Below are 88,573 nucleotides of genomic sequence, written 5' to 3' on the forward strand. Positions count from 1 at the left end.
TTTATTTTTATTCGATCATAGGTGATAGGGCATTAGCCAACTGGCCAACCTGCTTGCTCTGGCCGTTGAATGTCTCGGCATTGGTGGGGGCTGGCCCGCCGTGGGTATGGCTCGCGGTGGTAGCGGCCAGCTGCTCCACCAGGTTCATGAGCTGCAGTAGCAGACCGAAGATGTTCACCCCCTCGCTGCCCATCCACGAACGGGGCGCCTCGAAGTGCTGCAGCTCTCCAGCCACACTGCGCCGCAGTTGCCCGATCACCTCCACCAGATCACCGGCCGTGGTATGGGTCATATTGCCCAGGCACCCCGCCATCAAGTCATCACCGGCCAGCAGCTCGATGGCACCGAGTGCCTCGATGCGCTTCATTGCCCCGATCTGCTCCACGCTGTGCTGTTGGGTGGTGAGCTGATGCTGGCCGAACTCGCCCTGGTAGTCGTCCGCCTCGCGATGCATCAATAGTGCCTTGTCATGCTGGGTGCGGTCAGTGTGGCGGTGCTGGTTGCCCACAGTATCGGTGCGGCTGAACACCTCGGCCCGCTGCTGCTGGAGCTGTTCGCCCGGGGCAATGTCAGGCAGCGGCCAGCCCGAGCCCAGCACAGTGCGAATGAATGGTCGGTCAGCGCGGCCGAAGGCAAACCCCAGTTCGACGATCGTTCCCTCGATGGGGAACTGCAGTAGTCCCTGCTCGGCCCCGCCGAACATCACCGGCAGCGGCACGGCGCGATAGAGTGGGGCAGCCTTGTCCGGCTGGCCATCTTCCCCCAGTAGTTGCACGTCCACCGCATAGCGCGGGCGAAACGGATCATTGAGCTGGCCAGCGACCGCGCTGTCACTGATGGCCTCGACCCGCCCGAACTTGGGCAGGTGCATCTGGTCGGCCAGCTCCGGGAACTCGCCCTCCATCTTGCGCCGCTCCGGCGACTTCACCGGTTTACCGGGGGTTGCCGTGGTGAGGGTCATCTCATCACCCTTGAGGCGTACCCGTTCCACCCGCTTGCCGTTGATGAGTGCGCCCGGGCGCATGGCCGGGATCGGCGCAGTGGTGAGGGTGTTGCCCGCCTGGCGGCTGGAGAAGGCCGGATCCAGCTTTACCGCCCGCTCGGCCCAGCGGCTATGGGCATGACTGCCCACGTAGATGGCGCCATCCGGTTGCTGATGCCAGATGAAGTCCGGTACCGCAAAGGCGCGACCCGCGTTGTTGAGCAGCTGATAGCCGGTGCCGGCGCTGGTGAAATTTGGGATAGGCCGATCGGTATAGTCGGCCCCATCCGGCAGCAAAAAGGTGAGTTTTGTCTGGTCGCTCAACCAGGCCAGCAGACCGCGCAGGGTAGCGTGTTGAAGGCTGACCGGAAATGCACTCCCCAGTATCCCGGCCAGTTCACGGCACAGTAGCTTGCTGGCGCCATTGCTGGCGGGCTGTACGTCATACACATATCCGGTAAACCAGCGGCGCAGCTCGCCGTTATAGCCCAGATCCACGGTCAGGGTTTGCCCCTTATAGGCGTTCCCCTCGATGGTGAGGGCGGCACGTCCGCCCGCGCAGAGATCCAGCACGATATCGTGGTCGATGAGGTTTGCCGGTTGGCCGCCCAGGGTGAGGTTGGTCGAGAGTTTCACGCCATCAGGTCTCCCAGTTTGTTATCCAGCCCTTTGATGGTCTGCTCCCAGGAGCTCAGTTGCTCTTGTTCTGTTGCTGGCTTGCCGTTATTGCCATCGGCTGGCTTGGCAGGTTTGGTGTTGGCATTGCCCTGGCCCACGGTGGCCGGTGCCTTTGGCATCCGCTGTTCCCGCTTCTCGGGTACCGAGTTGTGTTCGCGCAGGGTGAACTGCACTTGCCACGCCAGCAGTCCCTCCTGCTCGCTGGCGGTAATGCGCCCGGCAAACTTGGCCTGACGCACCTTCACTGATTTGGCTAAGAGCGACCCGACCCGGTAGATGTGGCGCTTGCCGCCATCTCCTTTGGCATCGGCCAGCTCAAACAGGCGGCTCAGGGTCTGCTCATCCTTGAAGGGGACGATGCCCGAGATATCGAGTTCCTTGGCTTTGGCTCCTTGCTCCGAACTGCTGGTCGAGCTGGTTTGGCCGCTGCTGTCCTTGTCCTGAAACTGCATCGATGCGGTGATCCGCATCGACTTCATCACAATCGGCTCACCGTCCAGGGTGAGCATGGCGGTTTGGCTCATCAGGTTAACTCCTGCCAGAAGGTGAGCGGGAAGGGGGAGAGCAGCAGGGCGCCGACCGTCATGCTGTGGCTATGGTCTGGCGGGCTGCTCTGGCCCAGTTGGGCGGCCAGGCTTGCTGCATCACCTTGCGCTTGCCAGTACCACAGCTGGCCGCTGATGGTAGCCAGCTGGCCCAGTGCCTTCTCCAGCTCTGCCAGTTTGGCCGCGCGACGTTGTGCCAAGGCGGCCAGCTGGGCGATCGGGGTAGTAGTTCCCAGTGCCAGGCTCTCCAGTTGGGCGAGCTCGGCCCCGAGCAGTGAGCGAGCCGAGCGAAGCGGGTTCCATACCAGCGGCTCGTCTGCTTTCCAGCGTGGCACCTTGGCGGCGGTGGGCTTGCTCATGGCATCGTTGTTGGCCGATAGGCGGCGCAGGGCCGCGCACCACTCCGGCAGCGGCAGGATGGCGCAAAGCGGCGCCAAGGCATCGGCCAGCGCGGTTTCGCTGTTACCAGTGACCAACCAAGCGATGGAGTGCAGCTGGCCAGTCGGCAGAAGGGGATCTGCCCCGTCCTGCAGCTTGGCGGCAAGGGTGGCCACCGCATTGGGGGCGGCGAGGCTGTACTGGTTGCCCTGGTGTTGGCCCACCCCATGCTGATAGGGGGTTACGGTCAGGCAGCGACCGGTGACCAGCAGCCGGTCGAGCTCTGCCCGCAGTCCTTCCAGCGCGGCAGCGGCTTGGCTGATGGGAGTGGGGCGGTATTGCGCCCTTGGGGCCAGTGCCTGCAAGTGAGCCACGGCGCCAGCCTGGCTGTCTGGCAGTTGGCCAAGCACCCCGCTGGCACGGGAGTGGATCGCCCCGGTGCTGGCTGGCAAGCGCAGCGTGCCTTGCGTCCAGCTCATTGCGGGGCATCCGGCCAGGTGACATCGGTGGGCCACCCTTCGCTTTGCGGCAACCGGTAGAGGGCAACCCGATATTGTTGCCAAGCCGTCAGTCGCTCTCGCTCTGCATTGCTGATGATCCCCAGTTGTGCCGCATCTTCCAGTGGCGCCATTGCTGTGGCTGCGAGGTGTAATTTTGTATCCAAAATGGCCTGCATCTCGGCCGTTGTCGGCAGGGGCTGGGGTATGACGGTGATTGTCCCGAACTCACCAAACATCGCCCTGGTGTATAGCTCACGACCATGCTCTTCCGCATCGTCTTTTCGGGCGCTAAAGGGGACGAAATCAGGAAGATGGCTAAATAGCACTTCCATATTGATCACATCATCTACGCCGACCTGTGCTGTCACATTTCTGACGGATAACACACTGACATTCATCGTTTACCTCACGCAATGCGAATGAATAGGGTGACATTCCAGCTGCCGTAATCACGGTCACCTTTGGCATATCCCAGCGCCTTCCATGTCCCTGCGGGAGAACCGCCGATTAACACACCTTCTGCAGAACTGAATCTGAGGTTTGAACCCGCGATGGTTTGGCCTGGTGAAATTTGTCCACCTGAGTTGAATCGACCTAACAGCGCGTATGTACCGACCTGTTGATACCCACTGGCGACAATGTCGGCGTTTCCCTGCGAGGCAGGATGGGTGTGAGCCGACGGCGGCATGGTTGCGGGCTTGCCTGTCACTTCCGCCCAAGAGGGCCAGCGGGTAGCGGTAGCTGGCGCTCCGGTCACTTGCGACCAGGGATGGGTATGACTTGCTGCGGCAGCTCCCAGCTCGGCCAGGCTGGGCTTGTTGCCGGTGTTGTAATCACGGGTCCAGGGCGTCCAGGCCCCGGTGCTGTATTGTGCGCGCCGCCAGACTCGGCTGGAGTTGTAGACCAGGTAGGTCTGCTGTGTGCCAGCACCATTACTGACAATCAGCGCCCCGGCACTGTTCTCCGGGTAGTGGCGCGCAACCGAGGTGTTAGCGTTGGCATGCTGGGCATATACCTTCGGCTCTTTAAGGGTGTCGAGATCTTCGGTTCCGAGATTAATGGGGTTGAGCCAGGAGCCGGGGTGGGAATGGTTAGCTGCAGCCAAGTCGGGTTTGCTGGTCACCTCTGCCCAACTGGGCCAGCGGCTGGCGGTGGCCGGCACTTGGTCCAGCTCGCCCCATTTGTGGCGGTGACTGCCGTCTTTGATCTCCACCGCGATGGTGACGCCCTGGGCATCCTCCAGAATGCCTTTGCCGGTGACATCGCCGGTCAGCTCGATGGTGCGCTTGCGGCGCACGTCGGTCACGCTGCCATCAGCGTTGATGATGGCCACTTTGGCCACATGGTGCTGATAGCCGTTGCTGTCCAGGTAATCCACCATGTCCGGCACGCTCAGGGTGATGGTGAAGTGGTTCACCCAGGCATCAAGCAGGGAGCCGGCCCGATAGATATCGAGCCAGAGTCCCACCGGCTTGGCGCCCGGGGTGATTTTCTTCACCTCGTTGAGCTCGGCACGCAGGCCGCCGACATAGGCCACCCCGGGCCGCACCTTGTAGACCCCGGACTCGTTGACCAGCTTGAAGCCGTCGCCGTAGAAGGTGGCCGGCCCGAAGAACTGCAGCGCCTGCAGGCGCAGGTCATCGTCCATCCCGCGCAGGCGAGCGGCATAGTCAATCTGCCAGGTGCTGGCGTCCACATGGGTGGCGGTCGCTTCCGCTGCGCGGTCGTACTCCATCAGCATGGATTTGACCAAGCTGTTGCCGGTCTGGCCGACTGCCTCGTCAGTCTTGAGTTTGGTCTCCAGCCCCTTGTGAACAATCATCCCCACCACGCCGGTGGCCTTGTTGATGAGGTACATGGCGTTAAAGCTGAAATCGCCGACCGTGGTATCCATCACGATGGTGTAGGCCACCGCGTCGTTGTTGATGCGCCCGCGCTGGTCCACCCCGTGGCGGTGCACAATCTGGCCCTTCGGTGGCAGCCCGCTGTCCGGGTCGATGGGGGCGGCAGGATCGAGGTCTGGCACATTGGCCAGCACGAACTCATCGAGCACCACCGGCGTCTGGTTTGTCAGGCTCTCCTGCCAGTAGCGGTAGAAGGCGTTGGTAATGATCTGGCTCATGGGGTCCTCTTAAGCGTCGCGCCAAATACCTGCTGGCTCATGTCGATGTGACCAAAGCCCAAGGTGCTGGCGACCGGATAAACCACCTGAAACCGATAGCGTCGGCAGGTGCGGCCATAGTGTTGGATCAGGGTTTCCATCAGTTGCTGGTTGCTGGCGAGGGCGCTGTCGGTCACCTCGATGGTGATGACGTCCCAGGGGGCGCCTTCTTGCCGTTCGTGGATGTCGCACCAGCCGATGCCCAGGCGCTCGAAGATGCGCTTAAAGCCCGCGACCTCGCCGGCGTCTCTGGCATTCACAAAGGCGAACTTGACCCGCTTGCGAAAGAGCTGCAGCGGCTCGCCGTTAAAGCGGCTGATGTCCCGCTCCCAGGCGAGCAGCGCCAGCAGAGACTCCGAGCAGGTGAGCGGGTCTTGCTGGGCGAGTGGCAGCAACAGCCACCCCTTGAGCCGTTGCCAGAAGGCGTTGATGCCCTTGGCCAGAAACCCTGGCTCGGCGTGGGCCGAGCTAATGGTGTAGCCATCCTCCCACCAGGGGGCGCTGGCATCGGGGAGCCGCGGCGCTTGGCTATTGTGTTCAAGCAGGGTCGGGTTAGTCATAGAGGGTCACCTCCAGCCTGTTCAGGCGCGGGATAGCCAGCCCCGAGACGATGTCATCTTGCGCAAACTTGAGGCTTTGCAGTTGCGGGAACTGGCTGTGCAGCTCGCGGGCCAGCTGCGAGAGCGAAAAGCGCGAGCGCGGCCAGGTGCGAGTGACGCTCGGAAAATCCGCTGACTGACGAAACGCCGCTTTGACCAGCGATTCAGCGCCTTGCTTGAGGGCCACCTTCTGCTCGTCGGTGAGGTTGGCCACCGGCCACAGCTCCAGCGTGAGGCTGTGCTGGGTCTCGGGCATTGCCATCACGAACAGATCATCGCCGTGGCCATGGTTGCCCTGGCGGCCCACGTAGTCGTTAAGCTGGGCAATCAGGCTGGCCGGTGTGGTGCCCACCTCCAGCAGGATGTAGGCGTTGGCAGTGCCGGGCCCCCGCGGCGCTTCATGCTCGAAGAAGATGTGATCGGCCCGAATACCGGCGACGCTCGCCAACATCGAGCGGTAGATGGCGTCGATGTGGTATCGGCCTGCCGCCGAGAACTGGTTTTGAATACGCAGGCCCAGCGCGTCGTTGCTCTCGGCATCGGCACCCGGGGTGGTGATCCACTCCTTGTCATCGTTGCGGGCCGACAAGATGCCGGTGACCGGTTCACTCAGCAGGTTGTAGTAACCCGGGGCCAGATTCCAGGCTGCACCCGCGAACTCGGCCTCGCACACCACACGGGCCACCGCTTCACCGGCAGGGCTCACCACCGCCTGCAGGGGCTTCACCCGGTAGATGGTGCCGTTGATGCGCTCGGTGCTGACCCAGATATCGGCCGGGATGGTGACCGCTTCGCCAGGACTCACTTTGACGAAGTTGATCACCCCGCGGGTCTTCTGAGCGCCCTTGCGGGTCAAGTCCACGTCCCACGCCTTGAGGTCGAGATAGGCATCGGTGGCGGTAGCGGCAAAAGTGTTGGGCAGCACATGGCCGGCCAGCAGGGTGCGGATAAGCCAGAGCGCCGGGGTGATCACCACCCCGCGGACCAGCCGCCAGAAGGGGCTCACATCGCTGTCGTTGGTGATAAGGGAGCCGGCGGCCTCGACCTCCTTTTTGAGCTCGGCCTCCATGGCCTGCTCGGTGGTCGGCACACCGATCTCGGCCAGCAGAGCCATAAAATCCACGTTGGGACGCAGGTTCACAGGGTTACCTCCAGATCGCCAAATTCATAGGTGCGGGCGGTGACCAGCACCCGCTCGTGGGCTTCCTCGCGGATCACGATGGAGCCCGGCACCAGTCGCTCGTCGTTCTCAACCAGTAGCTCAATCTCGGTCATCACATCGGCGCGCAGGGTCGGGCTGCGCTCGCCAATCAGCTTGCGGGCCAGCCCCGACTCCATGATCCGGTGCTTGATGTCCTGGCCGATGCTGTGGCGGTCCCGGGTGTAACGGGGCTGGCCGCCGGCATCGAGTTGCCAGGCCCCGTTGACCACCAAAATGTCGATGTACTTGGCGTCTCTCATCACGGTGTCTCCAGCCAGGCGTTTTCGGCCATTTGCTCGGGGGTCATCGGATTCTGGTTATGCATATGCACTTCCCCGATACTCAGGTACTTGGGTGGCTTCTGGTTGGCGGTGGTCGCAGCCGCATTGGCCTGGATCAGTTGCTTGCCCAGCCCGCCCGCCGGTACGCGGCTCGGGTTGCCCTGGCTAAAACGGGCGAGGGGGGCGTTGATGTTCTCCTGATTGGGCATATTAAGATCCGGCATGCTGCTCATCTCGATATTGACGCCCGGGATCATGTTGAGCTTCTCAATCAGCCAGTCGACGGCTTTACCCAGTAACTGGAAAGGACTGAGGTCGGCGAGCAGTTGCATGAAACTGGCCCACCCGGTGGTGGCGGCAGCGATCACCCCCTGGATAGCATCAAACACGCCCCAGTCTGCCAGGGTTTGCTTGAGGTCATCCCAGTAGTAGATCGCCAGCCCAATGGCACCAACGAGCAGGCCGCCGATGAGATAAGCCAGCAGCACGGCAGGGTTGGCCGCCATCATGATGTTGACGGCCAGCATGATGGCGCGAAACGCCACCAGGCCCGCTTTCAGCAGGTTGAGCGGGGCAAGGATGATGGACCAGGCGATACCGAGCCCCAGGGTGGCCAGCTTGGCCAAGCCAGCGATCAGCATCCAGGTACCGGTGACCATGCTCAACCCCACGATGGCGAGCAGGGCATAGCTGATGACCTTGGTCAGGTTCGGGAAAAGATGCGTCCAACGCAGCACCTCGTTGGCACCATCGGCAAAGACCCCCACCACCGCATTGATGGCAGGTAGCACCACCCCGAACGCGGCGGCGCGGATGGCAAACCAGGCTTGCTCGACCCGCTGCCACTGGTCAGTCATGGCGGCGGCCATCTGCTCGGCCTTGCCCATGCCGTGGGTGTTGGCCAGCGCATTGATGTTGGTGGCGAGCGCCTTGGTGTTGGTCATCAGGAGCTTGATCATGCTGACCGCCTCATCCGAACCGAACGCCTTCTTGAGCTCGTCCCCTTCGGCCACGCTCAGGGTTTCGCCATAGCGCGCCTTGAGCTTGTCCAGCATGGTGAGCACCGGCAGCATGTTGCCCGCGGCATCGGTGAACTGGATGCCGAGCGCCTTCTGGGCATTGCCGACGCCGGCCAGAAACGCCTTGAACTTGGTACCGGCCTCGCCGCCACTCATGGTGGCCTGCAACTGCCCGAGCACCGCGAACTGCTCGTCCATCGCGATGCCGGCGGCGGTGGCGTTGGCGCCGATGGCCCCGAACGCGTCGGCCATGCCCTGGCCGGTGGTCTTGAAAAGTTGCACCGCGAGCGCGGTCTTGCCGGCCACATCCTCGACCCAGTTGGCCTTGCCCATCTGCTTGGCCTGCTGCTCGAAGATGCCGTACATGGTGCCCATGTAGTTGGTGATGGTGGCGGTATCGGCCTTGGTCGCTTTGGCCAGGGTGGTCGAGGCTCGGGTAAAGGCGGGCAGCTCGTTACCTTCGAGTCCAGCGATCGCCGACTGGATATCGTAGGAGGAGCGGACAATCTCGGTGGCTGACTCCCCGTACTGGATAGAGAGCTTCAACGCCTCGCGCCCGAGCGCCCCGAGCACCTCCTTTTGCACATCGAGCGAGGCCACCTCGGCCAGCGCCCGATCCATCTCGATGGCCGGGCCCAAGGCAGACTGGATCGCCATGCCGCCGGCGGCCACCGTGGTGGCCCCCATTGCCATGCTGCTCCAGCCCTGACGGCCGGCCTTGCTGACCTTGTCCATCTGGGCATTGATGCCAGCAAGGGGCTTGGTGACCTGATCCACCAAAGCCACCTGCATCATCAATTTTTCCATCCAGGCCATAGATCGTTATCCGTTGAATGCGTTGGTGATGCCCTCGGCCACTGCAGCGGCGTGGGACTCCCGAGCGTGTCGGTCTAACCAGAGGGCGCGGGCCAAGCTGTCGATGTCGTCTTCGTCATGGGGCAGGTAGTGGCGCCGCAGCGCCAGCGCCTGCTCCAGGTGATTGCGCTCGATAGCCTCGGCGCGCGCCGTCAGTTTTTTACGGTGATCTCCAGATCGGGGGCGAACTGCTGGTTAATGGCACCGGCCAGCTGCAGCGCCGCGCCCGGGCGTTTGAGCAGCTCATCGAGCGCCTCTTTGCTCTCCTGGCAGACGATCTTTTTCAGGTAGTTGTGGGCCGGCGCCACCTTGTCGCTTGGCATCATGTCGTTGATAAAGCCGTTGTAGGCCACCATGGTGGGGGCGAACTTCAGCTCTTTGCCGGCGACGTCCAGGGTGATGATGGGAGTGGTCATGGGGTGTTTTCCTCTTGTTCAATCCAATGGTTCAGGGTGTTGATTTGTGTTTGGCAGCGGCGCAGCGCCATCTGCAGGGTGGGGATAAACCGCACGGCATCGCCGTAGGTGCGCCCCTTGAAATCAGGCTCCGGGCAGTGGGGCACCAGTCCCGGCGGTGGTAGCCGCTTTACCAGCTGCGTTTGCACCACGGTTTGGGGCTGGCTGGAGCAGGCGCAGAGCAGCGTCAGGCAGAGGCTCGCGAGCGCAGTCCGGGCGGCCCGCCGGCGGCGTGGCCAGCGCTTGTTGCAGTTCATCGGCGGTTTTCCTCTGTTGTTGGTCGAGCTCGGCCAGAGCGGCGTTCTGGGTACCCAGCAACTTGCGAAGGCCCGCGGCATCGCGTTGCAGTGTCGCCAGCTGACTGGCCTGCAGCTCGTTGGTCTGCTGCAGGGTGTTGATGGTCTCGTTGGCGGTGGCGAGTGCCTTGCCACGGCTCTCCAGCATCCGGTTGCCAAGAAACAGGGCTGCGCCCATTACCAGCACCAGGACCAACAGCACATTGGAGAGCAGTGCCTTGAAGGTGTTCATGCCAGTACCCCGCCGAACTCGGTGAATTTGGCCTGCAGGTCGGCCAGCTGGTGCTCGCGCTGACCGTAGCCGGCCCCCGGCAGGCTGGCCCAGATATTGGCGCATTTGGAGATAGCCTCGCGGATACGACCCTTGAGCACATCGTCCAGCGCCTTGCGCTCGCGAATAAGCTGGATTGCCCAGGCATCTTGCGACTCGGGGCCAAAGTCCGGCAGGCCGAGCTGGTCGCGGTAGTGGGCCCAGTGCTTTGACAGGAACTGATAGCGGCCAGCCGCGGTGCTGCTCAGGGTCTTGTTGACCTGCACCAGCACGTTCGGGTGGGTGGTGTAGCTCTCAAAGAACCCCGCCGGATTGACCAGCTTGTTGTACCCGTCATCGCCCCGGCCCTTGGTGCCTTCGGCATAGGCCAGCATGTCGAGAAACGCAGCCACCTGCGGGTGGCAGTGACTACGCGGCATCGTTGCTCCCCCTTTTGCTCAGTACTGTCTTGGCCTTTTCGCGGATGATGTCCACCCCGAGCAGCCCCACCACACCGCCGATAAAGGGGGCGGCCTCATAGGGGACGCCGAGCAGGGTGGTGCCCGACGCCGCGGCCAGGGTAATGAGGCCGCACAGGGTGGACTCGATCAGACGGCGGCGCCCGCTGCCGCCGTCATAGGTGATGCGCATGAAAGAGATGCTCAGCGCCAGCAATGCCCCGGACACGGCGGGCCAGTTGTCCATCAGCCAGGCCATCAGGGCGGCCCAGAGGGTGGGGTCTTTGTTCGGCATAGATTTCATATCCCGTTCTCGTTATCGCCCGTGTCGCTCGGCACGGCTCTGGCAGGGGACGCACAGCCGCACCCCCGGCACATGTTGACGGCGTGCTGCCGGGATGGGGTCGTCGCACTCTTCGCAGCGGTGCCGGCTCTCCCCCTGGTAGCGCCCTTTGCCCACCTGGTTGGCCAGATGTACGGCCAGCATTCGGGCGGCGTGACTGTTTGCGCGGTCGATATCGTCCACCTGGCCCCCTTACCCTTTGAGGTGGCGGGTGTCGTCATCCGAGAGGTACGGCACGCCATTGATGTGAACGAAGTCGGGGGAGGTGACGATGCCCTTGAGCTTGTGCACCCCCTTGCTGCCCCCTTTGGGGTCGATGTCGAGCAGGTCGGCGATCTGCAACTTCACCCCGAAGGCCTCCACCTTCATGGTTTCGTCGCCGGTGTCGGCGTAGAACAGCACATCGTCCGGTTTCAGCCCGCGCCAGCTGCCGGCCCGTTTGGCGGCATCACTCAGCAGCTTGAAGTTCTTGGCATCGAGCTCGAACTCGCACTCGGCCGATACCTCGCCATCCACATAGCCGTCAGGGATGCCGCGGGTTTGCGCCACGGCGCTGCTGTCGGTGATGGTGAGGCTGGCCTTCTCGACGTGCACCATGGTGCCCAGTAGTTCAATGTCGAAGCTCTGCCCTGAAATGCGTCTGGTCATGGCTTAGCCCTCCCCATTGGTGATGCTCAGATCGAGCATGATGTTGATGGTTATCCCCTTGGGGCAGTCCACGGTGCGGATCACCACGTAGATGGAGACGTGGTTTTTGTCGGTCCACTGGATAGCGATATCGCCATCCCGAGGGGAGGTGATCTCGCCCGGGAACGGCTGGCCGTTGATGGTGGTGGTCCTGGCCATCTCGCGCAGGTCTTTGCCAAAGTAGAGAATGGCGGCGGCCGTGCTGCCCGGGGTGGAGTTGAACGAGCGATCGCCGATACGGGCAATGGCGCGTACCCGCATCCGGCGCGCCACCTTGTAGGCCACCCGCAGGTTTTCGATCACCTGGTAGTCGCCGCCCTCGGCGTCCAGAGTGCGGCCGTCGGCCCAATAGATGCCGTCATAGTCCGGGTACCACATCGGCACCGAATAGCGGTTTTGTTCCAGGGTTTGCAGGGTGGCCAGCGGCAGCTCGATCCCGTCCTTGTCCTTGGGCTTGTTGCCAAGGCCGACCAGGGCACCGGTTTTGACCCGGCACGGGGTATCGGCAATGCTCACCGCCCGGTTGCACAGACGTCCGGCGTAGGCGCCGGCGAGGTTGGGCCACAGCTGCGGCAGCAGGGTGACGGATTCGGCCTTGATGCCATCTTGCAGGGTGACCAGGGCGGCCTCGTAGTCGCTCCAGCTCTGGCCATCCTGCTCGGCGGCATTGATCCCCGCGACCGCCAGCAGCATGAACTGCCAGCGACCCCACTTGGCGATCAGCTCCTGGTTCAGCGCGTGGGCGGCGTTGATCTTGGCCTCATCCCACTCTTGCCCCAGTACCACCACCCCTTCAAAGGATTGGGTCTTCTGGGCCTCACGGACTGCATCTTTCCAGTCCATGTCGGTGGGCAGCACATAGGCGGCTGCCGTCCAGTTCTGGCCAGCGTTGGCCATGGCGGCCTGCAGGTTGGTTTTGAGCTCGCTGTCAGCGGCGCCCAGCAGTTGGTCAAAGTCGCTCTGGGTGTTGAGGGAGAGCAGCTTGCCGGTATTGCTTGGCGCCGTGCCGACAAACAGCAGGTGGCGCTCGACCTCGGTCACTGGCCCCTGCATCTGGTTCAAGTTGTTGATCTGTACATAAGGCCACATGGCGTTATTTCCCCTTCATCTCTTGCTTGTTGACGTCCCAGCCGTAGTCGATGCTCTGCAGGGCACGGGCAAAGGCTTGCTCCCGTTGTTTGGCGTTGGCGCCGAGGAACGGGCGGGCAGGGAGCTCAATCTCCCAGCGTGTTTTCACCGGTTCATCCTTGAGCTTCCTGATGAGCAATCCCGCCTGGGCGTAGTTGAGATTGCCGGTGATCCAGCCGAGCGACGCCGAGCGGTATGACCCCTTGCGCGCCCCCGGGCGCTTGAACCCGAGCTCGCGCAGCTTGCGGGCCTGCGCCTTGGTCGCCGGTTTTTGCTTACCGCCTTCACTGGGGGCAATGCGGCGCCGGCTGGCCGCGGTCACCTGATAGGTGTGCCCCTTTTGGTGGGTGTTGGCGATAACCCCCGCGTGGGCGTTCATCGTCCCCCGTTTGAACCCGAGCTCGGCCACGTCCTGGCTTGGGGCGTGGATCTCCAGCAGTTTGGGCAGGCCGCGCAGCATCTTGCGTTTGCCCCGCTTGCGCGGCGCCCAGGGCTTGCCGTTGGGGTCTTGCTGCTGGCGCACATGACGGGCCGCCAGCTTTTTGAGCTCGGCCGCGGCGCGCCACACCAGGCGCTTGCGCTTCTGGGGTGGCAGGGCCAGCAGGTTGAGCTGGTCCCGGCTGCTGCGAGCGTCCAGAGTGATGGTGATCATGCCGGGCCACCTACCTGGTGATGGCCGGTGTCACCGACGTTCATGTCGATGTGGTCGGCCACCCAGATTTCATAGGGGGCCACCTGCCAGCGCTTGCCGAGCCAGTTGATGGGGCCGCTCGGGTGCTCGATAAGGCGCAGCGGCTCGGTAAAGGCGAGCTGGATCTCGAGATCGGCGCTCTTCTCATCGTTCGGGGTCACCGCGTATTCCGGGTCGGCCAGCTCAAACTGCTCGCGAAACGAGTCGTGCTCCTGCACCCAGGCGGCGACTGCAGCCAGTACGATGGCCGGATCCAGCTCACGAAAGGGCAGTTGCTCAACGATGAACACCGCCTGATAGGTGAGCCAGGCCACGTCTACACCGGTCGGGCCCATGTTGCGGGATTCGAGGCGGATCGTTCCGTTCTCCATCCAGCTGTCGAGGGACTTGCGGCACTTGGCCGGCAACACCCGGGTGAGCTCGGCGTGGAGGGCGTGCAGGAAATAGCCCTGGGCTTGCTGTTCGCTCATCTCTTTACTCATATCAACGAGACCCCCGCCCGGTGTTTGCCCTTGATGCTGCGCACCAGCTGCTGACTCTCGGCCAGCAGTTGGGCGCGCTGTTCCGGTGCCCGCTCGGCCAGGTTGTTGGCGGCCGGCCGCTCGGTGACGCTGGCGAACTCCGGCAAGATGGCCGCCTTGGCGCGGGCAAACACCGCGGCCAGATACTGCTCGGTTAGCGCATTGGTGCCACCCTCAAGGCTTGGCCCCGGTACCTCGGCGGCGCAGGCATGGCCCTCGGCCATCAGTGCGGCCTGGCGCATCGCCAGCTGCAGGTTGATTTCCGAGATGGCCGCCAGCAGGGCGGCACCGGTGGTTTGCGGGTCAAGGTCGGCAGGCAGGGCGCGGCGGCGCTCAAAATCGGCCACGGCCACATCGGGCCAAAACCCGTCATTGCGGATAGTGGCGGCGCTGTAGTCGATATCCTTGCCTGCAAACATCAGTGACCTCGCTGGTTGAATAGGTGCACCCCTGTCGCCACGCAATTGCCGCTGGGTTCGCCAAAGGCGCTCCATGGCATTCGCGCCGGGGTGCGACGGCGCGGAGAGTCGGTTGGTTATTCGGGATTGAGCACCCGCAGGCGCATGGCTATCTTCTGGCGCAGGGTGTTGACCCCCACCTTGCTGTGCAGCTTCTCTGCTTGGGCCAGCCAGTGGTCGGCTTGCTCCAGCGTTGCGCTGTCACCCACGGCACTGGGGCGTGGCTGACCGTCCTGGTCACGTAGCAGCAGACAGCCCGCTGCCTTGAACCACTTAGCGGTGAGCTTCTCGTTAAGGCGCCAGTCACCCCGCACCTTGTCGAATACCCGGGAGAACCAGGGCTCGACCGCATGGCCCTCGGCCGCTTGCTTCTCGGCCCACTCCAGCACGGTGTCGGCCACAAAGTGGGCCCAGTCCCGCTTGATGTTGTTCGGGGTGCGCTGGCCTTGAGCGATAGCGAGCTCGGCCCAGGCGATGCCGGTGTCGAAATCGCCCACATCGAAGGCCCAGACGGTGAGCAGCTGAAACAGCTCGTTCTGATAGGGCTGGTTGGACTGCGCGACGCTTGCTAGATAGCGCTCCACATAGGGGCGGTATTTGGGCATCAGCTCGCTGCGCTTCATGTTCACCCGATCGCCAATGCGGGCCAGCTTGCGCAGGCGGACGATGTCCTGTTCCAGGGCAATCATCTGCAGGTGCAAGCTGTCCGCCACCGCGCCGGTGGCCATGCCAGAGCAGGCGGCCTGCGCGGCCCCCTGCATGGCTTGCACCCGTTGCTTGTGGCGTTGGCCCGGTGAGCTCATGGCTTACTCACTCGGCGCAGTGGGGGCGGCGCCGATCTCGATGTCGGCCTCTTCAAAGCCGCCATAGGCCAGGTATTCGCCGATGGCGTAGCCTTCCATCCGCCAGTACTGGTTATCGAAGCATTTCTTGTCCTGGTTATCGTCGGCCTTGCGCTTGCGGGTGCCGCGCTGGGTGTAGATGTGCAGGTTGTCGAGGGTGGTGACCACCATCCGCTTGCCCGGGAAGAAGGGCGGGATGTAGGCCTTGCGCCCGGCAATGGACTCGGCCAGCTTCTGGGCGGCGATCTGCTCGGTCGGTTTGGTGGCTTCGCTGTAGAGCTTGGCCTGAGCCGAGGCCACCAGGTCGGTGCCGACCAGCACGACCAGACGCGGGTCCTGGCGGAACAGCGGATCGATGGTGGTGTTGATAAGGTCGGAGGCCATCTCGTCCAGGGTTTTGTAATCCCCCTTGCCGTCCGGGTCGAAGTGGATCTTCTTGCCGGCCTCGGCCTTGATGATCTGGCTGCCTTCGTTCCACTCGCGGGCCAGCTGATGCCAGCCTTTGTTGACGTCTTCGCCGAGCGGGTTCTTCTCCGGATCTGTGGTGTCAGCGGCTTTCACGCCGTTCCAGCCGACGCGTAGCATGTCCAGGGCAAACGCCTTGTTGATGAAATCGCCCACCAGGCGCAGGAACTCGCCCTCGCTGCCGGCGTTGGCCCAGACGCACAGGGTTGCCCAGTCGAGCGAGGCACACGAATCGGTCTCGGTCAGCTCGTAGGTGTTGCCGGCGACGCCGATCTTGCCGTTAAAGCGGCCATCCTTCTTGCGGCCGGTGAACAGCTTGCCGATGCCCACTTGCACCACCTGACCTTTGATCTGGTCTACGTCGAGGCAAGTGATAAGGCCCAAGAACTCGACGGAGGCGAGCAGCGCAGCGCGAAGGCCGGTTTCCACCGGACCGGTGACGCTGAACTGCTTGGCCAGCGCGTTGACGGGGATGCCGTAGGCCTTGGCCAGGGCGTTGCTGTATTGCTCCAGGCGCTGCATGGCCTGGACGGTAAGGGTCTGGCTCACGGTCGCTCCTTAATAGACTGCGGGGGTATCGTCACCGCCGAGGGCGTCCGGGCGCTGGCCCGGCTTCTCGACAGAGAACTGGTCGATCTTGCTGTTCAGTTCACCGAACTTGTCGGTCAGGCTGGCCAGGGTTTGTTCCAGCTTGCTGAACTGCTCGGTGGTGATGCCGGGTTGTTCCTCCACCTTGGTGGGCTCGGTGACCGGCTGGGTGGTGTCGTCGGTGGCCGGTTTGGCTTCCAGCTTGGCGCTGAAGGCATCGATCTTGGTGCCAAGGCCATTAAGGGCCCCCAGCATCTGATCGAACTGTTCTGGTTTCATTTCCTCATCCTCGGGTTGGCTGGGGGGAGTTATGGGCGCTTGCTCGCCATGGCTGGCCAGGAAGCTGAAAAACTTGGCGATCAGGCCATCGGCCTTCTCGTGCTTGGGTAGCTTGAACATGGAGAGGTCCAGCGGCTCGCTGGTGCCAACGGCCTGTCCCTTGTTGCTGTTGCTGAACTTGAGATGGGTGGTGCCGGTGCTGGCGGGCTCGTCGGTGACACCGAGGCCCAGCAGGTAGGTACGCCCCAGATCGGCGAAGTTCTCGAAGGGTTCGATGGAGCAGAACTGGTACTGACCGTTCTGGTTGTAGTAGATGAGATCGCGATTCGGGCAGAGGATGGCGAACAGCTTGAGCTTGCCATCCACCTCTTCGGTCTTGAGCGCCTGCACCGTGCCATAGCTGGACCAGCGATCGTGCTCCGGCCAGATGACGGCGGTGTAATAGGTCGGATCGTAGGTCTCGGCCATGTCGGTGAGCCAGTCGCGGGTAATATCCCGCCCGTCCACCGCTTTGCCTTCGGTGGCGATACAGACCCAGCCAGTTCTCAAGGTTGATTCGTTCATGCCTGCTCCCAATAGATGCGGGGTCAGGCTATCGGGTCGGCAAGGGGGTTTCATCCAGTTGTGTTCGTGGCGATTCGGATCCAGCGGGATATCCGAATTGCGTGGAACATCAGTGAGATAAGCAAGGGGAGGGGCTGGCTATGATGGCGCCATCATTCACCTGATGGAGGCGCCGTGGCGTATCCCGAAGAGATCCGCAATGCCGCGCGGGGACTCTACCTTAAACGATGGACACCCCAGGAGATCAAGGATGAACTGGGGCTCAACTCCTGCCGAGTGGTCTATTTCTGGGCCGAGAAGTACGGCTGGCGGGATCTGCTGACCGAAGAGGCGGTGGAGGATGCCATTGCCCGCCGGGTGCAGTCGCTGCTCGGGCGGGAGAAGAAAACCAGCGCCGAGCTGGACGAACTGGACAGGCTAATCGGCCACCATGTCAGCCTCAAAGAGAAGGCCATCAAGTGGGCCGAGCGCCAGCAGGCCCTCAAGGCTCAACGTGAAGCAGGGGAGGAACCTGCTCCGCCGCGAACCCCACGCGGGCGCAGTGGACAGGATGGTGGCCGCAAGGGGAAGGGCGGCAAGAAGGGCAAGAACGAGGTCAGCCACCTGACGGCCGACGACTTTGCCGAGTGGCTGGGCACCCTGTTTGGCTATCAGCTGCGCTGTCGCGAGGCCAAGAACGACCCGGCACTGCCGCGCACCCGCAACATCCTTAAATCCCGCCAGATCGGCATGACCTACTACTTCGCTGGCGAGGCGCTGGAAGATGCGGTGCTGACCGGCGGCAACCAGATATTCCTGTCCGCCACTCGTGCCCAGGCGGAGGTGTTTCGCTCCTATATCTGCAAGATTGCCCAGACTTTCCTCGGCGTCACCCTGACCGGCAACCCCATCGTCCTGTCGAACGGCGCCGAGCTGCACTTCTGCTCCACCAACTCCAATAGCGCCCAGTCCCGCTCGGGCAACGTCTACATCGACGAGTATTTCTGGATCCCCAACTTCGAGAAGCTCTCGGACGTCGCCAGCGCCATGGCGACCCAATCCCGTTGGCGCAAGACCTACTTCTCAACCCCGTCGAGCAAGGTGCATGAAGCCTATCGGTTCTGGACCGGGGATCGCTGGAAGGGGCAACGCCCGAGCCGGGTGGCCATCGACTTCCCTGGTGAAGATGACCTGCGCGACGGTGGCCGCGTCTGCCCCGATCGGCAGTGGCGTTACGTCATCACCATCGAAGATGCCATTCACCTTGGTTGCCACCTCATCGACATTGAGGAGCTGAAAGACGAGTACCCGGAGGAGGTGTTCGACAGGCTCTACATGTGCCGCTTTATCGACGATGCGCTGTCGGTGTTCAAGTTCCAGGACATGGAGCGGGCAGGGGTAGACCCAAGCCGGTGGGAGGACTACAAGCCCGGGCGGCCTGACCCGTTCGGCCGGCGAGAGGTGTGGCTGGGCTACGACCCGAGCCGCACCCGCGACAATGCCACCCTGGTGGTGGTTGCTCCACCTATGGTAGCTGGCGAGCGGTTTCGGGTGCTCGAGAAGCACTATTGGCGCGGGCTTAACTTCCAGTACCAGGCGCAGGAGATCGAGCGCATCGCCAAGAAGTTTCGGGTCACCTATCTAGGGGTCGATGTCTCCGGTATTGGTGCCGGGGTTTATGACCTCTTGAAGCCCACCTTCAAAGGCATATGCCACCCCATCAACTACAGCATCGAGAGCAAATCGCGGTTGGTCCTCAAGATGATCGACGTGGTGGAGGCTAACCGCATCGAGTGGGACAGCGCAGATCGGGATATTCCGCTGGCGTTCCTCGCCATCAAGCGCAGCACCACCGGCGGCGGCCAGATGACGTTTCGGGCCGCCCGGGACAACGTGACCGGCCACGCCGACGTGTTCTTTGCCATCGCCCACGCCGTGGCCAACGAGCCGCTCGATACCACCCGCAAACGTAAATCCACCTGGGCAACCAGCCAGGAGAGAAAGGCAGCATGACCAAGCGACAGAAATCCCAACCGGCCCGGGCGGCCACCCCAGCAAAGAGCGCGGTGGCGTTCAGCATGCCGGAGGCCATCGACCCCACGGCCTGGATGACCGATTACACCGGGGTGTTCTACAACCCCTATGGCGAGTATTACCAGCCGCCCATCGAGCGCAAGGGGCTCGCCAAGGTGGTGCGGGCCAATGCCCACCACGGGGCCATCCTGATGGCGCGCCGCAACATGGTGGCGGGGCGCTTTACCAACCAGCGCACCACGGTCACCGCCTTTGCCCACAACTACCTGCAGTTCGGGGACGCGGGGCTGCTCAAGCTGCGTAACGGGTTTAACCAGGTAGTGGGGCTGCTGCCACTTTCCAGCGTCTATCTGCGCCGGCGGGAAGATGGCTGCTTTGTCTACCTGCAGCAGGGCAAGCCGAACCTGATTTACCGGCCGGAGGATGTCATCTGGCTGGCCCAGTACGACCCCGAGCAGCAGATCTACGGCATGCCCGATTACCTGGGCGGCCTGCAGTCGGCGCTGCTCAATCAGGATGCCACCCTGTTTCGGCGCAAGTACTTCCTCAACGGCGCCCACATGGGCTTCATCTTCTACGCCACCGACCCGAACATGGACGACGACACCGAGGAGGAGATGAAGGAGATGATTGCGAGCAGCAAGGGGGTGGGAAACTTCCGCTCCATGTTCGTGAACATCCCGGACGGCAAGCCCGATGGCATCAAGCTTATTCCGGTGGGGGACATTGCCACCAAGGATGAGTTCGCGGCCATCAAGGGGATCACCGCTCAGGACGTATTGACCAGCCACCGTTTTCCGGCGGCGCTGGCCGGCATCATCCCGACCAATGGCGGGGGAGGGCTCGGGGATCCCGAGAAGTACGATGCGACCTATGCCCGCAACGAGGTGTTGCCACTGTGCGAGCTGATTCAGGATGCCATCAACAGCGCGGGACTCCCTCGCTCCCTCTGGGTCGATTTTCGGGAGAATATCGGTTCAACTGTATAAACAAACAGTGTCTGGTGTGGCAAGATAGGCTGTTGATTTGGATAGAAAAGGGGGCGTAATGCGGGTTTATTGCAAAGTGTGTGGCCAGCGGGGCCGCATTACCAAGACCAACCGACTGAGCGATGATGTCTCGGATCTCTACTGCCAATGCACCGATGCAGAGTGTGGCCACAGCTGGGTGGCCACCTTGTCGTTCGCCCACACCCTAAGCCCCTCGGCCAAGACCACCAACCAACTGGTGCTCAGCTTGATGGGGTCACTGACGCCAGAGGGGCGGCAGTTGTTACTGAAAGGACTGGGGGCGCAATAGCACCCCCAGCCTTGCCTGCGCACGCATGATAACGGATCCTACTGTGACCCTTCACTTTCCATAAGCTCCCTTCATGATTGGCGATTGTTCATTCTGATGATCTGATAGGCGCGTTTGTTTTTTGAGCAGGCATTTAAGCAATGTACTCAGTAATAATATTTGTTATAAGGCTACTGTCTGAATATAATTCATATAAACTTGGTGCCAAGTGGTGCTCCAGCCATTGGTATGGCATAAATATAAAAGCTCAGTCTCATCATTAATTCCATTCTGTGTTATAATATTGTGCGTGGACTTATTTATTACCAATCCATTTTCAACGTGGCTAGCCTGCATTGGATATATTGACACACTTCTAATATGAGAGAATTCTGCAGTTGCATAAATTAGTGCATCACCAGTCAATTCATCGTTTTCAATGTTGAAACTTGAAGCCCTATCTCTTTTTAATGTTTTTACAGCCTTGTTTATGTATTCATAGTGTTCAGCTCTGAGTTCTCTTGCTCTGCTGCAATCTCTAATTGCAATATATAATAACTGAGAGTACCTTATATATTTTTCACGGTCTAAACGTCTAGCTTGAGTAATTGTTCTATCCAATAGTCCGCATATGGATTCCCCCTTTACATAAAGGGCATTGGCATGCATTGTTTTTTGGTCATCCTGAAGTCCCGCAATTAAATATTTGGCATTAGCTCTGCTTGTGCGGAGTACGACATGGACGCCTTCTGCATTTATCCACGGGCGCCCATAAGAGTCAATTGCAGTGTGTGTATTCCAAGCATTAATAATGCTTGTTATAGTTGTAGCTGTTAGACTTTCATCAACCTCAGGTATTATATAATTTCCTAGTACTGTTCGGTTGTCAAATGGGATGATACCATAATTCATCTAATCATCTCCGAATACATATTCTCCAATACATTCATCGCTTCTTTTACTCTAGGGTCAGAGCATTTATCTGGATGTATTTTTTGAGCTATGTGGCGTCGCCATTTTTTTGCCAATTCTTTGTCTTTATAATGCAAGGCGTTTACACCAAGATTATTCTGTCTATTTTTTCCATCCATTTTTGTTAAGCAAAATAAATATTTTTGGCTTTCAGATACAAAACCGTCAAAAGACGTTTCATCATTATTATAGTTAATGAATATGTTTTTTAATAAAATTATTTTTTTATGTAAGTCGTTCCAGCCTTTAGCTGTAATTTTTATTTTTCCATCTAGATCACTTGATATTATTTTTTTCACCTCACGAAAGCTAGCAATTGCTTTAAGCTCCCTTACTTCATTACATTCATGCCATTTCATAAAAACCTCTGATGTTTAGAAAAAATAAAACTTTAGTTTCATCGTTTAAAGGTAGCAACCTTTATTTACTCAGAACCGCATTGTTATGAATAGGAAAAGTTATGACAATGTTTGAGTAAACATCATCAAGCCGATGACCGGTAAAGGTTAAACTATCGATCTCAGCGCTGACCAGCTTGCAGTTGCACCTTTCCAAGCCGCATAGGTGGCTTCTCGACCTCTATCTGTGTGTAGTGGTCACAGACGTTTTCACCTTGGGTAGACAAGTTGATGGCATTTCCAATGGATGCCATGTGAACGATATAAAGAAACTCCTGCTCTTTCGCCATGTTATTGTTCCTTAAATTAAAACTACCCCTAATGAGTCTGTAACTTTACCACAATGCAACCATGAATAGAGCCAAACGCCTCACGGTGATCCTATTTTTGCGTCTTGCTATACTGTTTATTTATACAGAAAAAAGAGATTGCCAGCATGTTTGCTCAACCCGCTCCCGATGCTCCCTTGTTGGAGCTCCCCCTGTTCCTCTCCCCGGTGGCCTGCGGCTTTCCGTCGCCGGCGCAGGACTACACCGAGCAGACCATCGACCTCAATCAGTTGTGCGTGGCGCATCCGGCGGCCACCTACTTCGTGCGGGCGGCCGGTGACAGCATGGTCGACTACGGAATCCGCGATGGCGACCTGCTGGTTGTCGACCGCAGCCGCAAGGCGCGCCACGGCAGCGTGGTGGTCGCCGCGGTGGATGGCGAGTTCACGGTGAAGAAACTGCAGCTTGAGCCCACCGTCGCATTGCTTCCTGGCAACCCGGCCTATCGTCCCATCCATTTCAATGATGGGCAGGAGCTGGAGATTTTCGGAGTCGTGGCCTTTGTCGTACACAAGATGGATACCCCATGAACAAGCGCTGCGCCGTCGCCCTGGTCGATGTGAACAATTTCTACGCCAGTTGCGAGCGGCTGTTCCGCCCCGACTTGAAGGGGCGGCCCATCGTGGTGCTCTCTAACAACGATGGCTGCGTGGTGGCCCGCTCGGCAGAGGCCAAGGCGCTGGGCATCAAGATGGGGGTACCGTACTTTCAGATCCGCCAGTTCTTCGAGGCGATGGGCGGGGTCTGGTTCTCCAGCAACTATGCCCTCTATGGTGATATGTCGAACCGGGTGATGACCATTCTGGAGGGGATGGCGCCGGCGGTGGAGGTCTACAGCATCGACGAGGCCTTTATCGAATTGAGCGAGTCCTGGGCGGGCGCCCTGGTGGTTTATGGCCGCCAAGTCCGCGAGCGGGTGCAGCAGTGGACCGGGCTGACCGTGGGGGTCGGCATCGGCCCCACCAAGACGCTCGCCAAGCTCGCCAACTACGCTGCCAAGAAGTGGCCCGCCACCGGCGGCGTGGTGGATCTGCGGGATGAGGCACGGCGCGATCGGCTGATGGCGATCACCCCGGTGGACGAGATATGGGGCATTGGCCGACGGCTCACCGCCAAGCTGGAGGTGCAGGGCATCAAGACCGTGGCCGACCTGGTCGCCGCCGACCCCAAGAACCTGCGCCGCCGCTATGGCGTGGTGGTCGAGCGCACTGTGCAGGAACTGCGCGGCATTCCCTGTGCCGAGTTGGAGCAAGAGGCCCAGGCCAAGCAGCAGATCATCTGCTCGCGCTCGTTTGGGGAGCGCATCACCCAGATCGGCACCATGCACCAGGCGCTGGCAGGCTACATGGAGCGGGCCGCCGAGAAGCTGCGGGGGGAGGGGATGTGCTGCCGGCATGTGACCCTGTTCATTCGCACCAGCCCGTTCAGCGACCGGGAGCCCTATTACGGCAACCAGGTGAGCACCAAGCTGGCTATGCCCACCCATGACACCCGGGCGCTGCTGGCCCTGATCCCCGAGCTGCTCCCCCGCATCTGGCGCGATGAGCAGCGATACCAGAAAGGGGGCGTTATGTTGGCCGACTTCACCCCCACCAACATGCAGCAGGGCGACCTGTTCGCCGCACAGCAGCAATCCCCGCGCAGCGAGGCGCTGATGCAGGTCATCGACAAGATCAATCATGGGCGGTTGGGGAAGGTTTACTTCGCGGCCCGTGGCCGCGACACCCGGGAGTGGATGATGAAGCGGGAGCAGTTAAGCCCCCGCTATACCACCGCGCTTGACGAACTGCCGGTGGTGAAGTGACTTACTCGATAATATTCTACACCGGTGCTCAGGTCTTTGGTGTGGCAACCTTGTCGTTCGTTCACACCTTAAGACTCTCAGCCAAGAGCATGAATCAGTTGGTACTGAAAGTGCTGGAATACAATTGAGTTGGTAGTTCTGGACGGTAATCCTACCAAACACAACTTCAATTTCTAACCCGTGTAAAAATACATCAAATACGGTATGATAGATAATATTTACTTACTAGAGCAATCCTACGATTGCCAAAGGTAGATTATGAATATCTGATGATGGTTAATGATTGGAAAAATCCATTAGAGTAAATTGAAGAGACTTCTCATATGCAATTCGATTCTTCATTCAGTATGAATGCCATAATCCTGATTACTTCTGATCGCCCAGATGATGGTGGTGTAACCAAGCGTTTAGACGAAGACCTGCGGACTATTACTACTGCCTATGAACTTATTTACTATCATGAGGCAGTTTCTAGTAGAGAGCAATTTATCCAGTTCATGGGCAATATAAATTCTTTTGTTGTTAGCAATAATTTAAAACCTGTGATTCATTTTCATATGCATGGTGGAAGTGAATTGGGCTTAGAGATTGGCAATACCAGAGAGTATATATCTTGGTCAGAACTTACTGAAACTCTTAGACAGATAAATATATCTATGTTGAACGAGTTATGTGTCATATCCACAGCGTGTTATGCATTTAACATGATCAATGAGATTACTATCACACAGCCATCACCATACTTTTCCCTTATAGCTTCACATAATGAAGTAAAATATGGTTATATTGATGATTTCGCATCAAAATTTTACAACGCCCTACTGAAATATGGGGGTTTGATTATTGCACATGATGAAATTAAAGATGCTTTTGACTTTTATCATAGTGAGAAAATGTTAACGATTTCCCTCGCCAAGTATATACTCCATAATTGTAAAGGTAAGCAAAAGCAAATGAGAAAGGAAGAGTTGATATCTAAAGCCATATCTGGCGGGGTAATTGATACTCCCGACTCACTGAAAGAAATGAGGAGAGTCATAAAGGAATACATTACTCCAAATCAGGAGTTGTTGAATAGATATGTTGATAGCTTTTTGATTGGTAAGAAAATACCTATAACAATTGATGATATAGTTAGTTTGGTGGAGGGAAGCTATAGATTAAGGGGATAACCAAAGGCTAATAATAGTCTCTATCTCGCAGAGTGACGTTGACCCGCGATTTTCAACTTATCAATGAGCTCTGTGTTGGAGAGCTCACTTTTGAGGTATCAACCTAATTGTGGGGAAAAATCTCTAGGAATAGATATCACAGTGCCTCTTTTAGCTGTAGTCGTTTTGTTCATGCATCCACTCCGGTGTGTCCAGCCCCTCCAGCACGCGCCACATCTCTGACTGATAGGGCTCCGGCAATATCTCTATCCAGCGGTGCGCCCCGGCGTGGCCTTGTGCCTCATAGACCTTGCCGCACAGCTCAACCAGCATCCGCCAGTCTGGATCCCCTTCTGGTACCGCGTATTCATCCAGCAGGCTCTGTTCAGCGGGCGGCTGGCCATCGAGCCCCCAATCCGGTTCATTGGGGAGCGATCTAGTCGATTGCAGCTGGCCGTTCTCAAGCCAGAGGCTGAAACCGTCCACCGTGACACTGGCCCCAGCCCGCAAACGGTCGATGGAAAAGGGTGACAAACCCCATTGTTCCCTCACGATCTGCTCTGTGAAGACATCAGGATCTGGCCGCGTACAGTTATTGTCAGAGCTCCAAGGTGCCGGGCTGTCGCCCGTCTTAACCCCAACCCCCCTCGCTGCAGCCTCGGCGGCTTTCCTGGCTTCATGGGTACCGGCAGGCACAATTTCCCACCCTTGCAGGCGGGTTTTGATGCCAAGGCGAGCGGAGGTAATGCCCATCAGGCGTTTGATGTCTTCGCCATAGCTGTTGGCCTGCTCCTCGATGAGGTGGGCCAGCTTGATGGGGTGTTCGGCACGGGTGGCCAGTGCGCCGCCCATGGCGTGCAGGTAGCAGCGAAAGATGCCGTTATCTGCGGCAAAGCGGGCTGCCTCAAAGCGCGGGTCTTGCAGCACTGGCTTGGGTGGGCCCACCAGATCGGCATGCTTCTTGGCGTTGCTGATGCGGCGCAGCTCGCGCCATACCCCGACTGGGGCGCCCCCGATCTGCTGGAAGGTGCGAATGCCCCACCAACTGGCCCAGGCCACGGCATGCAGGGCGCCCTCATCGGCGGTAGTACCTGCCTCTTCGTCATCGTCCAGGTAAGCGCCGTCGATGTTCTTGGCAATGTATTTGGCGATATAGCCCGCGGCATCCCCCTTGGCGGGGTCTATCTCTTTCCAGTCAAAGCGGGGTGTGAAGTCGGTAAAGGGTGGGGTGCCCTTGATATCCCGCACCAGCTCTTCGTGGTCATCGGTCAGGGCATAGCGTTGCAGTATGCCGATCACCCGGTTGCGATCTTCCGGGCGCATAAATAGCAGCAGATGCCAGTGCGGGGTGCCGTCGTGGTGAGCCTCGCACACGCGAAATCCATAAACGGGGGCGTTCCACCGTTTGAGGGCAGCCCTGGCACGGCTCCATAGTTTGGCCAGATAGGCGCAGGTTTCCCGCGGCGTGGCCCCTTGATATCGCTTGTTCTCTACCGCTTTGCCGTTGTGCTTTTGTGTCCAGGCATGAAAGCGACTCGGGGCGGTCCAGGTGAAGAATACCCCCACATGCCCCTGTTCCTCGGCATAGTCATTGAACCCCCGAGCACGCACCATCATTTCGTTGCGGCGGTTCACCGGGTTGGCGTTGCTGGCCTCCCAGCAATCCTTCATCGACACGACCAGGTCATACTGATCGTTGATTATTTCCGACTCGGCCAGCCAGCGCATCATGGCCCGCTTGCGTTCGCGCACCACCTTCATGGTGGCGTTCGATACATAAGCCGACACGCCCTTACGTACCTTGCCGAGCAGAATGTTGATCTGCTCCTGCAGGCGGTCCCAGCAGCGGTTGACGCGCTTCTCCCACCACTTGGCAGAGAGCAGGCGCACCAGCACGCTCAGGATCCAGTTATCCCGCACTTCGTCGGATTTGAACTTGGGCATCTTGCCGATAAAGCCCCACTGGTCGGCAGGCTGACGCATCAGTTCCCAGGTCTGCAGCAGATCCGGCTCGGCTCCGTCTTTAATGCCCTGTTCGATGTTCTTGTAAATGGCTGCGGTCTGGTTGGCGAACTGGTGGGCCACCTTCTTGCGGCCGTCTTCATCGCGCATCTCCCTCGGGTTGACCGGAATGGAGTGGAGCAGCTGGCGCACCCAGCGGGTTCGCTCACGCAGCCAGATATTGGCAGCCCGGCAATGGGTGAAGCTGCAATCCTTGCGGCGTCGTGCGTACTGCTTGAACAGGTCGCGGGTTAACTCGGGGGAGAGGCCATCGAGTAGCTGGATGGCCCACAGCAGATCGTATTGGCCGCGTGGGCCGCCGAAAACGGCGTCAAAGTTGACGCCGGGCAGAGAGTTGCAAAGAGTGTTGACGCGCTGCAGCTGTGCTTTTCTCGACAGCGGCAGCCGGGTGGTGAGCTTGGTCATGCGTTAAGCGGATAACGTCTTGATGCGAAACAGGCATCCACTGATGCGCTGCTGGGCATGGGTTTTCATTCGACGGGCGGCCGCGCACTGACGCAGCAACAGCTTGATGCTGACGTGGGGGCGGGCAGGTAGCCGACGCGCATGGGCCAGCTCCTGCTGATAAAGACGCAGCCGCGCTGCGTCTTCCCGATAGGCTTCTTGCCAGCGATACATCTGGCTGGTCAGTTCCTGCTGCAGATGATGGGTCACTTGATCACCTCACCTTGCCCATGCAGTGGCGCGCACTCCTGCCACCACTCGCCGATCTCTTTGGCCAGTGCGGTTTCACCCTGGCCCAGCGCCAGCCAATAGACAGAGCGCACTGCACCGAGCGCCAGCAGCTCCCGGGGGATATCCCGATCGCCTCTGGCCTCACCGCCGGCGGCGATAAACTCGGCGCGGGCTGCCAGCCAGTGGGTGGTCAGCTGGTTGTGTGCGGGGAGTGGTGCCGCCTCTTCATCGTCTCCATCGCCGTCATCATCGAGCAGATCAGCCGGGTTGCTGGTCGCAACCAGTTGCAGCTGGATGTACTGCTGGCCGGAGTAAACCCCGCCCAGGGCAATGCGGTTATCTTCGGCATTGGCTGCGAACATATCGGCCAGCAGCCCCTCGACCACCTTGGGTGCCTGGCGGGCAATCTTGATGATGTCGCTCATTGGCAGGCCCTCCGGTTGATGCTGAGAAACAGCTGGTGCCAGCGCAGGGCACGCTTTGCCTGGGCTAACAAGGTTTTACCCTCAGTTCCTCTGAGGCATGAGGAGTGGCGGGCTTTGGCTGTGAGCCGCTGACGCAGGCGTGGCAACTCGGCCAGCGCTTCCTGCTCGGATATGGGATGGAAGATCTTGGTCATGCCCGCACCTCCGGCGTGGTGGTGCCGGTCAGCAGCCAAGCAACGTGGGATTTCAGCTCCGGGTGGTTGGCGATCAGCAGGAACAAGCCACCACCGATCTCGCGGTATCCCAGCTCGTAGTTCTTGAGCGTGGTGGGCGGAATGCCGAGCTGGTCGGCAAACTTGGGGCGGCTCAGCTTCAACTGCTCCCGCAATTGGCGCAGGCGCTTGGCTGCATGGTGGTTAAGCAGATTGATTTGGGTCGGTTGTGCGTTCATGGTCAGGCTCCTTGTTGAGTGGTGCAGGGGTTGATGCGGCTGAACAGAGAAGCCCAAGCCAGTGCGGTTGACCGCTCCATAAGCGCAACCCCGTCAGGGTGTTGGCTAAGACGGGCGCCATAGCGGCCCGTCAGCTTGCGTTGTTGGATGCGAAGGTTGCGCAGTGCGCAGGGGATCGCTAAAGTTGCCATGTCGACTTCCTCATACGTTGTTGATAAGGCCCGCTTGGAGTTGCACCTCCGTAATGCGGGCTTTTTTATTGCCCAATAGGACGTGGGCCTTGCCCGGTCATCTGGCTTGCTGCCAGTACTGCGCGTTTCATGCGCAGCTTTGCTGCTCTCTCTTTCTTCTCCCTCTCGATATCCCTGATAGATCTGGTGACCGGAGCCGGGTGCCACACCTTGGGGTCACAGCCGCCGCGAAATTCGCTTTGGTACTCCAGTGCAATCACGGCAAGGCGGATTGCCTCGCGCTGCGCATGCGGCAATGCCGACAGCGTGGCGCTCATCAGTTCGCCCCGAGGTTGGCGGGCGATGGCACAGATTGCGGCTTTCTTGGCCTGGCCCAGTGCCAGCCAGTCGGTGTCGAGGCTCGAGCGCTTCTTGCCGAACATCTCGCGCAGCAACATGCAGCCGGCGGTGTTCATGGCCACCTGTTCTTCTGGCGTCAGGCCAGCCAGATTGCGTTGTTGATGGTCAATGCGTTGGGTTTGCATGGGTTCCCTCCTTACATAGTCATGGTTTGCATCAGGATGTCTGACGCACAGGCCAGGGTCGGCACCGCCTGAAAGCGGGCCTCAATGTCGTGGATCAGGATGGCGAGTGACCCCATGGCCGAGGTGGCCACGCTCACCAGGGTATTGCGCTCCGAGCGGGTGATCCGGCCGCGGTCAGTCAGCTCCAGCGTTCGCTGGCCAATGCTGGCGATTTTGGCGTTCAGAGCGATGGCCTGGTGGGGCAGGGAAGGGGCCCGATCAGCCTTGGGAATAGCCACTGCAGTGAGGCCACACTCCAACAACAGACCATCGAACAGGGTCTCATCCCCCTCGGTGGCGTGATAAATGGCCACCAGTTCCCGGGCGGTGAGTTGGTGCGGTTGTGCCGGGTTCAGCTTGTTGCGCAGTACCTGCTCACCAATACCTGCAGCACGGGCAACCTCGGCCAATGAATGGCTGGCGGCAAAGCGCGAGCATGCAGAGTCAAAGTGATGATGTTTGCTGCAAGTTTGCTCAAACATGGCTTTCATCCCTCTGCTTGCGCGACACTCTAAGGCGGCGGACAGGTGCCGGTGCCGGTGCCGGTTCCAGGCCTGGTTGGTTCATCGCCTGCTGGGTGTAGAGCACCAGGTTGATCAGCACTTTTTCAGATCGACCTTGCTTGGGCATGATGGGAATGCGGCCAGCTCGCACGTAGTTCTCGATCGTGCGCTGGGTCAAACCCGTCCGTTCGGAGAAGCTCTCGACCGTGCAAACCGGGGTGTCTATGTGGATAGGGGCTATGATCATGGATGGTTGCCTCCTGCGAGTTCAGTTACGCGCGACCTTGCGCGGTGTGGTGCTGATCGGCTTTCAACTTGCCACCGGTTAACACCTCTATTTGGTAGGCTCGGCCTTTGGGGATGGTTTCTCCCCATTGGGAAATCGCTTGAGGTCTACAGCCCAGTGCCAAGGCAAGTTTGTTAGCTCCACCGAAGTGTTCGATCGCATCTTGTTTTTTCATGTTAAGCCCTTTGTAAGGATTTCTTTCGAAAGCAAATGCAAAGCTAGCTATATGCTTTTTGCAAGTAAATCTTTCGCAAAAGACAAGAAAAGCTACGAAAGTACCTTGTAAGATTATTTACATGAAAATTAATGAACGCATTAAACAGACACGTAAGAGACTCGGTTATAGCCAAGAGATTCTCGGCTCACGGGTTGGTGTATCTCGCGTTTCCATTAGCCAATGGGAGCGGGGAGAGAACACGCCTAATGGTCGCTATCTTAATGAGTTAGCTGCAGCGCTTGGGGTTACGGTTGACTGGCTTTTGACTGGCGAGGGGGATGCTCCAAGCTCGTCAGGAGAGCAGCAGATGCCTGGTTATCACAACGTCGAACCGGCGGTGATGCTGCCGGGCAAACGGATCCCGATACTAAGCTATGTGCAAGCGGGCAACTGGCGGGAGATGTGCGAGCAGGCCACAACCTTCGATGGCAACGTTGAGTTCGTATCTGCAAGCGGCGAGATTGGCCCATTTGGCTTCGGCCTTTGGTTGCGTGGCGATTCCATGTTGCCGCTGTTCAAAGAGGGAGATTTGATCATCGTTGACCCTGACGAAGCACCGCAACCCGGAGACTACGTTGTCGCCAAGAACGGCAGCAACGAGGCTACTTTCAAAAAGTACCGGCCCCGCGGCATCGACGAGAACGGGCAAGAGGTGTTTGAACTGGTCCCCCTCAACGACGATTACCCCACCATGCACTCTGACCGGCAGCACATCCAGATCATCGGTGTGATGGTAGAGCATAGAATATTTAGAAAAAGACAAACAGGGCGCTAAAATTAATGAATATACAAGGTAGATTAGTACATGTACGTGTTCTTGTTTCTCTGATAAAAGAAGAATTAGAAAATAGAAAGAATAGCAATGAACCTATATTTTATAATGCGAAAGAGTTCCATCCAAGTAAAAAGGTTTTTTTATCCCTAGAAGGATGGGTTAATAAATTATCAACATATACTTCAAATAATAAAGTGAGTGGGCCTGATGAAGTTATACTCAGTACTTTGCTTGAGTGTTATGTTGAAATATGCGACTTTATTCTAAATAACATAACGACTTTATTCTACAATAAAGAGATTACGTCTTTAGTAATGTCAACAAATTCCATATCCAAACGTTTTATAAATGAAAAAAATAATCCAAATTGGATTTTTAATTATGAATATGAAACCGCCAAAAATGGGCAGCAATCATTGTTTGATGACATAGCGAATATTAAAGATAATGGAGGGGTCGGGCAGTTTGCTTTTGAGTTAATACGGAAGCTAACAAGCAATAGAGCCAGAATTAGAGAGGTCATTAGTAGGGTTAATGCGGAAGATATTTTTTCATCAGTTAGAAATGATAATGCCAATCTCTTTAATGAACTAAAGTCACAATATAATGTGATGATGAAGAATTTTGATGTTAGCATTAAAAGTGTTGAAGAGCTAAATCCAAAAATTGATTCAATGGTTAGCAAATCTTTAGCATCATGGTCTAAAAAGAATGATGCGCTTACCGAAGAATTATCGGTGTGCGTGACTCAGGCTAAAGATAGAAAAAATGAAGTGGATGACTTCTGTACTACGGCGATGTCAAAAGTATGTTCTATACTCAAAAAGGCGCAGCAGCAAGGAATGGCCGCTTCATTTCAACAACGACATAGTGACCTAAAGTGGCCTCAAGTAATATGGGGTATAGTTTTTGTTCTATCCTTGGTTGGATTATTTTCTTTGGGTTGGTATCTAATTGAATATGTTTTTTCTAGTAATGATAAATCATGGGTTGAGATAGTATCTAAATTCTCACTTAGCTTACCAGTAATATGGGTTACATGGTTTGCAGCCAAGCAATACAATCATACAGTGCAGTTGAGAGAGGACTATGCATATAAAGTTGCAGTTGCTATGGCTTATCATGGTTATAAAGAGGAACTAGATGGAACCAATAATGAAATGGGACAGAAGTTGCTGGAGAATATAATTCTTCATTTCGCTGACAATCCTGTAAGACTTTATAAAAATGATAGCAGCGTTTCTATATTAGACTCGTTTGTTAAGAATAATAATTTAGCTGATCTCGTAACTGCAATAAGAGGTAAGGAGAGTAAATGAGTAAGTTACCTTCTGTTTACCGGGATGTGACTCAGCAGGATATTATCTCTTTCTATAATGATAACGGGATTAAAGCTTCTTGCACGCTGTGTCATCATAATGAATTTGATATTCCATTAATGAATAAATCAACTGCGTTAGATTTGTTCCATGCCGCTGCTGGTGCACATGTACTGCCGTCTCAAGAGTATGTACGCCCATTTGTATTGCATGATGACGTATTAGGTGATGATCTAGCCACTTACCCCCTTACTTGCAAGCGGTGTGGAAATGTTCGGTTACTAAACGCTGAAAATGTTCTTGATTGGAAAGAGCTTAAGGCGAAGCAAGTTCAGGAAGGCGACCATGAGTAATGTTGTTCCTCTAGGTTACAAAGGTCGGTTAAAATTTGGAGATGACACTGGCAATGATGGTGGAGATGGTTCTATGGAAGCGCGTGTGGCAAAACTTGAGTCTGATGTTGGACACATCATGCGCGATGTTTCTGAGATCAAACAAAAGTTAGAGCGAGTTGCGGGTGATATAGGTGACATCAAAGTATCCTTAACTACTCAGGCCGGACGGCAGGATGCGCTCGGGCTCAGGCTTGAGGTTATAGAGCAAAAGTGCGAAGCAAAGCTTGATGCCCTGGATAAAAAGTTCGATGCCAAATTTGATGGCTTGGACAAAAAATTTGCTACTAAATCAGATTTACATGAAGCATTGAATAAACAGCAGCAATGGATGTTTAGAACAATGCTAGCCCTCATAAGCTTGGGAGTGGGTGTTACTGGTGCTGTGGTTGCTGCACTCATGAAGTATCTACCCCATACGTAGTCCTATGCTACACGATCATATAAGTCGTTGATGGCCTGTATGATCACAAGCTCTCCATGTATAAGGCTGGTGCTACCAAACACTCCCTATCGTTACCTGATGCTGGATATAATTACAGTATTTTGTGGAGGGAGTATGACCGTAAGAAAACAGGTAAGCGGTAAGTGGTTAGTAGAGATTTACCCTGAGGGGCGGCCCTGCAAGGCAAACCCCAACGCACCTCGGATTCGCAAGCAGTTTGCCACCAAGGGTGAAGCGCTGGCGTTCGAGCGCTTTGTGCTGGACCCGGACAAGGGCAAGCCTTGGCTAGAGGGGCAGGGGGAACCGGCAGACGACCGGCGCCTCTCTGATCTGGTCGAACTCTGGTTTGGCCGCCATGGACAAAGCCTGCGTGATGGTGAGGCTCGTAAGTCCAAGCTGCTGACAGTCTGCCAGTCCCTCGGAGACCCGCTGGCGGTCAACTTTACCGCTCGCGATTTTGCTGCCTACCGTGAAGCTCGCCTCTCGGGTGATATCACCGACCGACGCGCCATCAATCAAGAGAAGCAAGGCGTCACTCCCAATACAGTTAACCGCGAACATGCCTACCTGCGGGCGGTATTCAATGAACTGAAAAGGCTAGGGGAGTGGCAGGGAGAAAACCCCCTCGATGGTTTGCGAGCCTACAAGGTGGCCGAGGCCGAGCTGGCTTTCCTCTACCCTGACGAACTCAAGCGCCTGTTGGCCGCTTGCGCCGATAGCCCAAACCCCGATCTGCTGCTGGTCGTGAAACTCTGCTTGGCCACCGGCGCACGCTGGTCTGAGGTGGAAGAGTTAACCCAGTCTCAGGTATCCCCCAACCGCATCACCTTCACTCGCACCAAGAGCAAGAAGAGTCGCAGCGTCCCCATCAGCCCCGATCTCTATGCCCAGTTGCCGAGAAAACGCGGTCGCCTGTTCGGTGACTGTTATCGAGCCTTCGAAATGGTGGTCGAAAGGGCAGGGCTGGAACTGCCACCCGGGCAAAACACCCACGTTCTGCGCCACACCTTTGCCAGCCACTTTATGATGAACGGCGGCAACATTCTGGTGCTGCAGAAGATCCTCGGTCACTCCACCATTGCGATGACCATGCGATATGCACATTTTGCCCCTGATCACCTGGAAGATGCGGTACGATTGAACCCTCTGGCCATTATGAACTATCAGGATTTAAGGCAATGCCCTACGTAGTGATTACTGAGAATGATGAATCCCCATGGCATGATCAGACCGGCGCCGTCTATCACTTCCCTAAGCGGTATCAGTCGTTGTTGCAGGTAGGGACGCCAGTTGTTTACTACAAGGGGAAGATGCTTAAGCCTCAGTACGCAGCACAGCGTAAATCATGTCTTCCTCATTACTTTGCAACCGCAACTATTGGGCATGTCTATGCGGACCCGGCTAGTTCAAAAGGGGATTTATTTGCTCTGATTGAGGATTATGTAGAGTTTGATAAAGCAGTGTTGGCAAAGGTTGATGATCAATATCTTGAAACGATTCCCGAAACACGCAAAAGCAACTACTGGCGTGATGGAGTTCGAGCGATCAGTGCATCTGATTACGATGCGATAGTGAAGTTTTTCCCACCCTTGATACGTGAGGAACCTGTCAGCCCAGTGAAGCCTGAAGGCGAACTGGATAGCTTCGAGTCACTGGAAGAGGGGAAACCTGGTCTTAAATACACCACCGTGTATGAACGTAATCCTAAGCTGCGAGCCCAGGCAATTGCCCTTCACGGAACCACCTGCAAAGGGTGCACATTCAATTTTGAAGAAGCATATGGTGAACTAGGTAAAGGTTTCATCCATATTCACCATATCAAGCCACTCGGGGTTATGGCTCAAGAGCACAAGGTCGATCCGGAGACAGAGCTCGTGCCGCTATGCGCTAATTGTCATGCGATGGTGCATCGTGATAAGTCCCGCACTCTCCGAGTGGATGAGTTGAAGAGCATGATCGAAACGGCCAAGGCGACAGCCATTTAGATATGATGCTTATGAAGACCAAAAGTGGCGACAGAGTGGCGACAAAATTTTAAATAGGTGGTCATTTTTAGCTGTCATTGGTTCACTAACTCTTTGATTTTTATGTAAGTGCTTGTTTTATCATGGGGCTGAATCAGATTTAAAATCCCTCGACGTTCGCGTCGTGCCGGTTCGATTCCGGCCTCGGCACCATATTAGAGTCTTAAAAATACCAAAACCCGCATAGCCAAAGGCTTTGCGGGTTTTTTGTTGTATCTAGTCGACTAATCTGGCCTTGTGATATTCCTCCGTGATTAGGGGACGCGTGTTCCGGCAGGGGAAAAAAGCCCTCCATATGCTTGCTATGCCTGGCTGTGAGGTGGTGGATTATCCTCCCTGCACTTGTCATCTACTCCCAATTGAAACGGGAGAGCCCTCCATTTCGCCATCCGACTCCATGGGGTCACAAGTAAGGGGCGCTGGTCAGCAGCAGAGGCTGCCTGATGAAATAGGCCCTCCCTATCGGGGGAAGTACAGGCGCCTCAGGTTCTGCCCCGGTAGAAAGGAGAGGGGCTGGTACCAGTTGTCTATCCAGAGGTTTCTTTGAAAGAGGCAAGGGCCAAGAGAGAGGAAGCTGCAGGCTGCGGGCGGATGTTATCGGCCCAAGTCTTGCCCGAAAGCAGAGCAAGGTGATCCGCGGCTCATCAGTGAGACCCGCTTTGCGGTTATTGCCAGAGTAGCACCAGAGTCGGCTAGCCATGCACCAGCGCCGCGGCGGACAACTGGTGGCGGCGATAAGCTGTTCGACATCGAGCCCCGCTATGGCGACATCCACCTCATTCCACTTACCGCCCATAACCGCTGCAGTTCGAGCGTCTGAGGGGCCTCCTTCGTCAGACTCGAGGTATCGTTGGGGGCACCCCATCCACCCCCAGTCCCACCGGCCGCCCAAAACCCAGTTAGTCATCAACTAATCGTCAGTTAATAAAAGTTTGTGCCAGCGCAAAAAATCACTCTTTTCTGATAGTTAGCCCATTAAAACCATAGATAAGACCACTCTGGCTCCGTAATATGGCGACGGGCGTCTGTTGGCCCCTTTTCCGAGATCAATGGTCAACGGCGCAATCTGGTAGCGAGAGTCAGGGGCGGTAGCCACTTTAGCGTAGGGTCGATTAGCGAAGCGTAATCGTCCGCGGTAACCATCCCCTCTCCCCTTGCGGGAGAGGGTTAGGGGTTCGGTAACATCTTTGCATGGCGGAATATCATCTCCCTAAATGGCATGCCTTCGCCATGCAGGACACGAGGACTCCGTCCTCGACGGGGTTTCGCCGCCGCTGCGCGGCTTGGCGAGTGACTTTTCTTTGCGTGGCCAAATAAAAATCTCTCTGCAACCGGTTAATAGTACCTCGTGTATTCGAAGTTATGATGTGGAAAATCCTAGATACCCACCCATTTGGCATCTTAAATATATTTATACAGAGTAGTCATACTTACGCAGGTAATAACATGCCTAGGAGAAACAAACTTAATCTTAGAGATCGAATAAGGCAATAAAATACGAACAATATATTAAATTTAAAATAGGTGACAAGATGACAAAAAGACATAGTTCTAATCGTGCAATATTAATTCTAGAATCACCATGGGAACTTGATTATAGTGACTCTAATAGAACAAGCGTCCTTCCTTTTGTTGAAGGTGTGGGTAAGCTTGCTGGTGACACAGAGGTTTATCATGCTAACTTTTATGATAAAAGTAGTTTTGTAAAAGCTTTAGACTGTTTGTGCAAAAGAAAATTCACAAATACCACTGTCTATATTGCTGCTCATGGCTACAAGAAAAAAGTCGGCAATGTATCAATTTCAGACCTCATCTGGGCGGTGGGGTTACGCTCAAAAGAATGCAATATCACAGGGTTGATGATAGGTTCATGTTTTGTTGGCGAAAACACAAGCACAATGGAAGCTTATTTAGAAGGTACTAATCTTAAATGGTGTGCGGGATATTCCTCTACTTCTTTATGGCTGGAGGGAACATTGATTGACTGCGCGATATTATCCAGAATGACCGATTTAGATGAAACTGACTATGCAGACAAAGACAATATGATTCATCACTTCGCAAGTTCCATCGCAGCATTTTCTGACTCTTTTAGGATTGGTCGAGACTACAAAGAAGAGCCAGTTCCTTTAAATCGGTCCCTTCAATTTGTCATACAACCAAGTGGAAAAGGAAAGCGAGCTAAATGTGTTAGTGAAGAGGTTTTTGAAGTAAGGGAATCACTACAGCTTTAATTTAAGACTAAAGCCCCCATGAAAGCAATCATTTTATTCATTTTGAAAAATCACGGCAAAGCTATTCACTGGGGGCATTAGCATTGCCATTCTCTCACATAAAATAATTAACCATCTAGCTCTGTGAATTATATGGACGTTGACATAATTTCAAACTTGAAATCATTTAACCGCAAAGAGCGGTTTTACCTAATTGGCCAAATGCTGGGAAACCCAGAATTTCGCATGGATGAAAACCAGCTTGATAAGATATCCAAGCTAATCAAGGTAAAAATACCTAGTGAATACTTTGCTGCTATGGATTATCACCTTGACTGGATCTATGCCAGCTTGTTTCTCACCCAAGAGCATGGTGAAAAAATATTTCAACGAAACTTCATCGATAATAATAAAAAGGTTGATTTGCAAATATCAGGCACTCAAGAGGATGTAGATTTTCTCCTTGCCTTCATTGATCCCGAAAATAAAACCCATATAGTGATGATTGAAGCTAAAGGCGATAGCTACTTTAGTAATGGTCAGCTAGATAGCAAAAATAAACGATTTAAGGCTATTTTTGGTAACGAAAACACATGGCCAAATGTAAGGCCTCACTTCATAATTTGCAGTCCTAAAAAGCCACAAAAGATAAAGATAGAAGAGCCTGCCTACTTTATATTTAAATACTCTAAATTACCTTGGCTTGAACTTGATATGGGAGAAGGGAAAAATAAGGTTACTCGATGTGATGATGAAGGTGAACCATATAATAATGGTGAGTATTGGACTGTTGAAAATCGATGATGGTGTTTTACCGCCACGTGATCGACATCCTTCCTAGCGACCTAGACAAACGAGCTCACTCCGGCGAACAACAGGGGGCAACACCCAACCCGCCGCCCCGAGGCCGCTTAAAAGGCGTAGGGTGCAACAAGCGCAGCGCATTGCACAGCGGTAACACACCCCAGCCTATTCGGGGCAAAGATCGGGCGGGTTGTTAGCTCAGAGTCAGCCCCTCGCCCACCCCATGGAGAGAGCAGATTGTCGCACCTATGCAACAAGAGCCATCGACATGGTTGCATAGGTGAAAAAATCATGGCGGGTATAACGGCAAGCGGTGCCCATCCCTATCGGGAAACGGTTTTATATTAAAGGCCCGATAGTGAGTATTTCACCGTAATAACACCTTATTTCTCGAACGTCCGATTATGCTTCGCTAATCGAACCTACGTCCCTTATTTATACAGGAAATTCAATATGTTTATTGAAGGTGGCCAAGAAGAAAAAAGATTACTTATTGAAGCTCTTTCTAGATACAATTACTTCCCGAATCAACGATTAGGGTTAAGTGAACTACCTCCATCATTTGACTCGAGACAGTTTACTCCAGAAGTCCTGACATCCCTCGTTAAATTACAAGCAGCAAAAGTAAGAAAAACTTTAGGGTATAGTCTTACAGAGTATCGCTCAACAAGATTCAATAACATTCCTAGATTACTTGGAATTATTCATCCAAAAGCTTACTCACATCTTGCAAGCTGTATTCACGAGAATTGGGATGAAATAAGAAAAATAACAAAAAACCATTGCAGCCAAATAAAGCCAACTTTTCATCACAATGAAAAGCGCCTACTTGTCATGAATTACGACGATCCATCAGAAAAAATTAGACGAGCCCTATGTGCTGAGTTTACAAAGCGTTTTAGAGTACATGCAGATATTAGCAATTGTTTTCACAGCATATACACACATGCAATTCCATGGGCCATTGTTGGTGTTGAAGAATCTAAAAGACGACTCAAAGAAAACGAGAAAAAATCTTGGCCTGAAGATTTAGATTTTCATCAAAGAAGAACCAAAAGAAATGAAACACAAGGTATACCAATTGGCCCTGCCACATCAAGTATCTTGGTAGAGGTTATTTTACAATCCGTAGATGAAGCGCTAAATCGAAAAGGATATCACTTCATAAGGTATATCGATGACTACACATGCTATTGTGATACAAATGAACATGCTAATGACTTCATCTTGGATCTAGAAAATTACTTATCTATCTACAAACTCACTCTGAACTTAAAGAAAACATGGATTGAGACATTACCAGCGCCAACAGAAGATGAGTGGATATTAACATTAATTTCATTCCTCCCTAGCAGATTGGCCAATGAACATGACGGTGAAAATAAATTAACAACATCAGAAACGTTGACATTCATAAATCAAGCAATTCGTTTAAATAAAACAACGCCTGATGGTAGCGTGTTGAAATATGCCATAAGCATCATTCTTAATCACATTGATGATTATGCTGCAATCAACTTACTGGATTCTGTTATAAATTTATCTTGGCACTACCCCGTTTTAGTCCCCTTAATTGATAGAATCATTGACCTAACAAATTATCCTGCTGAACAGATACTAGAGCAACTGAATAAGATAATCGATATCAATGCACTTTCAAGACGGTCAGATGGTATGTGCTGGCCATTACACATAATGTTGAAACATAATTTAACATGCGATGAATCAACTGCAGATAAAATTATAAAAAGCCAAGACTGTGCCGCATTATCTCTATTGTTAGAGCAAAATGAACACAACAATAAAATTATTGACTTTACAAACGAAATAGTATCGTCAGATATATACACTAAAGATAACTATTGGCTATTGCTATATCAAATGTATTACAAGGGAATAATTGATGCACCCTACCAAGAAATAGAGGAAAATGCTGTCTTTAAGACTTTAAAACAACATAACGTAAATTTCATACCTAGAAACTCTAAAACTAAACATGAAGAAAAATGTGATGAAATTCTCAGAGAGATACAAGCTGAACAGCTCAAAGATATTTTTTCAAACACACCTGTTGAGTTTTAATTATTTCCCCCTCAATCATAGATTTCACATTTATCTATTCGGTACCTACGTGTGATAGGCACTAAAGATTAGAACGGAAACCAACAAAATATTTTCCGTTGGCTAATTCTGTTTGGCTTCAAAAAATCACTTGCCAAGCAGCGCTTGCAGCGGCGAAACACCATCGAGAATGGTATTTTCACCCCAAAAAAACCGCAGCCTTGAGCTGCGGTTTTTATTTCTATTCCCCCAACACTTTTTCACTCAGGCTAAAAGACTACTTCCCCAACCCCTTGCACTGCTCTCCCCCTGCGGCGGGATAGGCGGTGAGCGTCTCATAGAGAGCGGCGCGCAGGCTGCCGGATTGGCAGAAATCACAGCTGCCGCCGGCGTCAATATCGGTGATACGGGCGCCTTGCGGCCCATCCAGTACCAGATAGGTGCTGACAAAACGGTAGGTGCCGCTGGGGGCGTCGAGCGGGGTGCCCGGCTCGCCAAAGGTGAAGCGCACCTTGACCTCGCTGCGATCCCGGCTGCCGGCGATGGCGCGCGACGAGAGGATCTCCGAGCCCAGCAGGTTATCCCAGGCGTTGGGCAGGAAGGGGTTGCCCTCGACAAAGGGGGGCTTCTCGTCGGGGGCCTCACGGGTGGCTATTTCGCGCGCCTTGGAGGCGGCATTGAGCAGGCAGAGCAGCTCGGGGGAGACGATAGTGGGCAGCGCGCCGCCAAGATCGCTCTGATAGAGGCCGCTCGGTTTGACTTGGCGCTCCCAGTCGAGAAACTGGGCCACCTTAGCCTTGGCGCGGGCACTGGCGGCCGGATCGAGTTTGCCGCTGGTGGTGGTGCCCGCATAGGCCGGGGCGATCAGGGCCACCGCAGAGAGGGCCAGTGCCAGCACGGGCCAGCTGGATATCTTCATGGTGCCATCTTCCTTATGTTCGCTTGCATGGGCCGCGCCTTGAAAAAAGCGCCGGTCCCTGAAAAAAAAGAGCGCAGCCCAAGGGCTGCGCTCTGCGTCAGATCGTCAACCGGCGGCCCTTAGGCACGGCGCCAGCTGGTCTTGCCGGCGCTGTCTTCCAGCACGATACCCATCTCGGTGAGACGGTTACGGGCGGCATCGGCAGCAGCCCAGTTCTTGTCGGCACGGGCCTGATTGCGCTCGGCGATCAGGCGCTCGATCTCGGCAACCTCTTCGTCCGCTTCGTCACCCTTGAGGAAGGCTTCGGGATCTTGCTGCAGGATGCCGAGCACGGCGCCCAGCTCGCGCAGACGGGCGCCCAGCGCGGCGGCAACAGCCATGTCTTCACCCTTCTGGCGGTTGATCTCGCGCACCAGATCGAACAGGGCGGAGTAGGCTTCCGGGGTGTTGAAGTCGTCGTCCATCGCTTCCTTGAAGCGAGCCACCTGCTCGTCGCCACCGGCAGCAGCGGCTACCGGCAGATCGCGCAGGGCGGTGTACATGCGCTCCAACGCGGCGCGGGCTTGCTTCAGGTTATCTTCCGAGTAGTTGAGCTGGCTGCGGTAGTGGCCAGACATCAGGAAGTAACGGACGGTTTCGGCGTCGTAGTGGGCCAGCACATCGCGGATGGTGAAGAAGTTGCCAAGGGATTTGGACATCTTCTCTTTATCTACCATCACCATGCCGCTGTGCATCCAGGTGTTGACGTAGTCGCCACCGTGGGCGCAGCAGGACTGGGCAATTTCGTTCTCGTGGTGCGGGAACTGCAGATCGGAGCCGCCGCCGTGGATGTCGAAGTGGTTGCCAAGGTGCTTGGAGTTCATGGCGGAGCACTCGATGTGCCAGCCAGGACGGCCCGGGCCCCAAGGGCTTTCCCAGGTCGGCTCGCCCGGCTTGGACATCTTCCACAGCACGAAGTCGAGCGGGTTGCGCTTGGCATCGACCACGTCAACGCGGGCACCGGCTTGCAGCTGCTCCAGATCCTGGCCGGAGAGTTTGCCGTAGTCGGCATAGGATTCGACGATAAACATCACATCGCCGTTGTCCGCCACGTAGGCGTGCTCTTTTTCCAGCAGGGATTGCACCAGCTCGATGATCTCTTCGATGTGCTGGGTGGCGCGCGGTTCGATATCCGGGCGCACCATGCCGAGGGCGTCAAAGTCGGCGTGCATGTCGCCAATCAGACGCTCGGTCAGCTCGTCGCAGGTCACTTGGGTCTCGGCGGCACGCTTGATGATCTTGTCATCCACGTCGGTGATGTTGCGCACGTAGGTGAGGTCGTAACCGGCGTAACGCAGGTAGCGAGCGACCACATCAAAGGCGACGAAGGTGCGGCCGTGGCCGATATGACAGTGATCGTAGATGGTGACACCACACACATACATGCCCACCTTGCCCGGGTGGATAGGTTTGAATTCTTCTTTTTGACGAGTGAGTGTGTTGTATATCTTCAGCATCTTCTAACCACTGCCTGTGAGTAAAATGGTTGGTCATAATACCCCGTTCAGGGGCAGAAAACGAGGCAGAAAAGAGGGCCAATCCCGCCTGCCAGCACGGTTACGGCGCCTGAGAGACTATGCCGCCAGCCCCTGATGGGCTAGAATTGCCACCACTTTATGCCATACACCTGCGGGCACTTCGTCGCTCGCATCAAATGAAAGGACATATCATGGTCACTCTGCACACCAATCACGGCGACATCACCCTCACCCTGAACGCTGAAAAAGCCCCGGAAACCGTGGCCAACTTCCTGCAATACTGCCGTGACGGTCACTACGACAACACCATTTTCCACCGCGTCATCGACGGCTTCATGATCCAGGGCGGCGGCTATGCCCCGGGCTTTGAAGAGAAAGACACCCGCGCGCCCATCAAAAACGAAGCGGCCAACGGCCTGTCCAACAAGATCGGCACCATCGCCATGGCTCGCACCATGGAGCCGCACTCTGCCAGCGCCCAGTTCTTCATCAACGTGAACAACAACGACTTCCTCGACTTCAAATCCGCCACCACCCAGGGCTTCGGCTACTGCGTATTCGGTGAAGTGACTGCCGGCATGGACGTGGTCAACAAGATCAAAGGCGTCAAGACCGGTAACTACGGCCGCATCCACCAGGACGTGCCGGTAGAAGACGTGGTGATCACCAAGGTGACCCTTGCTGACTGATCTCTGCCGACTCGGCACTGACAAAACTGCGGCCCCGGCCGCAGTTTTTCCATCTGTCTCTTCCACTGCCAGTCCGAACTGGCGCCGCCTCGACTATCTGGCCCACGGCAACCCGCGCCAGCGCTCGGCCCATGCCCTGCTCACCGCCGGTGTGTGGGATGAGCTGGCCACGCAGTGCAGCGATATGGCGCTGGTGAGCACGCTCGCCATCGGCCTCGATCGGCCGGGCAGCGATCTCGATATTCTCTGCCAGCATGCTGATCCCGCCGAGTTTGCCGCTACTTTTGCAGAGCAAGGGTGGCAGGCGAGCGCCAAGGGCGACAATATCTGGCTGCTGGAGCGCACCTTTTCCTGCCTCGACCAGAGCTGTGCTAATAGCGGTTCTGACAAGGGCGATGTCTGCTGGCTGCTTGAGCTCTATGTCACCCCAGCTCCCATCGAGACGCTGAACGGCTGGCGCCACCTCACCCTGATGGCGGTTTTGCTGCAACGCTTTGGCGATGCTTTCTATCAGGAAGTCTTGCGCCTGCGCCTTGAAGAGGGTCTGAAAGGGGAAGCAGCCATGTGCCGGTTGCTGGGGCTGGCGGGCGATCCTTATGCTGCGCTGCTGACGCTGGAGGAACGAAATCTGGCCGAGTTGTCATGGCAGCCGCCATCCCGTGACGGTATGCATACATCCACTGATGCGATGGTGCCCGCAGCGCACTGTTCGTCCCCTGTTGTTTCTACTATCTCTGCCACCCCCGTTTGCCCTGTTTCGACCGAGAGCCCGATCCCCACATCATGAGCACCCTCTTTATCAGTGACATTCACCTCTCTGCCCAGCGGCCCGATATGACCGCGGCACTGGTGCGCTTTCTCGAGCACGACGCCTCCGGCGCCGATGCCCTCTATGTGCTGGGGGATCTCTTCGAATTCTGGATTGGCGATGATGACCCCAATCCGCTCCATCAACAGATGGCCGACGCCTTCTTGGCCCTGAGCCAGCAGAACGTGCCCATCTACTTTATCCACGGCAACCGCGACTTTCTGCTGGGCCAGCAGTTTGCCAAGCGCGCGGGGATGACATTGCTGGGTGACCCTTGTGTTATCGACCTCTATGGAGAGCGGGTAGTGCTGAGCCACGGCGATCTACTCTGCACCCTGGATGAGGGGTATCAGAAGTTTCGTCGCATCACCCAGCTCAAGTGGCTGCGCTGGCTCTTTTTGCGGCTGCCGCTCGCCCGCCGTCAGGCCATCGCCTGCAAGATGCGCGGCCAAAGCCAGATGGAAAATGCCCACAAGAGCCAGATCATCATGGATGTAACGCCCGCGGCGGTGGACGAGATGCTGCGCCAGCAAGACTGCCGGATGATGATCCACGGCCACACCCACAGACCCGCCATCCACGACTTCACCCTCGACGGCCAGCCGGCGCGGCGCATCGTGCTGGGAGACTGGTTCGAACAAGGCTCGGTGCTGATCTGCCGCCCCGGCGAGCAGCGGCTGGAAATGCGGGCGCTGGCAACGATCGAACCTGCTGCTCACCCATCCGCCTGACATCCCCCTGTTCGGGTTGCAGGCAAAACCTGCGGCCCGGCATCCCACGCCTGTACACCCGGTGAACCGACGTAGAACGGCGAGTTCGGTATGCCGATGCGCTGTTCGGCCCATCTGTAGCGGTTCTGCTGCACCAGCAACGGCAACAATCGACCAAAAAGCATGCAAGATGCTGAAAATAAAGATAATTAACCATTCAATCAACGTTGAAATAAGCAAGGTCGCTCATTAGACTACCGACTCCTCCCACCCGTCGTAACACAAGGATGTACCAAACAATGAAAAAGACGGTTCTCACCCCCTTACTGGTGCTGTTGATCACAGGCTGTGGTGGCGGTGATGGCGAACAGGAAGAGAGTCCTATTGCTCCCCCTACTGAAACGCACTATTTCGAGGTGTCCAGCCTGAGCAGCCAGGGGGGGCAGTTAACTCCCACCCGCCTGAGGCTGGGGGAGGGGGAACAGGGTCGCTTCTCGGTACAGGCTGACAGCGGTTACGTTCTGACCGGGATCACCGGGTGTGAAGGCACCCTGGACGGCCTCACCTATACCACAGGTCCCATGCGTGGCGATTGCCAAATTTCGGCCAGCTTCACTCAGGAGAGTGCCGCCATCTATTTCAACGCCACCACCCAAGCTTCTCTGGGGGGCGCGCTCAGCCCCGACTCCCTGCGCCTGAATGCGGGTGAACAGGGGCGTTTCACCGTGCTGCCCGAGAGTGGCTTCGTGCTGGCACACATCATAGGGTGTGAAGGCACCCTGACGGGTAACACCTACACCACCGGCCCCATGCGTGCTGATTGCCAAATCTCGGCCAGCTTCACTCAGGAGAGTGCCGCCGTCTATTTCAACGCCACCACCCACGCTTCTCAGGGGGGCGCGCTCAGCCCCGACTCACTGCGCCTGAATGCGGGTGAGCAGGGGCGTTTCACCGTGCAGCCCGAGAGTGGCTTCGTGCTGGCACAGATCGCAGGGTGTGAAGGCACCCTGACGGGTAACACCTACACCACCGGCCCCATGCGTGGTGATTGCCAAATTTCGGCCAGCTTCACTCAGGAGAGTGCCGCCGTCTATTTCAACGCCACCACCCAAGCTTCTCTGGGGGGCGCGCTCAGCCCCGACTCCCTGCGCCTGAATGCGGGTGAACAGGGGCGTTTCACCGTGCAGCCCGAGAGTGGCTTCGTGCTGGCACACATCACAGGGTGTGAAGGCACCCTGACGGGTAACACCTACACCACCGGCCCCATGCGTGGTGATTGCCAGATCTCGGCCAGCTTCACGCAGGAGAGTGCCGCCGTCTATTTCAACGCCACCACCCACGCTTCTCAGGGGGGCGCACTCAGCCCCGACGCACTGCGTCTGAACGCCGGTGAACAGGGCCGTTTCACCGTGCAGCCCGAGAGTGGCTTCGTACTGACACAGATCGCAGGATGTGAGGGCACCCTGACGGGTAATACCTACACCACAGCCCCCATGCGCGCCGATTGTCAGATCTCGGCCCGCTTTATCAGCGATGCCGCCAATGCGATTGCCCGGGAAGATCATACCCTTGCCAGCGAGCAATCCCTGATCGCCCATGCCCGTGCGGCGATTGCCGACAGTGAGGCGCACCGCACCGAGCTGGTTCGCAGCCTCTATCAGGGAATGGCACAGATCAGCTGGAACCCGAGCCACGACTCCATCACCTTTTCCAGCTTCCAGCCGGAGAGCACGGTGACCCTGCTCCCCTCCAACATCAATGGCAAGGGGGAGAGCGAGATCCGGGGTCTGGTGATGGTCTCCGAGCAAGCCGATTACCGTCAGGCCGCCATGGGGGCGAACCTGTTTTCCGTTGACCGCACAGCACAGAGCGAGGCGCTGCTCAAGGGGCTGATTGGCTGGCTGACCCGGGGCAAGGATAGCGATGGCCTGCGCATCCTCTCCGCCCAGATGCCAAGTCGCGCCGATAGCGTCTATTTTCCCCACAACGAAGGCGTGCGTGACTGGCTCAAGGCGATCTATCCCGACAAGCACAGCATCAACCCGGCCAATACCTGCGATTATCAGGCGTTGAGTGACTGCATCGATACCATGGCGCCGGAGCTTATCGTGATCAGCGATATCGACCGCCAGGGGCTGGGGTATCAGGGGATCGCACAGGGGATCGCCAAGGCCAAAGCGGCCGGGATCCCGCTGCTGCTCTCCAACTATCGGCGCGATGCCAGCTCGCTACTAAGCCCCCTCTATCTCGATATGGGGCTGGTCACCTGGGGCAACTACTGGTCAAAACTCAGAGCCAGCGATCTGGCAGTGAACACCATCATGGCACCCGACACCCAGCTGATGGCGGTCGATACCCTGCTTGGCAACCTTCAGGATCGCAACTTCACTACCCAGTGGCTCGATAGCTGCGGCGGCAACTTTATCAATTGCGGTGGCTCGGAGAGCTTCAACCAGCAGTTCAAGCTGGGTGCCGACTGGTTGAGAAATGCGGCCATCACCCTCGACAAGGCCGGGATCAGTCCCTTTGCTCGTGACGGCGTGACACTGTTGCCCGCCACCCTGCTGCTGGCCGACAAATACAGGACCGCCATCGACTACCCCATTGCCTGGGATGAACATCAATTCTGGCAGCAGGCGATGTTTGCCGACTGGCTGGTGAGCTATGCCCGCACCCGTACCCCGGCCCAGCCCGATCTGGGGGAGTACGTCACCGATCGCAACAAGGTGGTGAAAGGACAAGCAGCTCACTACGCCTATCCCGCGACGCTCACCGACAGTCGGCGCATTGCGGTTCCCTACAGCAGGCAGTGGACCACCACCGGCTGGTATGCCCTGCCGGGACAAACCATCACCCTGAGACGCACCGATAACGCCGATGTGTCTGCTACCGTCCGACTCAACTACCACAGGCCCAACACCAATCGCGCCTATGAGCAGAAGATCTATCGAGCACCGCTGGAGCTGACCACCGGACGACTGCTCTTGGCCAAGGGGGGCAGCGTCACCTTCACCTCTCCTTACGGCGGCCCTATCTATCTCTATCTGGAAGGGGGGGCAGCATCGCTGGCCGTCCAGGTAAGCGCCACGGGCGTCACCCGTCATCCGGCCATCATGGATTTCAGTGATGAGCAGCAGATACGCGAGTTCAACGAGCGGCTGGAACAAACCGAGCTGCCCCATATCGATCTGCGGGCCGATGGCGCCGAACAGCATCTGCGCCGGGATCGCTTCACCAATGCAGTGGGTGGCGTTATCCCCGACACCAATGCCCTGCTCGACAGCATCGCCCGGGATCACATCAATGGCGTCTACACCCTGGCGGGCCTGAAAATTCAGGGCAAGGGGCTCGATGAGTCGCTGCCGGCAGATGTTAAAAACGCCTGTGTGGCACTGCTGGGGGAGGGGTGTCTCGATGAATCGCTCCACACCCGCACCATCATCCAGCATGCCAACTATGACCAGAATGCCCATTGCGGCAGTGGTTGCAGTGGCAACCCGTGGGACTCTTCCGGCAGCATCAGCCCGACCGGCTGGCTCGACAATCACGAGCTGGGCCACAACCTGCAGACCAACCGGTTGAACGTGCAGTACGCGGCGGCAGGCGATGCCGACAACTGGAGTGGCTACGGCAGCCGGGCGGGGGAAAACTCCAACAATATCTTCCCTTATGTGGTGAAGTGGCGCGCCCATTATCTGAGAGATGGCAACACGGCGCCCATCAAGGATGGACACATGAATCACAAGGATCTCTTCTATGTGTTCATGTCTGATGCGGCGCAGGTACGGGACAGGAGTGGCAACCGCGTCGTGCTCGGGGCCAACTGCAAGGTGCTCGATACCGGCGAGAGTCGCTACGAAGCCCCCTGGAAGAGCAATGCCTACGCCGTCCACAACGGCTATCGCATGGCGTTTTATATCCAGATGGCATTACGCGCCCACCGTATGCTCCTGACTGATGGCACCCGGCTGAACGATGGCTTCACTCTCTTCACTCTGCTTTATCAGCACTCACGGATCTTCGGCGCGGCGGCCGACAGTGAAGCGCAGTGGAATGCCAACAAGGATAGGCTCGGCTTTAGCCTGTTCCCCTACTCGGGGCATGCGGTCTATGGCGGCAAACGGGTGCGCGACATACCGGGCAATGACTTTATGCTGGTTGCACTCAGTCGGCTCACCGGTTGGGACTGGCGCAATCACTTCGATCTGCTCGGCCTGCGTTACTCAAGCCTCGCAGTCGCTCAGGTGCAGGCCAACCAGCGTTATGGCAGCCTGCCGATGGGGATGTATGTGCTGGAGGATGACCTGCCCCCAGCCAACATGAGCGAAGGCGTCACATTCCTGCCGCTCTCTGAAAGCGACGGATCCACCCTCTGGCCCCGCAACAGTGGCTCGCCGAGCATCTGTCCGGTTCCCTGAATCCGGTCATCACGATAACTACGACAAGCGCCCGGCAGGGCGCTTGTTATTTATCCCGCCTTTGGCCCCATGGTGGATGCCGAGGAGGTGGGGGGGGGAGAAGAACGAGCCGAAAGTGTGTCAGCCTATGTAAGGGTGAGACTCATAAGTAGCCCATTCGCGCGACCATGTTACAGCACCGTCATCTGACCGGCATAGAGGATGAAGTAGCGCAGCAGCAAGATCCCCACCAGGCTCAGGCTGCAGACCAGCACCAGATGGGAGCGCTGGTGCTGGCGAGCTGGCGAGCTGAGCAGCCCCAACAGTTGGGGAAGCAGGATGCCGATGCCAATCACGCCAAACCAGAAGACCTGCGACCAGAAGCCGCCGCCTATGGCCGCCCACATCGCTGCCTCCCGCTGGCCGCCACCGAAGTAGAGGCCGGTGAAGAAGCAGACCAGCAAGAAGACCTCGATGGCCACGATGGGGCGCTCGAAGCGGTGTACAAAGCTCACCCCCTTGCTATGGCTGCTCTCCTTGAACAGAGTCACCGCCAGCAAGATGGTGGAGGCTACCCCCGAGCTGATACCGGATACCAGAAACAGCGCCGGCAGGATCGGGTTGTTAAGCATGGGGTAGGTCTTGAGCGCCGAGAGCAGGAAGCCGGTATAGGCCCCCAGCAGTACGGCCAGCAACAACAACAGGGGAGTAAGCAGTCGCTCAAGCTTTGCCACCTTGCCTATCAGGGTATCGATGAAGGCGAACCTGTCCGCCAGCAGGTGCCGCCGCAGCCCCTCGATCTCGGCTCTGAAGACCACCGCCAGCCAGGCAAACAACACAGTCATATAGACCTGAAACAGCATGACCCCCATCGACATCACGGAATCGAACTGATAGTGGAACATCAGCTTCCAGAAGGTCCAGGGACGAGCCAGGTGGAAGATGAGGATCAGCAGCCCCAGTATCACGCTGAGCGGGGCCAGAATGGCGGTCGCCCTGATGATGCCGTTCTCGCTGCCGGCCCCGCGCTGGCGCAACAGCACCGAGAGGGTGACTGAACCGGCGGAGATCCCCAGCAGAAAGAGGTAGATGGCGATGGGACCATCCCAGACCAGTGAGTCGAAGTGAAATGCGTTATGCCACATGGTACACACCTCCCGTTTCGCTACTCACCATCTGCAGAGGGATACCGCCATGATGCGGGTTATGTGGACTCATGATTTTATCTCCCCTTTTGGTACCCGATACATCTTGGGCGAGGTGCCGAGGAACTGTTTGTAGCGATAGGTGGTCTCGTGCACCAGCCGCTTGGCGATCGGGCTGTGAGGATCATCCAGATTGCCGAACACCAGCGCCTTGGTAGGGCAGGCTTCGACACAGGCGGGTTGCTTGCCGTTGGCCAGATTGGTCTTGCGGCAAAAATCGCACTTGTCGGCAGTGCGGGTGACCGGGTTGATAAAGCGGACCTGATAAGGACAGGCTGCCAGACAGTAACGGCAACCGACACAGAGATCGGGGTTGATGTCGACGATGCCATCCTCGGCCCGGATATGGGATGCGCCCGTCGGGCAGACATGCACACAGGGGGCGTTATCACAGTGCTGGCAGGACTTGCGGAAAAACCGGTACTCCTGTTCCGGATATTCACCCACAGGCCCGGTACGCAGGATCTGCAGGCGAGCTACCCCTTGTGGCACCTGATTGACTTCCCGGCAGGCATCCATGCAGGCGGTACAACCGATGCAGGCGGTCTCATCGTGGATCATGCCGTAGCGTATCCCCCCGATGGTCATGCTGTTGGCCAGGGCGCGGGGCGACCCCGTCATCAGGATCAAGGCGCTGGCACTCATCCCCACCATAAACTCGCGACGGGTCGTGCTCATGCGCCCTCCTTGGCCGCGGCTTGCTGCCTGACCTCATGCTGCTTGCTGTGGCAGTCGACGCACAGCTTGATGCGGGCCTTCTCGGGGATGCCGACCATGGGCTCTTTGGCCGGGTGCAACTGGTGGCAGCTGGTGCAGGTCACGCGAGTCGCATGCACGTCGTGAGCCCACAGCGCCTTGCGCAGATCATCGGGCTCATGGCAGCTCATGCAGACGCCGTTTTGCTGGCTGAGCGGGAAGGCATCGTCGCCAAAGCGCATCACGTCGACAATGCCGCCACGCTGTTTGCGGTGCTGGGCTGACGGGTTGCCGTGACAGTTGGTACAGGTCACAGCTTCATTGGTATTGGGGTTGGTGACGCTGGCATGCTTGCCATGCATCCCCTCGTTTCCGTCGTGGCACTTGTCACACTTGGCGAAACGGGCGGCCGCTTTTTTCTCGGCTGCGGCTTTCTTCGCGGCTTTGGCCTGGCGTGCGGCCAGTGCATCGGCGGCACTGCTATCGGCCACAGTGCTGATGGCGGCAGACGCTGGTTCGACGGCGGTCGCGGCGAGGGCAAACTCGCTTGCACCCAGACAGATCGTGGCAAGCAAGGCCCATTGCATTATTTTTTTCATACTGGACTCCGGATCAAAGAGGTTCAGCGGCGTTATCCACCCCCTGACAAGAAAAAGAGCGACAAATACCTCCCAAAATGCCAGAAACGGGCAAGAGTCCCCCACCCACGACAGAGTGGGGGCTTGATCAATGGATAAACCTGACCGCTTTGGTTATTGCTGGCTGGCGTAGTACTCGGCCAGCGCCTTGAGGTCGGCATCACTCATGGCAATGATGGCGTTATTCATCTTCTCGTCATTGCTGCGCTTGCCAGCCTTGAACTCTTGCAGGGCCATCAGTATGTAACCTTTTGGCTGACCGGAGAGGATGGATGCTTCATCGTCGGCAACGGAGCCACCTTCGGAGTGACACTTCTTGCAACCAGACTCTTCATGCAGTTTTTGTCCTGCTTTGGCCAGTGCGGCATCGAACGGTTGTTTCATCGGTTGGTAGGGCAGTTCGGCATAGTAAGCTGCCAATTCGTCGATCTGATCGTCGCTAAGACCCTTAACAATGTCGGTCATGTTTCCCTGTTTGCTGGTGTCACCGGTGACATGATTAACGGTCTTAGCAGGGCGGCCATCCAGGTAGCTTCGCATCTGCTCCGCAAGATTAGATTCTGCTATTCCGGCGATTGTCGGAATATCCGTATGTGAGCTGATCCCCTGATTACCGTGACATGCGTTACATGTTTTGGCCATCTCGTCGACCCCGGCAAAGGCTGGCCCAATTGAACCAATCAACAGAGATAACCCCACCACTTCCAATTTCATGCTTCGCTTCATTTTGCACTCCTAGTGACATAAAAATCGTAAAAGCCAGTCTATACAGTTTTTTTATTCGAAAAAGTGGGCTTAATCCCGCTTTTGAGACTTCTATCAACGTCGAGCACTATATAAACCTTATAATTCGGATGGAAATGGTTTTTGACCAAAAGAGGGTCCAAAGGGGCCTAATGTTGCATGTTTTTGGGGCTTTTCTGACACAGCTCATACATGAAATAAAAATCCGATAAAAAAGGATAAACAAGATGAAATACTGGAAAGCGCTGGTGGCCGCTGCAATGGTGCTCACCCTCTCGGCCTGCGGTGGCGGGGGGGATGGCAGTGACAAGAGTGAGCCGCCCCCCCCTCCTCCTGGAACCCCTGACTCTCTGACTATCTCGGCCTCGACACCGGTTCTCACCCCGGATGGTCAGCTCTCGGTGCAGTTCAACGTGGCGGACAAACAGGGTTCGGGTTACGACCTGGGCGCTACGATCCCCTCCTTCACCCTCAACAAGGTGATCCCCGGCCGCGATGCCACACGGCAAGACCCGGCCATCTGGAAGAGTTTTATCTACCGTTCCGGCAAAGCCACCAGTGAAAACAGCGGCAAGCTGGAGCCACTGGGCAATGGGCAATATCGCTACACCTTTGCGATCAACCCCACCACAGTGCAGGATCCCTATCCTTCTGATTCACAAAGCAATAATGGTGTAATTAGCTGGGATGAGACGGCGACTCATCGTCTCGGTATCTTTTTTGGTGGCAGCAACAATGTTCCCGTTACCAACTATGTGCTGGACTGGGTGCCGGCAGGGACGCCCGCCGCTTTGACCCGGGATATCGTGGATCAGAGCAGTTGTAACAGTTGTCACATGAAGCAAGCGATCAAACACGCGGATCGCGCTGACCCCAAACTCTGTGTCACCTGTCACAACGAGAGCAATCCGACCATTGCTACCCGCCGTTCTCTGACGACCATAGTGCACAAGTACCATGGCAATCTGGATAGCACGGATACCAAGACGGTCAGCCACTTTCCGCAAGACCCGCGCAACTGCGATACCTGTCATAAGGACGCTACGCCAGCCACCCTCAATGCCGGTAACTGGCAACATGCCCAGGAAAAAGCCTGTGGTGCCTGTCATGCCGATTCAACCAGCTCCACAGGTTTTGATGCTCACATCACCGGCAAGATCAACAGTGGCGCAGTCTGCACCCAGTGCCATGGCGCTGATCCGGCCAGCAGCAAGTCACCTTATATGGTTCACCTGGGTTACATGGCCAACGAGGCGATTGGACGCGACAAGCTGCAGTTCACGTTCGATGACGTTCGCTATGCCGCTCCCAATATCGAGGTCGAACTGACCGTCACCGTCGACGGTACGCCGGCCGAGAGCGTTAATGACGTGCTGAAATATGTCAAAGATGGCAATCCGGCCATTCTGGTCAACTGGGATCAGGGCCAGGGATTCGAGCTGGCCACCACCAATCCGCAGACCTTCGTCTCTGGCAACAAGATCGAGTTCAGCAAGTGTGTCAGCCAGGGCACAGGCCGCTTCCTGTGCAGCAAAGAGACGGGCAACGAGGTCAACGGCACCCTGGCTGCGACCATCGCCGACTTGAGAGTCTGTGTGGCGCGTAAAGCCGATCGCAACGGGGCGTTTGCCGCAGGGGATCTGCTGCCTTGCAGCAGTACTGCCAGCGCACTCTCCCTGATCGCCATCAATCCGGTCAGCGCCTACTTCCGTGCCGAAGGGGGCATCGACAGCAGCTATCTGCTCAAGGCCGGTGCGGATCTCGCTTCCTGCAACAGTTGTCACAAGGATCTGGCAGTCCACATGAGCAATCATGCGGCCAAGGATATGAGCCAGTGCACCAGTTGCCACAACGCGACCCGTACCTCGTTCTATGCGGGGGTGCCGGGGGACCTGAAATATCACGTCCACTCCTTCCACGCGCTTGGCGCCAAACATGGGGGAAGCGCTACCTTCCCGGGCGATATCAGCAACTGCGAGTCCTGTCATACCCAGGGGCAATACAACCTGCCCAACCAGCAGAACGCTCGCCCCTCTCTGGTCGCCACCACGGCTGACAACAAACAGCCCAAATACTTCAGCCCGGTGCTGGTGGTCTGCTCCAGCTGTCACCTCAAATCACCGCTGGGGTTGGTCAAGCCGGATAGCCCGGTGGCAGGGGATGAGTGGGCTACCCACATGAAGAATAACGGCGCCGTCTTTGGTGCAGAGACGATCGAAGCCGCAACCGGTGTTGAACAGTGTGCCTCTTGCCATGCCGTCGGGCAGGAGCAGGGTGTCGACAAGGTTCACAAGGTCTACGACTTCCGTTGATGAAATCCTGCGGTCAGGGGGTAACCCCTGGCCCTTCGCCGTTGAAGGAAACAAGATGAAAAAGACCATCTCGCAGTGGTTATTGGCTGGCATATTGGCCCTGAGCTGCCTGTCAGCCTGGGCCAAGAGCGATGCCGCGCAACCCGCTGGCGATGCAGATCCGCGACTCCAGATTGAATCGGCTCTGGACAAGAAATTTGACCAGGGAAAATACTCCCCGAAGGGAGCTGATACCTGCCTCAAGTGCCACGATTCAGATTCACGTAAACCCGCGACCGGCATATTCCACAGTGTGCACGGCAATCTGGGCAACCAGAATGGCCCCATGGCCGACCGGCAGTGTGAAGCTTGTCATGGTCCGGCAGGCAACCACACGCGCAATCCTCGCAAAGGAGAGAAACGGGAGCCGATGATCACCTTTGGTCCCGATTCACCTGTGCCGGTCGAGAAGCAGAACAGTGTCTGTCTCTCCTGTCATACCGATACCAACCGGATGGGCTGGCATGCCAGTGTTCATGCGGTCGAGGATCTCTCCTGTACCAGCTGCCACACATTGCACCAGGCCAAGGATCCGGTGATGGACAGCAAGAAACAGGTCGAGACCTGCACCAGCTGCCATGCCGCAGAGAAATCGGATCTGCACAAGCGCACCAGTCATCCCATCCTGAATGGCGAAATGCCCTGCTCCAGCTGCCACAACCCGCATCAGTCACAAAATGAGGCCAGCCTGAAACAGCCAACCGTCAACGAGAGCTGTTACGAGTGCCATGCCGAGAAGCGGGGCCCCTTCCTGTGGGAGCACGAACCGGTGACCGAGGATTGCTCTCTATGCCACAGCCCCCACGGTTCCATCAATCAGGCGCTGCTCAACAAGCGCGTGCCCCAGCTGTGTCAGGAGTGTCACAGTGCCCCCCATGCCAACGTGTCCATCCCCGAGGGGGATCTCAAGGTGCGCGGCGGCAGTTGCCTGAACTGTCATAACCAGATCCACGGGACCAACCATCCGAATGGGCAGTCCCTGCGACGTTGAGGAGAGAAGTCATGAAACATTCAACACTTTGGCTCTCCTTGCTGACCATCTTCTCGGCCCATGCCACCGAGGAGCCGCTGGCTGTCGAGGATTACTCCCTGCAATCGGCCAGGGAGGCCAAAACCGCACGCTGGCGCTGCGCATCCTGTGAAAGCGAGAGTGGCTGGTTTGGTGAGGTGGGGCTGGGGACAGGCTACATCAACGATGATGGCGCGACCCGTTTTCGCAACTGGGTGCCCGCCGCCAACGATACCGGCATGCTGGGGATCTTTAACGCTGACCTGCAGTATCGGGGAGAGGGATCCCGTTACGGCGCACTCGAGGCCAGGGATCTGGGAATGCGCCGTTTCAGCATGTCACTGGAGCAAGGGTTCTATGATGGCGCGCGCGCCAAAATTGGCTACTCCGAAACCCCCTTTTACTGGAACAGCCATGGCAAGAGTGTCTATCGCTCTGATGATGCGCCGATGGCGGCTGGTGCGCTGGCCGAATTTGACAAGGAGGTGGTCCGCAAGAAGCTGACCATGGGGCTTGCCTATACCCCCAAGAGCCCATGGCGCCCTTATGCCGATTTCTCTTATGAGAAAAAAGAGGCAACGCTGGCCACTTATCAGTCCAGCATCCCGGGGATAGGCAGTACGCCGGGCTTTGTACCCAAGCTGGTCGATGGCAGCACCACCACCCTGGTCAAGAGTGGCATCAGCTACCTGGGTGAAGGCTGGCTGGTTGATCTGGCCTACAACGGCTCACTCTATCGCAACGAGGAGACCGCATTCTATTTCGGTTCGGCCAGCGACCCCTATGCCAATGAGCGGGCTTACGAACCCGACAACAGCTTCCATCAGGTCAGTTTGTCCGGCCAGTACAACTGGAACCGGCAGAGTCTGAGCGGTCGCATTCTCAGCAGTCGAGCAACGTCGGATGGCTATCTAGCCGCCTTCCGGCAGGTGCCGATCACCCAGAGCGATTTCCATGGCGAGATCGATACCATCCAGACCAATGCCAAATGGGTGGGGCGTTTTGGCCGGGATTTGACTCTGCGTGCCGGGGGCGAATACCGGGATCGGCAGGACAACTCGGACAAGCAGGTAGTGATTGGCAAACAACGGCAGCCGGGGGATCGTTCTCACAGTAAAGCCAATCTGGAAGCGGATTACCGCCTGAGTCGATCGGTCAAGGTAACCGGGGGTTACCAGTATCGTGCCGATGAACGGGAGTACGCGGATCGTCGCAAGACGGATGAGCAGACATTGTTCCTCAAGAGTCGCTATCGCCCGGTGGGTGATCTGCAACTGGGGGGTAAACTCTCCTGGAGCACCCGGGATGGCTCTGAGTGGAAGAATAACAATACCAATGTCAGCCCGACCTTGCGTCAGTTCTATCTGGCCAATCGTGACAGGTTCGAGCTGCGTGGCGATCTGCAGTATGCCTTCAGCGAGCAGTTAAGCTCCTCGCTGGAAGGGTGGTGGGCACGGGCCAACTATCCGGAGCCTGACATCGGACTCAGTGAAGGGGAGGACTATGGTATCGATCTGACCCTTAACCAGCAGTTTGATGAGAACCTCAGTGGCCATCTCTTCAGCAACGTACAGTGGATCACCTCAAGCCAGAACCATGCCTACACCGGTGCCCCGGACTGGCAGCCCTATTCGACCCGGGTGCGTGACCAAATCACTACTCTGGGAGTGGGACTAAGCCAGAAGAAGGCGTTTGATTTGGCGCTGGAACTGGGGGTGGATTACAGCTTCTCCTATGGCCGTGGCCAGACAGATGCCAGCAAGGGTTATGACTACCCCGATCTGACCAGTAAACAGCATCGTCTGGAAGGTTACGCCCTTTATCAGCTCGACGAGAAGCAGTCGCTGCGCTGGGATATGCGCTACGAGTTCTACCATGACGTGGATTACCTCTATACCGGTGAGGAGTACAGCATGGGTCATGTGAACCAGAACTATAACGGTTACTTCACCGCTATCTCCTGGATTTACAAGTTTTAATGCAGCCCATCTTGTAAGGGGAGCCAGGCTCCCCTTTTTTATGTCTGCGGCTCATGCCTGGTCGCTGATTGCAATTGATGCATCTATGCCGTAAGCAGAGTAGCTATCCCCTTGATTTTATAAGGTGATCACAGATTTTTTGCTGCCGCTGGATAGACTGGAGCCACTGCGGTACTGCGCCGCCTCTGGATCAGCAGACAGGGTATAACTGAGCTGGCTCACCCCTATGTGTCACTGATGGAGGAGTCGGCCATGTCCGCTACCCGTATCTGGATCAAAAACCCCCTTGCCACCTTTACCCGCGAAACGGTCGATGGCCGCGGCGGACTGGTGATTGAAAACGGTCTGATTAGCGAGGTGCTGGCGGCAGGCCAGCAGCCTGCCCGGCCTTGCGAGCAGCTGTTCGATGCCCGTGACCATGTAGTGCTGCCGGGCCTTATCAATACCCACCACCACTTCTACCAGACCCTGACCCGTGCCTGGGGGCCGGTGGTCAATCAGCCGCTTTTCCCCTGGCTCAAGACCCTCTATCCGGTGTGGGCAAGATTGACGCCGGATGGGCTGGCGCTGGCGAGCAAGGTGGCGATGGCGGAGCTGCTGCTCTCGGGCTGCACCACGGCCGCGGATCACCACTACCTCTTCCCGCGCGGGATGGAGGAGTCCATCGATATTCAGGTGGCGGCGGTGCGTGAGCTGGGCATGCGCGCCACGCTGACTCGCGGCTCCATGAGCCTTGGCGAAGATGAGGGGGGGTTGCCACCACGCCACACGGTGCAGGGGCAGCAGCAGATCCTCGATGACAGCCTGCGGCTGGTGCGCCAGTACCACGAGCGCGGCGCCGGGGCGCAGATCCAGATTGCGCTGGCTCCATGCTCCCCCTTCTCGGTCACCGAAGAGATCATGGTGGAGAGCGCCAGGCTCGCGGCCGAGTTCGATGTGCGGCTGCACACCCATCTGGCGGAGACGCTGGATGAGGAGGCGTTTTGCCTTGAACGCTTTGGCCTGCGCACCGTCGATTATCTCGAAAAGGTGGGTTGGCTTGGCGATCGCACCTGGCTGGCCCACGGCATCCACTTCAATCCGGACGAGATTGCGCGGCTGGGGGCGGCAGGCACCGGGGTGTGTCATTGTCCCGTCTCCAATATGCGGCTCGCCTCCGGTATCTGCCCGACCCTGGATCTCGAAGCGGCCGGTGCGCCGGTGGGGCTCGGAGTGGATGGCTCGGCCTCCAACGATGCCTCGAACCTGATGCAAGAAGCTCGTCAGGCGCTCTATCTGCAGCGACTGCGTTACGGCGCCGAGCGCATCACCCCACGCAAAGTGCTGGAGTGGGCGACCGTAGGCTCGGCACGGCTGCTCGGGCGCGACGATCTCGGCGAGCTGCTGCCCGGCAAGCAGGCGGATCTGGCGCTGTTCAAGCTCGACGATCTGCGCTTTAGTGGCTGTCACGATCCCATTGCAGCAATCATTTTGTGCGGCGCCGAGCGTGCCGATCGGGTGATGGTGGGTGGCAAGTGGCGGGTTGTGGATGGCGCCATCGAGGGACTGGATGTCGAGGGTCTCATCGCTCGTCACAAGGTGGCCGCCGCGGCGCTGGTGCGTGGTTGAACGCAAAGGTCTGTACGAGTAACTCAATGTGGGCAACCCAAGGTGAATAGCCAAAGGAGAGTGCTCGACAAGAACGTACAAGTCGTGCGCGCTTGAGTACAGTGAGCCACAAAGCCAGAGGGGCCCATATCGGGCCCCTCTGTATTGGCGGTGTTAAAAGGTGAGGGCTGCTAGTTGGCTGTGCTGGTGGGGGCGCTGTTAGCCGATGTCGTGTTGGCTGCTTCACTTTTGGCTGCCGCAGGGGCGGGCGCCGGGAAATATTTGCTGTGCAGCAGCGGGTACTCACTGCTCGCCAGTACCTGGGTCAAACCGGTCTGGAACTCTTTGACCAGCTCGTCGCTCACCGGATGGCTGAAAGCGAAGCAGAACTGCTCTGAGCTCAGTACCCATTGTTCTTTGAATCGTGCAGGATCAAGCTTTTGCTCCGCGATCAGCTGTTCCATGGTGGTTTTGTTCGTGGAGACCAGATCGATCCGACCTGAGGTGAGCATCTTCAGCGCTTGTGCCAGCCGATTGGCGGCCATCAGCTTGGTCTCATCAAAGCCGTTGTTGAGTAGCAACTGTTCTCCCACATCAGCCCGCACAGCTCCGATATTGAACGCTTTGGCATCATCGAGTTTGGAGATGGTGATATTGCGCTCGGCCAACCCTACGAGCACGATTTCGGCGTAACCGATGGGACAGGCCCATTTGAACAGGGGATCCCGCGCCTGGGTGCGAGCGGTGGAGAAGAGTACTGCATTGGGTTTTTGGGTCAGCAGGTAGTAACCGCGCGCCCATGGCATGATGGTGATGGGCTGCGGCGGCGTATTGGTCTTTTTCCATACCAGTTGCAGCAGCTCGACCGCGAGGCCGGTGGGGGAGCCGCTGGCATCGACGTAGTTGTAGGGTTTGTACTCTTCGGTGATGTAGTGCAGTTTGCCGAGTTCAGGACTCGCCTGTGCGAGAGTGGCCAGCAGCGCCCCGGCTAATCCAATCCATGGTTTCATTTTTGCCGTCCTGATCAAGGGAATATCATGCTCAAGTGTGACCAAGCTGGCCGATTTCGCCAAGGCAACAGAGCATGTTTGGCAAAAAACGCGGGCGGTCGTGGCTATCCCGGCCCATGTGTTGGCTGCAGCGCCAGGTATTTGGCTTGCAGTTGCAAAAATTGAGGTGATGCCCGTGCTCTATCCAGAGCTTGTTGAAATCTGTCGATATCCCGGTCTGGCACCTGACGGCTAAAGGCGTAGCAGAGTGGCTTGCTATCGAGGATGAAGGCCACATTGAAGTCCTTAAGATCCAGATTGAGGTTCTTGAGGGTTTGGTAGCCGACCAGCTTGTTGGTGGCAAAGAGATGGGTGCGGCCCGATGCGAGCATTTTGGCTGCCTGGCTGAGACGGTTGGCCTCGACAAGGTTGCTCTCATCCAGACCCCTTTCCCGCAACAGCTGATTCGACACGGTCGAGCGTACCACCGCAATCTTGAAATTTTTTATTTGCTCGATGGAGGAAAGGTTCAATTTGTCAGCGGCGCGGCCAAGCAGTACAAAGTCCGAGTTGTCGATGGGACAAGCCCACTTGAAAAGCACCTCCCGCTCCGGTGTCCGGGCGGTGGCAAACAGCACGACATTGTGCTTGCTGTTCAACTCTTGATAGCCTCTGGCCCACGGCAGGATTCGTATTGGTTGGGGAGGCGTATTGCTGTATTGCCAGGTCATCCGCAGCAGTTCGACGGCAAGGCCGGTGGGCTGACCCTGTGCGTCACTGAAGTTAAAAGGCGGGGATATTTCTGTCTTGTATTCGAGAGAATCCAGGCCTGCCCATGCAAAACTGGTCCACAGGAGCAGCAAGATGTGGGAGAGATGCCATGTTCTCATGGGTGAGACCCTTCACTATATATCGACGATGCCAAACAGTGTGACGACTCGAGTGCACAATAGCCAGCCCCCTGACAGGTAGCGATCGTACGGTAAAAATGCTCAATCCTCGCCATCGGATGAAAGATCAGTGTATCGGCAGATATTTGGTCTGCAATTTCCGAAACTCCTCCGAGGCGAGGGCGCGGGTCAGGGCCTGCTGAAAGAGGGAGATCTCGCTGTCGGGCACCTGACGGCTGAAGGCATAGCAGAGCTGTTCGGCACTCAGCACCATAGCCACGTTGAAGTCGCCGCTGTTGAGCTTCAATTCGCGGATGGCGTCATATCCCGCCAGCTTGCTGGTGGCTAGCAGGTCGGCGCGGCCGGAGAGCAGCATCTTCAACCCCTGGGAGAGGCGGTTGGCCGGGATGATGTTGTTGTCATCCATGCCGTTGTTGAGCAGCAGCTGTTCGGCGGCATCCGAACGCACCGCGCTGATCTTGTACTGACTCATCTGATCAAAGGTGGTCAGGGTGATGTTCTGTGCTTTGCGGCCCAGCAGTATGTACTCCGAGTAGCCGATGGGGCACACCCACTTAAAGAGATTTTCCCGCGACTGGGTACGGGCGGTGGAGAAGAGCACCACATTGGGCTTCTGGGTTAGCAAGTAATAACCTCGAGCCCAGGGCAGGATGCGCACCGGCTGGGGTGTCACGCCGCTGTGTTGCCAGATCATCTGCAGCAAATCGACCGCAAGGCCGGTGGGCTGGCCTTGCTGATCGCTGAAGTTGTAGGGGGGGTACTCTTCGGTGAGATACTCGAGCTTGCCCAGATCAGCTCGTGCCGTCGAGGCTAAGCAGAGCAGCAATAGATGACAGATCAGCCATATCCTCATTGGGAACATCCTTAGCGATCAACCTTCTCTTGAGTGTGACCATCAACAGAGTAAATAGCCACTCACGGCCGTTACCAGCGGGCGCGGATCTGCCCGATGGGCTGGTAGGCCTCATCCCGCAGCCCCACCAGCAGGGTCTTGCCATCCGCTTGCAGCCGGAACTCGCCGTAGCGGGCCGCTTCGTACTGCTCTCCCGACCCCTCTTCAAAGAAGTAGGCATCGGGGCCGATCTGCCACTGCCGCTCGCTCTGGTGCACCTGCAATAGCCGCTCATCGCTGGCGAGCCGATCCGGTTTGCCATCGGCCACCAGACTGGCCACCTGATGGGCATCGAGGCGGATCACCAGGGTATCGCTGCCCTTGTTTTGAGTAGCTCTGGCGTCGCGGCTGGTCAGCTCGCGGGCAATTTCATAGTTGAGCCGCATGTAATCCCCCTGCATCAGTGAGCGAGGATCGACCGGGGCGAGCCGCAGCAGCACCACTTCGCCGCTGCTCATGGCGTGCTCATAGCGCCAGACGGTGGCATTGATGCCCGCCAGGATGGCGAGGCCGCTCAGCAACAGGGCGAGCTGTCGGGTGACGGGTTTCATGAGTCGCTCCTTGCCGCGAAGGTGGTGAGCAGCTGGCGGGCCCCCAGCAGCAGGATGCCGGAGCCCAGCAGCAGCCAGGATTTGGTCATCAGGGTGAGCCCAAGATCGTAGTAATAGAGCGAGCCATAGCCGAGCAGCAGCAGGGCCGAGAGTGTCATCAGCCCCAGACTGCCGGCATAAAACCCGAGGATCAGCACCAGTGCGCCCGCTCCCATGCCGGGGATGATGGCGCTGATCAGCACTAGTGGCAGGCCAAACAGCAGAGGGAGCCTCAGCTTCACCATCACCGCCAGCAGCAGGGCGGCGCAGAGCAGGGGATTGAGCCAGAGCGGCAGGCGCGATAGCCCCAGTTCGTCCAGCACGCTGCTGCCTCCATCCCACAGCGGGTGGTGCAGGCGGCCCAGCACCAGCAGGGAGAGGGCGAGCCCCAGCGTGATGGAGTGATAGAGCTGGTGGCGCTCTGGATCCCTATCTGCCCGCAGCCAGCAGAAAGTGATGGCGGTCATCACCAGCGGCAGCGCCAGCAGTTGCAGCCCGAGGCAGGCGAGACCAAGGGTAAGCAGCAGGGCCGCCGCCACGCTGTGAAACAGCCGCACCAGCCAGTGATCGAACAGCACGGCAATGGCGAGCGAGAGCAGGGCAAGCCCGAACCAGAGCAGGGTGTGATGATAGTCAATCTGATCGATCAGGCCATAGAGCAGCCAGGCATCGGCCGCCAGGGTGAGGGCCAGCACGAACTGATCCCAGAGATCGCCGCGTTGGCTGCGATTGAGGGCGTAGGCCACCACCAGCAATACGGACCCCAGCAGCAGGGCGCTGTTGGCCTCGCGGGTCAGCTGCTCGAAGGTCACAAAGAGAAAAAAGAGCAAGAACAGGGCGGCAATCCACCCCACCAGCCCCAGCATAAAACGGCTCGACCAGTGAGGTTGGGTGTCGCGGGGCATCTCCCCGTCCACCATATTGGCCTGTTGTAGCGCGTGCCAAAGGGTCAGATTACTCATGTAACCTCCGTTGTTGTTGCAACCAGCGGGCTGCAGTGACGGAAAGGCCGATGGCGATCAGGCTAAGCAGCAAGAAGCCGTTGATATCGGGCTCCATCCATTTGCCAAGGGCGGCGAGGATGATGGCAATCAGGCTGAGGCACCCCATGGCGAGTCCGGCGATAAATCTGTGATGCCAGAGGGCATAGGCCGCGGCGAGCCAGCCAAGCCAGAGCGGCCACACCAGCGGGGAAGCGGCATCAAACAGCGCCAGCAGTGTGAGCAGAGTGGCTCCCAGACCCGCGGCCAGACCCGCCAGCCAGCTTGGCATCAGGCGCCAGCGGGTTGGCGCCAGCAGAAGCAGACCCCAGAGGGCGGCATTGAGCAGGGTAAGGCACCAGCCCAATCCCTCTTCATCGAAGGTAAAGAAGAACGTAAACAGGCCGAGCCGCCAGTAGAGCACCAGCGCCAGCTGGCCGAGCAGCCAGCTTAAGGTCCAGAGCAGAGGGCTTTGGCCAAATGCCGCCAGCGGTACCAACATCAGCGCCCAGGTGGCGAACAGCTGCCAGGGATCAGCACCGGTTTGGTAGGTTTGACCCACCAGCGCCAGCAGAGCGCCGATATTGAGGGCGATAGCGAGCAGTAGCGCCTGACGGGGGGTATCCCCAAGGGGCTTGCGCCACAGCAGAAGCAGCATGGCGAGCAGCGGCGCCTCCAGCAGGGCGAGGCGGGAGACCCGACCCAACTCATGCCAGTTGAAGGCGACGAAGAAGACCAGTCCAGCCCCGATGCAGAGGGCGCCGAGCCAGAGCAGCAGCCGGTCAAACAGCCACTGCCAGCGTGCCGGATTGGGGGGAAGATCGGCGAGGGCTCGGGCGGCGGCCAGTTGCGCTGGTGCCAGTCGTCCCTGTTTGACCCATTCGAGTAGCGTCTCTCTTGATACGTTGTGCATGGGTGGCTCCACGAGGTTTGCCCCATTATGACATGAGGCCCCCGCAACCGTGCACTGCTCCTTGGCTCTGCGGCTGGGGGTTGCGACAGCGGGTTACGTAACAAACAAAAAAGCCCTCCATAGGGGAGGGCTTGGTCATCGGATTCGGGCCATCAGGCGAAGATCAGGGTGCTCACTCCGAGGCCGACGAAGAGGATGGCGCAGGCTATGCGGATCCCCTTGAGTGGCAGCTTGTCCGCCCCCAGCTTGCCGATCAGCACCACAGGCACGTTGGCCAGCATCATGCCGAGGGTCGTCCCGGTAATGACCTGCACCAGCGAGTCATACTTGGCGGCCAGCAGCACGGTGGCAATCTGGGTCTTGTCGCCAATCTCGGCGATGAAGAAGAGCACGAAGGTGGCCATAAAGGGGCCGTATTTATCCAGCGAGCTCTCCTCGTCATCCATCTTGTCCGGCACCAAAATCCAGATAGCCATGGCAATAAAGGCGATGGCGACCAGCCAGGTCATTATCTTGGGATCGAGCCAGCGGCTGATGAACTCACCAATCCAGGCGGCGCCCGCATGGTTGAGCAAAGTAGCCGCCAGCATGCCGGCGATGATGGGCCAGGGCTTGCGAAAACGGCAGATGAGCAGCAACGCCAACAGCTGGGTTTTATCGCCGATTTCTGCAATAGCGACGCTGAGGGTTGAGGTTAACAAGGCTTCCATAAAAATGACCGGGGGACGGAATTGTTATAAACCAAAGACAAGCCTGCGCCATCCGTCCCCGGTATTGGCACTGGCCCGTCAAAGGTCTTGTCAAATCCATGGCTGGCATGGATCACCCTGACCATGGTGATTTGGCACCAAGTATGTTGATCAGGGTCGCAAACCGGTATTCATGCAATGGATGGCACCGGTGTGCGAGACTACTCCCCCTCGATGGGAGCGGGCATTCTAGGGAAAAACCGCATGAGTGACAAGGGGATCAGCCACCCACCAGCTTGACGCTGAAACCGGCTTTTTCCAGCTCGGTTTTGATCAGGTCCCGTTTATCCCCCTGGATCTCGATAACGCCCTCTTTGATACCGCCTCCGGTGCCGCACTTTTTCTTGAGCAGGGTAGCCAGGGATTTTTGCTGATCGGCGGGTATGCCATGAATGGTGATCACCCCGGCGCCCTTGCGCCCCTTGGTCTCGCGGCGAATGCGCACGGTGCCGTCGGTGGGGAAGGGGGAGGCGGATTGGGGAGCGCTCTGCTCCTTGATCATGCCGCCATCTGTGCTGTAAACGAGGCGGCTGTTGTTGTCGTGACTCATGGCAATACTTTATGGGTTAGCTAAGCGGAGTTTGATTTTACTCAAATAAAAGTTGAAGACACAGCTTATAATGCCCCAAGTAAAAGCGAATTATTATTGTTTAACTTCAGGAGTCAGTCATGGTACTCACGCAGTTGTCACCGGGACAGAGTGCTCGCATCAAGAATATGAATCAGCTCGCCCGGCCGCTGCGCCGCAAACTGATGGTGATGGGCCTGTTGCCCCAGACTGAAGTCATTTATCTGCGCTCCGCCCCCCTGGGGGACCCGCTCCAGATCCAGTGCCAGGGGATCTGTCTCTCCATGCAAAAGAGTCTGGCCCAGCAAATAGAAGTCGAGCCGGTATAACCCCCTGTTCGGCTGCCGCTCCGGTCAAGAAACGTCACCGGGAGCGGTTCAGAGACAAGAAGTCGAACCTGCAAAGCAGCTTGCCACTCGCACGCGGCGGGTTCAGAAGAAAATAGAGGTAGAGCTGGTATGAATTATTCCCTGGTAACGGTAGGTAACCCCAATAGCGGTAAGACCTCCCTGTTCAACGCCCTGACCGGCGCCCGCCAGCAGGTAGGCAACTGGAGTGGCGTCACCGTCGACAAGAAGATGGGTGAGTTCAGCGCGGGTGAGCATCACTTCAAGCTGATGGATCTGCCCGGCATCTATAGCCTGGCGGGTCAGGATGGTAGTCTGGACGAGCAGATCGCCAGCCGCTTTGCCCAGGGCCAACAACCCGACCTGCTGCTCAACGTCATCGACGCCGCCAATCTGGAGCGCTCCCTCTACCTCACGCTGCAACTGCGCGAACTGGGCCTGCCCATGGTGGTGGTGCTCAACAAGCTGGATATCCTGCAAAAGCGTCGCATCGTCATCGACGAGAGCAAGCTCGGCAAATCTCTCGGTTGCCCGGTGGTGGCCCTCTCTGCCCACAACAGCAAGCAGGTTGCCGCCTTCAAGCAGCAGATCCGCCAGTTTATCGGTCAGCCGCAAGCCGCCTTGCAGCTCGATTACGGCCACGCGCTTGAAACCGATCTGGCGGAGCTGGAGACCCTGCTCGCCCCGCATCACCTCACTACCCGTGGCCGCGCCCTGCGCCTGCTGGAAGAGGATGCGGTGATGCAGGAGACCCTGCTGCCCGGTCAGCAGGCGGCGGCCGCCAATGTAGTGGCTCGTGCCCATCAGGGACAGGATATTGACCTGCAACTGGCGGATATTCGCTACGGCCATATCCACCAGTGGGTACAACAGGCTCGTCAGCAGAAGGGCAAGCTCACCGAGGCCCAGAGCGAGTGGCTGGATCGGGTGCTGCTCAATCGCTGGATTGGCATCCCCTTCTTCCTGTTTGTCATGTACCTGATGTTCCTGTTTGCCATCAACGTTGGCAGCGCCTTTATCGACTTCTTTGACATCATGGGGGGCGCCCTGTTTGTCGATGGGGTGCACCACCTGCTGGGGCTGGTCAATGCCCCCGAGTGGCTGGGCGCCATTCTGGCAGACGGCTTTGGCGTTGGTTTGCAGACCGTGGCCACCTTTATTCCGGTGATTGGCTGCCTCTATCTGTTCCTCGCGGTGCTGGAGAGTTCAGGCTATCTGGCCCGCGCCGCCTTCGTGGTGGATGCCCTGATGCGCCGCCTCGGCCTGCCAGGCAAGGCGTTCGTGCCGATGCTGATGGGATTTGGCTGTACCGTCCCCTCAGTGATGGCGACCCGTACCCTCAACTCCGAGCGGGAGCGGCTGATGACCTCCGCCATGGCCCCCTTCATGTCGTGCGGTGCCCGTCTGCCGGTTTACGCCCTGTTTGCGGTGGCATTCTTCCCAGAGTCAGGTCAGAACCTGGTGTTCGGTCTCTACCTCATCGGCATTCTGGTGGCGGTGCTCACCGGCCTGTTGCTGCGCAGCACCCTGCTGCCGGGCAAGAGCGACTCCATGCTGATGGAGATGCCGGACTACGAGTGGCCGCGTCCGGTCAACGTTGCCATCAAGACCTGGCAGAAGCTCAAATCCTTCGTCTTTGGTGCCGGTAAAACCATCGTACTGGTGGTTGCCGTGCTGAGCGTGCTCAATTCCCTGGGTACCGATGGCAGCTTTGGCCATCAGGAGCAGGAGAGCTCGGTCCTGAGCAAGATAAGCCAAGCGGTGACCCCGGTGCTGCACCCCATCGGTGTACGCGATGACAACTGGCAGGCCACGGTCGGTATCGTCACCGGTATCTTCGCCAAAGAGGCGGTGGTCGGTACCCTCAACAGCCTCTACGCCGGTGGTGGCGATGCAGAGGAGGAGAGCGAGTTCTCGCTGGTGGCCAGTTTCCACGAGGCGATCGATGCCGTGGCGGCCAATCTGGCGGAGATCAACCCGAGCGACCCCATGGGGCTTGATGTTGGCAACCTCGACGACCAGAAAGCTGCCGCCGAAGCGCAGGAGGTCGATGTTTCCACCTACGGTAATATGCAGACCCACTTCGACGGGGCGGCCGGTGCCTTTGCCTACCTCTTGTTCGTGCTGCTCTACATGCCCTGCGCCGCAGCCATGGGCGCGCTGGTGCGGGAAACCGGTCGCCAGTGGGCGCTGATGACGGCGGTATGGTGCAACTATATGGCCTTTATGTGCGCCACCCTCTTCTATCAGGTGGCGACCTTCGCAGCTCACCCGGAGCAGAGCCTGTTCTGGATCGTCAGCTATGGCCTCTCTCTGGTACTGCTCTGGTGGGCCGGTCGCCGTCACGGTGACATCGTTGCCCGCAAGGTGGTGACCTTATGATCCTGCGCGAGCTGGGGGATTACCTCGCCGCGCAGCAGAAGGTGAGCCGGCGTGATCTGGCTCGCCACTTCCACACCTCGGAAGATGCGGTGGAGGCCATGCTCGGCGTCTGGATGCGCAAGGGGCGGGTCATCAAGCGTGAAAGCCGGGTCTGTGGTGGCAGTTGCTGCGGCAAGAGCGAAGAGGTGATGTTCGAGTGGTGTGACGCGGGCCAGATTGGCATCAAGATCCGCTAAACGACTACCCAACCTCATCATCAAACATCGAACAATAAAAAACGGCAGATCCTGCTCAAGGGTCTGCCGTTTTTATTGCTGAAGACAGGCGGGATCAGGCGCCTTGGCGAGCCTCGCTCAGCAGTGCCAGCGCCGGTTGGGCGTTGTCCGGCATCAGCCGGTAGGCCTTGTGGTGCTTGACCAGGGTGGTCTTCTTGTTGCCCTGGCTCAGCAGCAGGCCGTGCTTGAAGGCCGCCTCGGCCAGCACCTTCTCGTCACCGCGCACATAGAGGGTGAGGGGTTTGACAAGCTCACCGTCCTCGATATGGCCTGCATATTCGTTATGGCTTACCACCAGACTCGCCTGACCGCCCGATTGCAGGCGCAGCTTGGCGTTCACCTCGCTCTCGGTTAGCACCAGCCAGCCTGCCGCTGAGAGCTCCTCCAGCAGGGCAGCCAGCTTGGCCCCCAGTTGCTGCGGATTGGTCATGGCGCACTGGTATTGGAAGGCGATGCGCTCCAGCAATCCCTTGAGATCGGCGCCCGCACCCAGAGTGCGGCCAAGCTGCACCCAAGCTTTCAAATCTTCCATCACCAGACGGGAGAAGCGCTTCTCCTTGAGGGAGTCGGCCATCCAGGTGCAGAGAAAGTGGCTCTCTTGCGCCGGAGTGCGCTTGCCCGCCTTTTGCTCGGCGGTGCGGGCCAGTTCGGCCAGGCTTTGAGTGGCCATCTCGAGCAGGGCCTGATTGTAGGTCGGAGAGGTCATAAGCAATCCTTGAGTTGACCACCAGGGGTCAACACCGATGACAGAGATGGCAAAGGCGCCAGTGGCGCCTTTGCGGTTCAATAGAGCAACTGCCCGCCTTATTTCGGCTGACGGGGCTTCTTGGCTGCAGCCAGACGCTTGAGGCGCTGACCCTGCAGCTTGGCTTCGGCCATCACCTGGGCCACGGCGTTATCTTCACGCTGCGGACGCTTGCCGAAGCGGCGACGCTCCTGCAGCTGTTTGATCAGCTCGTCACGGCTGCTCACCTCATAGCCCGGCACCATGATGCGACGGATCTTCTGGCCGATCAGGGCCTCGATCTCCAGCAGGGTGCGCTCCTCTTCACGGCTGACGAAGGAGATGGCCATGCCGCGCTTGCCGGCACGACCGGTACGACCGATGCGGTGCACGTAATCTTCCGCCAGGAACGGCAGATCATAGTTGACCACGTATTCCAGGTCCGGGATGTCCAGACCACGGGCGGCCACTTCGGTGGCGACCAGTACCCGTACCTTGCCTTCCATGAATTCGCGCAGGGCGCGGCGACGGTTGCCCTGGGCCTTCTCGCCATGGACAACGGCGGACTTGATGCCGTCGAGGTTCAGCTCCTCGACCAGCACATCACAGCTCTCGCGGGTACTGGCGAACACCAGCACCTGCTGCCAGTTCTGCTTGCCAATCAGCTCTGAGAGCAGCTCGCGCTTGCGCTTCTGCTCGACCGGATAGACGGTGTGGCTGACGGTGTCGGCGGTGGAGTTCTGCTTGTTGACGCTGACGATCTGCGGTCTGTCCAGCATCAGGTTGGCCAGCTTCTTCACCGCCTCGGAGAAGGTGGCGGAGAATAGCAGGTTTTGACGGGTCTTGTTGACCGCTTGCAGGATCTTCTGCACATCGGCACTGAAGCCCATGTCGAGGATGCGATCCGCTTCATCCATCACCAGACACTCGACGCCAGAGAGGCTGAGGTTGCAGGCGGTGAGGTGCTCCAGCAGACGGCCCGGGGTGGCCACAATGATGTGAGCACCCGCTTTGAGCTTCTTGGCCTGCACGTCCTGCTTGCCACCGCCGACGATGGTGATGGTGGTGATATCGAGATACTTGGCGAAGTCATTGATGTTGCTCGCCACCTGAGCCGCCAGCTCGCGGGTCGGGGTCAGGATCAGCACCCGGGCGTTGGAAGGCTGGACCGGAGCCGGATTGTCTACCAGACGCTGCAAGATGGGCAGGGCGAAGGCGGCGGTCTTGCCGGTACCTGTCTGGGCGCTGGCCAGCACATCGCGGCCACGGCGAATGGCCGGGATCGCCTGTTGCTGCACAGGGGTCATCTCCTGATAACCGCAATCTGAGACAGCACGCAAAATCTCGGGGGCAAAATCGAACGATTCAAATCTCATAATGGGTTCCTGTGTTCCAGCTGGGCTGTGTTTGGCTTGGTTAGCTCGGCATGAGCGAGACGGAGGTTGTAACCACCGACGGCTGCGCCTGACATCAAGTCAGAGAGTGAGCCGGAAAATGGCGGGCGCGAAGTGTAACAGATAGGCGTCACAAATTCTGCCTCAAATGGTTGGAGTTTTTCGCGTGGCGGCTGAGCAGTGTCGCCGCCATCGCAAGCCAGCGCATGCAGTTATCTTCACCGTTGCCGGGAGCGTATGAGCGGCTGGTGAGCGCGCATAGAAAATCAGCCCCGCATTGGCGGGGCTGATTGTTAGGGAACATCACGGCTGTAGCCGGTCGGATCAGACCGCCAGATAGTCCATGATCCCTTCGGCCGCCTTGCGTCCTTCGTAGATGGCGGTCACCACCAGATCGGAGCCGCGTACCGCATCGCCACCGGCGAACACCTTGGGATTACTGGTCTGGAAGGCATACTCCGCCTGCTCGCTGGCCTTGATGCGATCCCGGTTGTCGAGCTCGATGCCGAACTCCGCCATCCAGGGCTGGGGGTTGGGTTGGAAGCCAAACGCCATCACTACCGCATCGGCAGCCAGCACCTGCTCTGAACCCTCGATGACCACCGGATTGCGGCGACCATTGGCATCGGGTTCACCCAGCTCGGTGCTCACCACCTTGATGCCGACGGTGCGACCGTTGGCATCCAGCTCGACCGCCACCGGCTGCAGGTTGAACATGAATTCAACCCCCTCTTCGCGGGCGTTTTTCACCTCCCGCTTGGAGCCCGGCATGTTCTCCTCGTCGCGGCGATAGGCGCAGATCACCTTGTCAGCCCCCTGACGGATGGCGGTCCGCACACAGTCCATGGCGGTATCGCCGCCGCCCAGCACCACCACCTGCTTGCCGGCGAAGTCGATGTAGTCGGCTTGCGCCTTCTCGAACCCCAGCAAGCGGTTGGCGTTGGCGATGAGGTAGGGCAGGGCGTCATAGACGCCCGGCGCCTCTTCGTTGGCAAAGCCGCCCTTCATGTACTTGTAGGTGCCGACCCCGAGGAAGACCGCATCGAACTCGCCGAGCAGGTCGGCGAAGGTGATGTCCTTGCCCACTTCGGTCTCGAGTCGAAACTCCACGCCCATTCCCTGGAAGATCTCGCGGCGACGCTGCATCACCTCTTTTTCCAGCTTGAAGGAGGGGATACCGAAAGTGAGCAGGCCACCGATCTCCGGATACTTGTCAAACACCACCGGGGTGACGCCATTGCGTGCCAGCACATCGGCACAGGCGAGACCCGCTGGGCCGGCGCCGATGACGGCGACCCGCTTGCCGGTCTTGACCACGTTCGAGAGATCGGGCTTCCAGCCCATCTCGAACGCCTTGTCGGTGATGTACTTTTCGATGTTGCCGATGGTCACCGCGCCGAAGCGATCGTTGAGGGTGCAGGAGCCCTCACAGAGGCGATCCTGCGGGCAGACCCGGCCACACACTTCCGGCAGGCTGTTGGTCTGGTGGGAGAGCTCCACCGCCTCCAGAATGCGCCCCTCTTTGGCCAGCTTCAGCCAGTTGGGGATGTAGTTGTGGACCGGACACTTCCACTCGCAGTAGGGGTTGCCGCACTCGAGGCAGCGATCCGCCTGCATCTGTACCTGCGGCTGATTGAAGGACTCGTAGATCTCCACAAACTGGATTTTGCGGATCTTGAGCGGCTTCTTGGGCGGGTCGACCCGCTGGACATCGATAAACTGAAATACGTTTTGGCTCATAGGGTTCCCTCCTTATTGCGCCTGGATTCTGAGTTCTGCACTGGAACGGCTGGTGTGACCCAGCAGCGATTTCACGTCGCTGGACTTGGGTTTTATCAGCCTGAACTTGGGCACATAGGAGTCGAAGTTGGCCAGGATCTCCTCGGCGCGCGAGCTGCCGGTCTCATTGAGGTGCGCCGTGATGATGCCGCGCAGGTGCTCCTGATGGATGGCGAGATCCGCCACGTCCAGCAGTTCCACCAGCTCGGGATTGGTGCGCTTGGCGAAGTTGCCGCACTCGTCGAGCACGTAGGCAAAGCCGCCGGTCATGCCCGCCGCGAAGTTGACGCCGGTCTGACCGAGTACGGTGACGATACCGCCGGTCATGTATTCACAACCGTTGTCGCCAATCCCCTCGACTACCGCCAGGGCGCCGGAGTTGCGCACCGCGAAACGCTCGCCGGCAGTGCCTGCGGCGTAGAGTTTGCCGCCGGTGGCGCCGTAGAGGCAGGTGTTGCCGATGATGGCCGCTTCATGGGATTTGAACGCCACACCGACATGGGGCTTGATCACCAGCTTGCCGCCGGTCATCCCCTTGCCCACGTAGTCGTTGGCGTCACCGGTGAGGATCATCTCAAGGCCACCCGCGTTCCAGACGCCGAAGCTCTGGCCTGCGGTGCCGTTGAAGTGCACCTTGACCGGATCCGCCGCCATCCCCTGATTGCCGTGACGTTTGACGATCTCGCCCGAGAGGCGCGCACCCACCGAGCGGTCGGTGTTGCGAATGTCGTAGCGGAACTCGCCACCGCTTGAGGTTTCCACCGCTTCCAGCAGATCTTCCACCATCTTGAGGTTGAGCGGCCCCTTGTCGAAGGTGGGGTTGTGCTGCTGGCTGAACAGGCTGGAGCCTGCCGGAGCAACCGGACGGGCCAGAATGCCGGAGAGATCCAGCTTGGCCTGACGAGCGGTGAGGCCGGGCAGGGCTTCCAGCAGATCGGTGCGGCCAATCAGGTCGGTCAGCTGGGTGACGCCGAGCTGGGCCATCAGTTCGCGGGTCTCCTCGGCGATGAACTTGAAGTAGTTCATCACCATCTCCGGCAGGCCGGTGAAGTGCTCGCGACGCAGCTTCTCATCCTGAGTGGCAACGCCGGTGGCACAGTTGTTCAGGTGGCAGATCCGCAGGTATTTGCAACCGAGCGCCACCATGGGGCCGGTGCCAAAACCGAAGCTCTCGGCGCCGAGGATGGCCGCCTTGATGATGTCGAGGCCGGTCTTGAGGCCGCCATCCACCTGCAGTCGCACCTTGTGGCGCAGACCGTTGGCGACCAGCGCCTGTTGGGTTTCAGCCAGACCCAGTTCCCACGGGGAGCCGGCATATTTGACCGAGGTGAGGGGGCTCGCGCCAGTGCCGCCGTCATAACCGGAGATGGTGATGAAGTCGGCATAGGCCTTGGCCACGCCGCAGGCGATGGTGCCGACACCGGGCTCTGAGACCAGTTTCACCGACACCAGACAGCTCGGGTTGATCTGCTTGATGTCGAAGATGAGCTGGGCCAGATCCTCGATGGAGTAGATGTCGTGGTGCGGCGGCGGCGAGATCAGGGTCACGCCGGGCACGGAATAACGCAGCTGGGCGATCTGGGCGGTGACCTTGTCACCGGGCAGCTGGCCCCCTTCGCCGGGCTTGGCGCCTTGAGCCACCTTGATCTGCACTACATCGGCGTTCATCAGGTAGTGGGGGGTGACACCGAAGCGGCCGGAAGCCACCTGCTTGATGCGGGAGTTCTTCTCGGTACCGAAACGCTTGGGATCTTCGCCCCCTTCGCCGGAGTTGCTCTGACCGCCGAGGCGGTTCATGGCGACAGCCAGAGCCTCGTGGGCCTCAGGGCCGAGGGCACCGATGGACATGGCGGCGGAGTCGAAGCGGGGGAACAGCTTGTCGGCTGGCTCAACCTGATCCAGCGCGACCGGATTGTCGACTTTCTTCAGGGCAAGCAGATCGCGCAGGGTGGCAACCGGGCGCTCGTTCACCAGACGGGCGTACTCCTTGTAATCGGCATAGTTGCCGGAGCGCACCGCGGTTTGCAGGGTCTGCACCACATCCGGGTTGTAGGTGTGGTACTCGCCGCCGTGGACGAACTTGAGCAGGCCGCCATGGGGGAGGGGCTTGCGCACCAGCCATGCCTGACGGGCCAGATTGTGCTGATCCTGCTGGATGTCGGCAAAATCGGCACCCTGAATACGGCTCGATACGCCGCGGAAGCAGGTATCGACCACCGACTTGGCCAGACCCACTGCTTCAAACAGCTGGGAGCAGCGGTAGCTGGCGACCGTGCTGATGCCCATCTTGGACATCACCTTGTAGAGCCCCTTGTTGATGCCGTTGCGGTAGTTGACCATGGCCTGGCGCAGGGACATGGTGAGCACGCCCTCTTCAACCTGTTTGGCCAGGGTTTCGTAGGCCAGATAGGGGTAGATGGCGGTCGCGCCAAAGCCCAGCAGCACCGAGAAGTGGTGCGGATCGCGGCAGCTTGCGGTCTCCACCAGAATGTTGGCGTCGCAGCGCAGGTTGTTGTCCACCAGGGTGCGCTGTACCGCGCCCACCGCCATTGCGGCCGGGATCGGCAGGGTGTCGGCGTTGATATCGCGATCCGACAGCACCAGCAGCACGGTGCCACTCCTGGCAGCGGTTTTGGCCTCCTCGCAGATGCGCAAGATGGCCGCTTCCAGCCCCTCTTCGGGCTTGAAGTTGAGGCTGATCACCTGATGACGGTAGTACTCACCTTCCAGTGCCAGTAGCTGGTGGAAGTCGGAGTAGAGCAGGATCGGTGACTGGAACAGCACCCGGTGGGCGTGGCCGAAGGTCTCGTTGAAGACGTTCTGCTCGCGACCGATACAGGTGGCCAGCGACATCACGTGGTTCTCACGCAGTGGATCGATGGGAGGGTTGGTCACCTGTGCAAACATCTGGCGGAAGTAGTCATAAAGGGTGCGCGGACCGGAGGAGAGCACCGCCATCGGGGTGTCATCCCCCATGGAGCCGACCGCTTCCTGACCGTTCTCACCCAGTACCCGGATGATCTGATCCAGCTCCTCGAAGGAGTAGCCAAACAGCTTCTGATAGGTTTTCAGCTGCTCATCGGAGAACTCGCGGCTACCGGTCTGGCTGTCGTCCATCTGCTCGAAGGGGACCAGTCGGCGGCAATGTTTATCCATCCACTGCTTGTAGGTGTGACGGTTCTTGAGGTCGTCATCGATCTCGAAGCTGGTCCACACCTTGCCGTTGCTGGTATCGACCACGAACAGCTCGCCCGGGCCGACCCGGCCCTTCTCCAGCACTTCGTCCGGGGTGTAGTCCCAGGTGCCGACCTCGGAGGCGAGGGTGATGAACTTGTCCTTGGTGATGACGTAGCGGGCCGGACGCAGGCCGTTGCGATCAAGTGCGCAGGTGGCGTAGCGACCGTCGGTCATGACGATACCGGCCGGGCCGTCCCACGGCTCCATGTGCATGGAGTTGAAGTCGTAGAAGGCGCGCAGGTCGTCATCCATGTTCGGGTGCTTTTGCCATGCAGGCGGGATCAACAGGCGCATGGCGCGGAACAGGTCCATGCCACCGGCGAGGAAGAGATCCAGCATGTTGTCGAGGCTGGAGGAGTCAGAGCCGGTGGTGTTGACGAAGGGGGCCGCTTCCTGCAAATCGGGGATCAGCGGCGTGGCAAACTTGTAGCTGCGCGCCTTGGCCCACTGGCGGTTGCCGGCGATGGTGTTGATCTCGCCGTTGTGGGCCAGATAGCGAAACGGCTGCGCCAGCGGCCAGCGCGGGCTGGTGTTGGTGGAGAAACGCTGGTGGAAGACGCAGATGGCCGCCTGCATACGGATGTCGGCGAGATCCAGATAGAAGCGCGGCAAGTCCACCGGCATGCACAGTCCTTTATAGACGGTGACCAGATTGGAGAGGCTGACCACATAGAAGTAGTCGTCGTTGACGCGCTTTTCGATGCGGCGGCGCACGATATAGAGCCGGCGCTCGAGATCCTTGTCGACCCAGCCGGGCGGGGCGTTGACAAAGACCTGTTCAATGCTGGGCAGGGAGGCTTTGGCGATGGTACCGAGTACGTTGGTATCGACAGGCACCTTGCGCCAGCCGACCAGACTCAGGGTCTCTTTTTCCAGCTCTTCGTCGATGATGTCGCGGGTCTGCTGGGCCAATACGGGGTCAGGGTTGAGAAACAGCATGCCGACCGCATAGTTGCGGCCAAGGTGCCATCCCTTCTCCTCGGCGACAGCTCTGAAGAAGCTGTCCGGTTTTTGCAGCAGCAGACCGCAACCATCGCCGGTCTTGCCATCGGCGGAGATCCCGCCGCGGTGCTGCATGCGAGCCAATGCTGACATCGCGAGACGGACAAGCTTGTGGCTGGCTTCCCCTTCCATGTGGGCCAACAGGCCGAAGCCACAGTTATCCCTCTCCAGCTTTGGATCATATAGTGACATTGCATTTCTCCCTTGCTCGGCCTTGTATCGCACAGTCATCACCTGACTGCATAAATTGCGATTGGCTCTTGTGGTTCCGTCTGCCTGACGTGGCGAATCTCCAAACTAATGGGATTTTCTGGCGAGGTCAATCGCAGGTCAGGTTTGTCTTCATGGTTACATTCGCATAACAAAATGTCGGGTTAGGGGGATTCGCTCGCAGTTATGAAGCATTTATTCTGTGTTGTTTGATTTTGTTGGTTAAATATATCGCCATTGACAGGCTCAATGGTGTGCTCGGCGACGATGGGCGAATGTAGTAATTTTACCAACCCGATGTGGCCGACAGCGGAAGGGATCACATTTTCAATATCCCATGCTTGCAATTGTGTGCTGTCGGGTCTCTTTGAATTTCTCATTGTTCAACAGTGGGTTATCAGGTCTCATTTTCATATGGATGTTTACTGTTTGAATCGTCAAAGAACTGTAAAAATCCTTTTTTTGCGCTTTTTCTCTATATTTATTCAAAATTGGTCGGGTATTTATATGTTTTACCCTCTCCGCTAGCTTGATCCAGCTCAGCCCCTGTTTTGCGCAAGCTCGTACAATGGCGCTCCTTTAGCGGAGGTGTCATGCAGTTACACGAACTCGTCAATACATTCGGTCAGGATCTCAAGCAGCGTCATGGTCAGAAGATCCACAAACTCTCCATCCATGGGGCCTTCACCTGCCCGAACCGTGACGGCACCCTGGGCCGCGGTGGCTGTACCTTCTGCAATGTATCCTCTTTTGCTGACGAGTCGGCTCAGCAACTCTCCGTGGTGCAACAACTGCTGGCTCGCCGGGACGAAGTCACCCGTGCCAAGCGCTATCTTGCCTACTTTCAGGCCTATACCAGTACCTATGCCGAGGTCGAATATCTGCAGCGGATGTATGAAGAGGCGCTGTCGGTGAGCGATATGGTGGGGCTCTGCGTGGGCACTCGCCCCGATTGCGTACCGGATGCGGTGCTGGATCTGTTGGCGGGCTATCAGGCCCGGGGTTACGAGGTGTGGCTGGAGCTCGGGCTGCAAAGTGCCAATGACAAGACCCTGCAACGGATCAACCGCGGCCACGGTTATGCCGCCTATGAGGATGCGGTAAGACGTGCCCATCAGCGCGGCATCAAGGTATGTGCTCATCTGATCGTCGGCCTGCCGGGCGAGGTGCCAATGGACAGCCTCGATACCCTGCATCGTATCGTTGAGACCGGTGTTGAGGGGATCAAGCTGCATCCGCTTCATGTAGTAGAGGGCAGTACTCTTGGCAAAGCGTGGCAGGCGGGGCGCCTTGAGGTATTGACGCTGGAACAGTATGTGGAGGCGGCCGTTGCCATGATCCAGCACACGCCGCCCGAAGTGGTGTATCACCGGATTTCGGCCTCCGCTCGTCGTCCGACTCTTTTGGCGCCAGCCTGGTGTGAAAACCGCTGGACGGCCATGGCGGACATTGCCAAAGCACTCTCATTGAGCGGCCCGCACGGTCACGCGTTGGGCAGACCCTTCATACTTCCTGACCTATAATTGAGCGCCAGATTATTATTTTCACGTAAAACATAGGGTTATATAAAAAACTTCATACCCTAAACTATAGTTTTGGTACGTGCCGGTTGATATAGTGGTGCGCCATAATAAATGTCATTATCAATTAACTCCGGCATTCACCCTGATTGCAGTGTTAGCATGGTGTTGATGAGCCGATTATTTTTACCAATAACGAATCATGCCGCCATTGCTGCTGTGCCGGGAAATTGGGGATGAGTGTCGCGATCTATCTGGACAGGTTTATCCCCTGATCAGTCTCATCAGCGGGAAGGCCACTCGGTTTTAGCGTGGCTATAGCAGGGAAATATGAGCGATGAACGCTCTTATCTACCTCATTTATGCAGTGACAGGATGCTATGCAAGCAGAAACAAGTCGTATTGATGAGTTATTGGAGTGTCTGGTCTTCTTGACCCGCTTTTATGGTGTGCCCAACAGCCAAGATGCCCTGACGACCGGGTTGCCACTGGTCTCCGGGCGCCTGACTACCGCACTCTTTTGCCGTGCTGCCGAGCGGGGCGGGTTATCCGCCCGTGAAGTGATACAGCCACTGGCCGATATTTCTCCCTTGCTGCTGCCTTGTGTATTGCAGATGCGCAATGGTGGCGCCTGCATTTTGCTGGAGTGGAACGAAGATCGCAGCCAAGGGAAAGTGATTTTCCCGCAGGCAGGTGATGCAGCCCAATGGCTAACCGCAGCCCAGTTGGGTGATGAGTATCTGGGGCGCCTCTTCTACGTGAAGAAGCAGTTCAAGTTTGACGAGCGCTCTCCCAAGGTGTTGGAAACCCGTGATGGACACTGGTTCTGGAGCACCTTGTTCGAATCCCGCGGCATCTATCGCGATGTGCTTATTGCCTCCATTCTGATCAACCTGTTTGCCATTGCCAGCCCCCTTTTTACCATGAACGTCTATGACAAGATTGTGCCCAATCTGGCATTTGATTCACTCTGGGTGCTGGCGGTCGGGGCCATGGTGGTCTTTACCTTCGATTTTGTGATGCGGCAGCTACGCAGTTACTTTATCGATATCGCCGGAAAAAAGTCCGATGTGCTGCTGTCGGCCAAGATTTTCGCCAAGGTGATGGGCATGCGGATGGAGTCTCGCCCCGCTTCCACCGGCGCGTTCGCCAAACATCTGCAGGAGTTTGAATCGGTGCGGGAGTTTTTCACCTCCGCGACGGTTTCTACTCTTATCGATCTGCCCTTTGCCATCTTCTTCCTCTTTATTATCTGGATGTTTGCCGGCGTGATGGTGGTGGTCCCTATCGTCGCCATGCTGATCCTGATCGCTTACAGTTTTTATATTCAGGAGCCCCTCAAGCAGTCCATCGAAGAGGGATCACGTCTTGCATCCCAGAAGAACGCCAACCTGATTGAAAGTATTTCCGGGCTGGAAACCGTCAAAATTTTCGGTGCCGAGAGCATGTTCCAGCATCGCTGGGAACAGGCCGTTTCCCATATTTCCACCTGGGGCGTACAGACCCGCCGTATTACCAACTCCATGTCTTCACTGGCTAGTTATATCCAGCAGGTGGTGACGGTCGGTCTGGTGATCGTCGGTGTTTACCAGATCTCCGAAGGCTTGGTCACTATGGGTGGCATGATTGCCGCCGTGATGCTCTCCAGCCGTGCCATTGCGCCCATGGTACAACTCTCGGTGTTGTCGACCCGTTATAACCAGGCCAAGTCTGCACTGGATATTCTGGAAAAAATCATGCAAACCCCGGGGGAGCAGGAGGAGGGCAAGCAATATATCCATCATCCGGTGCTTGCCGGTCGAATTGAATTCGAGAATGTTTCGTTCAAATATCCGGGAATGGAAACTAGCACTCTGCACAATATCAATTTGCGCATTCAGCCGGGCGAAAAGGTGGCGATTATCGGTCGGATTGGGGCGGGTAAAACGACCCTTGAGAAGCTGTTGATGGGGCTGTATCGACCGACCGATGGTTCTGTTCGCCTCGATGGTTTTGAAATCGACCAGCTGCCTCCGTCAGTGATCCGCCGCAATATCGGCTGTGTACCGCAAGATGTCATTCTCTTCTTTGGCTCCGTGCGAGACAATATCATGCTGGGTAATCCGCTGGTGGATGATGTGAGAGTCTTGCGCGCCGCCAAGCGGGCGGGTGTTACCAACTTTACCAACCGCGATCCCAACGGGCTGGATCGGCAGATAGGCGAGGGTGGCCGTCAGCTTTCCGGTGGCCAGCGTCAGTCGATCCTTCTGGCACGCGCCCTGCTTAATGATCCCCCCATTCTGGTGATGGATGAGCCGACCTCCAACATGGACAACCAGTCCGAGATGCAGGTCAAACAGGAGCTTGCCAGACTGGGCCCGGAAACCACATTGATCCTCATCACTCACAAAACCTCGATGCTGGATGTGGCATCGCGAGTGATCGTCATCGAGCAGGGACAGATAGTGGCTGATGGCCCCAAAGAGGTGGTGTTACAGCAGTTGAAGGAAGGCAAAGTGCGCGTGCAGGAGGTGTCCCATGGTTAAGGGGCTCATGGACTGGTTCAAGCGCAGCAAAAAGGCGCCTTCCGGCGATGTATTGCCGGCGCCCGAGCATCTGGAGTTTGTCGATGACGGTGCGGCAGCTGTGCTGCTCACCACGCCGACCGGTGCCCGCATCCTGTTGTGGTGTTGTTTCCTCTTTTTCATGAGTGCCATCGTCTGGGCGGCCTGGGCTGAGCTGGATGAAGTCACCGTGGGTCAGGGCAAAGTTATTCCGTCACGCCAGCTGCAGGTGATCCAGAACCTGGAAGGGGGGATCGTCAAAGAGATCTTCGTCAAAGAGGGGGATATCGTCGAAAAGGGGCAGCCGCTGCTGCGTATTGATGACACCCGTTTCCGCTCCGATTTTAGAGAACGGGAGCAGGAGGTGGTAACTCTCAAGGGGGATGTGGCTCGTCTGCGGGCCGAGATGGCCAGCGTCGAGGTGAAAAACGACCCGGCACTGGGGTGGCGTGAGCAGGTCGTGGTAGGCGAAGCGCCAATCCAGTTCCCCGATGGTTATGAAACCGTCTTTGCCGAATATGCGCACCGTGAGCGCTCTGTACAGCGGGATCGCCTCAATAACCTGAAGAACCAGCTCTATATTCTTGGTCAGCAAATCGAACAGAAAGAGCAGGAGCTGATTGAACTGAATGCCAAGATCCGCACTGTGAATCGCAGTGTGGATCTGGCCAGACAAGAGCTGAATATTAGCCGTCCACTGGCGAAAGAGGGCATAGTGCCGCAAGTGGAGCTAATCAAGCTGGAACGGCAGGTTAACGAAATGCAGGGGGAACTGGAGAGTAACCGTCTGCTGATCCCAAAACTCAATTCGGTGCTGCGTGAGACCATCTCCAAGCGTAATGATATTGCGCTGAAGTTCAGGGCAGACTCCCAGACTGAACTGAATGAGAAGCAAGGGCGACTTGGCCAGTTGTCAGAAGGGCAGGTTGGCTTGCGAGACAGGGTTGACCGAACCAGCGTAATTGCTCCGCTCAAAGGAACCATCAAGAAGCTCAAGATCAACACGTTGGGCGGTGTGGTTCAGCCCGGCATGGATCTAATGGAGATTGTGCCGCTGGAGGATACCTTGCTGGTAGAAGCCAAGGTGTCACCGAAAGATATCGCCTTCCTGCGACCGGGGCTGGATGCCATCGTCAAAATTACTGCCTACGACTTTACAATCTATGGAGGATTGCATGGCAAGGTTGAACAGATAAGTGCTGATTCGATCCAGGATGAGGAGGGGAACTCCTTTTATCTGGTTCGGGTTCGGACAGAGAAGAGTTACTTGGGCGATGAGCTTAACGCACTTCCCATCATCCCCGGTATGTTAGCCAGTGCTGATATCATTACTGGTAAAAAAAGTGTCCTAGACTATTTGCTTAAGCCGATCTTACGGGCAAAGCAGTCGGCACTGAGAGAACGATAAGCCAACAATCTAAAAACAAAACATGACTGGAGATAACATGAAAAAAACGATTGTTGCCATGCTGGTCAGTGGCTGCACCCTGATCCCGAGTTTGGGTCAGGCTCAGACTCTGGAAGAGTCGGTGGCACAGACACTTGCTACGCACCCCAAGATCAAGGAAGCCTTTGATCTGTATCAGGCACGACTCTATCAGCATGATGGAGCCAAGGGTGGCTATTATCCTACGATCGATCTGCGTGGTGGCGTAGGCTATGAAAAAACTGACAGCCCTTCTACCCGTGCTGCCAGCGCCAACAGCAATATCGATGATTCCATGACTCGCAAGGAGGCTGGACTCAGTTTGCGGCAAATGTTGTTTGATGGCTTTGATGTCAGCAACAACGTCTCCAGAACCGAAGCTGAAGCCAATGCCCAGCGTCTGGCGATGATCTCCGAAGCTGAAAATACCGCGCTGCGAGTAGCTGAGGTCTACCTCAATATGCTGCGCCAGCAGGAGATCCTGGAACTCTCCAAACAGAACCTGGAAACCCACGAACAGATCCGCAGCGACATCAGCAAGCGGACTGATTCAGGGCTTGGCTCTACTGCGGATCAGACCCAGATTGAAGGTCGTGTTGCCCGGGCCTATTCAAATCAGGCCGCTGCTGAAAACAACTATCGCGACGCAGAGAGTGAATTTATTCGTGTCGTGAACGAGGTGCCCAAAGATCTGGTACAGCCGGTTCCCAATACCGAGCTTATACCGACCAGCCTCGATAGTGCGCTGAAAACAGCGACCGAAGTCCACCCGACCCTGCTCTCTTCCCTGCAGGATATCGAAGCGGCCAAGTATCAACATGAAGGCGCCAAATCCGGTTTCTACCCGAATGTAACATTCGAGGTCGATCAGAACTGGAATGAGGATATCGATGCAGTCAAAGGGCGCAACGATGATCTGACCGCAATGGTGCGCATGCGTTACAACCTGTTCCGTGGCGGTTCTGATGTGGCAGAGAGCAATGCAACATCGGCGCTCTACTCTCAGGCGAAAGACATTCATTTGAATGCGTTTCGCCAGGTTGAGGAAGGCACTCGTCTGGCCTGGAACGCGAAAGAGTCGCTGGCCAAGCAGAAGACCTTCCTGAAAGAGCATGTTGACGCCAGCTATGACACCGTACAGGCATACAAGAAGCAGTTTGGTTTGGGTCAACGGACATTGCTGGACGTATTGAACACCGAGAACGAATTGTTCGAGGCGCGTCGCAGCTATATCACTGCCGAGTATGATGCACTGCTGGCTGACTATCGCATTCTCAACGCGACAGGCAGTCTGCTCAATGCATTTAGCGTCAAACAACCCGCTGAATGGCAGGCCAGGCAATAACTGTTTGTTCATGATCCCGCAGGGATGATGAACGCCAACATGGTGACTGCTGCTGGCAGTCACCATGTTTGGCTAACGCAGGTTGTTGTACGAGCTTTGAGGAGTGCAGCAGTAATAATGCAGCAGGAATATGATGTGACACTCCAGCGCGGAACCGGTAGCCGATGGTGTTATCTTCTCAATGAATGGAGATACAGATCCCTACGCGCTCTGCGCCACTCCTTATGGATCCTGCTGCTACCCTTCTCACTTCTGCTCTGTGCCAGTCAGCCTCTGTCACAGGAAGATCTCAACTTGATCAAACGGGCGGAGCAGACCTATGGCGCCAGAGCCGGCAAGCGTGTAACCAGTTGGCGTATGCTGGTCATGGAGACGAAGGGCAGGGCCCTGAGCGAAGAAAAAAAGCTTGAGCGGGTTAATAATTTTTTCAATCGGATGCGTTTTATTGACGATATCAAGTTGTGGCGCAAAAAGGATTATTGGGCAACCCCGCTAGAATTTTTGGGGGCCGCCGGGGGAGACTGTGAAGATTTCAGTATCGCCAAATACTCTACGTTGCTCGAGCTTGGGATCCCGGATGATAAAATGCGGATGGTGTACGTCAAGGCTCTTGATTACAACCAGTTTCACATGGTGGTGGCATATTATGAGACACCCTCTTCCGTTCCGGTTATTTTGGATAATTTGATAGGCTCGATTCGCCCTGCCACACAGCGGCGTGATCTGGTGCCTATTTACAGTTTTAACGGTAGTCACTTGTGGTTGATGAAGGCACGAGGCCAAGGGGAACTGGCTGGTCAATCATCCCGCTTGGGATTATGGAATGATTTACGCAATCGCATGACCTCGGGGCGATTGGCTCGGCCAGTGGTGAATTTGGATGATTAACCTATGACGCTCTATCGACAGTTATTAGCCACCATGCTGCTGCTGTTTGGATTGTTATTTGCGGCCACATACTGGGTGCAATTCAATTCAACCCGCACTTATCTGGCGCAGCAACAGGAAACAACGGTCATCAATACGGCAACCTCGCTGGGGCTTGCGCTCACCCCCTATCTGGAAAACGGTGACAAGGTCGGTGCCGAGTCGGTGATCCAGGCCATTTTTGATGGTGGCTATTATCGACTGGTTCGCCTTGATCTGCTGGCATCAAAGGATGTCATCGAGCAGGAAAATACCAACAATATTCAGGGGGTACCGCGGTGGTTTGTAAATTTGGGACTATTTCCTGAGGTATCCAACGAGTCAATTCTGACGTCTGGCTGGTTGCAGCTTGGAAAATTAAAAGTAGTGGGTCACCCCGGCCAGGCTTACTACGAGTTGTGGCGGGGGATGAGCGAGCTGGCGAGCTGGTTTCTGGTCGGCTTTTTGATCACCACAATTTTGTTGATGAGAGCACTCAACTACTTGCTCAAGCCACTCAAACAGATCTGTGATCAAGCCGTCGAGATCGAGCTGCACCATTTCGGCCATACGATCCCGGAGCCTAAAACCCATGAATTGAAGCAGGTCGTTCAGGCGATCAACACCCTCTCAAGCAAGTTGGCGCTGCAGTTTAAAGAGCAAGCCGATGAGGCCGAAAAATTGCGTGAGCGGGTTTATGTCGATGCCGTATCGGGACTGGGCAACAGAGCCTATTTTGTAGGCCAGGTAAACGCATGGATAGCGGAGGCTGGCCAAGGTGGCGTCATGCTGGTTGCGGTCGACATGCTGGATGATATCTATCGCGATGAAGGCTTTGCTGCCCGCGACAACATGGTCAAATCGATAGCTCAGGCTTTGAAAGAGCAATTAAAAGGGTGGGATGGCGCAGCCTTGGCACGGATCTCCGCGACGGAATATGCGCTGCTCTGTCCAACTGACGATCTGACTCAGCTAAAAGAGCTGGCTGAAGTGATTAATAGCCGCATTGCCGATCTTGTGGTGAATCCAATGGGCGAAGGGGATGCGCTCTCCGTCATTGGTATTGCCGGTCGTGATGGCAATGATGATCTCTCCGCCTTGTTGACCAAAGCCGATAATGCGCTTGGCAAGGCGCGTAATGAACGCCGTGGTGCTGTGGTGATGGAAGGAGGCACCGAGCAAGGTTTGATGGGGCGTTTGGCCTGGCGAGATCTGGTACAAGATGCCATTTCACGACAACTTTGGCGCTTTAAAGCTCAACCAGCATGCCGGTTTGATAATGGTGCCAGATTACATGCCGAGCTGTTTGCGTCTATCTCTCGGGATGGCACAGATTATTTTGCCGGTCAGTTCTTGCCCGCGATTGAACAGTTCAAACTGGGTGGCGAGTTTGACCAAGCGGTGCTTGATGCTTGCGTTCCATTACTGCAAAAACAGTCTGATCTGGTACTGGCGATCAACATCACTGCTGGCTCGCTCTGCTCGGATGAATTTTTAACTTGGCTGACGCGCTATCTGACCGAGCATGCAGAGCTGAAAGAGCGGTTGTTATTTGAAATACCTGAAGCTGCCATCATGAAACATAAAGACAACGTGGCTGCGTTGGTGGGCACCTTGCAAGCTCATGGCTTCCAGTGGGGGGTTGACCACTATGGTCGTCACTTCCAGTCTCTGGGCTATCTGGAGGAGTTGTCGCCGGCTTATGTCAAGGTCGATCACGGTTATACCAGTCAGGTCATGGAGCCGGGGGCTGACACCTCATTCCTGGCTGCAGTGTGTCGCGCCGCACACAATGCTGGTGTGACCACCATTGCAACCCGCGTCGAAGATCAACATCAAGTGGAACTGCTTTCCAAGTTGCATATCGATGGTTATCAGGGATTTGTGCATCCTGCCTTCCCCCTATCTTGATTGATATGTGCATTGCAAATTCAGCCCCAAACAGGGCTGTTTTTATATCAATAAATTATGTTTTTGATTTTTTTATTATTAAATCAACATGGGGTCTATTTGGTTCTCATCATATCGTTATGATTTTAAAAAAGAAAAACTAATCTTTCGATTTTATTCTCTATATCTGTTTGAGAGCAGTCAAATCTATACATTATTGCAACGGAAAAGCACGGTATCTCCCTCTACGGTGTAGACATCAAGATCTGTCACCATTGGAGCAATGGATATGCGTACCCAAATCATCGACAAGTCCGTGGTTGTCTCTGCGATTGAAGGTAATGTGGAGATTGTGCTGGCTGATGGAAGCAGCCGCCCTCTGCAAAGAGGGGAAATTCTCCAACCCGGGGCCAAATTAGCCATAGCGGATGATGCAAAGCTAGCTCTTTCACCTTACGACGATACTCCTGCATCGGATGTTCCAGCAGGTTCCGAGTCTGCTGAATCTGCTCAACCGCAAGTTGCGGCAAGCCAGGAAGGTGCTCCTTCAGATATTGCCGCATTGCAAGAATCTATTCTGCAGGGTGTTGACCCGACTCAAAACTTTGAGGCTTCTGCTGCCGGTGGGGCACCAGCAGCAGGTGGTGGCGGTATTGGTGGGGTAGCGGGAGCAAGCGGCAACGGTGGTTTTGTCACCATTGATAGAACTGGTGATGCGACAATTGCCGAGGCCGGTTTTGATACTAATTATCAGGCTGCTCCCTTTATTAATACAGAGCAAGTGCCTGAACCACTGTTGGAACCAGAGCCAGTAACGAATATATTGCTGGATGAGAGCGAAGTATTTTCGATGGATGAAGATACTACCGTCAGTGGTGATCTTTTGGTTAACAGTACCAACCCAGATGGCCCCCTGACTCAATCCATCATTAGCTATAGCTGGGGCAGTAATATTGATGTTCCCGCTGGTGTGACATCGATCCTGACTGGGATTGGTACGCTAGTCATCAATAGTGATGGCACTTTTACCTTTACCCCCGCCCCTGACTATTCTGGCGCCGCTCCTACGGTGAGTTATCTGGTCACCGATAGCTCCGATGTTGTTACTTCTACCTTGACACTGACAGTGGCACCACAAGGTGACATCGACTTCAACGTCGAGGCGCTGAATGCGGGTGCGACCGAGACGGATGGCACGGTACAGGTGCTGCTGACCA

Annotated in this window: 89 protein-coding genes; 33 read left to right on the plus strand and 56 right to left on the minus strand. The window is 57.1% G+C overall.

The genetic code is table 11. From position 1 onward, the window contains the following. Positions 1-7: 7 nt before the first annotated feature. The 24 genes from G5171_RS12515 to G5171_RS12630 form a co-directional block, all read right to left on the minus strand. On the minus strand, positions 8-1,618 hold the full coding sequence (locus tag G5171_RS12515) for a hypothetical protein (RefSeq protein WP_421260250.1): 1,611 nt from the start codon (positions 1,616-1,618) through the stop codon (positions 8-10). After that, positions 1,615-2,184, minus strand: coding sequence for a hypothetical protein (locus G5171_RS12520; protein ID WP_421260251.1), 570 nt, complete (start codon positions 2,182-2,184; stop codon positions 1,615-1,617). The genes G5171_RS12515 and G5171_RS12520 overlap by 4 nt, the downstream gene beginning before the upstream one ends. Beyond that, complete coding sequence (locus tag G5171_RS12525) at positions 2,184-3,062, minus strand: hypothetical protein (protein ID WP_421260252.1); 879 nt, start codon at positions 3,060-3,062, stop codon at positions 2,184-2,186. Before G5171_RS12525 ends, G5171_RS12520 begins: the two co-directional genes overlap by 1 nt. Continuing rightward, positions 3,059-3,481: a tail fiber assembly protein gene (locus tag G5171_RS12530; RefSeq protein ID WP_421260253.1), complete on the minus strand. Its 423-nt coding sequence runs from the start codon at positions 3,479-3,481 to the stop codon at positions 3,059-3,061. The genes G5171_RS12525 and G5171_RS12530 overlap by 4 nt, the downstream gene beginning before the upstream one ends. Before the next feature lie 8 nt (positions 3,482-3,489). Beyond that, entirely contained in the window at positions 3,490-5,205 is a 1,716-nt protein-coding gene (locus G5171_RS12535; protein ID WP_421260254.1) for a phage tail protein, read from the minus strand. Then, on the minus strand, positions 5,202-5,804 hold the full coding sequence (locus tag G5171_RS12540; RefSeq protein WP_421260255.1) for a phage tail protein: 603 nt from the start codon (positions 5,802-5,804) through the stop codon (positions 5,202-5,204). The genes G5171_RS12535 and G5171_RS12540 overlap by 4 nt, the downstream gene beginning before the upstream one ends. Next, positions 5,797-6,984, minus strand: a complete 1,188-nt coding sequence (locus G5171_RS12545; RefSeq protein WP_421260256.1) for a baseplate J/gp47 family protein — start codon at positions 6,982-6,984, stop codon at positions 5,797-5,799. The genes G5171_RS12540 and G5171_RS12545 overlap by 8 nt, the downstream gene beginning before the upstream one ends. Continuing rightward, a complete protein-coding gene (locus G5171_RS12550; RefSeq protein ID WP_421260257.1) occupies positions 6,981-7,304 on the minus strand; it encodes a DUF2590 family protein in 324 nt (107 codons plus the stop codon). The genes G5171_RS12545 and G5171_RS12550 overlap by 4 nt, the downstream gene beginning before the upstream one ends. Continuing rightward, positions 7,304-9,160 carry a phage tail tape measure protein gene (locus tag G5171_RS12555; protein WP_421260258.1) on the minus strand — a complete coding sequence of 619 codons (1,857 nt, stop codon included), beginning with the start codon at positions 9,158-9,160 and terminating at the stop codon, positions 7,304-7,306. The genes G5171_RS12550 and G5171_RS12555 overlap by 1 nt, the downstream gene beginning before the upstream one ends. Positions 9,161-9,166: 6 nt before the next feature. Then, on the minus strand, positions 9,167-9,355 hold the full coding sequence (locus tag G5171_RS12560; protein WP_421260294.1) for a DUF6890 family protein: 189 nt from the start codon (positions 9,353-9,355) through the stop codon (positions 9,167-9,169). Further along, positions 9,352-9,615: a putative phage tail assembly chaperone gene (locus G5171_RS12565; RefSeq protein ID WP_029299933.1), complete on the minus strand. Its 264-nt coding sequence runs from the start codon at positions 9,613-9,615 to the stop codon at positions 9,352-9,354. The genes G5171_RS12560 and G5171_RS12565 overlap by 4 nt, the downstream gene beginning before the upstream one ends. Further along, positions 9,612-9,806, minus strand: a complete 195-nt coding sequence (gene lysC, locus G5171_RS12570) for an Rz1-like lysis system protein LysC (RefSeq protein ID WP_421260259.1) — start codon at positions 9,804-9,806, stop codon at positions 9,612-9,614. The genes G5171_RS12565 and lysC overlap by 4 nt, the downstream gene beginning before the upstream one ends. Beyond that, positions 9,739-10,182: a hypothetical protein gene (locus G5171_RS12575; RefSeq protein WP_421260260.1), complete on the minus strand. Its 444-nt coding sequence runs from the start codon at positions 10,180-10,182 to the stop codon at positions 9,739-9,741. The genes lysC and G5171_RS12575 overlap by 68 nt, the downstream gene beginning before the upstream one ends. Next, complete coding sequence (locus G5171_RS12580; protein ID WP_421260261.1) at positions 10,179-10,640, minus strand: glycoside hydrolase family 104 protein; 462 nt, start codon at positions 10,638-10,640, stop codon at positions 10,179-10,181. The genes G5171_RS12575 and G5171_RS12580 overlap by 4 nt, the downstream gene beginning before the upstream one ends. Further along, positions 10,630-10,953 carry a phage holin, lambda family gene (locus G5171_RS12585; protein WP_421260295.1) on the minus strand — a complete coding sequence of 108 codons (324 nt, stop codon included), beginning with the start codon at positions 10,951-10,953 and terminating at the stop codon, positions 10,630-10,632. The genes G5171_RS12580 and G5171_RS12585 overlap by 11 nt, the downstream gene beginning before the upstream one ends. A 21-nt stretch (positions 10,954-10,974) precedes the next feature. Next, positions 10,975-11,184, minus strand: coding sequence for a TraR/DksA family transcriptional regulator (locus G5171_RS12590; protein ID WP_421260262.1), 210 nt, complete (start codon positions 11,182-11,184; stop codon positions 10,975-10,977). Between the two features lie 9 nt (positions 11,185-11,193). Further along, the gene (locus G5171_RS12595; protein ID WP_099358949.1) at positions 11,194-11,649 is read right to left on the minus strand and encodes a phage protein; all 456 of its coding nucleotides are present in this window, start codon (positions 11,647-11,649) and stop codon (positions 11,194-11,196) included. 3 nt (positions 11,650-11,652) lie between these two features. Beyond that, a complete protein-coding gene (locus G5171_RS12600; RefSeq protein ID WP_421260263.1) occupies positions 11,653-12,777 on the minus strand; it encodes a DUF2586 domain-containing protein in 1,125 nt (374 codons plus the stop codon). A 4-nt stretch (positions 12,778-12,781) separates the two neighbouring features. Further along, complete coding sequence (locus G5171_RS12605; RefSeq protein ID WP_421260264.1) at positions 12,782-13,468, minus strand: phage virion morphogenesis protein; 687 nt, start codon at positions 13,466-13,468, stop codon at positions 12,782-12,784. Continuing rightward, complete coding sequence (locus G5171_RS12610) at positions 13,465-13,977, minus strand: phage tail protein (RefSeq protein ID WP_279487966.1); 513 nt, start codon at positions 13,975-13,977, stop codon at positions 13,465-13,467. Before G5171_RS12610 ends, G5171_RS12605 begins: the two co-directional genes overlap by 4 nt. A gap of 8 nt (positions 13,978-13,985) precedes the next feature. Further along, positions 13,986-14,447: a head completion/stabilization protein gene (locus tag G5171_RS12615; RefSeq protein WP_421260265.1), complete on the minus strand. Its 462-nt coding sequence runs from the start codon at positions 14,445-14,447 to the stop codon at positions 13,986-13,988. Between the two features lie 116 nt (positions 14,448-14,563). Further along, positions 14,564-15,289, minus strand: a complete 726-nt coding sequence (locus G5171_RS12620) for a terminase endonuclease subunit (protein ID WP_421260266.1) — start codon at positions 15,287-15,289, stop codon at positions 14,564-14,566. Positions 15,290-15,292: 3 nt separating this feature from the next. Then, on the minus strand, positions 15,293-16,342 hold the full coding sequence (locus tag G5171_RS12625; protein WP_203091160.1) for a phage major capsid protein, P2 family: 1,050 nt from the start codon (positions 16,340-16,342) through the stop codon (positions 15,293-15,295). 9 nt (positions 16,343-16,351) lie between these two features. Continuing rightward, positions 16,352-17,224 (minus strand): GPO family capsid scaffolding protein, encoded by an 873-nt coding sequence (locus tag G5171_RS12630; RefSeq protein ID WP_421260267.1) that lies wholly within the window; start codon positions 17,222-17,224, stop codon positions 16,352-16,354. A gap of 174 nt (positions 17,225-17,398) precedes the next feature. Between G5171_RS12630 and G5171_RS12635 the strand changes: the two genes are divergently transcribed. The 3 genes from G5171_RS12635 to G5171_RS12645 are packed head-to-tail and all read left to right on the plus strand — an operon-like array spanning position 17,399 to position 20,536. Then, the gene (locus G5171_RS12635) at positions 17,399-19,216 is read left to right on the plus strand and encodes a terminase large subunit domain-containing protein (RefSeq protein ID WP_421260268.1); all 1,818 of its coding nucleotides are present in this window, start codon (positions 17,399-17,401) and stop codon (positions 19,214-19,216) included. Next, positions 19,213-20,226 (plus strand): phage portal protein, encoded by a 1,014-nt coding sequence (locus G5171_RS12640; RefSeq protein WP_408783191.1) that lies wholly within the window; start codon positions 19,213-19,215, stop codon positions 20,224-20,226. The genes G5171_RS12635 and G5171_RS12640 overlap by 4 nt, the downstream gene beginning before the upstream one ends. Positions 20,227-20,284: 58 nt before the next feature. After that, entirely contained in the window at positions 20,285-20,536 is a 252-nt protein-coding gene (locus G5171_RS12645; protein WP_206867149.1) for an ogr/Delta-like zinc finger family protein, read from the plus strand. A 162-nt stretch (positions 20,537-20,698) separates the two neighbouring features. Here G5171_RS12645 and G5171_RS12650 read toward each other — a convergent pair whose 3' ends face one another. The 3 genes from G5171_RS12650 to G5171_RS12660 all read right to left on the minus strand — a co-directional run bounded on the left by G5171_RS12650 (position 20,699) and on the right by G5171_RS12660 (position 22,175). Then, positions 20,699-21,427: a hypothetical protein gene (locus tag G5171_RS12650; protein ID WP_421260269.1), complete on the minus strand. Its 729-nt coding sequence runs from the start codon at positions 21,425-21,427 to the stop codon at positions 20,699-20,701. Then, the gene (locus G5171_RS12655; protein ID WP_421260270.1) at positions 21,424-21,846 is read right to left on the minus strand and encodes a hypothetical protein; all 423 of its coding nucleotides are present in this window, start codon (positions 21,844-21,846) and stop codon (positions 21,424-21,426) included. Before G5171_RS12655 ends, G5171_RS12650 begins: the two co-directional genes overlap by 4 nt. A 161-nt stretch (positions 21,847-22,007) precedes the next feature. After that, positions 22,008-22,175 carry a hypothetical protein gene (locus tag G5171_RS12660; protein WP_421260271.1) on the minus strand — a complete coding sequence of 56 codons (168 nt, stop codon included), beginning with the start codon at positions 22,173-22,175 and terminating at the stop codon, positions 22,008-22,010. 146 nt (positions 22,176-22,321) lie between these two features. On the opposite strand from G5171_RS12660, the gene umuD reads away from it, so the two are divergent. The 3 genes from umuD to G5171_RS12675 all read left to right on the plus strand — a co-directional run bounded on the left by umuD (position 22,322) and on the right by G5171_RS12675 (position 25,190). Further along, entirely contained in the window at positions 22,322-22,744 is a 423-nt protein-coding gene (gene umuD, locus G5171_RS12665; RefSeq protein WP_421260272.1) for a translesion error-prone DNA polymerase V autoproteolytic subunit, read from the plus strand. Beyond that, complete coding sequence (gene umuC, locus G5171_RS12670; RefSeq protein ID WP_421260273.1) at positions 22,741-24,018, plus strand: translesion error-prone DNA polymerase V subunit UmuC; 1,278 nt, start codon at positions 22,741-22,743, stop codon at positions 24,016-24,018. Before umuD ends, umuC begins: the two co-directional genes overlap by 4 nt. A gap of 323 nt (positions 24,019-24,341) precedes the next feature. Then, on the plus strand, positions 24,342-25,190 hold the full coding sequence (locus G5171_RS12675) for a hypothetical protein (RefSeq protein ID WP_421260274.1): 849 nt from the start codon (positions 24,342-24,344) through the stop codon (positions 25,188-25,190). Between the two features lie 150 nt (positions 25,191-25,340). Here G5171_RS12675 and G5171_RS12680 read toward each other — a convergent pair whose 3' ends face one another. The 10 genes from G5171_RS12680 to G5171_RS12725 all read right to left on the minus strand — a co-directional run bounded on the left by G5171_RS12680 (position 25,341) and on the right by G5171_RS12725 (position 30,460). Next, positions 25,341-27,596: a replication endonuclease gene (locus G5171_RS12680; RefSeq protein WP_421260275.1), complete on the minus strand. Its 2,256-nt coding sequence runs from the start codon at positions 27,594-27,596 to the stop codon at positions 25,341-25,343. Positions 27,597-27,599: 3 nt separating this feature from the next. Further along, positions 27,600-27,845 (minus strand): hypothetical protein, encoded by a 246-nt coding sequence (locus G5171_RS12685; protein ID WP_421260276.1) that lies wholly within the window; start codon positions 27,843-27,845, stop codon positions 27,600-27,602. Continuing rightward, positions 27,842-28,291, minus strand: a complete 450-nt coding sequence (locus G5171_RS12690; protein WP_421260277.1) for a hypothetical protein — start codon at positions 28,289-28,291, stop codon at positions 27,842-27,844. The genes G5171_RS12685 and G5171_RS12690 overlap by 4 nt, the downstream gene beginning before the upstream one ends. Then, positions 28,288-28,485: a hypothetical protein gene (locus G5171_RS12695; protein ID WP_108612203.1), complete on the minus strand. Its 198-nt coding sequence runs from the start codon at positions 28,483-28,485 to the stop codon at positions 28,288-28,290. The genes G5171_RS12690 and G5171_RS12695 overlap by 4 nt, the downstream gene beginning before the upstream one ends. Continuing rightward, the gene (locus G5171_RS12700; RefSeq protein WP_139441279.1) at positions 28,482-28,742 is read right to left on the minus strand and encodes a helix-turn-helix domain-containing protein; all 261 of its coding nucleotides are present in this window, start codon (positions 28,740-28,742) and stop codon (positions 28,482-28,484) included. The genes G5171_RS12695 and G5171_RS12700 overlap by 4 nt, the downstream gene beginning before the upstream one ends. Positions 28,743-28,744: 2 nt before the next feature. Continuing rightward, complete coding sequence (locus G5171_RS12705; protein ID WP_041204794.1) at positions 28,745-28,933, minus strand: hypothetical protein; 189 nt, start codon at positions 28,931-28,933, stop codon at positions 28,745-28,747. Positions 28,934-28,998: 65 nt separating this feature from the next. Next, a complete protein-coding gene (locus tag G5171_RS12710) occupies positions 28,999-29,457 on the minus strand; it encodes a hypothetical protein (protein ID WP_374898817.1) in 459 nt (152 codons plus the stop codon). An 11-nt stretch (positions 29,458-29,468) separates the two neighbouring features. Further along, positions 29,469-29,978, minus strand: a complete 510-nt coding sequence (locus tag G5171_RS12715) for a phage regulatory CII family protein (RefSeq protein ID WP_421260278.1) — start codon at positions 29,976-29,978, stop codon at positions 29,469-29,471. Beyond that, a complete protein-coding gene (locus G5171_RS12720; protein WP_421260279.1) occupies positions 29,971-30,246 on the minus strand; it encodes a regulator in 276 nt (91 codons plus the stop codon). Before G5171_RS12720 ends, G5171_RS12715 begins: the two co-directional genes overlap by 8 nt. 25 nt (positions 30,247-30,271) lie before the next feature. After that, on the minus strand, positions 30,272-30,460 hold the full coding sequence (locus G5171_RS12725) for a Cro/CI family transcriptional regulator (protein WP_202004189.1): 189 nt from the start codon (positions 30,458-30,460) through the stop codon (positions 30,272-30,274). Positions 30,461-30,581: 121 nt separating this feature from the next. Here G5171_RS12725 and G5171_RS12730 point away from each other — a divergent pair, with 121 nt between their 5' ends. From G5171_RS12730 to drt4, 9 genes are all read left to right on the plus strand, one after another. Then, positions 30,582-31,277 (plus strand): LexA family protein, encoded by a 696-nt coding sequence (locus G5171_RS12730; protein WP_421260280.1) that lies wholly within the window; start codon positions 30,582-30,584, stop codon positions 31,275-31,277. A 5-nt stretch (positions 31,278-31,282) separates the two neighbouring features. Beyond that, positions 31,283-32,596 (plus strand): hypothetical protein, encoded by a 1,314-nt coding sequence (locus G5171_RS12735; protein ID WP_408779496.1) that lies wholly within the window; start codon positions 31,283-31,285, stop codon positions 32,594-32,596. After that, positions 32,593-32,949: a hypothetical protein gene (locus G5171_RS12740; protein WP_421260281.1), complete on the plus strand. Its 357-nt coding sequence runs from the start codon at positions 32,593-32,595 to the stop codon at positions 32,947-32,949. The genes G5171_RS12735 and G5171_RS12740 overlap by 4 nt, the downstream gene beginning before the upstream one ends. Next, positions 32,942-33,412, plus strand: coding sequence for a hypothetical protein (locus G5171_RS12745; protein ID WP_421260282.1), 471 nt, complete (start codon positions 32,942-32,944; stop codon positions 33,410-33,412). The genes G5171_RS12740 and G5171_RS12745 overlap by 8 nt, the downstream gene beginning before the upstream one ends. A gap of 135 nt (positions 33,413-33,547) precedes the next feature. Then, complete coding sequence (locus G5171_RS12750) at positions 33,548-34,624, plus strand: site-specific integrase (protein WP_421260283.1); 1,077 nt, start codon at positions 33,548-33,550, stop codon at positions 34,622-34,624. After that, the gene (locus tag G5171_RS12755; protein ID WP_421260284.1) at positions 34,612-35,418 is read left to right on the plus strand and encodes an HNH endonuclease; all 807 of its coding nucleotides are present in this window, start codon (positions 34,612-34,614) and stop codon (positions 35,416-35,418) included. Before G5171_RS12750 ends, G5171_RS12755 begins: the two co-directional genes overlap by 13 nt. Before the next feature lie 1,571 nt (positions 35,419-36,989). Next, on the plus strand, positions 36,990-37,691 hold the full coding sequence (locus tag G5171_RS12760) for a hypothetical protein (RefSeq protein WP_005346840.1): 702 nt from the start codon (positions 36,990-36,992) through the stop codon (positions 37,689-37,691). Positions 37,692-37,916: 225 nt separating this feature from the next. Further along, a complete protein-coding gene (locus G5171_RS12765) occupies positions 37,917-38,474 on the plus strand; it encodes a hypothetical protein (RefSeq protein ID WP_421250340.1) in 558 nt (185 codons plus the stop codon). Positions 38,475-38,927: 453 nt separating this feature from the next. Continuing rightward, on the plus strand, positions 38,928-40,556 hold the full coding sequence (gene drt4 / locus G5171_RS12770) for an antiviral reverse transcriptase Drt4 (RefSeq protein ID WP_421171933.1): 1,629 nt from the start codon (positions 38,928-38,930) through the stop codon (positions 40,554-40,556). Positions 40,557-40,812: 256 nt separating this feature from the next. Here the strand turns inward: drt4 and G5171_RS12775 are convergent, their stop codons facing one another. Together G5171_RS12775 and cysS are read right to left on the minus strand one after the other, a co-directional pair. Next, on the minus strand, positions 40,813-41,454 hold the full coding sequence (locus tag G5171_RS12775) for a hypothetical protein (protein WP_421250338.1): 642 nt from the start codon (positions 41,452-41,454) through the stop codon (positions 40,813-40,815). A gap of 119 nt (positions 41,455-41,573) precedes the next feature. Beyond that, positions 41,574-42,950 (minus strand): cysteine--tRNA ligase, encoded by a 1,377-nt coding sequence (gene cysS, locus G5171_RS12780; RefSeq protein WP_041208491.1) that lies wholly within the window; start codon positions 42,948-42,950, stop codon positions 41,574-41,576. Between the two features lie 212 nt (positions 42,951-43,162). On the opposite strand from cysS, the gene G5171_RS12785 reads away from it, so the two are divergent. The 3 genes from G5171_RS12785 to lpxH are packed head-to-tail and all read left to right on the plus strand — an operon-like array spanning position 43,163 to position 45,199. After that, on the plus strand, positions 43,163-43,660 hold the full coding sequence (locus tag G5171_RS12785) for a peptidylprolyl isomerase (RefSeq protein ID WP_005337417.1): 498 nt from the start codon (positions 43,163-43,165) through the stop codon (positions 43,658-43,660). Beyond that, positions 43,650-44,447: a DUF4269 domain-containing protein gene (locus G5171_RS12790; RefSeq protein ID WP_421250337.1), complete on the plus strand. Its 798-nt coding sequence runs from the start codon at positions 43,650-43,652 to the stop codon at positions 44,445-44,447. The genes G5171_RS12785 and G5171_RS12790 overlap by 11 nt, the downstream gene beginning before the upstream one ends. Beyond that, a complete protein-coding gene (lpxH, locus tag G5171_RS12795) occupies positions 44,444-45,199 on the plus strand; it encodes a UDP-2,3-diacylglucosamine diphosphatase (protein ID WP_421260285.1) in 756 nt (251 codons plus the stop codon). The genes G5171_RS12790 and lpxH overlap by 4 nt, the downstream gene beginning before the upstream one ends. Here the strand turns inward: lpxH and G5171_RS12800 are convergent. Next, positions 45,184-45,363 carry a hypothetical protein gene (locus tag G5171_RS12800; RefSeq protein ID WP_421260286.1) on the minus strand — a complete coding sequence of 60 codons (180 nt, stop codon included), beginning with the start codon at positions 45,361-45,363 and terminating at the stop codon, positions 45,184-45,186. The two genes, lpxH and G5171_RS12800, sit on opposite strands and share 16 nt — an antisense overlap. Positions 45,364-45,477: 114 nt before the next feature. Here G5171_RS12800 and G5171_RS12805 point away from each other — a divergent pair, with 114 nt between their 5' ends. Beyond that, a complete protein-coding gene (locus tag G5171_RS12805) occupies positions 45,478-49,596 on the plus strand; it encodes an ImpA family metalloprotease (protein ID WP_421260287.1) in 4,119 nt (1,372 codons plus the stop codon). 170 nt (positions 49,597-49,766) lie between these two features. Here G5171_RS12805 and nrfD read toward each other — a convergent pair whose 3' ends face one another. The 4 genes from nrfD to pdsA form a co-directional block, all read right to left on the minus strand. After that, on the minus strand, positions 49,767-50,720 hold the full coding sequence (nrfD, locus tag G5171_RS12810) for a cytochrome c nitrite reductase subunit NrfD (RefSeq protein ID WP_421251572.1): 954 nt from the start codon (positions 50,718-50,720) through the stop codon (positions 49,767-49,769). Positions 50,721-50,789: 69 nt separating this feature from the next. Next, complete coding sequence (locus G5171_RS12815; protein WP_216978490.1) at positions 50,790-51,458, minus strand: 4Fe-4S dicluster domain-containing protein; 669 nt, start codon at positions 51,456-51,458, stop codon at positions 50,790-50,792. Next, the gene (gene nrfB, locus G5171_RS12820; RefSeq protein WP_337072736.1) at positions 51,455-52,075 is read right to left on the minus strand and encodes a cytochrome c nitrite reductase pentaheme subunit; all 621 of its coding nucleotides are present in this window, start codon (positions 52,073-52,075) and stop codon (positions 51,455-51,457) included. The genes G5171_RS12815 and nrfB overlap by 4 nt, the downstream gene beginning before the upstream one ends. Positions 52,076-52,228: 153 nt before the next feature. Then, positions 52,229-52,840, minus strand: a complete 612-nt coding sequence (gene pdsA, locus G5171_RS12825; RefSeq protein ID WP_337072735.1) for a periplasmic diheme shuttle PdsA — start codon at positions 52,838-52,840, stop codon at positions 52,229-52,231. Between the two features lie 245 nt (positions 52,841-53,085). On the opposite strand from pdsA, the gene G5171_RS12830 reads away from it, so the two are divergent. From G5171_RS12830 to G5171_RS12845, 4 genes are all read left to right on the plus strand, one after another. Next, complete coding sequence (locus G5171_RS12830; RefSeq protein WP_216978492.1) at positions 53,086-55,170, plus strand: OmcA/MtrC family decaheme c-type cytochrome; 2,085 nt, start codon at positions 53,086-53,088, stop codon at positions 55,168-55,170. A 55-nt stretch (positions 55,171-55,225) separates the two neighbouring features. Then, entirely contained in the window at positions 55,226-56,200 is a 975-nt protein-coding gene (locus G5171_RS12835; RefSeq protein ID WP_005346795.1) for a DmsE family decaheme c-type cytochrome, read from the plus strand. Between the two features lie 11 nt (positions 56,201-56,211). Then, complete coding sequence (locus G5171_RS12840) at positions 56,212-58,197, plus strand: MtrB/PioB family decaheme-associated outer membrane protein (RefSeq protein WP_421260288.1); 1,986 nt, start codon at positions 56,212-56,214, stop codon at positions 58,195-58,197. A gap of 252 nt (positions 58,198-58,449) precedes the next feature. After that, entirely contained in the window at positions 58,450-59,805 is a 1,356-nt protein-coding gene (locus G5171_RS12845) for an 8-oxoguanine deaminase (RefSeq protein WP_337072731.1), read from the plus strand. Between the two features lie 170 nt (positions 59,806-59,975). On the opposite strand, the gene G5171_RS12850 is transcribed toward G5171_RS12845, so the two are convergent. The 8 genes from G5171_RS12850 to G5171_RS12885 all read right to left on the minus strand — a co-directional run bounded on the left by G5171_RS12850 (position 59,976) and on the right by G5171_RS12885 (position 66,358). Next, entirely contained in the window at positions 59,976-60,794 is an 819-nt protein-coding gene (locus G5171_RS12850; RefSeq protein WP_421251567.1) for a substrate-binding periplasmic protein, read from the minus strand. Between the two features lie 104 nt (positions 60,795-60,898). Continuing rightward, positions 60,899-61,663: a substrate-binding periplasmic protein gene (locus tag G5171_RS12855; protein WP_216978497.1), complete on the minus strand. Its 765-nt coding sequence runs from the start codon at positions 61,661-61,663 to the stop codon at positions 60,899-60,901. A gap of 127 nt (positions 61,664-61,790) precedes the next feature. Then, positions 61,791-62,537: a substrate-binding periplasmic protein gene (locus tag G5171_RS12860; RefSeq protein ID WP_337072729.1), complete on the minus strand. Its 747-nt coding sequence runs from the start codon at positions 62,535-62,537 to the stop codon at positions 61,791-61,793. Between the two features lie 71 nt (positions 62,538-62,608). Further along, the gene (locus tag G5171_RS12865) at positions 62,609-63,127 is read right to left on the minus strand and encodes a GDYXXLXY domain-containing protein (protein WP_337072728.1); all 519 of its coding nucleotides are present in this window, start codon (positions 63,125-63,127) and stop codon (positions 62,609-62,611) included. Next, a complete protein-coding gene (locus tag G5171_RS12870) occupies positions 63,124-64,128 on the minus strand; it encodes a DUF4401 domain-containing protein (RefSeq protein WP_421251566.1) in 1,005 nt (334 codons plus the stop codon). The genes G5171_RS12865 and G5171_RS12870 overlap by 4 nt, the downstream gene beginning before the upstream one ends. Then, entirely contained in the window at positions 64,121-65,059 is a 939-nt protein-coding gene (locus tag G5171_RS12875; protein WP_421251565.1) for a DUF2157 domain-containing protein, read from the minus strand. The genes G5171_RS12870 and G5171_RS12875 overlap by 8 nt, the downstream gene beginning before the upstream one ends. Positions 65,060-65,211: 152 nt before the next feature. After that, the gene (locus G5171_RS12880; RefSeq protein WP_005337386.1) at positions 65,212-65,769 is read right to left on the minus strand and encodes a TMEM165/GDT1 family protein; all 558 of its coding nucleotides are present in this window, start codon (positions 65,767-65,769) and stop codon (positions 65,212-65,214) included. A 259-nt stretch (positions 65,770-66,028) separates the two neighbouring features. Beyond that, complete coding sequence (locus G5171_RS12885) at positions 66,029-66,358, minus strand: translation initiation factor (RefSeq protein WP_108612541.1); 330 nt, start codon at positions 66,356-66,358, stop codon at positions 66,029-66,031. A 119-nt stretch (positions 66,359-66,477) separates the two neighbouring features. On the opposite strand from G5171_RS12885, the gene G5171_RS12890 reads away from it, so the two are divergent. From G5171_RS12890 to G5171_RS12900, 3 genes are all read left to right on the plus strand, one after another. Then, positions 66,478-66,705, plus strand: a complete 228-nt coding sequence (locus G5171_RS12890; protein WP_005337384.1) for a FeoA family protein — start codon at positions 66,478-66,480, stop codon at positions 66,703-66,705. 129 nt (positions 66,706-66,834) lie between these two features. Continuing rightward, positions 66,835-69,105 carry a Fe(2+) transporter permease subunit FeoB gene (feoB, locus tag G5171_RS12895; RefSeq protein WP_201954633.1) on the plus strand — a complete coding sequence of 757 codons (2,271 nt, stop codon included), beginning with the start codon at positions 66,835-66,837 and terminating at the stop codon, positions 69,103-69,105. After that, complete coding sequence (locus tag G5171_RS12900) at positions 69,102-69,341, plus strand: FeoC-like transcriptional regulator (protein WP_005350974.1); 240 nt, start codon at positions 69,102-69,104, stop codon at positions 69,339-69,341. Before feoB ends, G5171_RS12900 begins: the two co-directional genes overlap by 4 nt. Before the next feature lie 94 nt (positions 69,342-69,435). On the opposite strand, the gene G5171_RS12905 is transcribed toward G5171_RS12900, so the two are convergent. The 4 genes from G5171_RS12905 to gltB form a co-directional block, all read right to left on the minus strand. Further along, a complete protein-coding gene (locus G5171_RS12905; protein WP_257700383.1) occupies positions 69,436-70,086 on the minus strand; it encodes a DUF2913 family protein in 651 nt (216 codons plus the stop codon). A gap of 98 nt (positions 70,087-70,184) precedes the next feature. Further along, positions 70,185-71,480 (minus strand): DEAD/DEAH box helicase, encoded by a 1,296-nt coding sequence (locus G5171_RS12910; RefSeq protein WP_245130713.1) that lies wholly within the window; start codon positions 71,478-71,480, stop codon positions 70,185-70,187. Positions 71,481-71,822: 342 nt separating this feature from the next. After that, positions 71,823-73,238: an FAD-dependent oxidoreductase gene (locus tag G5171_RS12915; protein WP_005350977.1), complete on the minus strand. Its 1,416-nt coding sequence runs from the start codon at positions 73,236-73,238 to the stop codon at positions 71,823-71,825. A gap of 12 nt (positions 73,239-73,250) precedes the next feature. Next, on the minus strand, positions 73,251-77,708 hold the full coding sequence (gene gltB, locus G5171_RS12920) for a glutamate synthase large subunit (protein ID WP_421223885.1): 4,458 nt from the start codon (positions 77,706-77,708) through the stop codon (positions 73,251-73,253). 611 nt (positions 77,709-78,319) lie between these two features. On the opposite strand from gltB, the gene G5171_RS12925 reads away from it, so the two are divergent. The 7 genes from G5171_RS12925 to G5171_RS12955 form a co-directional block, all read left to right on the plus strand. Beyond that, positions 78,320-79,249, plus strand: coding sequence for a TIGR01212 family radical SAM protein (locus tag G5171_RS12925; protein WP_421260289.1), 930 nt, complete (start codon positions 78,320-78,322; stop codon positions 79,247-79,249). A 377-nt stretch (positions 79,250-79,626) separates the two neighbouring features. Then, positions 79,627-81,771, plus strand: coding sequence for a type I secretion system permease/ATPase (locus tag G5171_RS12930; protein WP_335844055.1), 2,145 nt, complete (start codon positions 79,627-79,629; stop codon positions 81,769-81,771). Then, entirely contained in the window at positions 81,764-83,197 is a 1,434-nt protein-coding gene (locus tag G5171_RS12935; protein WP_203117815.1) for an HlyD family type I secretion periplasmic adaptor subunit, read from the plus strand. Before G5171_RS12930 ends, G5171_RS12935 begins: the two co-directional genes overlap by 8 nt. A 37-nt stretch (positions 83,198-83,234) precedes the next feature. After that, positions 83,235-84,560, plus strand: a complete 1,326-nt coding sequence (locus tag G5171_RS12940; protein WP_005346740.1) for a TolC family outer membrane protein — start codon at positions 83,235-83,237, stop codon at positions 84,558-84,560. 135 nt (positions 84,561-84,695) lie between these two features. Next, positions 84,696-85,448, plus strand: a complete 753-nt coding sequence (locus G5171_RS12945) for a transglutaminase-like cysteine peptidase (RefSeq protein ID WP_337072857.1) — start codon at positions 84,696-84,698, stop codon at positions 85,446-85,448. Between the two features lie 3 nt (positions 85,449-85,451). Continuing rightward, positions 85,452-87,377 (plus strand): EAL domain-containing protein, encoded by a 1,926-nt coding sequence (locus G5171_RS12950; protein ID WP_042056178.1) that lies wholly within the window; start codon positions 85,452-85,454, stop codon positions 87,375-87,377. A gap of 268 nt (positions 87,378-87,645) precedes the next feature. Next, positions 87,646-88,573: retention module-containing protein (locus tag G5171_RS12955; protein ID WP_421260290.1), on the plus strand; the 928-nt coding region annotated here is incomplete at its 3' end.

This window comes from Aeromonas sp. 600774, assembly GCF_049175075.1.
In the GTDB taxonomy this organism is placed as follows: domain Bacteria; phylum Pseudomonadota; class Gammaproteobacteria; order Enterobacterales; family Aeromonadaceae; genus Aeromonas; species Aeromonas veronii_A.

Coding starts and splice junctions, on each gene's coding strand:
- G5171_RS12520 (WP_421260251.1), bottom strand. CDS start 2,184: ATGAGCCAAACCGCCATGCTCACCCTGGACGGTGAGCCGATTGTGATG.
- G5171_RS12775 (WP_421250338.1), bottom strand. CDS start 41,454: ATGAAGATATCCAGCTGGCCCGTGCTGGCACTGGCCCTCTCTGCGGTG.
- G5171_RS12655 (WP_421260270.1), bottom strand. CDS start 21,846: ATGAAATGGCATGAATGTAATGAAGTAAGGGAGCTTAAAGCAATTGCT.
- G5171_RS12630 (WP_421260267.1), bottom strand. CDS start 17,224: ATGAACGAATCAACCTTGAGAACTGGCTGGGTCTGTATCGCCACCGAA.
- G5171_RS12705 (WP_041204794.1), bottom strand. CDS start 28,933: ATGGCAACTTTAGCGATCCCCTGCGCACTGCGCAACCTTCGCATCCAA.
- G5171_RS12950 (WP_042056178.1), top strand. CDS start 85,452: ATGACGCTCTATCGACAGTTATTAGCCACCATGCTGCTGCTGTTTGGA.
- G5171_RS12650 (WP_421260269.1), bottom strand. CDS start 21,427: ATGAATTATGGTATCATCCCATTTGACAACCGAACAGTACTAGGAAAT.
- G5171_RS12605 (WP_421260264.1), bottom strand. CDS start 13,468: ATGATCACCATCACTCTGGACGCTCGCAGCAGCCGGGACCAGCTCAAC.
- nrfD (WP_421251572.1), bottom strand. CDS start 50,720: ATGTGGCATAACGCATTTCACTTCGACTCACTGGTCTGGGATGGTCCC.
- G5171_RS12695 (WP_108612203.1), bottom strand. CDS start 28,485: ATGACCAAGATCTTCCATCCCATATCCGAGCAGGAAGCGCTGGCCGAG.
- G5171_RS12785 (WP_005337417.1), top strand. CDS start 43,163: ATGGTCACTCTGCACACCAATCACGGCGACATCACCCTCACCCTGAAC.
- G5171_RS12720 (WP_421260279.1), bottom strand. CDS start 30,246: ATGATCATAGCCCCTATCCACATAGACACCCCGGTTTGCACGGTCGAG.
- G5171_RS12715 (WP_421260278.1), bottom strand. CDS start 29,978: ATGTTTGAGCAAACTTGCAGCAAACATCATCACTTTGACTCTGCATGC.
- G5171_RS12645 (WP_206867149.1), top strand. CDS start 20,285: ATGCGGGTTTATTGCAAAGTGTGTGGCCAGCGGGGCCGCATTACCAAG.
- G5171_RS12805 (WP_421260287.1), top strand. CDS start 45,478: ATGAAAAAGACGGTTCTCACCCCCTTACTGGTGCTGTTGATCACAGGC.
- G5171_RS12845 (WP_337072731.1), top strand. CDS start 58,450: ATGTCCGCTACCCGTATCTGGATCAAAAACCCCCTTGCCACCTTTACC.
- G5171_RS12815 (WP_216978490.1), bottom strand. CDS start 51,458: ATGAGCACGACCCGTCGCGAGTTTATGGTGGGGATGAGTGCCAGCGCC.
- G5171_RS12915 (WP_005350977.1), bottom strand. CDS start 73,238: ATGAGCCAAAACGTATTTCAGTTTATCGATGTCCAGCGGGTCGACCCG.
- G5171_RS12555 (WP_421260258.1), bottom strand. CDS start 9,160: ATGGCCTGGATGGAAAAATTGATGATGCAGGTGGCTTTGGTGGATCAG.
- G5171_RS12725 (WP_202004189.1), bottom strand. CDS start 30,460: ATGAAAAAACAAGATGCGATCGAACACTTCGGTGGAGCTAACAAACTT.
- G5171_RS12840 (WP_421260288.1), top strand. CDS start 56,212: ATGAAACATTCAACACTTTGGCTCTCCTTGCTGACCATCTTCTCGGCC.
- G5171_RS12875 (WP_421251565.1), bottom strand. CDS start 65,059: ATGCACAACGTATCAAGAGAGACGCTACTCGAATGGGTCAAACAGGGA.
- G5171_RS12660 (WP_421260271.1), bottom strand. CDS start 22,175: ATGGCGAAAGAGCAGGAGTTTCTTTATATCGTTCACATGGCATCCATT.
- G5171_RS12615 (WP_421260265.1), bottom strand. CDS start 14,447: ATGTTTGCAGGCAAGGATATCGACTACAGCGCCGCCACTATCCGCAAT.
- G5171_RS12540 (WP_421260255.1), bottom strand. CDS start 5,804: ATGACTAACCCGACCCTGCTTGAACACAATAGCCAAGCGCCGCGGCTC.
- G5171_RS12925 (WP_421260289.1), top strand. CDS start 78,320: ATGCAGTTACACGAACTCGTCAATACATTCGGTCAGGATCTCAAGCAG.
- feoB (WP_201954633.1), top strand. CDS start 66,835: ATGAATTATTCCCTGGTAACGGTAGGTAACCCCAATAGCGGTAAGACC.
- G5171_RS12930 (WP_335844055.1), top strand. CDS start 79,627: ATGCAAGCAGAAACAAGTCGTATTGATGAGTTATTGGAGTGTCTGGTC.
- G5171_RS12760 (WP_005346840.1), top strand. CDS start 36,990: ATGACAAAAAGACATAGTTCTAATCGTGCAATATTAATTCTAGAATCA.
- G5171_RS12585 (WP_421260295.1), bottom strand. CDS start 10,953: ATGCCGAACAAAGACCCCACCCTCTGGGCCGCCCTGATGGCCTGGCTG.
- G5171_RS12525 (WP_421260252.1), bottom strand. CDS start 3,062: ATGAGCTGGACGCAAGGCACGCTGCGCTTGCCAGCCAGCACCGGGGCG.
- G5171_RS12890 (WP_005337384.1), top strand. CDS start 66,478: ATGGTACTCACGCAGTTGTCACCGGGACAGAGTGCTCGCATCAAGAAT.
- drt4 (WP_421171933.1), top strand. CDS start 38,928: ATGTTTATTGAAGGTGGCCAAGAAGAAAAAAGATTACTTATTGAAGCT.
- G5171_RS12755 (WP_421260284.1), top strand. CDS start 34,612: ATGCCCTACGTAGTGATTACTGAGAATGATGAATCCCCATGGCATGAT.
- gltB (WP_421223885.1), bottom strand. CDS start 77,708: ATGTCACTATATGATCCAAAGCTGGAGAGGGATAACTGTGGCTTCGGC.
- G5171_RS12880 (WP_005337386.1), bottom strand. CDS start 65,769: ATGGAAGCCTTGTTAACCTCAACCCTCAGCGTCGCTATTGCAGAAATC.
- G5171_RS12860 (WP_337072729.1), bottom strand. CDS start 62,537: ATGAGGATATGGCTGATCTGTCATCTATTGCTGCTCTGCTTAGCCTCG.
- umuC (WP_421260273.1), top strand. CDS start 22,741: ATGAACAAGCGCTGCGCCGTCGCCCTGGTCGATGTGAACAATTTCTAC.
- G5171_RS12765 (WP_421250340.1), top strand. CDS start 37,917: ATGGATGAAAACCAGCTTGATAAGATATCCAAGCTAATCAAGGTAAAA.
- G5171_RS12900 (WP_005350974.1), top strand. CDS start 69,102: ATGATCCTGCGCGAGCTGGGGGATTACCTCGCCGCGCAGCAGAAGGTG.
- G5171_RS12565 (WP_029299933.1), bottom strand. CDS start 9,615: ATGACCACTCCCATCATCACCCTGGACGTCGCCGGCAAAGAGCTGAAG.
- umuD (WP_421260272.1), top strand. CDS start 22,322: ATGTTTGCTCAACCCGCTCCCGATGCTCCCTTGTTGGAGCTCCCCCTG.
- G5171_RS12830 (WP_216978492.1), top strand. CDS start 53,086: ATGAAATACTGGAAAGCGCTGGTGGCCGCTGCAATGGTGCTCACCCTC.
- nrfB (WP_337072736.1), bottom strand. CDS start 52,075: ATGAAAAAAATAATGCAATGGGCCTTGCTTGCCACGATCTGTCTGGGT.
- G5171_RS12865 (WP_337072728.1), bottom strand. CDS start 63,127: ATGAAACCCGTCACCCGACAGCTCGCCCTGTTGCTGAGCGGCCTCGCC.
- G5171_RS12675 (WP_421260274.1), top strand. CDS start 24,342: ATGCAATTCGATTCTTCATTCAGTATGAATGCCATAATCCTGATTACT.
- G5171_RS12940 (WP_005346740.1), top strand. CDS start 83,235: ATGAAAAAAACGATTGTTGCCATGCTGGTCAGTGGCTGCACCCTGATC.
- G5171_RS12735 (WP_408779496.1), top strand. CDS start 31,283: ATGAATATACAAGGTAGATTAGTACATGTACGTGTTCTTGTTTCTCTG.
- G5171_RS12905 (WP_257700383.1), bottom strand. CDS start 70,086: ATGACCTCTCCGACCTACAATCAGGCCCTGCTCGAGATGGCCACTCAA.
- G5171_RS12885 (WP_108612541.1), bottom strand. CDS start 66,358: ATGAGTCACGACAACAACAGCCGCCTCGTTTACAGCACAGATGGCGGC.
- G5171_RS12710 (WP_374898817.1), bottom strand. CDS start 29,457: ATGCAAACCCAACGCATTGACCATCAACAACGCAATCTGGCTGGCCTG.
- G5171_RS12595 (WP_099358949.1), bottom strand. CDS start 11,649: ATGACCAGACGCATTTCAGGGCAGAGCTTCGACATTGAACTACTGGGC.
- G5171_RS12740 (WP_421260281.1), top strand. CDS start 32,593: ATGAGTAAGTTACCTTCTGTTTACCGGGATGTGACTCAGCAGGATATT.
- G5171_RS12935 (WP_203117815.1), top strand. CDS start 81,764: ATGGTTAAGGGGCTCATGGACTGGTTCAAGCGCAGCAAAAAGGCGCCT.
- G5171_RS12530 (WP_421260253.1), bottom strand. CDS start 3,481: ATGAATGTCAGTGTGTTATCCGTCAGAAATGTGACAGCACAGGTCGGC.
- G5171_RS12700 (WP_139441279.1), bottom strand. CDS start 28,742: ATGAACGCACAACCGACCCAAATCAATCTGCTTAACCACCATGCAGCC.
- G5171_RS12855 (WP_216978497.1), bottom strand. CDS start 61,663: ATGAGAACATGGCATCTCTCCCACATCTTGCTGCTCCTGTGGACCAGT.
- G5171_RS12870 (WP_421251566.1), bottom strand. CDS start 64,128: ATGAGTAATCTGACCCTTTGGCACGCGCTACAACAGGCCAATATGGTG.
- G5171_RS12580 (WP_421260261.1), bottom strand. CDS start 10,640: ATGCCGCGTAGTCACTGCCACCCGCAGGTGGCTGCGTTTCTCGACATG.
- lpxH (WP_421260285.1), top strand. CDS start 44,444: ATGAGCACCCTCTTTATCAGTGACATTCACCTCTCTGCCCAGCGGCCC.
- G5171_RS12640 (WP_408783191.1), top strand. CDS start 19,213: ATGACCAAGCGACAGAAATCCCAACCGGCCCGGGCGGCCACCCCAGCA.
- G5171_RS12550 (WP_421260257.1), bottom strand. CDS start 7,304: ATGAGAGACGCCAAGTACATCGACATTTTGGTGGTCAACGGGGCCTGG.
- G5171_RS12575 (WP_421260260.1), bottom strand. CDS start 10,182: ATGAACACCTTCAAGGCACTGCTCTCCAATGTGCTGTTGGTCCTGGTG.
- G5171_RS12850 (WP_421251567.1), bottom strand. CDS start 60,794: ATGAAACCATGGATTGGATTAGCCGGGGCGCTGCTGGCCACTCTCGCA.
- G5171_RS12910 (WP_245130713.1), bottom strand. CDS start 71,480: ATGAGATTTGAATCGTTCGATTTTGCCCCCGAGATTTTGCGTGCTGTC.
- G5171_RS12745 (WP_421260282.1), top strand. CDS start 32,942: ATGAGTAATGTTGTTCCTCTAGGTTACAAAGGTCGGTTAAAATTTGGA.
- G5171_RS12690 (WP_421260277.1), bottom strand. CDS start 28,291: ATGAGCGACATCATCAAGATTGCCCGCCAGGCACCCAAGGTGGTCGAG.
- G5171_RS12680 (WP_421260275.1), bottom strand. CDS start 27,596: ATGACCAAGCTCACCACCCGGCTGCCGCTGTCGAGAAAAGCACAGCTG.
- G5171_RS12750 (WP_421260283.1), top strand. CDS start 33,548: ATGACCGTAAGAAAACAGGTAAGCGGTAAGTGGTTAGTAGAGATTTAC.
- G5171_RS12610 (WP_279487966.1), bottom strand. CDS start 13,977: ATGAGCGAACAGCAAGCCCAGGGCTATTTCCTGCACGCCCTCCACGCC.
- G5171_RS12620 (WP_421260266.1), bottom strand. CDS start 15,289: ATGAGCTCACCGGGCCAACGCCACAAGCAACGGGTGCAAGCCATGCAG.
- pdsA (WP_337072735.1), bottom strand. CDS start 52,840: ATGAAGCGAAGCATGAAATTGGAAGTGGTGGGGTTATCTCTGTTGATT.
- G5171_RS12835 (WP_005346795.1), top strand. CDS start 55,226: ATGAAAAAGACCATCTCGCAGTGGTTATTGGCTGGCATATTGGCCCTG.
- G5171_RS12535 (WP_421260254.1), bottom strand. CDS start 5,205: ATGAGCCAGATCATTACCAACGCCTTCTACCGCTACTGGCAGGAGAGC.
- G5171_RS12800 (WP_421260286.1), bottom strand. CDS start 45,363: ATGCTTTTTGGTCGATTGTTGCCGTTGCTGGTGCAGCAGAACCGCTAC.
- cysS (WP_041208491.1), bottom strand. CDS start 42,950: ATGCTGAAGATATACAACACACTCACTCGTCAAAAAGAAGAATTCAAA.
- G5171_RS12600 (WP_421260263.1), bottom strand. CDS start 12,777: ATGTGGCCTTATGTACAGATCAACAACTTGAACCAGATGCAGGGGCCA.
- G5171_RS12730 (WP_421260280.1), top strand. CDS start 30,582: ATGAAAATTAATGAACGCATTAAACAGACACGTAAGAGACTCGGTTAT.